The sequence below is a fragment of the Stenotrophomonas sp. Ps181 genome, assembly GCF_025697425.1.
Classification (GTDB): Bacteria; Pseudomonadota; Gammaproteobacteria; order Xanthomonadales; family Xanthomonadaceae; genus Stenotrophomonas; species Stenotrophomonas sepilia.
This window is the reverse complement of the sequence record NZ_JAHWBI010000004.1, coordinates 222,041-335,622: the sequence shown is the minus strand read 5'-3', so window position 1 is coordinate 335,622 and position 113,582 is coordinate 222,041. Positions and strand designations below refer to the sequence as shown.

Genomic DNA, 113,582 nt, shown 5'->3' with positions numbered 1-113,582 from the left:
TCTGGGCAGTGTCGGAGATCTGGATCATCAGGCTATTCTAGCCAAGTAAGCGTCAGCCGCTCATTCGGTTTATACACCGTCCGGCGCATTGTTCAGTCAACACGAGGTGGAGATTCCCATGGCCGACCTGATTCCACTGGCCCAGGCCCGTTGCGTGCCACGCAAAGGCAGCGACCACAAGCTCGGCGAAGCCCGCCTGGCCGAATTGCTGCCGCAGGTTCCCGGCTGGGAGCTGAGCGAGGGCGGGCAGGCCCTGACGCGCACCTTCCGCTTCAAGGATTACTACGCCACCATGGCCTTCGTGAACGCGCTGGCCTGGATTGCACACCGCGAGGACCACCATCCGGACCTGGGCGTGCACTACGACCGCGCGGTCGTGCGCTTTTCCACCCACGACGTGGGCGGTCTGAGCGAGAACGACTTCATCTGCGCGGCAAAGACTTCGGCCCTGACGGAGCAACTGCCATGAACGTACGCTTGCTGAGCCTGTCCCTGATCGCTGCGGCCGGCCTGCCCGGCTGCGGCTCATCCGAACCGCCGGCACCACCGCCGCCGCCGCCGACCGAAGTCGCAGCAGTGAAGACGCCGCCGCCGCAGTACCCGCTTGAACTGGCCTGCATGGGCGTGGGCGGCACCAGCACGTTCAAGGTGACCATCGGCACCGACGGCAAGCCGAGCGAGGTCGCCCTGCTGACTGGCGCGGGCAACCCGCAGCTGGACGAACTGGCCAAAACCGCCGTGCAGGGTTGGCAGTTCAAGGCCGCGACCCGCAATGGCCAGCCGGTGCCGGCCACCATCCAGGTGCCGGTCAGTTTCAACCCGCCGCAGCCGAAGCCGGACCAGTGCTTCGCCATTGAAGAGCGCCTGCGCCGCGGCGGCTGATCGCACGCACCCGACGAGGCCAGCCGGCGCCCGCCTCGCCCTCGCCGCCCCGGCCCTGTCCGGGGCGGTTGTCTGTTGACCAGGACTGCGTCGGTAGATGCTGCAGATTCCCCCCGAAAACATCTGGATTGCGCTGGCGGTCACCCTCGCGGCCGGCCTCGCCACTGCGATCGGCAGCCTGCTGGTGCTGTTCTCGCGCCGCCCCAGCCCGCGCCTGCTGGCCTTCGGCCTGGCCTTCGCCGGCGGCGCGATGGTCTATGTGTCGCTGTCGGAAATCCTCAACAAATCCATTGCTTCGTTCGCACTGGCCCATGGCGAGCGCACCGGCTTCACCTACGGCACTCTGGCGTTCCTGCTGGGCGTGATCGTGATCGTGCTGATCGACCACTTCATTCCCAACCCGCATGACAGCCTGGACAAGCAGGATCCCGCGTTCCGCGAAAACAGCCGCGAGTACCTGAAGCGGGTCGCGCTGCTGACCTCGGTGGCGATCACCGCGCACAATTTCCCGGAAGGGCTGGCGACCTTCTTCGCCACGCTGGAAAGCCCGTCGGTGGGCATGCCACTGGCCTTTGCGATTGCCATCCACAACATCCCCGAGGGCATCGCGATCGCGGTGCCGGTGTACTTCGCCACCCAGAACAAGGCCTATGCATTCAGCGCCAGCCTGCTGTCGGGCCTGGCCGAGCCGGTGGGCGCCGCGCTCGGCTACTGGTTGCTGTCCGGGTCGCTGTCGCACGCCACCTTCGGCTGGGTGTTCGGGCTGATTGCCGGCGTGATGGTGTTCCTGGCGCTGGATGAGCTGCTGCCGGCCGCCAAGCGCTATGCGAAGGGCCACGAAACCGTCTATGGGCTGGTGGCGGGCATGGGCACGCTGGCGATCAGCCTGGTGCTGTTCAAATGGTGAGGGGTTCCCGGTTCGCCCTGTAGAGTCAAGCCATGCTCGACCGGCTTTCGCGCAGCACGGCCGAACCGCCGTCAGCGCAGGCGATCCAGCGCCTCGGCCAGTTCATCGGCCAGCGGCGCGTTCAGCACATACGGGCTCTTGCCGTCGTCCAGTGCGAACTCCAGCGAGGCCGCGTGCAGGAACAGGCGCTTCAGCCCGATCTGCTCACGAAGCCGCTTGTTGACTGCCGGATCACCGTACTTGTCGTCACCGGCCACCGGATGGCCCAGATGCTGGGCATGCACGCGGATCTGATGGGTGCGGCCGGTTTCGATGCGCACCTCGCAGTACGAATGGCCGCCGCGGCGCTCCAGCACCCGGAAGTGACTGATCGATTCCTTGCCGATCGCATTGACCTGTACATGGCGCTCGCCGCCCTGGCGCAGGCCCACGTGCAGCGGCGCGTCGACGGTCATCACACCGTCCGGCATGCGGCCGGCCAACAGGGTCAGGTAGCGCTTGCGGATGCCGGCGCCGTGGTCTTCACGCAACAGCGCCTGCAGTTCGCTCAGCGCCGAACGCTTCTTGGCCACGATCAGCAGGCCCGAGGTGTCGCGATCCAGCCGATGGACCAACTCCAGTGTCTGTCCCGGGCGCAAGGCGCGCAGGGTCTCGATGGCACCGAAGCTGATGCCGCTGCCGCCGTGGCTGGCCACGCCGGAGGGCTTGTTCAGGGCCAGCAGCCGGGCGTCCTCGAAGACGATGGCCTGCTCCAGCCGGCGCATGAACGCCTCTGGCGGGCCGGCCTTGTCTCCTTCCTCACTGAGACGGACCGGCGGCACACGCACCTCATCGCCCGCCTCCAGCTTGCGCTCGGCCTTGGCGCGGCCGCCGTTCACCCGAACCTGCCCGCTGCGCACCAGCTTGTACACCAGGCTGCGCGGGGCTCCCTTCAGCTGGCCGAGCAGGAAGTTGTCCAGGCGCTGGCCGGCGCGGTCGGCGGGAACGGTGATCATGCGCACGGAAGGCTTGTCGCCAGCGGGTTTGGTCGGGTCTTGGGCGGTCATCAGGCTGTTTATTCTGTTACACTCGGGGGGCGAGATAAGGGATTGATTTCGTTGGAAGTTACTCAGGGCCAGAAGCCCAGCTTCCGACGAATCCGGCACAGTGCGCGACCACCGCCCGCGGGGCGGCCATGTTAGCGGCTCACCGGCCTTCCCGGCCATCGCCGGATGCCTGACACGCAACCGTGCTGAACATGTCCCGCGTGGCGCTCCAGCCTGGCTGACAGCTGCCTGCGGCCCTGCAACACCCAAAACCCATAAGAGTGAAGCGCTCCCGCGGCCTGCCGTGGTGTCGTAGCGCTGGAAACCCAAGCCGCCCTCCCCGCGCTTGCGCGAATGGGCGGCGAGCCGTGTCCAGAGGCGAAACCCCATGGCGTTCCGCGCGGTAGCCGCTTGCGAGGAACGCAACAATGAAGCGAATGCTGATCAACGCCACGCAGGCTGAAGAGCTGCGTGTTGCCATCGTGGATGGCCAGTCGTTGTATGACATCGACATCGAACAGCCGTCGAAGGAACAGAAGAAGTCCAACATCTACAAGGGCCGGATCTTCCGCATCGAGCCCTCGCTGGAAGCCGCCTTCGTCGAGTACGGCGGTGGCCGCCATGGCTTCCTGCCGCTGAAGGAAATCTCCCGCGACTACTTCCAGGCCGGTGTCGACCACAACAAGGCCGGCATCCGCGAGCTGCTGAAGGAAGGCCAGGAGATCGTTGTCCAGGTCGACAAGGAAGAGCGTGGCAACAAGGGCGCCGCCCTGACCACGTTCATCTCGCTGGCCGGCCGCTACATGGTGCTGATGCCGAACTCGCCCAGCGCCGGCGGCGTGTCCCGCCGCATCGAGGGCGAAGACCGTGCCGCGCTGAAGGAGGCCCTGGACAAGCTGAACATTCCCGACGACATGGGGGTGATCATCCGTACCGCCGGCGTCGGTCGCGATGCGGAAGAGCTGCAGTGGGACCTGGACTATCTGCTCAACGTCTGGCGCGCCATCGCCGAAGCCGCGCTGAGCAAGCCGGCCCCGTTCCTGATCTACCAGGAATCGCGCCTGATCGTGCGCGCCCTGCGGGACTACCTGCGCGCCGACATCGGCGAGATCCTGGTGGACACCGAGGAGATGTACGAGCACGCCCGCGAGTTCATGCAGCAGGTGATGCCGCAGACCCTGCGCAAGCTCAAGCACTACAAGGACGACATCCCGCTGTTCAACCGCTTCCAGATCGAGTCGCAGATTGAAGGCGCCTACGAGCGCAACGTGCGCCTGCCGTCGGGCGGCTCGATCGTGGTCGACCAGACCGAAGCACTGACCGCAGTCGACGTGAACTCCTCGCGCGCCACCAAGGGCAGCGACATCGAGGACACCGCCTTCCAGACCAACCTGGAAGCGGCCGAGGAAGTGGCTCGCCAGCTGCGCCTGCGCGACCTGGGCGGCCTGGTGGTGATCGACTTCATCGACATGGCCTCCAACAAGCACCAGCGCGAGGTCGAGAACCGCCTGGCCAACGCGCTGAAGTACGACCGTGCCCGCGTGCAGGTCGGCCGCATCTCGCGCTTCGGCCTGCTGGAAATGAGCCGCCAGCGCCTGCGCCCGAGCCTGGGCGAATCCAGCCAGATCGTCTGCCCGCGTTGCGACGGCCACGGCCGCATGCGCAGCGTCGAGTCGCTGTCGCTGTCGATCATCCGCGTTGCCGAAGAGCATGCGATGAAGGAAAACACCGGGCAGGTGCTGGTCCAGGCGCCGGTGGAGATCGCCAACTACCTGTTGAACGAGAAGCGCAGCGCCCTGCGCGAGATCGAGCAACGCCACGAAGCGCCGATCGTGATCGTCGCCGACGAGCAGCTGCACACCCCGCACTACGCGGTCACCCGCCTGCGTGAGAACGAGCTGGGTGAAGAGAGCAGCAAGCCCAGCTACCAGCGTGGTACCCCGCGCAAGCTGCCGGTGCACGCCCTGACCAAGGGCCAGCTGAACATCCCGCCGCCGGCAGTGACCCAGGTCAAGCACACCTCTCCCGCCCCGGTGCGCGAGGAAGCGGCTCCGGCTGCAGCCGCTCCGGCTCCGGTCGTGGCAGCGCCAGTGGCGCCGGCTCCGAGCGGCGGCGTGATCGGTTGGCTCAAGCGCGTGTTCGGTGGCGAGCCGGCACCGGCGCCGGCTCCGGCCGCCCCGGCTCCGCGCCAGCAGCAGGACGGTGGTCGCAAGGACCGCAACAAGGATCGCAACAAGGATCGCAAGGACCGTCGCGACGAAAACCGTGGCAACGGTGGCAACGGCAACGCGCAGCAGCAGAAGGATGGCGGCAACCGCAAGGACCGTGGTGAGCAGCGCAACAAGGACGGCCGCAACGGCAACAACGGCAATGCCCAGCAGCAGCCGCAGCAGGGCAGGCAGAAAGAGCCGCAGCAGAAGGATGGCCAGACGCAGCCGCAGCAGCAGAACAAGCCGCGCAACGAGCAGCAGGGCCAGAACCAGAACCAGAACCAGCCGAAGCTGAAGCAGCCCAAGCAGCCACGCCAGCAGCAGGACGGTGACAAGCCGGCCGAGAAGCCGCAGCGCAGCGTCGCCGAGCTGCCGGCCGAGGCCGTGACCGGGGCTGCAGCCGTAGCCGCTACGGCCGTCGCTGCCAACGTCGTGACCGCGCAGGAAGCCACTGCGCCGGTGGCGCCGGTTGCACCGGCTGCCTCCGCTCCGGCGGAAGTCACTGCACCGGCCGACACCACTGCCAACGCCGGCAACGAGGCCGAGGCGATTGCCGTGACCGGTGAAGAGGCTGCCCTCGACGCCAACGGCGAGCAGGCCGGTGAAGGCGCAACCCGCCGCCGCCGTGGCCGTCGTGGTGGCCGTCGCCGCCGTCGTGGTGGCGCCGAGAACGCTGCCGGCAGCGATGGCCTGGGCGATGAACAGGACGACGCGGACGACGGTGATGACACCGATGCCGCTGATGTCGCCGGACAGAGCAACGACAGCGTTGCCGGGACCACTCCGGTGGCCGCGGCACAGCCGGCGCGTTCGCAGCCGGAGTTCGAATTCGATGACGAAGCCGAACCGACCGCTGCCGAAGCCGAGAAGCCGGTCCGCGCCGCCGCCGCTGTTGTCGCCGCGCCGGCCGCGGTGGTGAGCAGCGCCGTGGTCGATGCTGCTGCACCGGTCGTGGCGAAGGTACAGGCTCCGGTCGAAGCCGTCGCCAAGGCCGAACCGGCGGCGTCGCCGGTGCAGACCAGCATGCTCGATGCCATCGACGCTGCGACCCCGGCCCAGCCAGTGGCAGCGGCAGCCCCGGCGGTCGAAGCGAAGCCGGTGGTGGTTGAGGCTGCCCCGGTCGCTGAAGCCACTGCGGTGGTCGAAGTGAAGTCGGCCGTGGCCGAGGCTGCTCCGGTCGTGGAATCGGAGCCGGAGCTCGCTGAAGCCGCTCCGGCGGTCGAAGCCAAGCCGCTGGCCGTTGAGGCTGCCCCGGTGGCGGAAGCCGCTCCTGCGGTTGAAGCCGAACCGGTCGTGGAGACCGCGCCGGTCGCCGAACAGCCGGTCGCTCCGGTGGCGGTTGAAGCTGCACCGGTGGAAGCTGCGGCCCCGGTCGCCGATGCAGTGGTGACACCGTCGATCGATCCGGTCGCCGATGGCCACGCCGATGCGGCAGCCCAGGCGGCCGAAGCCAAGGCCGACGAAGAAGGCGAAGAAGGCGCCAAGCGCACTCCGCCGGCGAACTGATCGCTCTTTGATCGCGTGAAAAAACGGCGGGGATCGATGATCCCCGCCGTTTCTGTTTGTGCGCCGGGTGCGTGCAACGCTCTGGTAGAGGCCAACCTTGGTTGGCATCGTTGTTGGAGCGAACGCGGACACGTCCGTGCCAACCAAGGTTGGCACCTACCAGGACATCATCGCGTCGGAGCGAATTGCAGGCGGGTCCACACGCCATAATGGTCCGAGGCCCAGCGACCGCTGTCATCGGGCTGGTCGAACAGGAGCTTGGCCTCACGTGCGACCATCGCGTCCTGCTGGAAGAAGATGTGGTCGATCCGCGAGGCCACCGGGTAGTAGTGCCTGTTCAGCGTACTGACCCCGGCCAGGTCGGTGTTGACGTGCACGCTGCCGTAGCTGTCACCGTAATGGCTGCGCAGCTCGCTCAGGTCGCTGGCATCGACCAGTGCGTTGAAGTCGCCCGCGATCACCACCGGTGCGCCGGCCGAGGTGCCGGCGATGAAGCGCAGCAGGTCCTCGACCTGGGTGCGACGGATGCGCTGGCCATTCTCGTCGCTGCGCTCGTTGAAGTGGGTGGCATAGACGTTGACCGCCTTGCCGTCCACATCGATGCGCAGATGGGCGACCGTCCGATAATCGTCCAGCGGCTGTAGCAGGTGCTCACCCTGCGCGAGGATCGGTCGCCGGGTCAGCAGCGCATTGCCGTAACGTTTCGGCGCACCCACCGGATCGGTGGACACGAACACGTACTTGTAGCCGAGTTGGCTGGCCAGCCACTGCGCCTGGTTGCGCACGTTGCGCCGCTGGATCACCTCCTGCAGGGCAACCGCATCCGGCTGCAGGCGCTTGAGCTCGGCCAGGATGGTGCGGCGGCGGCTCGGCCAGTCCTCGCGGTCGTGATGCAGGTTGAAGGTCACCATGCTCATGCCTGGTGCGCTGGCGACGTCAGCCGCTGTCGCGGCGGTTGGCACGGCTGCCATCACGGCACCCGGCAATGCGAATGCAATGGCCAGTCCCAGGGCACGCACGGCCGTGCGCGCCCTTGCCCCCTGCTGCTTCATCGTTACTGCCCCTTGCGCTCGGCGCGGCGCACCGCGCCCGGTACATCGATCTCGACCCGCGCCGGCAGCTGGTGCACGTGCAGTTCCCTGTTGGTCCATTCGGCCGCTTCGCCGTTGATGGTCGCCTCGCCCGGATCACCGGCGTACGGCCACGGCAAGACCACGCCACCGACCGGTGGCACCAGGCCCGGCTGCACCTCCAGCACCAGCTGCTTGTCGCTGCGCTGCAGGCGGTAGTTGAGCTGGCCCTGCGGCGTGCGCAGGCCCTGCACAGCGATGCCCTCGCCCTGCAGCCAGGCGGTCGGAATGCCGGCGGCCAATACCAGCGCATCGTCCATGTCACGGCTGTAGGCGAACATGTCCAGGGCCGAGCGCACGAAGTCCGAGGCGACCCAGGCATGCGGCAGGTCACCGACAAAGAACGGCTTGCGTGGCGTGCGCGAGACCACTTCGGCCCACTGGTTCCAGGCCTGCGGCGCACGGTCCTTGAAGAAGAACTCGGTCGCCTGCCAGGCGCGATCGCGCCAGCCGAGGCGGACGAAGGCGGCCACGTTGCGCCACTCGTAGGGCGTGTAGTCCTTCCACTCGCGCTTGCCGTCCCGACGGGCCACGAATTCCTTCCAGTAACGCTCGAAGGTCGCCTCCAACGCCTGCTGCGGCAGGCGGCCCTGCTCGCCGCCCGGTGCCAGCGCGATGGTGGTCGAGGTCGCGTCGAAATCGCCCAGCTCGGCCGAGCCCGGCAGGTAATCGATGTTGTGCTGCTGCATCGCCGACAGCAGCGAGGCCTGCAGGTCATCACGGAACTGGTCACGCGATTCGGCGATCTGCATGGCTTCGACCTTGCCCAGCTGGGCCGCCAGCGACGCCGCGTCCTTGTAGCCGCGCAACGCCCAGAAATTGTCCCAGTACGAATGCATCGGCTTGGCCGAATAGCCTTCGTGGCTGATCGAGGCCGGCATCATGCCGTAGAACGCCGGATTGCGCGCCCGATTCTCGTCCGTGCGCTCGCTGGCGCGCAGCTGCTCCATGTAGTTGTAGGCGCCCTGCACATGCGGCCACATCAGTTCGGCGAAGGTGCTGTCACCGGTATAGCGCCCATACTCGGCAATGCTGTAGATCAGCTCGCCATGACTGTCGTTCTCCGGCACCGGATCGCTGCCACGTGCATCGACACAGCACGGCACCTTGCCATTCTCGAACTGATAGGGCGCATACCAGTTGATGTAATCACGCACCGCATCACTGCGCCCCATGCGCAGCAGGCCCTCGGAAATCATCGCGCCATCGCGGATCCAGCTGCGCGCGTACGAGCGCGTGCCCGGCTGCAGGCGCGGGCCGACCCGCGAGATCAGCATGTGCGCCACGGCGGTGCGCAGGGTATCGACCAGTGCCTGGCCCGCAGCCGGTACCTGCAACGAGACCACCCCCAGCTTCTGCCGCCACTGCTCTGCGACCTGTGCCTGCGCCTTGGCCACATCCAGCGCCTGCGGCGCCCAGCCTCCGGTCTGCGGCAACACCACCGCCACTTCTCGGCTCTGGCCAGGCTCCAGCTTGATCGTATACAGCAGCGCGCCGGACGCCATGCCGGTGCTGTCCTTCACTGCCGTGCTGGCCGGGTATTTCCCGGAGGCCAGATGCATCGCGTCGAGCTTGCCATCGAACGTACTGGCAAAGCGCGCATCCGGCACCTGCAACGGATAGATGCGCGGCTCACCGTTGATGCGCACCAGCTGTTCGCCCACATCCAGCGCATCGATGCGACTGAAGCCGCCGACGGTATTGAGGAACTGGGTCGGCGGGTTCACCTGCCACGGCCGGATCGCCAGCGCCAGGGTGTACTCGTGCGCCACCTTGTCCGGATTGCTCAACCGGTAGCGGCCGATCAGCTGCGCACGCTCCGGCGTGCCCTGCACGAAGCTGGTTACCGCCAGGCCGGCCTTCTCATGCACCCAGTCGACATTGGCGATGGGCAGGTAGCGATCCTGCAGCGACTGGGTGGTGGCCACCTTCGACCAGTCCAGCAACTTGCCGTCCACGCGGATGAACGGCTCGATGCTGAAACTGCCCTTGGCCGGTTCCAGCGCACCGTCCTCGCTGATCAGTGCCTGCTCCTGGCCGCCATCGAGGCCGAGCAGGGTCCAGTACGGCTGTTCGCCCACGTATGCACGCGGCAGCGAGCCGCGCGGCAGGTCGGCCGCCACCGAGGACAGGAATGCGTTCGGCGTGGCCGCGAACGCCAGCGGCTTGAGCGTGATGTCACGGATGCCATAGCGCCAGTTCGGGCCATCGTGCAGATCGAAGCGCACGTAGCGCGCGTCGGTATCCGGCAGCGCCAGCCAGTCGCGGCCACCCGCACCGCCGGTCACCTCGCGCACGGTGCGCCAGTCCCGGCCATCCTCGGACGTCCGCACGGTGTAGCGATTGGCTTCAAGGTTCGGCAGCCAGTCAATCACCGCACCGCCGATCTCGCGGCTCTTGTGCAGGTCCAGGCTGATGGTCTGCTGCTTGACCCCGCCACTGATCCAGAACGTATCGCTCTTTCCGTCGATCATCCGGTCCTGCAGCGCGGTGGCGGTATCGGCGATCACCGACGGCACCAGCGCCGAATCATCCTGCGGCGGCAGGCCCTGCAGGGTCAGCTTGTCGAAGCACACCGTGCCGCGGCCGCCGACCTTGCTGTAGATCGTGAACTCGACCGCAGCGCTGCGCGCCATCTCCTTATCCGGCGATGGCCCCCACGCCTTGTCGATCTGGCGACGGCGGTATTCGACCGGCGTCCACGCCTTGGGGAAGCTGTAGCCCGGACGATTGACCCACCAGACATTATCGCCGCTGGCATCGATCAGCTTGAACTGCAGGTCGTTGCCCGGCGAATCTCCCCGCAGCTGGAAGCCGAAGCGGTAGTTGGCCGGGTACTCGATGCCCAGCGCGCGGCGGATGCCGACGTAGCCCGACACCTCGTGGAAATCGTAGTCCAGGCACAGCGCGCGGCCGCCACCGGCACCGCTCACCGGCCGCAGCGAACCGCTGACCTGATCGGACAGCACCAGCTTCCAGGCGCCGATGTCGTCGAAATCGTCCAGTACCTTCGGCGCCGGCAGTGCCGGTGGTGCGGCGATCGCCAGGGAAGTCCACAACAGGCCCAGTCCAACGGCGATCGCTCGCTTCATCCCTTGACGCTCCCCAGCAACAGACCTTGGATGTAGTACCGCTGCAGCACCAGGAACAGTGCCAGCACCGGAACCACGGTGACCACCGCGCCAGCCATCATCATTTCCACGTCCATGATGTGCTCGCGCGAGAGGGTGGCCAGCGCCACCGGCAAAGTGTAGTGCTCCTGGTCGGTCAACACGATCAGCGGCCACATGAAATCGTTCCATGCACCCATGAAGGTGAAGATCGCCAGGGTCACCAGTACCGGCTTGAGCATCGGCAGCACGATCTGGAAGAAGATGCGCAGCTCCCCCGCGCCGTCGATGCGCGCCGCTTCAAGCAGCTCGTCCGGGATCGAACGCGCGTACTGGCGCACCAGGAAGATGCCGAACACGCTGGCCAGCGCCGGCACGATCACCCCGCCAAAGCTGTTGACCAGGCCCAGCTGCTTCATCAGCAGGAACAGCGGCAGCATCGCCACCTGCGCCGGAATCACCAGCGCTGCCATCAGCACTTGGAACAGGCGTTCGCGGCCAACGAAGTTGAGCTTGGCGAAGGCGTAGCCGGCCATGGTGTTGAGCAGCAGCGAACCCAGCGTGATAGCCAGCGACACCAGCAGGCTGTTGGCGAAGTTGCCGCCCATGCCGGTGCGCGCGAACAGCTCGTGGTAGTTGTGCGTGGTGATGCTCGAAGGCAGCAGTGGCGGCGGGAAATGACTGGCCTCGCCCTGCGGCATGAACGAGACCGAGAGCATCCACAGCAGCGGTGCAAGGCTGACCAGGGCCAGCACCAGCAACGCACCATTGATCATCCACGGATACCAGCGCGACTGGCCGATTTCACGACTCATACCAACTGCCTCTTGCGGCCGAAACGCAGCATCACGGTGGTCACCGCCAGGATGATCAGGAACAGCAGGAACGCCACCGCGGAGGCGCGCCCCAGGTTCCACCACTTGAAGCCTTCCTCGAACATGAAATACAGCACGCTGACGGTGCTCTGCAGCGGATCGCCGCGGGTCATGACATACGGCTCGGCGAACAGCTGGAAGTAGCCGGACACGGTGATCACCCCGACCACCAGCAGCACCGGGCCGAGCATCGGCAGGGTGATGTGCAGGAACTGCTTCCAGCGCGAAGCACCGTCGATGCGCGCGGCTTCGTACAGGTCATGCGGGATCGCCTGCAGGCCGGCGAGGAAGATCACCATGTTGTAGCCGAAGTTCTTCCACACCGCGAACAGCATGATGGTCGGCATCGCCCAGTTGGGATCACCCAGCCAGTCGATCGGACTGATGCCCAGATGGCCCAGGCCGTAGTTCACCAGGCCATAGCTGGTATGGAACAGGTAGCGCCAGATCACTGCCACCGCCACCAGCGTGGTCACCACCGGTGCGAACAGTGCCGTGCGGAACAGCGCCTTGAAGCGCGCGGCCGGTGCGTTGAGCAGCATCGCCGCGCCCAGCGACACGCCGATCGACAACGGCACGCCGATCAGCACGAAGTAGGTGGTGTTCCACAGCGACTTCCAGAACATCGGCGTCTGCAGCAGGTCGATGTAGTTGCCCAGGCCGACGAAGCGCAGGTTGCTGCTGTCGGCCAGTGCATAGAGGTCGAAGTCGGTCACGCTCAGCGCCAGCGCCGAGGCGACCGGCAGGCCGAAGAACACGCCCAGCACGATCAGCGAGGGGCCGGCGAAGATCCAGCCGGCCAGCGAAGTACGTTTCATTGCGCGCTCCCGGCGGCCACTGCGCTGCTCGATTGCGGCGACGGCGCGCGCTCCTGCAGGCGTTGTTGTTCATGCATCCAGCGGCGCTTGGCCAGCACCTTGTCCACGCGCTGGTCCAGTTCGGCCACGGCCTTGTCCTGCGGCAGGCCTCCGCGCACCACCTTCTCGGTGACAATGCGCATTTCCTGCACGATGCGCTCCCATTCGAGCACCTTCGGCGTCGGCTTGACCCGCTCCAGCTGATCGCGGAACGCGGCGGCCAGCGGATCGTTGGCCAGCGACGGCGCGTTCCAGGCGCTGCGGCGCGGCGGCAGGTCGCCGATGATCGAATGGAAGCGTGCCTGGATCTGCGGGCGCGACAGGAATTCGATCAGCTTCCAGGACGCCTCCTTCTGCTGCGACTTGCGGAAGATCACCAGGCTGGTGCCACCGGCGATGCCCGCGCCCGGACCGTCCGGCCCCGGCAGCGCGGCGGTACCCCACTGTCCTTCCAGTTCCTTCGGCTGCAGTTTCTTGAACTCGCGGATGTTCCAGGGGCCGGAGATGTAGAACACGTTGAAGCCGCGGAAGAATTCATCCCAGACGTTGGAGATCTGCGTCTCGGACATCTTCGGCGCCCAGCCCTGCTCGAACATGTTGGCGTAGAAGGCCAGCGTGCGGCGGAACCCCGGGCTGGCGAAATTGCCGCGGGTATCGTCGTCGCGCAGCAGCGGATCGGGCTGCTGCAGGGCCAGCGACAGCTGCTGCTCGAATTCGTTGATCGGCATCAGTACCGCGTAGCGGTTCGGGCCCTGCATGCGCTTGATCGCCGCCATCTGCTCCTCCCACTCCGGCCACGTGCGCGGCGGGTGGTCGTAGCCGGCCTTGGCCAGCAGGTCCTTGCGGTAGTAGATCAGGCGGGTGTCGACATACCACGGCACGCCGACCAGTTCGCCGTGGATCACGTTGGTATCCCAGATGCCCTGGAAGTAATCTTTCGGGTCGACCACAGTGGAGCGCTGCACGAACGGTTGCAGCGGTGTAAGCGCGTCGAGTTCGGCGAACTCCGGCACCCAGGTATTGCCGAGCTGGCACACGTCCGGCAGTCCGTCGGCGGCGAACGCGGTCAGCAGCTTCTCGTGCGCGGCGGTCCACGGGATGTTCTGCACATCCACCTTGATGCCGGGGTTTTCGGCCTCGAACTCGTGGATCAGCTCGCTGACCACCTCGGCTTCGCGGCCCATCGCCCAGAAGCGCACGGTGGTGGTGCCCGGTTCGGTGCGGGCGCAGCCGGCCACGGCCAGGGTGGCCAGGGCAGGCAGCGCCCAGCGGCGCAGGCGGTCGATCCAGTTCGGCATCGGGTTACTTGCCCTGGCCTGTGGTGCGGTTGGCATTGTTCTTCTGTTCCTGCGCGGCAGCCGCGCGTGATTCGGCGATACCCACCGCGCGTGCTGCCGCGGCCTTTTCGTCCTTCTGCAGTTCCAGCGGCTGGAACGACCCTTCCGGCGCCAGCCAGCCGCCGCTGAATCCGGCCCGCTCCAGGCCCTTGCGGATGTACGGATTCTTCTTCATCACTTCCCAGACGAAGTCGTTGCGGTAGTTGGCGATCATGGTCAGGATCGGTCCCTGGTCGATGGCGATGTAGTCGCTGGCGACCCAGCCGCGATCCGGCACCAGGCGGCCGGTCTTGATCGGGATGTCGTAGTTGAAGCTGGGGTTGAATGAATCCAGGAAGCCGTAGCTGGAATAGATGTAGTCGCCGTAGCGCTTGTGCATTTCCAGCGTGGCCGGGATCACCTGCTCCGGCGCGAACACCACCGAAGCGATCGCCGCAGTCGGGGCGATGGTGCCGTCATCGAAATTCTCGCGCAGCCCAGCGCCGCGCGAGGAGTAATGGCGGAACTGGCGCTGCTCGCCGCGGTATTCCTGCGTGGTGTTCTGCGGGCCATCGCTGGCGGTCAGGCCCCACACATTCTCGCCATACTCCTTCCACTGCATCGGGTTGGCGATGGCGTATTCGCGCTGGGCCAGCGCAGCCGAGCGGCTGTTGAGGAAATAGGTGCTGCCGCGCTCGCGCATGTACGCGTCCTGGATATCGCGGAAGTCGATCCAGACGTGGCTGTACTGGTGGCCGAACAGCGGGCCGAAGGACAGGTATTCCTGGCCCTGGTAGACACCCCAGTCGTTGTCATAGGTGCGCGTCCACACCGTCCACGCATCCGGGCTGACCGGGTGCGTGGGCGAGCCCAGGGCGAGGATGTAGACCATCATCGCCTCGTTGTAGCCCATCCAGTCGTGGTCGATGAAGCCGCTCTCCGGGAACCAGCCCATCGAGATCAGCGGCGCACGCTGCTGCAGCCACGGCCAGTCGACCTTCTTGTACAAGGTATCGGCAATCTGGCGGATTTCCTTTTCGCGCGGATCGTCACCGTCGTAGTACGACTGCGCGAACAGCACGCCCATCATCAGCAGTGCGGTATCCACCGAGGACAGTTCGACCCAGCTGTCGTAGCGACGCCCTTCCTGCATGTCCAGGAAGTGGTAGTAGAAGCCCTTGTAGCCGGCCTTGCCGGTGCGCTGCGGGCCCATCGGCACGTCGCGGAAGAATTTCAGGGTGGTCAGGGTACGGTCGATGGCCTGGTTGCGGCTGACCCAGCCGTTCTCGATGCCGATCGGATAGGCAGTCAACGCGAAGCCGACCGAGGCGATGCTGGCGAACGGCCGCGACGGGTAGCGGTCCGGGGTCAGCCCGTTCACTTCGTTGGTGGTGTCCCAGAAGAACTGGAAGGTGCGGCGCTCAATGTCATCAAACAGCGGCGGCAGCTCCGGCTTCATCGGCCGCGGCGGTGCATCGGCCTCGATCAGGATCACCGGCGGGCGCGGCTTGGCAGGTTCCTGCTGGGCCGGCTGGCAGGCGGCCACCGCCAAGCACAGCATTGCGGCGGACGACAGATGGCGTGCCTGCATGGCGCGGTTCCTCCGGTGGTCTGATCGATGGGAAAGCATACCGTCCAATGATCTGAAATCGTTTACAAGATGCGCTCTTAAAAAACCACGAAAAACGTGGTCTGACACCGCGATCATTGCCCACGCCGCTGCCCCCTGCCCAGCAGCGGCGTGGGCAATGGACCGGCACGGGGCCGGCCATTGCCGTTCTCACACAATCGATGCCGCCGGCGGACCGGCGGCATCGGATACAGCAACAGGCGGCGCCACTTAGAAGCGGAAGCCCACTTCGGCCTTGACCTGGCGCGGAGTGCCGATGATGTCGCCGGTCTCGTTGTAGCTGGCCTGCAGCTTGCCGTTGGTCTTGACGTAGTTGTAGGTGGAGAAGTTGTCGAAGTTGAACACGTTGATGATGTCCAGACGGGCGTACAGCTCGGTGTTGCCCGCCAGCTTGAACGTCTTCGTCGCCTGCAGGTCGACCGAACGGTAGCCGAAGATCTTGCCACCCACCAGGAACTTGCCGGTTGCGTTGGGCACGGCCGCCTGCGGGGTCGGCAGGGTGTAGCCGCTGGCCTGCATCACCGGGTACCAGTCGTTGACGGCGGTCGGGGTGGCCAGGGTGATCTTGCCGCCGAAGGTGATGCCCCAGAAGCCCGCGTACGAACCGGTCACCACCAGGCGGTGGCGCGGTGCGCCGTTGGAGCGGATGGTCGGGTAGTCACCGATCAGGCCGCGATCGAACGCATACTTCTCGTTGATGTCGCGGTTGTGGCGCGCGGTGGTCCAGGTGTAGGCGATCGAGGTGCCCCAGCCGCTTTCCTTGGTGAACGGCTTCTGTGCCGACAACAGGACCTGGGTGGCACGGGTCTTGATGCCCTGCTGGCCGATGATCAGGCTGCCGAAGCCCGGCACGTTGCAGCTCCAGGCCTGGCTCAGGCCCGGGGAGGTGCCACCACACAGGCGCGGATCATCGAAGAACTGGCCGGTCGGGTAGCGGTTGCCCAGGGTGAAGGCGAAGCCGTCGTAGCTCAGGGTACGGGCGATGGTGGCGTCGGTCAGCCAGTCGCCGATCTGGTTGCTCATGCCCAGGCTGAACTGATCCGAGTACGGCGCCTTCAGCTTGTTGTTCAGCAGGTCCACTTCCAGGCCGGCATTGCTGGTCGCGCCGACCAGTGCCTGCAGGTTGCCGATCCCGTTGAGCAGGTTCGGGTTCCAGTCATAGCAGGCGGCCTGGCCGTTGATGCAGGCGCCGGTGGCCGGGTTGCGGAAGTAGATGGTCGGCTGCGGCAGGGCCAGCTTGGTGGTTTCCAGCTGCAGGTTGTCGAACAGGTCACGGTCGTAGGAACGGCCGGCACCACCGTGGATCACGTGCTGCTCGTCGGCGTTGATGTCATACGAGAAGCCCAGGCGCGGCTGCCAGGCGTCCTTGAACGCCTTGCGGTTGTGGCCGTTGCTGATGTAGTCGCTGATGTCCAGGCCGCCCAGTGCCAGCGAATCGGCATAGGTCTGGCCAGCGGCGGCGCGCGGATCCTGCGAATAGATGGCGTCGACCACCTGCTGCGGGGTCACGAAGTCGAGGTAGGACGGGGTCTTTTCGTAGTCCCAGCGCAGGCCGATGTTCAGCTGCAGGTGGTCATTGACCTGCCAGTCGTCCTGGATGAACACGCCGTACTGCTTGGACTTCGAACGCACTTCACCGGACACACCGGTCACGCCGGTCACCGGCTTGACGAACTGCGCCTTGTACGGAATGGAATCGGGGAAGTCCGGATCGCCCAGCGAGTAGGTGAAGGTCGGATTGATCTGCGCCGCGTCGGACGCGTACAGGTCGATCTGCTTGTACTTCACGCCCATCTTGATGGTGTGGTCACCGGCCCACTGGATGCCATCCAGGGTCAGGTTGTCTTCGATCGACCAGCCCTTCTGGCCCTTCACCTGCGAATCCAGTGCCGAGGCGCCACCGATCTTCACGATGGTGCGGTCTTCGGGGCCGTCCGGTGCGGTGTAGGTGATGCCGTTGGCCAGCGTCAGCGGGGTCGGGTTGTTGAACGAGTCTTCGTGGGTGACCATCAACTCGTTGTAGTAGCGCTCACCACTGTGGTTCCAGCGCAGGGCATAACGACGGTCGGTGTTGACCACTTCACGGCCGGCTTCCGGCGAGGTCTGGCCACTGAACTGCGACTGGGTTTCGTCGCGGTCCTGGAAGGTCAGTTCGATGCGGTCGTTGTCGGTCGGCTCGAAGTCGATCTTGCCGAAGATCAGATCCTGCTGGAACGGCTGGCTGGCCGGGCCGAGGCCGGCGGCACCAGCGGGCGGCAGCAAGCCGGCAGCGCCGGTGACCGCGCCATCCGGCGCGATGGTGACCGGCAGGTCGAAGCGCTTGGCTTCGTAGGTCACGAAGAAGTGCGCCTTGTCCTGGATGATCGGGCCGCCCAGGGCGAAGCCGTATTCCTTCTCGGCCGAGACCATCTTCTCCTTGCCGCCCTGGCGCTCGGCCGGGGTCTTGGCACGCATGTCTTCATCGGTGTAGCGGTAGAACGCCTCACCCTTGAACTCATTGGTACCGGACTTGGTCGCAGCCGTCACTGCGGCGCTCGACACCTGGCCATACTCGGCCTTGTAGTTGCCGCTGATGACCTTGTATTCGCCGATGGCCAGCTGCGGGAACGGGTTACCGGCGCTGCCGGACTGGCCGGCCACGCCGCCACCCTTGACGTAGCTCTTCTGGCCCACGCCGTCGATGTACACGTTGGTACCATCTGCATTGGTGGCGCCGCCGCGCAGCGAGGTGTTGCCCTTGGCGTCGCGGGTGAAGATCAGGCCCGGCACCGCGTCGGCGAACTCCAGGAAGTTGCGCGACACCTGCGGGGTGGTCTGGATCTGCTGCAGGCTGACGGTCTTGCCGACTTCGGAGGTACGCACTTCCTGCAGCAGGGTCGGCGCGACAACGTTGACGGTGTCCAGGTTGGTGGCCGCGGTCGAACCCGGGGTGCTGCTGGCGGCACCGGCGAAGTTCAGCGTCGCGGTCGACGCCACGGTGACGGTGACCTTCTGGGTCTGGCCGTTGGCGACCACGTTGTACGTGCCCGGATCCAGGCCCATCAGCGAGTAGCTGCCGTCAGCGCGGATGGTGCCACGGCGGACGGTACCGGTGGCCACATTGGTGGCGGTCACTTCGGTGCCGGCCTGGGCACCGGCAACCTGGCCGCGCAGGCTGGCGTTGGCCGACTGCGCCATGACGTTGGGGGCGGCAGCCAGCATCAGGCAGCTGACCAGGGCGGTGCTCAGCAGCCGGCGCGCCGGCATGCGGAAGGTGGTATGCATCATCAACTCAATCTCCGGGTGGCGGTAACCGCTTGCGCGGTCCCTGCGATCAGTCAAAAAAAGAAGAAACGCCTCTGGCTTCAACGGCCGGATGGCGGAGTGGTGGAATCGCGAACAATCAAGCGGGGAACCAGGGTCTGCTTGTCCCCTGCCCCATCCGTGGAGGTGCCGTCCATCAACTGCATCAGGCGCGTCATGGCCCGGTCGCCGAGCTCGGCGATGCTGACCTGCATGGTGGTCAGCGACGGGTGGACGAAACGCGCCAGTGGAATGTCATCGAAACCCGCCAGGGCCACATCGGCCGGCACACGGACCCCTGCCTGCGTGAACGCATACAGGCAGCCCAGGGCCATCATGTCGTTGGCGGCGAATACGGCATCGGGCAGCGCTCCGGCTGCCAGCAACTCCTGACCGGCACGATGGCCGGAAGCTTCGTCGAAATCACCGGGCAGCTCGATGCCTTCGGCGCCACCGCCAAAAGCCGCCAGCGCGTCACGGAAGCCGCGCAGGCGCTCGCGCGCGTCGAAGTTGAGGTCCGGACCAGAAATGAAGGCAATGCGGCGGTGGCCGGCATCCAGCAGGTGGCGGGTCATCGCCATCGCGCCGGCGTGGTCGTCGATGCTCAGCACCGGGTGGTCCTGCCCGGGCAGATAGGTGTTGATCAACACCGTCGGCAACGACTGCGGCAGGTTGTCGGTCAGGAAGCCCGGACTCTCGGCATAGGGCGAAAGCACCAGCAGGCCGTCGACGCGGCCGCGCATGGCACGCAGGGCGGCGCCCTGCTGTTCCTGGTCACCGTGGTAGCTGGACACCAGCAGGTGCTGGCGGCGGTTGCGGGCCACCCCGTCAATGCCGCGCATCAGCTCGGAGAAGAATTCGCCGTACAGGTCAGGCAGCACCACGCCCACCGTATTGGTGCGGCGGCTGCTCAGGCTGCGGGCGGCGGCGTGCGGGGTGTAACGCAGCCGTGCGGCCACCTCCAGCACAAGCTGGCGGACCGGTTCGGCGACATTTTCATGCCCGTTTAGCGCGCGGGAAACCGTGGCCACGGAGACCCGGGCTTCGCGTGCGACGTCTTTGATTGTGATAGCTGCCTTGTTCACGAAGCCGCCCTCCACGGCTTGGACCTACCAGCATTGGCGCGGAATGTAAGCGTTTCCATCCAGGCTTGTAAACAGTCCGTTAGGCGAATGTCCCGAAATGGACATGAAAATCTGTCCGTGGCGAGGCCCGCAGGGACCGGCCAGGACAGTGCGGGACAAGGACTCAGCCCTGTTCTGACGGGGTCTGTGCGCGGATGGACAGCGCGTGGATATCGGTGTCCATCATCGATCCCAGCGCGGCATACACCGCGCGATGCCGGGCCAATGGAGCCAGCCCTGCGAAGCGCTCACTGACCACATGCACGTTGAAATGGCCGCGCCCGTCGCGCGCACCGGCATGGCCGGCGTGACGATGGCTGTCGTCCTCGATCTCCAGCACGCTCGGCGCCAGCGCCTGCTGCAGCGCATCACGGATCCGCTCGATCCGTTCCGCGTTCACGGCAGCACCTTGCGGAACGGGCGGACCTGCACGCGGGTGTAGACGCCTGCAGCCACGTACGGGTCGGCATCGGCCCAGGCCTGGGCCTGCGGCAGCGACTCGAACTGCGCGATCACCACCGAACCGCTGAAACCGGCCGGGCCCGGGTCTTCACTGTCCACCGCCGGGCAAGGCCCGGCCAGCAGCAGGCGCCCCGCGTCGCGCAGCGCATGCAGCCGCGCCAGATGCTCCGGCCGCGCCTGCAGCCGCTGCGCCAGCACATCCTGGCCGTCATACCCTTCGATCACATACCACACCGGCATTTCCTCGCTTGCGTTGTCGGGTCCGCCGATTCTAGCCAATGCAGCCCCTGCCCCGTTCCGGCTGGACACTGGCGCAGCAAAGGTTTACCCTAGACTCCATTGCACGTGGCTGGATGCAGCAGCCCGTCGGTTTCTGCGGCCACGCAGCCCCCGACGACAGATCCGCTGCTTCAAACCGGACCACCTGGCCGGGCCACGTAGACGACCTCCCCGTAGTTCTGTCGCTGCCGTTTACTGCGGCGCGTCCTGCTGTTTGATATGTGTGGAATCGCGCCGATCCCGGCGTGTCTGGTGCCCTGGGGCTCCGTGGCGTTGGCCCGGCGAACCCGGTGCCGCGACTGGTCCGTTGCAATCCTGATGTCCATTAGATGACTTCCGAACTCGCGCTCGACGCGAACCCGCCAACTCGGCCGCCCGCCCCCCAGCAGCAGGAAATGCCGCTGGCCGTGGTGCATGGGCAACCGGTCCTGCAGATCCCGCAGGACCTGTACATCCCGCCGGACGCGCTGGAAGTCATCCTGGACGCCTTCGAAGGCCCGCTGGACCTGCTGCTGTACCTGATCCGCCGCCAGAACCTGGATGTGCTGGACATTCCCGTGGCCGAAATCACCCGGCAGTACGTGGAATACATCACCGTGATGCGCGAGCTGCGCTTCGAGCTGGCGGCCGAGTACCTGGTGATGGCCGCGATCCTGGCCGAGGTGAAGTCGCGGATGCTGCTGCCGCGCCCGGTCAGCGAGGAAGGCGATGAGGCCGACCCGCGCGCCGAGCTGGTGCGCCGGCTGCAGGAGTACGAACGTTTCAAGCAGGCCGCCGAGGACATCGACGCGCTGCCCCGCCAGGACCGCGACACCACGGTGGCGCATGCCTTCATGCCCGAGCGCGCCACGGTGAAGCTGCCGCCGCCGGTGGACCTGAAGGAAATGCTGCTGGCCCTGCACGACGTGCTCAAGCGCGCCGAGCTGTTCAGCGGCCACGCCATCAAGCGTGAAGCACTGAGCGTGCGGCAGCGCATGGGGGAAGTGCTGGGGCGCCTGGAGGACGGCAAGTTCTATCGTTTTGAAGGGCTGTTCACCGCCGAAGAAGGCAAGCTGGGCGTGCTGGTCACGTTCCTGGCAGTGCTGGAACTGGCCAAGGAACAGTTGCTGGACATCGTCCAGGAAGAACCGCTGGCGCCGATCTACGTGAAGTCGCTGGCCGCTGGCAACACCAACGCCCCGCTGCAGTTCAGCAGCGAGTTCGACGACAACGACGCCGCCAATGCCAACGAGTGAGCGCTGACTGCCGATGGATCAATCGCTGATCGACCGCATTGTCGAGGGTGCCCTGCTGGCCTCCAGCCAGCCACTCACCCTGGCCCAGCTGAAGGACCTGTTTCCGGAAGAGGAACCGGCACCGCCGGGCAGCATCGAACGTGCGCTGGAGCGCCTGCGCGAGGCCTGCGAAGGTCGTGGCGTGGAACTGGTCGAGGTCGCCTCCGGCTTCCGCTACCAGGTCACCGGCGAAGTACATGGCTGGATCAGCCGGCTGTGGACCGAACGCAAGACCCGATACACCCGCGCCACCCTGGAAACCCTGGCGCTGATCGCCTACCGGCAGCCGATCACCCGCGGCGAGATCGAGCAGGTGCGCGGCGTGGCGGTCAGCAGCAACATCATCCAGGCGCTGGAAGAACGCGAATGGATCCGCGTGGTCGGCCACCGCGACGTGCCCGGCAAGCCGGCGCTGTTCGGCACCACCAAGGGCTTCCTGGACTACTTCGGGCTGAAGCGGCTGGACGAACTGCCGCCGCTGTCGGAACTGAAGGACCTGGGTGAGCTGGAACCGCAGCTGGCCCTGGACCGTGATGCACCGCCCGTGGCCGGTGCCGAGGGTCCAGACATCTCGGCCGGCGCCGATGGCGTTGCCGCGAACGATGACGCCGGCCTGGCCGGCAGTGACACCCCCGATTCCGCCAATGCAGCCCCTGCATCGGCCTCCGATGAGCAAGCACCTTCGCCCCTCGATGATGGGCACCCCGATTCCGCGCCGGGCGAGCGCGCGGTGCCAGTGAACGAACGCGAAGACAACGCCGTCGCGATGACGACCGTGGCTGTTGACCAAGCCGATTCCGAACCAGAGGCCGACCTCGAAACCGTCGGCCGGAGCAAAACTGATGAGTGACACCCCCCGTAACAAGCTCTCGCTGAAGCGCGAAGCCACCTCCGAACAGTTCAAGCTGGAAGAGCGCCTGCACAAGGTGCTGGCCCAGGCCGGCCTCGGCTCGCGCCGCGCGCTGGAACAGCGCATCGCCGAAGGCCTGGTCAAGGTCAACGGTGAAGTCGCGCAGACCGGCATGTCGGTCAAGAGCGGCGACAGGATCGAACTGGATGGCCGTGGCTTCGTCGCCACTGCCCTGGCCGAACCGTCGCGCGTGCTGGTCTACAACAAGCCGGAAGGCCAGGTGACCACCCGCGAAGATCCCGAAGGCCGCCCGACCGTGTTCGAGTCGCTGCCGCCGCTGAAGGGCGCGCGCTGGATCGCCATCGGTCGCCTGGACATCAATACCACCGGCCTGCTGCTGGCCACCACCGACGGCGAGCTGGCCAACGCCATGATGCACCCGTCGTTCGAGGTCGAGCGCGAGTACGTGGTGCGCGTGCGTGCACCGGAAGGCGAGGAAAAGGTCTCCGACGCCATCGTCGACCGCCTCGGCCGTGGCGTCGCACTGGAAGACGGTCCGGCCAAGTTCGATGAGATCGAACGCATCGGCGGCACCGATTCCCACGACTGGTTCCGCGTCGTGGTGAAGGAAGGCCGCAACCGCGAAGTGCGCCGCCTGTGGGAATCGCAGGGCTGCCAGGTCAGCCGCCTGAAGCGCACCCGCTATGGCAAGGTGAGCCTGCCGCGCGAACTGGCCCGTGGCCATTCGGTGGAACTGGGCACCGCCCAGGTGGAAGCGCTGCGCGCGCAGCTGAAGCTGGAAGAAGGCGCACCGTCGGCATTGACGCTGCAGCCGGTGATCGGCCAGCGCCGCGCCGCAAAGACCACTGTGCGCGTGCGCGAAGGTGGCCGCGGCAATGCCTACGTCAATGGCCACAACACCGCCGACGAAGGCCGTGAGCTGCGCCGCTTCGACAACGTCCGCGAAGACCGCGGCCGTGGCCGCGGTGGCAAGGGCGGCGGCTTCAAGGGCGGCCTGACGGTCAGCGGTGAAGCGGCAGCCAAGCAGTCGCAGAAGCCGTTCAAGCAGCGCGCCCAGAAGAACGATCGTTCGCTGCCGGAAGGCAATCCGGCGGCGTTCCGCACCTGGTACGTGCCCGATGGCGTGAGCACCGGCCCGAGCGGCCATCGCAATGCCGGTCCGGGCGCACGTGGCCCGGGTGCCCGTGGTCCGGGCGCAGGCGGCCAGGGCCGCCCGTACGGCAAGCCGAAGGGCCCGGGTGCTGGCGCCGGTGGCGGTCAGGGCCGTGGCGGTTTCGGTGGCGAAGGCCGTGGTGGCGCAGGCGGCCAGGGCCGGCCGGCCGGTGCGGGCAACCGCTCGCAGGGCCAGGGCAACAAGCACCCGTACGGCCATCCGGGCAACGCCCCGAGCTTCCCGTCCGACCATGCAACCCCGGGTTTCAACCCGTATGGCAGCCCGAAGCCGGCGCGCGGCGCCCGTCCGGGCGGTCGTGGTCCGGGTGGCGGCAACCGTGGGCCGGGTGGCAATCGCGGCCCCGGCGGTCCGGGTGGCAACCGTGGCCCGGGTGGCCCCGGTGGCAACCGCGGTCCCGGCGGTCCGCGCCGCAGCGGCCCGCGCGGCGGCTGATCAGCGGCCCGACTGAAATGAAAACCCCGGCTCCGGCCGGGGTTTTTCTTTGCCTGGTAGATCGACCCGCGGGTGGATCCACGCCATGGGCGGACGCAAGGCGAGTACTAGGAATTCTTTGAAAACGTGCAATTAGTGCCACAGGTCGACGCGAGCAACGCGATGAACGCCTATCATGAAGCGTCTCCCCGCATAAGGAAACGACGATGGCATGGCATACCAGCGGCTCTGTGCTGACACTGGTAAATCCCACCAACATCTGGTGGAACACAGTCTACGGCCCGGGCCACACTGTTCCCGTTTCAGGCATCTACGTCTGCCTTGGCTGCAGGCGCGAGATCACGAGCAATCAGAACGACCCCTTCCCGCCGCAGTCGCACCATCAGCACTCGACCCAGCAGGGCAGCATCCGCTGGAAACTCAATGTACGCACGAACACCGACGGCGCCTGATGTAAAACAGGGGACGGAGGGGATTAAGTCGTTTTTGCCACATTGTGAATTGGCTAGGCAAAAACGACTTAATCCCCTCCGTCCCCTTTTTTGTTGTCAGCGCCGGCTGATGGTGAAGGCGGCGCCGTCCACGCCCAGGTCCCAGCCCTTGCCGGTGCCGGACAGGGCCAACGAGATGTCGCCCTTGGTCATCACCTGCGCATTGCTGGATTTCACCGCGCCGGCATGCGCACCGACCGAGGCGTAGGTGCCCAGCAGCTCATTGACGCTCACGGCGCCGGTGAAGCTGCCACGCCCATTGGTGATCTTCGACTTGCCCACGGTCAGGCCGCCGCCCTTCACTTCGATACGCACCGGCATGCTGGCGCCATTGCTGCAGGTGACCGTGCCGGTGCCGGACGCGGTCTTGTAGATCAGCGACCAGCCGGACAGGTTGTAGCGCAGCTGGCAGTCGAGATTGCCGGCAGCGTGCGCGGCTGGAGCCAGCGTGGCAGCGGACAGGGCCAGCAGCAGGGCGAAGGGCTTGTTCATGGCGGGACTTCCAGTTCGGTCGGACTGCCGGCGAATCTAGCAGCGCGCGCGTGCACGTTGGATGCAGGCGCGCGCGCTGGTGCGGTGGTGTTCAGGCCGTCGCTCAGGCCTGTTCGTCCAGGTGGAAGGCATCAGCATCGAGCATCGCAGGGAAACGCGCACGATGTGCAGCCAGTGCTTCGGCCGAAATGGTGGTGGTCACCACCTGTTCGCGTTCGCGGATCTCCACCTGCGGCTGGCCGAGGAAATCCAGCACCGCGCTGTCGCCGGCGTAGTGCAGCTGGTTGCCGTCCACGCCAACGCGGTTCACCGCTGCCACGAAACACAGGTTCTCGATCGCACGCGCGCGCAGCAGGGTCTTCCACGCATAGGCGCGCGCCGACGGCCAGTTGGCGACGAAGATCTGCAGGTCGAAGTCCAGCTGCTGAGGACGCTCCACGTTGTAGCGGTTGCGGCAGAACACCGGGAAGCGCAGGTCGTAGCAGACCTGCGGATTGATCCGCCAGCCCTTCCATTCCACGCTCAGGCGCTCACGGCCAGCGGCATAGCGCTCGTGCTCACCGCCGTAACGGAACAGGTGGCGCTTGTCGTAGTGCTGCAGCCCGCCATCGGGCGTGGCGAACAGTAGGCGGTTGTAGACGCCCTCGCCGTCGCGCAGCTGCACGCTGCCGATCACCGCCGCGTCCAGCGCCTTCGCCTGTTCGCGCACCCAGGCCACGGTCGGGCCGTCCATGCCTTCGGCCTGGGCGATGGCCTCGTTGGAGAAACCACTGGTGAAGGTCTCCGGCAGGATCACCAGGTCGGTGGTGCCAGCCAGCGGTGCGAGCAGCGCGCCGTAGTAGGCGCGGTTGCCGGCCGGATCGTGCCAGCGGGTGTCGCCCTGTACGAGGGAAATGCGCAGGTCCTGCATGTCTACGCCTCCGCTCACAGCAGGCGCAGGCGTTCGATCGCCGCGTCCATGGTCGCTTCGTTCTTGGCAAAGCACAGGCGCACCAGGCGCTGGCCGGCCGGAGGAGTCTCGTAGAACGGCGACAGCGGGATCGCGGTCACGCCCTTCTCGATGGTCAGCCACTTCACGAACTCATGGTCCGGCAGGTCGCTGATGGCCGAGTAGTCGACCAGCTGGAAGTAGCCGCCCGGCACCGGCAGCGCCTTCAGGCGGGTACCGGCCAGCTGCTCGCGGAAGCGGTCGCGCTTGGCCTGGTAGAACGCGCCCAGTTCCAGGTGGTGTTCCGGCTCATCGCGGATCATCGCGGCGAAGCCGTATTGCGCCGGGCCGAAGCTGGTGAAGGTGTTGTACTGGTGCACCTTGCGGAACTCGGCGGTCAGCGCCGGCGGGGCGATCGCATAACCGATCTTCCAGCCGGTGCAGTGGTAGGTCTTGCCAAAGCTGGAGATCACGAACGCGCGCTCGCGCAGCTCCGGGTAGCGCAGCGCCGACTCATGGCGACGGCCGTCGTAGATGATGTGCTCATACACTTCATCGGAAATCAGGTAGATCTGCGTGCCACGCAGCAGCTCGGCCAGCGCCTGCATGTCCTGCGCCGACAGCATCGCGCCGGACGGATTGTGCGGGGTGTTGACGATCAACATGCGGGTGCGCGGGGTGATCGCTGCACGCACGCGGTCCCAATCGACAGCGAACGTCTGCGGATCGAGCGACACATGCACCGCCTTGGCGCCGGCCAGGTCGATCGCCGGCTCGTAGCAGTCGTAGGCCGGGTCGAGCACGATCACTTCCTCGCCCGCACGCACCACGGCGTGGATGGCGTTGAAGATGGCCTCGGTGCCGCCGCTGGTGACGGTGATCTCGCTGTCCGCATCCACCTGCACGCCGTAGCAGTCCAGCGCCTTCTGCGCGATGGCCTGGCGCAGCGGCGCCACGCCGGTCATCGGCGGGTACTGGTTCAGCCCGGCGGCCATCGCCCTGGCGGTCTCGTCGATCAGGCGCTGCGGCGCGGAAAAGTCCGGGAAACCCTGGCCCAGGTTGACCGCGCCGTGTTCGGCGGCGAGCTGGGACATCACGGTGAAGATCGTGGTACCGACCTTGGGCAGCTTGGTGGTGGGTTGCATCGGCCTGGACTGTGGGGAACAAGGCCTCCGAGTTTACGCAATCCACGCGTCGGTAGTGCCGGCCGCTGGCCGGCACCCCTGGGACGATCTGCGACGTCGGGTCGCATCTGCCGGCCAGCGGCCGGCACTACCGTCGGCATTCACCGCTACAATTGCGACCGCACTCCGGCATGAAGACCCCTGCCCCTTGGACACCCCTGCATTGCTGGCCGCCAGCGGCCTGAGCTTCTCCCGCAATGACGAGCCGGTGTTCGGCCCGCTGGACTTCCATGTGGACGCGGGTGAAGCCCTGCTGGTGCAGGGTGGCAACGGCGCCGGCAAGACCACCCTGCTGCGCGTGCTGGCCGGCCTGGCCCGGCCCGGCACCGGCCAGGTGCGGATCGACGGCAAGCCCGCCAGCAACGCCGAGCGTGCGCGCTATGTCGCCTATCTCAGCCACCTGCCGGCGCTGAAGCCGGACCTCGGCACGCTGGAGAACCTGCACTTTCTGTGTGGCCTGCATGGGCGCCGCGCGCGGCAGATGCCCGGCAACGCACTGGCCATCGTCGGCCTGGCCGGTTACGAGGACACCCTGGTACGGCACCTGTCGGCCGGACAGAAGCGGCGGCTGGCACTGGCGCGCATCTGGCTGTCGCCGGCGCCGCTGTGGCTGCTCGACGAACCCTACGCCAACCTCGACCTGGAGGGCATCACCCTGGTCAACCGGATGATCTCGGCGCACCTGCGCGCCGGTGGCGCTGCGCTGGTCACCACCCATGGCGCCTATGCCGCACCGCCGGTGCGTACCCGCCAGCTCGACCTCGGCGGTGCCGCATGATCGCGCCGGGCACAGAACCGGGCCTGTGGCAGACCGCAGGCGCCCTGCTCAAGCGCGACCTGCGCCTGCTCTGGCGCCGCCGTGGGGATGCGCTGCAGCCGCTGCTGTTTGCGGTACTGGTGGTGGTGCTGTTCGCGCTGGCCCAGGGCCGCGAACCGAAACTGCTGAGCGCCACCGCCGGTGCGGTGCTGTGGCTGGCGGTGCTGCTGGCGGGACAGCTGGCGCTGGATTCGCTGTTCCGTTCCGACGCCGAAGATGGCTCGCTGGAACAATGGCTGCTGGCGCCGGTGCCGCTGGCCTGGCTGGTGCTGGTGCGCGTACTGCTGCATTGGGCCACCACTGCGCTGCCGCTGATCGTGGTCAGCCCGCTGCTGGCCGAAATGCTGCATCTGCCGCATGACCAACTGCCGATGTTGCTGGCATCGTTGCTGCTGGGCACGCCCTTGCTGAGCCTGATCGGTGGCGTGGTCGCCGCACTGACCGTTGGCATCCGGCGCTCTGGTATTCTCGTGGCGCTGCTGTCGTTGCCGCTGTACGTGCCGGTGCTGGTGTTCGGCGCAGGCAGCCTGGCGGCAGCCGGGCGCGGGCAGGATCCGGTCGGTGCGCTGCTGATGCTGGGCGCCGGCCTGCTGCTTGCGCTGGTGCTGGCGCCGCTGGCCACCGCCGCTGCAATACGTATTTCTCTGAGTTGACCGAGCTGAGAGCCAATCCACCCCTGCTGGATAGCCGCCACGCATGAATCCGATTGTCCGCTGGTTCCACCAACTCGGTTCGCCTCCCACGTTCGACCGTTTCGCTGCCCGCTGGTCGCGGGTGTTCTACCTTGCTGCAGTACCGGTGCTGCTGGTCGGCATGTGGCAGGCGCTGCTGGTGGTGCCGCCGGAAGCCAAGCAGCTGGACAGCTTCCGCATCCTCTACATCCACGTGCCCAGTGCCTGGATGAGCCTGTTCGTGTTCGCGCTGATGGCGCTGTATGCCGCGATCGCGCTGATCTGGCGGATCAAGATCTGCGAGATCCTGGCCATGGCCTGCGCGCCGATGGGCGCCGGCTTCACCCTGATCACCCTGCTGACCGGCAGCATCTGGGGCAAGGGCACCTGGGGCACCTGGTGGGACTGGGACCCGCGCATGACCAGCGAACTGGTACTGCTGTTCCTGTACCTGGGCGTGATCGGCCTGTACCACGCCATCGAGGACCGCCGCAGCGCCGCGCGCGCCGCTGGCCTGCTGGCCATTGTAGGTGTCAGCCTGCTGCCGGTGATCCGCTATTCGGTGGACTGGTGGGGCGGCCTGCACCAGCGCCAGTCGATCAACGTGTTCGGTGAATCGGCGATCAGCAGCGCGATGATCGCGCCGCTGTGGTGGATGGTGATCGGCACCAAGTTCTGGTTTGCCGGTTCGGTGCTGGCCAAGGCCCGCGCCGACAATCTCGACCGCGAGGCCGGCAAGGCCTGGGTCGGCGGCCGTGTCGATACCGCGCGCGCCTCCCGGGAGGCCCAGCCATGACCCACCTGCCCTATGTGATCGGCGCCTACGCCGTATTCGTGCTGGTGCTCGGCGCCGATGCCCTCGGTTCGTGGCTGCGCCTGCGCGTGGCGCGCCGGCTGGCACTGGCCCGCCAGCAGCGCCAGCAGACCCGCGCCGGCAGGCAGGACGCGGTGCCGCCGCTGTCGACGGAGCTCGAACGATGACCCCGGTACAGCGTCGCCGCCTCGTGTGGGTGCTGCTGGCCCTGCTCGCCTCCGGCCTGGCCACCGCGCTGGTGGCGATGGCGCTCGAGCGCAACATCGCCTACCTGTACACCCCTTCGGAAGTGCTGCGCGGCGATGTCGATGCACAGTCGCGTTTCCGCCTGGGCGGCATGGTGGTGAAGGGCTCCTTCAACCGCCCGGTCGGCTCGCTGGAGGCGCGCTTCGAAGTGACCGACGGCGATGCACAGCTGGCGGTGACCACCTCGCGGATCCTGCCGGACATGTTCGCCGAAGGCACCGCGGTGGTCGCCAGTGGCCGCCTGCAGGACGGTGTCTTCGTCGCCGACGAAGTGCTGGCCAAGCACGATGAGAAGTACGTGCCGAAGGAAGTGGCCGACAAGATGGGCGATGCCCATCGCAAGCACGACGTGCCGGTGACGGCCCCCGAGGTGCGCTGAGTGCTGCCCGAACTGGGTCAGATCCTGCTGTTGTGTGCGTTGCTGGCCTCGCTGCTGCAGGCCGGCCTGCCGCTGGTCGGTGCGCATCGCAACAACGCGGCATGGATGGCGGTGGCGCGGCCTGCCGCCTTCGCGCAGCTGCTGCTGTTGGCCGGCGCCTTCGCGGTGCTGACCGCCGCGTTCGTGCAGCAGGATTTCTCGGTGCGCTACGTGGCCGAGAACTCCAATTCGCTGCTGCCGCTGATCTACCGCTATTCGGCGGTGTGGGGCGCGCACGAGGGCTCGCTGCTGATGTGGGCGCTGGTGCTGGCATTGTGGACCGGCGCGGTGGCGCTGTTCTCGCGGCACCTGCCGGCATCGGTGCAGGCGCGCGTACTGGCGCTGATGGGCATCGTCAGCGTCGGCTTCCTCGCCTTCCTGATCTTCACCTCCAATCCGTTCCTGCGCCTGAACCCGGCGCCGCTGGAAGGCCGCGACCTCAATCCGCTGCTGCAGGATCCGGGCCTGATCATCCACCCGCCGATGCTGTACATCGGTTACGTGGGCTTTGCGGTGCCGTTCGCGTTCGCGGTGGCGGCATTGCTGGAAGGTCGCGTGGATGCGCGCTGGCTGCGCTGGACGCGGCCGTGGACCAACGTTGCCTGGGGCTTTTTGACCCTGGGCATCGCATTGGGCAGCTGGTGGGCCTACTACGAGCTGGGCTGGGGCGGCTGGTGGTTCTGGGACCCGGTGGAAAATGCCAGCTTCATGCCGTGGCTGGTCGGTGCGGCACTGATCCATTCACAGGCCGTCACTGAAAAGCGCGGCACCTTCGGCAGCTGGACCCTGCTGCTGGCGATCGCCGCCTTCGCGCTGTCACTGCTGGGCACCTTCCTGGTGCGCTCGGGCGTGCTGACCAGCGTGCATTCGTTCGCCGCCGATCCCTCGCGCGGCCTGTTCATCCTGGTGTTCCTGTCGGTGCTGGTGGGCGGCAGCCTGCTGCTGTATGCGCTGCGTGCCAGCCAGCTGAGCGTGGACGCCGACGATCCGCGCCGTGGCTTCACCGCCACCTCGCGCGAGACCCTGCTGCTGGCCAACAACCTGCTGCTGGCCACCGCCTGCGCAATGGTGCTGCTGGGCACGCTGTACCCGCTGCTGGCCGATGCGCTGTCGCTGGGCAAGATCTCGGTCGGCCCGCCCTACTTCGGCAGCCTGTTCCTGCTGCTGATGGCACCGATGATCCTGTTGCTGCCGTTCGGCCCGCTGGTGAAATGGCAGCGTGACCAGCCCTCGCGCGCCTTCGCGCTGCTGGCACCTTGGCTGGGACTGGCGCTGCTGCTGGGCGCGCTGGCCTGGTGGCAGGCGCCGCAGAACGGCTGGAAGGCCGGCATCGGCGTCGCCGCTGCGGCCTGGGTCGCACTCGGCACCGCACGCTTCGTCTGGCAGCGCCTGCGCGGAAATGGCCGCTTCACCGCCGAGATGCTCGGCATGATCGTCGCCCACGCCGGCATCGCGGTGTTCCTGGCCGGCGCCCTGCTGGTCGAAGCGCTGAACGTACAGCGTGAAGTGGCGCTGGCACCGGGCCAGCAGCTGGTGGTCGGTCGCTACGAAGTCCGCTTCGAAGGCGTGGACCATCGTGAAGGGCCGAATTTCATCGCTGATCGAGGCCACCTGCGGGTGTTCCGCAACGGCCGCGAGCAGGCCCTGCTGCATCCCGAGAAGCGCCAGTACGCCAGCGGCGGCCAGGTGATGACCGAGGCCGGCATCGATGCACGCTTCGACGGCGATGTCTACGTGGCATTGGGCGAGCCGCTGGGCAACAATGCATGGGCGGTCCGGGTGCACATCAAGCCGTTCGTGCGCTGGATCTGGCTCGGCGCGCTGCTGATGGCCCTGGGCGGATTCATCACCGCCGCCGACCGCCGTTTCCGTCGTCCGTAGGAGTTCCCATGTCCGAGTCCCCCGCCCCGCGTCCCTCCCGCCCGCTGCCGCCGGTAGCCATCGTGATCGGCGTGCTGTTCTTCTTCGGCCTGCTCGGGCTGATGATCTATGGGGTGATGAAGTCGGGCGACCCGCAGCGCGACGTACTGCCGTCGGCACTGATCGACAAGCCGGCGCCGGCGTTCGCGCTGCCAGTGCTGCACGACCCGGCGATGATCGTGCGCAGCGATGAGCTGCGCGGCGCGCCCTATCTGCTGAACGTCTGGGGCAGCTGGTGCGCGGCCTGCCGTGAAGAACACCCGGTGCTGACCCGTTTCGCAGAAAGCAAGCGCGTGCGCGTGATCGGCTACAACTGGAAGGATGACCCGACTGACGCGCTGCACTGGCTGGAACAGCTGGGCAACCCGTTCATGGTCGTGCTCAGCGACGTCGAGGGCCGCACCGCGATCGACTGGGGCGTGACCGCCGCACCGGAGACGTTCCTGGTCGATGGCAGTGGCATCGTGCGCTGGAAGTACAGTGGAGCGATGACCCAGCGCGTGGTCGACGAGAAGCTGATCCCGGCACTGCAGAAGATCGAGAAAGCGCAGGGCAGTGCCGGCAACACCCTGCATACGGCGCCCTGAACCCATGCGCTGGCTGCTGGCGTTGCTGCTTCTGACGCTGCCGCTGGCCGCGCTGGCCCAGCAGCCGCTGCACGATCCGCAGCCGCTGCAGTTCCGCGATGACGCCGAGGAACGCCGCTTCCATGACCTGGCCGCGCAGCTGCGCTGCGTGCAGTGCCAGAACCAGTCGCTGGCCGATTCGAACGCGCAGATCGCCCAGGACCTGCGCCGCGAGGTGCTGCAGCTGATGCAGCAGGGACACGACGACGCACAGATCAAGCAGTTCCTGGTCGCGCGCTACGGTGAGTTCGTGCTCTATCAACCACCGTTGCAGCCGGGCACCTGGCTGCTGTGGGGTGGCCCCCTGCTGGTCCTCGGCGCCGGTGCACTGGTGGTGCTGGGCATCGTCCGCCGACGTGGACGCGCCGTCGGCGCGGCGCCGGCCGGCAAGGCCGATGAAGGAGACGAATGGTGAACCATTGGCTGCCGGTGCTGGCCGGTCTGGTTGCTGCGCTGATGGCAGCCCTGGTGCTGTGGCCGTTGCGCCACCACGGTCGCCGCGGTTTCGTGGTCGGCGTGTTCGCACTGGGCGTGGCCGGTGCCTGCCTGTACCTGCTGATCGGTGATCCGCGTGCAGCACAGGTACAGCCGACGCCGTCGGTAGCCACCCTGCGCGATGGCGTGCAGGCCCTGCAGGATGCACTGAAGCGCGACCCTCAGCGTGCCGATGGCTGGGCATTGCTCGGGCGTTCGCAGGCCGAACTGGGCAATGCCTCAGCTGCGGCAGACGCCTTCGCGAAGGCCGCCGAATTGGCACCGGATGATCCGGGCGTGCTGGTGGAAGCCGCGCAGGCGCGCGCGCAGGCTGATGCCGGCAAGCAGTTCGATGACACCGCGATGGCCTGGTTGCAGCAGGCACGTACACAGGCCCCCGACGCCGAGCGCGCCAGCTGGCTGCTGGGCATCGCCCTGCGGCAACGCGGAAAGAACGCCGAGGCTGCGGACGTGTGGAGCGGCCTGCTGCCGCGACTGGAACCGGGTGCCGCGCAGGCGCTGCAGGCGCAGATCGCGATTGCCCGCGAGGCCGCCGGCCAGGCGCCCGATGCTGGCGCTGCGGCGCCACCGGCGCTGCTGCAGGTGCGCGTGCAGCTGCCGGCACTGAAGAACGCCGAGTGGCCAGCCAGCACCCAGGTGTTCGTGCTGGCCCGTGCCGTCGGCGGCCCGCCGATGCCGGTGGCCGCTCGCAAGCTGCCGCTGAGCGGATTCCCGGACACGGTCGGGCTGGGTGACGGTGACAGTCCGATGCCAACCACACCGCTGTCGGCCCATCGCGAAGTGGAAGTGCTGGCACGCATCTCGCGCACCGGCAGTGCCAATCGCAGCGAGGACGACCTGCAGAGCGTTCCGGTGAAGGTAAGCCTGCCGCATGAGGGCGTGGTGGAGCTGCGGTTTCCATAACGCGCCGCCCGGTAGTGCCGGCCGCTGGCCGGCAACCACGCAGGCGCATCAGGATTCATGAGGTTGCCGGCCAGCGGCCGGCACTACCTGCATCGCCGATGGAAACCAGCGTGTCGCCAGCTCCACATGCGGCCCCGCTAGAATGCGTGCATGACCGAATTCATCCCACCCGGCACCCGCTTCCACGCCCTGCCCTCGCCCTTCCCGTTCAAGCGCGGTGGCGCCCTGCATGGTGCACGGGTGGCCTACGAGACCTGGGGAACGCTGGCGACTGACGCCAGCAATGCGATCCTGATCGTGACCGGCCTGTCGCCGGATGCGCATGCGGCGGCCAACGAGGCCAATCCGGCACCGGGCTGGTGGGAAGCGATGGTTGGCCCCGACAAACCCATCGATACCAACCGCTGGTTCGTGGTGTGCGTGAATTCGCTGGGCAGCTGCAAGGGCTCGACCGGCCCCGCTTCGCTCAACCCGGCCAACGGTGAGCCCTACCGCCTGGACTTCCCCGAGCTGTCGATCGAAGACGGCGCTCGCGCCGCGATCGAAGTCGTGCGTGCGCTGGGCATCGGGCAGCTGGCCTGCGTGGTCGGCAACTCGATGGGCGGCATGACGGCCCTTGCCATCCTGATGCTGCATCCGGGCATCGCGCGCAGCCACGTCAACATTTCCGGCAGCGCGCAGGCGTTGCCGTTCTCGATCGCGATCCGCTCGCTGCAGCGCGAGGCGATCCGCCTTGACCCGCGCTGGAATGGCGGCCACTACAACGATGCCGAGTACCCCGAGTCCGGCATGCGCATGGCGCGCAAGCTGGGCGTGATCACCTACCGCTCGGCTCTGGAGTGGGATGGCCGCTTCGGCCGCGTGCGGCTGGATTCGGACCAGACCGACGACGATCCGTTCGGCCTGGAATTCCAGGTGGAAAGCTATCTGGAAGGCCACGCACGGCGCTTCGTGCGTTTCTTCGATCCGAACTGCTACCTGTACCTGAGCCGCTCGATGGACTGGTTCGACCTGGCCGAGTATGCCGACGGCGACGTGCTGGCCGGGCTTGCGAAGATCCGTGTGGAGAAGGCGCTGGCGATCGGCGCGAACACCGATATCCTGTTCCCCGTGCAGCAGCAGCAACAGGTTGCCGATGGCCTGCGCGCCGGCGGCGCCGATGCGCACTTCATCGGCCTGGAATCGCCGCAGGGCCATGACGCCTTCCTCGTCGATTTCGAGCGTTTCGGCCCGGCCGTGCGCGGCTTCCTCGACGCATTGTAAGTGGCGTGGCGGCGTAACCTCGCACTGGCCGCGTTCGGCGCGTTGATCGCGCTGATGATCAGCGGCGTGCTGCCGCTGTGGCTGGGCGGCTGGTGCCTGCTGGCCAGCGCGGTGTCGTTCGGCCTCTATGGCCATGACAAGCGCGCGGCGCAGCGAAAGCAGTGGCGTATTCCCGAGCGCACCCTGCAGCTGCTGGCCTTTGCCGGTGGTTGGCCCGGCGCACTGCTGGGCCAGGCGATGTTCCGCCACAAGCACCGCAAGGCCGCGTTCCAATGGGTGTTCTGGCTGTGCGTGCTGGCCAACGTGGCCTCGATCGCGGTACTGCTGCGCGAGTTCTCGCGGTAACGCCCGCAATCGGTAGTGCCGGCCGCTGGCCGGCAACCTCATACGCTCCAATTGCCGGCCAGCGGCCGGCACTACCATTCACGCTTCGCGGACCAGAGCCCCATCACGCAACCGGTACTGCGCATCGACCACGCCTTCGGGCAGGTCGTCGTGGGTGATCATCAACAGGCTGCGCCCGTCCAGCAACCCGGAAAGGTCCTGCAGCAGCGCACGTGCGGTATCCACGTCCAGGCCTTCGGTCGGTTCGTCCAGCAGCAGGATCGGCGCATTGCGCAGCAGCGCGCGCGCCAGTGCCAACCGCCGCGCCTGGCCGGCCGACATCGTCGCGCCGTTCTCGCCCACCCAGGTCTGCAGGCCACCATTGTTCCCGGCCCAGTCGCCCAGGCGCACCCGACGCAGCACCGCCCACAACGCTGCGTCGCTGGCATCGGGATCACCCAACCGCAGGTTTTCTGCCACGCTGCCGGCAAACACCGGTGCGTTCTGTGGCAGCCACGCCAGTTGCTGGTGCCACTCAGCCTGGGCGAAGTCGCGCAGGTCGCGGCCACCATAGGTGATTCGCCCCTGCTGCGGATCCCACAGCCGCAGCAGCAGGCTGGACAGCGTGGTCTTGCCACTGCCGCTGTCGCCGCGGATGGCGATGCGTTCGCCTGGCGCCAGGGTCAGCTGGAGGCCGGACAGCACCGGCCGCGCCGCGCCCGGCCACTGGAAATGCACATCGTCCCAATGCACGCGCGCGGCTTGCGGCACCGGCTGTGGCACTTGCGGATCGTCCACCGTCGGCGGTTGCTCGATGATCGCCTGCAGGCGATCGGCGGCAATGCGCCCGGACTGCAGCGACTGCCAGGCCAGGCCCATGCCGGCCCACAGCTCGATCAACGCCACGGTCAGGAACACGAGGCCCGCCGCCATTTCCGGCGCGATGCGCTGCTGTTCGGCGGCGTGCAGGGCCAACGCCAGCATCGCCACCAGGCCCAGCCCGGCCACCAGGCCGTGCAGGGTCGAGGCCGCGATCAGGCGCCAACGGCGGCGGCGGTCGCGCGAGGCGAGCTGCTTGGCTGCCACGCGCACCTTCAGCTGCCACGCGGCATCGGCATGCAGCGCGGTCAGATCTCCCGCCCCTTCCAACCCTTCAAAGGCCGCGGTGCGCAATGCGGCGCGATGCGCGGCGCGGTCGGCTTCTTCCTCATCGTGGCCACGCACGCCCAGCCACGGCACACCGAAGGCGATCAGCAGCGCCAGCACCGCCAGCAGCACTGCCGCCGACGGCAGGATCAGTGCCGCCGATGCAACCGCCACCACGGACAGCGCACCCAGCGCCACCAGCGGCCCGATCGCCCGTACCAGCAGGCCATCCACCTCGCCGATGTCGCCCAGCAGGCGCGCCAGCAGCTCGCCAGTGCGCGTAGCACCCAGCCGTGCCGGCGCCAGTGGCAGCGCGCGGCGGAAGAACCAGACGCGCAGATCGCGGGCGATGCGCAGGGTGGCATCGTGGCCCACCAGCTTTTCGAAGTAGCGCGACACGATGCGCGCCATGGTCAAGCCACGGATACCCGCGGACGGCGAGAAGAAATTGAATCCCTGCCCCAGGCCTGCGGCACCGGCCAGCGCGGCCGCAGTGAGGAAGCCACCGGACAGGCCCAGCAATGCAGTGCCGGCCAGCATCGTGGTCCACAACAACAGGATCGTCAGCAACAGGCGCGGACGATGACGCAGGAACACCGCGCGCAGCGAATCGGGCGAACGGCTCATGCGCGCACCGCCTGTGCCGGTTCCACCAGGCGGCCTTCCGGCAACAGCAGGCAACGATCGGCCCAGGCGATCACCGCCGGGCTGTGGGTGGCGACCACCACGCTGCGGCCACGTGCATATGCGGCCAGGCTGCGCAGCAATGCCGCTTCGGTATCGGCATCCAGGAACGCGGTGGGTTCATCCAGCAGCAGCACCTGCGGATCACGCAGCAGGAGGCGGGCCAGGCCGATGCGACGCGCCTCACCACCGGACAGGCCGAAGCCACGTTCGCCGATCACCGTATCCAGCCCCTGCGGCAGGCGCTGCGCAAACTGCAGTACCTGCGAAGCCTCGGCCACCGCGCGCAGGCGCGCATCGCTGGCGCCGGGATCGGCCAGGCGCAGGTTGTCGGCGATGCTGCCGTGGAACAGGTACGGACGCTGGCTGGCATAGGCCACCTGCACGCCGGGACGCACCTGCAGCTTGCCGGCACGCGGCGGCAGCCAACCGGCCAGCGCCTCCAGCAGCGTACTCTTGCCGGCCCCGCTGGGACCGACCAGGGCCAGGCGCTGGCCCGGTTCCAGCAGCACGTCCAGATCCCGCAGCACATCGTGCGGTGCGCCCAGCGGACGCAGCACCAGCCCCTGTGCCCGCAGCGGCGGCAGCGCGGCCTCAGCCGGTTCCACCGCCAGTGGCGCAGCTTCGTTCTCGATCAGGCCCTGCTCATCGGGCAGCGACTGCAGCAGGCGCTCCACCTCGGCAGCGGCAGCCAGCGCATTGGCACGGTCGTGGTAGTGCGCGGCCAGCCGTCGCAGCGGCGCATAGAATTCCGGCGCCAGCAGCAGGCAGAACAGGCCCGCCCCCAGCGTCGGTACCGCTGCATGCAGCGACATCATGCCCAGATAGCTCAGCCCGAGGTACAGGGCGACCATCGCCACGCTGACCGAGGCAAAGAACTCCAGCACCGTGGACGAGAGGAAAGCGATGCGCAGAACCTTCAGGGTGCGCACGCGTACGCCTTCGGCAGCCGCCTCGATCCCCTCCAGCTCAGCCTCGCCGCGGCCATACAGGCGCAGCAGGCCCAGGCCCTTGATGCGGTCGGCGAAATGGCCGCTCATCCGCGCCAGCTCACCCAGCTGCGCGCGGCCGGCCGCTTCGGCCCCCCAGCCCACCAGCATCATGAAGAACGGTACCAACGGCGCAGTGAGCAGCAGGATCAGCGCCACCACCCAGTCGACCCAGGCTACGGCGGCCAGGATCAGCAGCGGCACCACCACCACTTCGGTGCGTACCGGCAGGAAACCGCTGTAATAGCTCTCGATCGCATCAGCGTGATGCAGCATCAGTTCGCCCAGTTCGCCGGTGCGGCGCTGGCGCAGCCACAGCGGCCCATGGCCAAGCAGGCGCCCGAACACGCGTTCACGCAGAGCCAGCCGCGCGGCATCGGCCACATCACCGGCGGCGGCCTGGGTGGCGCTGCCCAGCAGCGTGCGCGCCACCAGGATCGCCGCCAGACCGCCCAGCACCGGCAACCCCGAGGCCAGCGGCGCGCGCTCCACCAGCACCTGCTGTACCAGCCAGGCGATGGCGGCCGCCTGGCCGATCAACAGGGCACCGGACAGGCTGATGCACAGTGCCGCCAGCCGCTGGCGGCCTCGAGCAGGCCGCGCCAGATCGGCCAGCCACGCGCTGCGGGCGCGCCGCTGGCGGGTCGTTTCGGCGTCCCGGGACAGGGCGTCGGGGGTTGTTTCGGCAGCGCTCAAGGGGTCTTCACGGGCAACGGGGGAGACACGGCATTGTAGGCGCAGGCAATGGCCGGCCTCTGCGGCCAGCGGTCGCAGTCTTCATCGGGTTGGCATACGATCAACCGGGGCACCTGTTCATACATTGATCTGGATCAAGGCTGTTTGAAGTAGTCGGTCACATCATTCACGTCGTAGACCACCCTTCCCGCCACCTGCAACGGCACTATCCAACGAGGTAGCCAGGCCATGATTGATCAGACAGTCGTAGAACTGTCGCGGCTGCAATTCGCGCTGACCGCGATGTACCACTTCCTATTCGTACCGCTCACCCTCGGCCTGTCCTTCATGGTGGCCATCATGGAGAGCGTGTACGTGATGACCGGCAAGGAGATCTGGCGCAGGATGACCCTGTTCTGGGGCGTCCTGTTCGGCATCAACTTCGCCATGGGCGTCGCCACCGGCATCGTCATGGAATTCCAGTTCGGCATGAACTGGTCCTACTACAGCCACTACGTCGGTGACATCTTCGGTGCGCCGCTGGCGATCGAAGGCCTGATGGCCTTCTTCCTGGAAGCCACCTTCGTCGGCCTGTTCTTCTTCGGCTGGAGCCGCCTGAGCAAGGTCAAGCACCTGATGGTGACCTGGCTGATGGCACTGGGTACCAACCTGTCGGCGATCTGGATCCTGGTCGCCAACGGCTGGATGCAGAACCCGACCGGTGCGGTGTTCAACCCGGAAACCATGCGCATGGAAGTGGTCGACTTCATGGCGGTGGTGTTCAACCCGGTGGCGCAGGCCAAGTTCGTGCACACCGTCAGCGCCGGTTATGTGACCGGTGCGGTGTTCGTGATGGCGATCAGCGCCCTGTTCCTGCTGCGCAACAAGCACAAGGACCTGGCCCGTCGTTCGTTCGCGGTGGCCGCAGCGTTCGGCCTGCTGTCCTCGCTGTCGGTGGTGGTGCTGGGTGACGAGAGCGGTTACGCCGCCAGCGAACACCAGAAGATGAAGCTGGCCGCGATCGAAGCGATGTGGGAGACCGAACGTGCGCCGGCCGACTTCACCGCCTTCGGCATCCCGAACCAGGACACCCACCAGAACGACTACGCGGTGAAGATCCCCTACCTGATGGGCCTGATCGCCACCCGTTCGTTGAACCAGCCGATTCCAGGCATCCTGGAACTGGTCGAGCGCGCCGAACACCGCGTGCGCGGCGGCCAGCTCGCCTACGGCGCGCTGGAACGCCTGCGTGCGAACAAGAATGACGTGGAAGCGCGCGAGATGTTCGACCGCCACTGGCAGGACCTGGGCCACGGCCTGCTGCTCAAGCGCTATCGCGATGACATCCTCAACGCCACCCCGCAGGAAATCTCGCAGGCGGCGATGGACACGGTGCCGCGCGTGATGCCGCTGTTCTGGACCTTCCGCGTGATGGCCGGCCTGGGCTTCTACCTGATCGCCTTCTTCGCGCTGGCCTTCTACTACTCGTGCCGCAACAACTTCCAGGACAAGCGCTGGTTCCTCAAGCTGGCCCTGTGGACGCTGCCGGCACCGTGGATCGCGATCGAGTGCGGCTGGTTCGTGGCCGAGTATGGTCGCCAGCCGTGGGCGGTCGATGGCGTGCTGCCGACCTTCTATGCGGCATCGGGTCTGGCGCTGCATGAAATCGTGCTGACCCTGGCCGGCTTCACCGCGATCTACACCGCGCTGATCGTGGTCGAGATCAAGCTGATGCTCAAGGCGATCCGCAAGGGGCCGGACGAACTGCTGCCGTCGCTGCAGTCGCCCCAGCCGCATGCTTCCCACATTGCCTCGGCGCCGGCCGCCGGCCAGGCCTGAGGCAGGAGAACCAAGATGGATTTCATTCTTCTGGACTACACCACGCTGCGCGTGATCTGGTGGCTGCTGCTCGGCATCCTGCTGATCGGTTTCGCCGTGATGGATGGTTTCGACCTGGGCGTGGGCACCCTGCTGCCCTTCGTCGCCCGCACTGATGCCGAACGCCGCCGGGTGATCAACACCATCGGCCCGGTCTGGGAAGGCAACCAGGTGTGGCTGATCCTGGGTGGCGGCGCGATCTTCGCCGCCTGGCCGCCACTGTATGCGGTCAGCTTCTCCGGGTTCTACCTGGCGATGTTCGTGATCCTGTTCGCCCTGATCCTGCGTCCGGTCGGCTTCAAGTTCCGCAGCAAGATGCCCAGCGAACGCTGGCGCAACACCTGGGACTGGGCGCTGTTCATCGGTGGCTTCATCCCGGCGCTGATCATGGGCGTGGCGGTCGGCAACGTGCTGCTGGGCGTGCCGTTCCATTTCGATGACAGCATGCGCATCTTCTACACCGGCTCGTTCTTCGGCCTGCTGATGCCCTTCGCGCTGCTGGCCGGCCTGCTCAGCGTGTCGATGCTGGTCGCCCACGGTGCCGCCATGCTGGTGCTGAAGACCGACGGCCCGGTGGCCGAGCGTGCGGCCCGCTTCGGCAGCATCGCGGCAATCATCGCCTTCGTGCTGTTCGCAGTGGGTGGCGCCTGGGTGGCCTTCGGCCTGCCGGGTTACCAGATCACCTCGCAGGTGGTTACCGATGGCGCCACCAATCCGTTGCTGAAGACCGCCGAACTCGGCGCCGCCGGTGGCTGGATGCGCAACTACAGCGCGATGCCGGCCACGATCCTGGCCCCGCTGCTCGGCCTGGCGGGTCTGCTGGCCAGTGCGGTGCTGCTGCGTGCCCGTCGTGGTGGCCTGGCCTTCATCGCCTCCGGTGCGGCCATCGCCGGCATCATCCTGACCGTCGGCTTCGCCATCTTCCCGTTCCTGCTGCCGTCCTCGAGCCAGCCCACCTCCAGCCTGACCGTGTGGGATGCCTCGTCCAGCCACCTGACCCTGTGGATCATGCTGCTGGCCACGGCGGTGTTCCTGCCGATCATCCTCGCCTACACCACCTGGGTGTACCGCGTACTGAAGGGCAAGACCACCACCGAAGAGATGGGCAACAACCCCAACGCGTATTGATTGCTTGCACGTGTGCCGACCAACGGTCGGCACCTACCCGGAATGAAGGAGACTGATCATGTGGTATTTCGCCTGGATTCTCGGTGCCGGCCTCGCCTCGACAGTGGCCATCCTCAACGGCATGTGGTTCGAAGCCCGCGAGCAGAACCGTATCGAGAAAGAAAATCGTCGCTGAGCTGTAAAAAAACCTTGCCGCCTTGGCCTTCACACGGTATCTTAGGCGGCTCCTTCGGGGTGTAGCTCAGTCTGGTAGAGCGCTACGTTCGGGACGTAGAGGTCGCAGGTTCGAATCCTGTCTCCCCGACCACTCACGTGGTCGCATAGAAGCCTGGTGAAGTCATCCAGGCTTTTTTGTTCCCTGAGGTGGCACTGCTTCGGCGGTGTGAAGAAACCAGCATTTACCCCTTGCCGCCATCGGGGTGAATCGCTAGAATAGGCGGCTCCCTTCGGGGTGTAGCTCAGTCTGGTAGAGCGCTACGTTCGGGACGTAGAGGTCGCAGGTTCGAATCCTGTCTCCCCGACCACTTCGGTGGTCACCAAGAAGCCTGGAAGACATCACTGTCCTCCGGGTTTTTTTGTACCCCGCGCCAGGCCGCCCGCATGACGGGACCTTGCCGGAGCGCACACGTACAATGGCCGCGCTGCCGGCCCACCTCCCCCACCTGCCGCTTCGGCGTAGACCGATGCCGGCGCTGCATGCCATTGCCGCGGCGTGCGACACCTGCAAGGACCACCGATGAGTTCCTCCACTTCCGATTCGCCGTCGCTGCTGCACGGGCGCGTGCTGGCTTTCGCCGCCATCCTGCTGGCAGCGATCAACCTGCGCACCGCAGTCACGTCGATCACGCCCCTGCTGGACGTGCTCGGCGAGCAGTTCGGCTTCGGTACCACCATGACCGGCGTGCTGGGCATGCTGCCGACCGCCTCGTTCGCGCTGTTCGGCGTGGCCACGCCGGCACTGGCGCGGCGCCTGGGCCTGGAACGCACGACGCTGCTGGCGATGCTGATGGCGATGGCCGGCCTGCTGCTGCGCTCCAGCGCCGGCAACGTCGGCAGCCTGCTGCTGGGCTCGGTAATCGCGCTGGCCGGCATGGGCATCGGCAACGTGGTGGTGCCGCCGCTGGTGAAGCGTTACTTCGCCAACAAGGTCGGCACCATGAGCACGCTCTACATAAGCGTGCTGCAGCTGGGCACGATGCTGCCGGCGCTGCTGGCAGTACCGGTGGCCAACGCTGCAGGCTGGCGGGTGTCGCTGGGCATGTGGGCGCTGCTTGCACTGGCCGCCGCGCTGCCATGGCTGGTGCTGGCCAGGCGCGCACCGAAGCCGCTGGCCGACGCCGCCGATCCCACCGCGCAGCCGCACGGAAAGGTCTGGCGTACGTCGCTGGGCTGGAGCATGACGCTGATGTTCGGCATGACGTCACTGATGACCTATTCGATGTTCACCTGGCTGCCGCGCATCGTGGTCGAGGCCGGTGGCACGCCTGCGTTCGGTGGCGTGATGGTAGCGGTGTTCTCGGCACTGGGCCTGCTGCCGTCACTGGTCATTCCGTCGATGGCGGTACGCATGCAGAACCCGTTCCCGCTGGTGCTGATCGGCTTCTTCTCGTTCGTGATCGCCTTCACCGGGCTGCTGCTGGCGCCGATGAAGGCTCCCCTGCTGTGGGCCTGCCTGCTCGGCGTCGGCCCGTCCACCTTCCCGCTGGCGCTGACCCTGATCAACCTGCGCACCCGCACCCCGGCCGGCTCGGCCGCGCTGTCGGGCTTCATGCAGGGTGTGGGCTACAGCTTCAGCTGCCTGGGCCCGTTCCTGGTCGGCTGGCTGCATACCGTCAGCAATGGCTGGATGCTCCCGTTCAGCTTCCTGTTCGGCTGCGCCACCCTGATGCTCTGCGCCTCGTGGGTCGCCTGCAAGCCCCGCAAGCTGGAAGACCTCTGGTAGCCCGGCCGGGGCCGCCAGACGGCCCCGCCTACCGCTCGTCAGACACCGGGCGATCTTGACGCCGAACTGACAATTCCGGGCGGATAGTGCCCACGAATGCCCTTTCCTGCCGCGTGCCGGCATCGGGCATGGGGGCGGCAGCGCCGCCCAGGCCACCACTCGGTGTGCGGGGGACTCTCGTTTCAGACAAGACATTGCAGGTCGCTGTCCGGGTTGTATCCGTCTTCGCTGGGCGGGAATGCACGAAGGGAGTGACGCGGGCCACGGCCACGCCAAACACTGGCATGTGATTTGCGTCACATTTTCACGGGTTGTCTGGTTAGGAAGCCAAGGGGGTCCCCAATGGTTGTCCACCGCCGGCTGGCGCTCTGCGTCGGCCTCGCATGCACCGCTCTGGCCTGGGCCAGCAGCGCGGCTCCGTCCGACCGCGACGCGGCCCTGGCCGAGATCGGCCGCTATCGCGACCAGGCCCGCTGGCTGGATGCGCTCGGCGCAATCGAGCGCGCCAGCCAGCAGCAGCCCAACGACGATCTGCTGTTCAAGCTGCGCGTGCTGACCCTGGGCGACATCGGCAATGCCTGGCGCGCCTGGGAGCTGTACCAGCAGCGGCCGCAGCTGTTCGACGAGGCCCAGAAGCAGCGCCTGGAAGGCGACTACCTGGCCAAACTCGTGGTCTGGAGCCTGGCCTACAGCAGCAGCGAGGACAGCCGCCTGGAAGAAGCCGAATCGACCCTGGCGCGCATGCAGCGCTACCTCGGCGGCGAAGGCACCCCGCCCTCGCAGGCCCCACTGCGGATCCGCATGGACCGGCTGATCCTGCTCAACCGGCTGGGCCGCCATGCGCAGGTCCGCGAGGAAGCACGAGCCCTGCAGGCCGAAGGCCACACCCTGCCCGACTACGTGCTGCCTGCCGTGGGCGATTCGTTGATGGGCACCCTGCACCCGGAAGAAGCCATTCCGGTACTGCAGGCGGCCGTCGCCGGCGATCCGGCGCGCGACGCCTCGCATTCGGAACTGGCCTACGCCTACCTGGAAAGCGAGCAGCAGGAAAAGGCGATCGACCTGCTGCAGGCATGGCGCGACAAGGAGCCTGCGTGGCGCTGGAGCAATGGCAAATCACCGTACGCGAACTGGTCACGCTACGAGGCCGATCTCAACCTGGCGATGGTGCGCGCTTACAGCGGCGACCTGGTCACTGCGCAGCACGATCTGGAGTCGATGGTGGACATCGCACCCGGCAACGGAGGACTGCAGAGTGCGCTGGGCAGCGTCTACATGATGCGCGGCTGGCCACGCAGGGCGCTGCAGCGACAGCAGATGGCACACGCGCTGGACCCGCGTGACATCGAACCTCGGCTGGGCATGGAAGAGGCCTACGTCGCCCTGCAGCGCGACGACCTGGCGCGTCCGCTGCACGATGACCTGGTTGCACGCTATCCCACCCAACCGGCAGTCGAACGCATGGGCCAGGCGTGGCGTGCGCATCGCGGCTGGCAGCTGAAGGCATGGACCGACATCGGCCGCAGCTCCGGTGGCGGTGGCACCTCGCCACTGGGCAACAACGATCGCCACTACGGTGTGGAAGTGGAGACACCGATCCTTGATGACCGCTGGCGGTTGTTCGCCCTGGCCGACCGGCGCTCGACCGATTTCCAGGACCAGCGCATCGATCCCCTGTGGCTGGGTGCGGGCGTGCGCTACCGCTTCGGGCAGCTGGATGCGGAAGCGGCCGTCCTGCGCGCCAACGACCACATCGGCGATACCGGCCTGCGGGTCGGCGTCGGCTGGCAGTTCAACGATTACTGGCACGCCGGGCTGGTGGCCGCGCGCAATGATCCGGAAGCCTCGATGCAGGCGCGCGCGGCCGGCATCACCGCCGACAGCGTGAGCGCACAGGTGGACTACCGGCGCAGCGAGCTCACCCACTGGGCGTTCGGCGCCAGCCGCTTCCGTTACGACGATGGCAACCACCGCGAACTGTTCAGCATCAGCATTGAACAACGCCTGCTGACCCGCCCGCGCTGGCTGATCGATGGCCTGGGCAGTGCCTACACCAGCCGCGGCAGCCGCGACGATGCACCCTACTTCAACCCGAAGCGCGACCGCATGGTCGAGATCGGGCTGCGCATCGACCAGCAGCTGTGGCGGCACTACGAGCGCCACTTCCGGCATCGCCTGACCGTCTCGCTGGGTGACTACTGGCAGGACGGTTTCGGCAGTGCGCTGGTGCCGACGGTGTCCTACATGCACGAGTGGCAGCTGGGTCCGGGCCGCGTGCTCGAATACGGCGTGCGCTGGTCGCGACCGGTCTACGACGGGCATCGCGAACGTCATATCGGCTTCGAAGCCGCACTGCGCTGGGGAGACTGACATGGCCTGCTTCCTGCGACTGATCGTGCTCCTGCTGCTGGCCATTACGCCACCGGCCTTGGCGCAGCAGGCCGCGCATCTCGATGCAATCGACAATGGCCTGCTGATCCTCAGTTACCACGACATCCGCGACCAGGTCGCGGCCAAGGGCGATGCCGATACCTATGCGGTGAGCACGCAGAACTTCGCCGCACACCTGGACTGGCTCGGCGCGCATGGTTATCACCCGGTCTCGCTGTCGCAGGTGATCGATGCCTCGCAGGGGCGGGCCACGCTGCCGCCCAAGCCTGTGCTGCTGACCTTCGATGACGGCCTGCGCAGCGTCTACGACAAGGCCTTCCCATTGCTGCAGGCCTACCGCTACCCGGCGCTGGTGGCGGTGATCACCGATTACGTGGACATGGCTCCGGGCCGCACCATCGACTACGGCTACCGCCCGTTCGGCCGCGATGACTTCGTCACCTGGGCGCAGCTGAAGCAGATGCACGACAGCGGCCTGATCGAAGTGGCCAGCCACACCGACGACCTGCACCACGGCGTGCTGGCCAATCCACAGGGCAATTCAACGCCCGCCGTGGTCACCCGCATCTACAGCCCGGCCACGCACAGGTACGAGACTGAAACGCAGTATGAGCAGCGCCTGCGCGCCGATCTCTCGCGCAGCGTGCAGCGCATCGAGCAGCACCTGGGCGTGCGCCCGCGCGCCATCGTCTGGCCGTACGCCGCCTACAACCAGTTGAGCAACGACATCGCCGAACAGCTGGGCATGCCGGTGTCCTTCGATCTGGAGGGCCGCAGCACGCCGGTGGCCAGCGACCTGCATGGCCTGGCGCGCTTCCTGGTCAGCGACAACCCGACCGTGGAAGGACTGGCCTACGAGCTGCGCCGCGATGTCGCGCTCGATGGCATCCGTGCCCTGCAGATCGACCTGGATGATGTCTACGACGCAGACCCGGCGCAGCAGGCACGCAACCTCGATGCGCTGGTCGAACGGGTCAAGCGCATCGCGCCGACGCACGTCTACCTGCAGGCCTTCGCCGATCCCGACGGCAACAACACTGCCGATGCGCTGTACTTCCCAAACCGGCACATGCCGATGCGTGCGGACCTGTTCAGCCGCGTTGCCTGGCAGCTGAAATCCCGCGCCGGCGTGAAGGTCTACGCATGGCTGCCGGTGCTTGGCTTCGAGCTGCCCGACCCGGCGCAGCGCAAGGCGCTGGCGATCCGCAACGGCGATCCCGATGGCATGTACCGGTTGGACTTCACCACCCCGAAGGCCCGCCAGATCATGCTCGACATCTACGAGGACCTGGCGGTCAATTCCTACTTTGAAGGCCTGCTGTTCCATGACGACGGCTACCTGCGCGACACCGAGCTGCCGGCACTGGCAGCCGGCGGCGATGGCAGCGCGCGTACCCGGGCGCTGATCGACTTCACCCTGGCCCTGCGCAACAGCGCGCAGCGCTGGCGGCCGAAGCTGGCAACGGTGCGCAACCTGTATGCCGAGCCGGTGCTGCGGCCGCAGAGCGAAGCCTGGTTCGCGCAGCGCCTGGACCTGTTCAACAAGGCGTATGACCAGACTGCGCTGATGGCGATGCCGTGGATGGAAGGCAGCAAGCACCCCGAGCGCTGGCTGGATCAGCTGCTGGCCGCAGTACGCGCACACGACCCGCAGCTGCAGCACACCCTGTTCGAGCTGCAGACCGTCGATTGGCGCAACGGGCAACCGATTCCTGCCGAGCGCCTGCGCGCACAGATCCGCCAATTGCAGGCACAGGGCGTGCACCACTTCGCCTGGTACCCCGACGACTTCATCGCCGACCAGCCCTCCACCCGCGATGCCCGCGCGGCGATGTCCGCCGGCACCTTCCCGTACCCGGAGAAGTGATATGGACATGCATCCGCTGCTGCAGGTCCTGTTCCAGTTCGCCTTCTACTACCCGATGGTGATGGCGTTCTTCTGGATGTCGGGCGGCCTCTATTACTACTATCGGCGCGAACGCCACTCGCGGCCGCGCAACGACCCTCCATTGATGGTCGATCCCCCCTTCGCGAGCCTGCTGGTGCCCTGCCACAACGAAGCAGACAACCTGGATGACACACTCACTGCGGCGCTGGCCCAGCGTTACCCCGCCGACTACGAAGTGATCGCCATCGATGATGGCAGCAGCGATGACACCGGCGCGCGGCTGGACGTACTGGCGGCAAAGCACCCGCGGCTGCGCGTATTGCACCTGGACCGTAACCTGGGCAAGGCCAATGCGCTGCGCATGGGCGCACTGGCCGCTCGCTCGGAGTACCTGGTGTGCATCGACGGCGATGCAATGCTGGAGGAACATGCGCTGCACTGGATGGTCTGGCACCTGGTCAGCGGCAACCGGGTCGGTGCAGTCACCGGCAACCCGCGCATCCGCAACCGGTCCACCCTGCTCGGCCGCCTGCAGGTGGCCGAGTTTTCCTCGATCATCGGCATGATCAAGCGCGCGCAGCGCGTATACGGGCGCATCTTCACCATCTCCGGGGTGATCGCCGGCTTCCGCCGTACCGCCCTGCACCAGGTGGGCTGGTGGTCGGATGACATGGTGACCGAGGACATCGACATCAGCTGGCGCCTGCAGCGCGCGCACTGGGACATCCGCTACGAACCCAATGCGCTGTGCTTCATCCTGATGCCGGAGACCCTCAAGGGCCTGTGGCGGCAGCGCCTGCGCTGGGCCCAGGGCGGCGTGGAGGTGATGCTGCGTCACGCGCGCTCGCTGCTGCACTGGAAAGAGCGGCGCATGTGGGGCGTGCTGCTGGAGTACGTGCTGAGCGTGATCTGGGCCTACACCATGTTGTTCATCGTGCTGCTGTGGGCACTGGGCAAGTTCATCGAGCTGCCGCCGCAGCTGCATATCGCCAGCCTGCTGCCGCAGTGGCATGGCGTGATCCTGGCGCTGGTCTGCCTGCTGCAGTTCGCCAGCAGCCTGATCATCGACCGGCGTTACGAAACACAGATTGGACGCAACTATTTCTGGGTCATCTGGTACCCGATGGCGTACTGGCTGATCAGCCTTTCCACCACCCTGGTGGCGCTGCCGAAGACACTGCTGCGCCGTCGCAGCAAGCGCGCCACCTGGACCAGCCCTGACCGGGGGATCCGATGAACGCGCAACGCCCGTCCAACCGCTTCGACTCACGGATGATCCGCAAGCCACACCGCCAGCCGCGCTTCCAGCGCACCGCCTGGGGATTCGTCACCCTGGCGTTCTGGGGCTTCTACTTCTACCTGTGGGCGCCCCTGGTGACCCTGTTCTCGTGGTTGGTCGGCGGCCAGCTGGCCTGGCAGCAGCTGTACGAACGGCAAAGCCAGTTCGATCCCTACGTGCTGGTGGCATTGCCGCTGATGCTGTTGTGCGCCAGCGTGCTGCTGATCGGCTGGGCCGAGTACAACCGTGCCCGCTTCCGTGGCCGCGAGCGCCGCCTGCCGCGGCCACTGGCCAGCCTCAACGAAGTGGCCGCCGTTTTGGGGGCCAGCACCGGGCTGGCCGAACGCCTGATGGGCTGCAAGGCCGCCACGCTGCACATGGATGATCACGCACGCCCGGTCGGCATCCGCCGCGAGGTGGTGTAGCCCGACAGCCTGGTGGGTGCTGACCTTGGTCGGCACCGGGGTCTGCTGCGAAGAACATCCACGCATGGCGTGGATCCACTTATGTGCGCGTCTGTCCTTCGCCACGCACCACGAAACGTTCGACAGTGAGCGCTTCCAGACCCATCGGGCCATAGGCATGCAGGCGCGTGGTGGAAATGCCGATTTCGCTGCCCAGGCCCAGCTGGCCACCATCGGAGAAGCGCGATGAGGCATTGACCATCACCACCGCCGAACGCAGCGCAGTAACGAAACGCTCGGCATGGCCGGCGTCTGCGGTCGCGATCACTTCGGTGTGGTCGGAGGTATAGCGGCGGATGTGCGCGATGGCCGCATCGAGGTCGTCCACCACGCGCACGGCCAGCACAAGGTCGAGGAACTCGGCAGCGTAGTCCTCCTCGGTCGCCGCCGTGCTGCCCGGCAGCAGCGGCTGCGCCTGCGCATCGGCGCGCAACTGCACGCCACGCTGGCCGAGCGCCTGCGCCACGCGCGGCAGGAACGAATCGGCTACGTCACGGTGTACCAGCAGTGTCTCCAGCGAATTGCAGGCGGCTGGCCGGCTGCACTTGCCATCCACCAGCAGGTCGATGGCCTTGCCCAGGTCGGCGCTGGCGTCCACGAACAGATGGCAAACACCCTTGTAGTGCTTGATCACCGGTACCCGCGCATGCTCGGCAACGAAACGGATCAGGCCTTCGCCACCGCGCGGGATCGCCAGGTCGATCAGCTCATGCAGCTGCAGCAGTTCCAGCATCGCCTCACGGCGCAGGTCGGTCAGCACGGTCACGGCGGCCGGCGGTACGCCGTTGGCCTTCAACGCACCGGCGAGTGCCTGCGCGATCGCGGTGTTGGAGTGAATTGCCTCGGAACCACCGCGCAGGATCACGCCGTTACCCGCCTTCAGGCACAGCGCCGCGGCTTCGGCGGTCACGTTCGGGCGCGCCTCGTAGATCATCGCGATCACGCCCAGCGGCACGCGCACCTTCTGCACGCGGATGCCGTTCGGGCGCACGTCATCGCGGGTGACCTCGCCGACAGGATCTGGCAATCCGGCCACTTCGCGCACGGCTTCGGCCATCGCGAACAGGCGCGGCGGGTCCAGTGCCAGACGATCGAGCATGGCGCTGCCCACGCCCTTCGCGCGCGCGGCGGCGAGGTCACGTGCATTGCCGGCCAGGATCAACCCGGCATTCACTTCCAGCGCCTGTGCCATCGCCAGCAGCAGCGTGCATCGCGCCGCGCCGTCGAGGCCGGCAACGATCTGCGCCGCATCACGGCAGGCACGCGCCTGCGCTTCGATCTCGCTCATCGGGGTGTCCTTCAATCCGGTCATGGCAGCACCAGGTCGTCGCGATGGACGACGCTGCCGCCGTAGTTGTAGCCGAGCACGGCCTGGATGTCGCGCGAATGGTGGCCGGCAATCCGGCGTACGTCGTCGGCAGCATACTGGCTGACGCCGCGGGCCACGCAGACACGGCCCTGCGGCGCGTTCCAGCACACCTGTACCATGTCGCCGCGGCGGAACACGCCCTCTGCACCGGTGATGCCACCGGGCAGCAGCGAGGCGCCCTTCTCGCGCATCGCCTGTGCCGCACCGGCATCGATGACGATCACGCCCTCGGCCAGCGGTGCATGCCGCAGCCAGTGCTTGCGGGCGGCCTCGCGGCTGCGTGCGGCATGGATGCGGGTGCCGAACAGGCGGTCCTGCGCCAACGCGCGCACCACGTCACCGCTGCGGCCATTGAACAGATAGGTTTCGATGCCCAGGCGCCCGGCCTTCGCCGCCGCCTCCAGCTTGGTACGCATGCCGCCGGTACCGGCGCGCGAGCCGGCGCCGCCCGCCATCGCCAGCACCTCGTCACTCAGTTCCGGCACGTCGTGCAACGGCCGCGCATCGGCCACGGTGCGCGGGTCGGCGCTGTACAGGCCATCGATGTCGGTGGCGATGAACAGCGCATCGGCGTCGACCAGCGCCGCCACGGTAGCAGCCAGGTTGTCGTTGTCGCCGAGCTTGAGCTCATCCACCGACACGGTGTCGTTCTCGTTGACCACCGGCAATGCGCCCAGGCGCAACAGTTCACTCAACGTGGCGCGTGCATTGAGGTAGCGGCGGCGGTTGCGCAGGTCGTCATGGGTCAGCAGCACCTGCGCCACCGGGCGCTCGAAGAAGCGCTGCCAGAGCCCGATCAGCTGGGCCTGGCCAAGTGCCGCCAGGGCCTGCCGCGCCGCCATCGCTGCGCCCGGTTCATCGGCGCGCGGCAGGATCGCGCGCCCGGCAGCGACCGCGCCGGAGGAGACGATCACCACCTCGCGCCCAGCCAAGAGATTGGCCGAGACGAACTGGGCCAGGCCCAGCGCGTGGCGTGGCGACAGGCCGCCGCCATCAGCTGCCAGCAGGCTGCTGCCAACCTTGAGCACCGCACGCCGCCACGGCGGCAGCGCTTGTTCGGGGAACGGCGAGGCGACGTGGGCAGCGTGCTGGATCATCGGTCAGGCTCTCAGCGGGTGTTCCATTCGTGCACGGTCAGGTCGGAGGCCTGCATCGTCACCAGCGGGTCGGTGGCGACGATGGCCTGTGCCTGCGCCAGGCTGTCCACGTTGCACAGCACGTAGGCGCCACCGCTGCCATCGGCGAAGCCACCGGTCAGCTGCAGCTTGCCCTGCGCCTGCAACGCATCGAGGAAATCGCGATGCGGCTGCACCGCTGCATCGTTGAAGCCCGGCCGGCGCATCGCCAGCACCAGATACACCGTGGCCGCCATCAGGACAACGCCTGCCAGCGCGCGCGCAGTTCGTCCAGGCGCAGGTCAGCGGCCGCGCCCGGCGATACACGCGCGGCCAGGCTGCCCTCCGGCGTGCGTCCCTGCCCTGCACTGTCGGCACCGGCCGCAGCGGCCTTGTAGGCCTCGCGGAACGGTACGCCAGCCACGGCCGCCTCCACGGCGACGTCGGTGGCATACATGCCCGAATCAATCGCCGCGCGCAGCCTGTCGTCACGCCATTCCAGATTGGCCAGCAGCGCCGGCAGCAGTTCCAGCGCGGCCAGGCCACGGCCGAAGCCGTGGAAGATGGCACCCTTGGACGACTGCAGGTCGCGATGGTAGCCGGAAGGCAGCGACAGCAGCTGCTCGATCTCGGTGCGCGCGGCGGCGACGCTGGCGTGGGTGGCGCGCATCAGCTCGATCACATCCGGATTGCGCTTGTTGGGCATGATCGAACTGCCGGTGGTGTACTGCGCCGGCAGCGCGACGAAGCCGAACTCGGCGCTGGTGAACAGCGACAGGTCCCAGGCGATGCGGCGCAGGTCCAGCGTAGCGCCACCGAGTGCTTCCAGCGCGGCCAGCTCGAACTTGCCGCGCGACAGCTGTGCGTAGATCGGCGAGATCTGCATGCGCGCGAAACCGAGCGCCGCCGTGGTGTGTTCGCGGTCCAGCGGAAGGTTCACCCCGTAGCCGGCGGCGGTGCCGAGCGGATTGGCGTCGACCAGCGCATGGGTGTCACGGGCGCGGATGGCGTTGTCGATGAAGGCCTCGGCCCATCCGGCCCACCACATGCCTGCCGAGGACACCACCGCACGCTGGATGTGGGTATAGCCGGGAATCGGCAGGTCCTTCTCGGCCTGCGCGCGGTCCAGCGCGACCTTGGCTACGTCGGCGCTGAGCTGCGTCACGCGCTGCAGCTTCTCCTTCAGCCACAGGCGGGTGGCCACCAGGATCTGGTCGTTGCGGCTGCGGCCTGTGTGGATCTTGCGGCCGGCATCGCCGAGGCGTTCGGTAAGGCGTGCTTCGATGGCCGAGTGGCCATCTTCGTACTGCGTGTCCAGCACGAAGCGGCCTTCGCGGAAGTCCTGCGCCAGCACGTCCAGTTCGCGCAGCAGGCCGGCCAGCTCATCGGCGCTGAGGATGCCGATGTGCTGCAGGCCCTGCGCATGCGCGGCGCTGGCGGCAATGTCGTGCAGGAAGAACTCGCGGTCGAGGATCACATCGTCGCCGGCGAGAAAGGTCTGGATCTGGGCGTCGACGGCGACGCCGGGCTTCTGCCAAAGAAGGTCTGCCATGGGGGCTCCGGAAGGCGGGTTCAGTGCGGGATCGACGTCAGTTCGTCGATGCCCAGGGCGAGGTTGAGGTTCTGCATGGCCTGGGTGGCTGCGCCCTTCAGCAGGTTGTCCAGGGTTGCCACCACGACCACGCGCTTGCCGCCCGGCGCGAGCGTGAAGCCACCGACCTGGGCACCGTGGCGGCCGGCGATGCGGCTGACCCACGGCGCCTCGTCCACCACCTCGATCAGCGGTTCGCCGGCATAGGCCTGCTGGAAGCGTTCGACGATCTGCTCGCGGGTCTGCACGCGGTTCAGCCACAGGTTGGCGGTCAGCGTGATGCCACGGAAGTGCGGCGCGACGTGCGGCATGAATTCCACGGCCACGCCCAGCTGCACCGACACCTCGCGCTCGTGCACGTGATTGGTCAGCGCATACGGCATCAGATTGTCGGCCAGCAGTTCGACGTTGTTCTTGTCCGACGGCGTAGTACCGGCACCGGAGTATCCGGACACACCGAAGCACTGCGGCGGACCCGCCAGCAGGTCCAGCAGCGGATGCACCGCCAGCTGCATCGCCGTGGCATAGCAGCCCGGGTTGCTGATGTGTTTCTGTCCGTTGTAGCGGCCGCGGGTCAGCTCCGGCAAGCCGTAGTACCAGCTGTTGTCGAAGCGGTAGTCGGCCGAGAGGTCGACGATGACGGTGTCCGCCTTCGCCGCCTCCAGCGCGGCCACGAACGGCGCGGCCAGGCCGTTGGGCAGGGCCAGGATCACCGCGTCCACCCCCTTGGCCGCCACTGCATCGGCGTCCAGGTTTTCGTACTGCAGCTCGCCCTGGAATTCCGGGTGGTGGTCGGACAGGCGCTGCCCGGCGCGCTCGCGCGAAGAGACGAAGGCCAGCTTCAGCCGCGGGTGGGCGGCCACCAGCTTGATCAGCTCGGCGCCGGTATGGCCGCGGGCACCGACGATGCCCAGGGTAAAAGTCGAATCGTTCATGCGTGACTGTCCAGGCGGTACTGCAGGTGGCGCTTCACGCCCTGCCATTCCGCATCGATGATGGAGAAGATGACGGTGTCCCGCGGCGTGCCATCGGCATGCCGCTTGTGGTTACGCAGCACACCATCCTGCTTGGCGCCCAGGCGCGCGATCGCGGTGCGCGAGGTGACGTTGAACCAGCTGGTTTCCAGCACCACGCTGATGCAGCCCATGGCCTCGAAGGCGTGCTGCAGCAGCAACAGCTTGGCTTCGGTGTTGGCGCCGGTGCGCTGTACGCGCGGCGTGTACCAGGTGTAGCCGAGGCTGAGCCTGGGCACGCTGGCATCCATGTCGTAGAAGCGCGTGCTGCCGATGATGTCACCCGCCGCATCGCAGATCACGAACGGCAGCACCTTGCCTTCGGCCTGTGCCTGCAGCGCGGCCTGCACATAGGCCTCGGCCCGCTGCGGTGACGGTACCTGGGTGTACCAGAGCTGGTCCAGGCCGCTGCCTTCGAGGGCAGCGCGCAGGCCGGGGACATGCTCAAGCTGAAGCGGCTGCAGCGTCACATGCTGGCCGCGCAGGGTAGGCACCGTATTCCAAGCGTCAAGATTGGTCATCGCTCAGCCCTGCAGGCTCGGTGCGCGCTGCGCGCAATGATCGACGTAGGTCTTGATCCGGTCGATGCCATCGGCGCCGAACCAGAACACTTTCCAATGGTCCTGCTTGTAGCAGCCATCGGACTCGGCGTAGTAGAAGTGGTTGATCGGGTTGCCGTGGCGCGAGCGCCAGAACAGCTGCGGGGTCTCCTCCAGCATCACGTTCCAGACCGCACGCCCCAGGCCTTCACCCTGCGCGTCGTCGAGCACAGCGAACTTGTCCAGGTACACGCCTTCGGCCTCGTCGGTGAGGATCACCGCAGTGCGGTAGTTCTCGCTGACATAGGCACGCAGCAGCTTGGTCTTTTCGAAGTAGTCCGGCACCAGAGTGCGGCCGAAGCTGGATTCGATCAGGCCCTTCAGCCGCGGCAGGTCGAGCTCGTTCCAGGCGGTGGCGCGCAGCACTTTCTCACCCTTGCGCACCAGCGTGCCCGAGCCCTTGTGGGTGAACAGTTCCTTGGCCAGGTCGGCCGGACGCGTGATCGACACCGACGACTCCAGCGGCAGGCGGTCGAGCAGGTCCTTGATCTGTTCGATCTTCACCTTCATGCCGCCATGGATCCACGGCTGCGCGATCAGGTGATCGTATTCGGTGGACAGGTTGATCGAATCGATCACGTTGCCCGCCTCGTCCAGCAGGCCACCGGTGCCGGTCAGGAAGATGATCTTGTACGGCTGCAGTTCCTGCACCAGCTCGTTGGCGGCAAAGTCGGCGTTGACGTTGAGGATCTGGCCACCGGCGGTTTCACCCAGGCTGGTGATGACCGGGATCGAGCCGGCACGCAGGCTGGCCTCGATCGGTGCCAGGTTGACCTTCTTCACCTCGCCGACCAGGCCGTAGGTGTCCACGTCCAGGTACTCGGCCTCGAACACGCCACCGGTGATCGAGGTGGCACGTGCGCCGTTCTGCTGCAGCGCCTCGACCAGGCGCAGGTTGGACTGCTGGAACACCCGGCGCACGATCGCCAATGCTTCCGGCGACGTCACGCGCAGGCCGTTCACGGTCTGCTTCTCGATGCCGGCCGCCGACAGCTCGGCATCCAGCTGCGGGCCGGCGCCGTGCAGCACGATCGGGGTCAGCCCGACTTCCTGCAGGAACGACAGCGAAGAGGTCAGCGCGTCGAGATCGTCGCGCAGCACCGCGCCGCCGACCTTGACCACGGCGAAGCGCTTGGCGTCCAGCTGCGAGAAGCGCTTGAGGTACTGGCTGATCTCCTTCGCGCTGGCCATGCTGGAAAGCAGGCGCACGATGGTCTGGCGGGTCTGGCGGTGGGGCTGGAGGGCAGGAGACATTTCGGTTTCGTCACAGGCGGCGGTCGCCGCGTTGCAGTTCCGCCACGCCCGGGGCATGGCGGCGTTGTGGGGTCGATCAGGCGCCGGCGGCGATGATCCGGTGCACGGCGTGGGTATAGCGCTGCAACTGGTCCAGCGTCACGAACTCATCGGCGGTGTGGGCCTGGGCGATGTCACCCGGGCCGAATACCAGTGTGGTGTAGCCAGCGGCCGAGAACAGCGACGCCTCGGTCCAGAAATCCACGGCATTGCCGATCGGCAGCTCCAGCGCATCGGCCACGTCGCGCGCCAGCAGGCGGCGGTTCTCAGCTTCGGCGATGTCACCGGCGGGCAGGCTGGGACCACGGAACGTCTCGGTGAACACGGCGGCTTCCGGCTCGGCGAAACCGGCGAAGGTCGCCAGCAGGCCATCGATGTCCATCGACGGCAGCGGGCGGAACCCGAAGCGCACCTCAGCAGCCGGTGCGATCATGTTGGCCTTGATACCGCCTTCGACGCGACCGATGTTGAAGCGCAGACCGGTCAGCCCACCGAAGCGGGCCGAGGCCAGCGATTCCACATGATCCAGCGCGCGATTGCCCCAGCGCATGGCCTGGTGCAATGCGCTGGCAGCCGCATCCTGCTTGCCCGACGCATGGCCGGCACGGCCGGCGAACTGCATCAGCACCGAACTGATGCCACGGTGCGCCAGCACCGCTTCGCTCATGGTCGGTTCGGCCACGAGTACGGCTTCATACGGCAGGCCACGCGCCAGGAATGCAGCGATGCAGCGCGGGTCGTTGGCTTCCTCGTCGCTGGAGAACAGGAACGCGGCATCGCCATCGCTGGCATTGGCCGCCGCCACCAGCGCAGCGGCGGCGCCCTTGATGTCACACACGCCCAGGCCGACCACGCGGTCGTCCAGGCGGCGCATCACATGCGGATCGGCACTCCAGTGCGGCGAGTCCGGCACGGTATCCAGGTGCACGTTGAACAGGTACTTCGGCGTCCCACGCACGGCGTACAGGCTGACCGCACCGGCGCCATGGTCGATCACCTCGACGTTGAAGCCGGGCAGGTTCGCGCGCAGGTAATCGAAGATGCCACCGGTGGTGATCGCACGCGGCGGGTTGCGGGTGTCGAAGGACACCAGCGCCTGCAGGTGATCGAGCGTCTGTTCAAGCATGTGTCTGAATATCCGTAGGGTTCGAAATCGGTAGTGCCGGTCGCTGGCCGGCTGCGCAATGATCCAGCCGTGCCACGAGCCGGCCAGCGGCCGGCACTACCCTCCATTGACGCTGCGAAGCGCCGGCCGGCGGCCGGCGCCCCCGTCACAGGTCAACCGCGGTTGACTTGCGCGTAAAGCGTCGAACTCATGCCGAACAGCTTGATGAAGCCTTCTGCCTCCTCCACGCCCCAGTCGGCCGACTGCGCGTAGGTGGCACCCTTGGTGTTGAGCAGGTGCGGCGACTTCACCGCCACCGCGTCGACGCGGCCACCGCGGGTTTCCAGCACCACTTCGCCGTTGACCTTGGCCTGCGAGGACTTCAGGAACGCTTCGATGTCGGTCTTCAGCGGGTCGTGGTAGAAGCCTTCGTACACCAGCTCCACCCACTTGCGTGCCACGTCCGGCTTGAAGCGGTTCTGCTGCTTGGTCAGCACCGCATCTTCCAGCGCGCGGTGCGCGGCCAGCAGCGAGACCAGGCCCGGGGCCTCGAACACGATGCGACCCTTCAGGCCGATCACGGTGTCGCCGGTGTAGACGCCGCGACCGACGCCGTACGGGGCGAACAGCTTGTTGAGCTGGGCCAGGATCTGGTCGCCCGGCAGCGCCTTGCCGTTCAGTTCAACCGCTTCGCCTTCAACGAACTTCAGGGTGACGGTCAGCGCCTGCTCCGGCCACTCGCTACGCGGTGCGCACCAGCCACGGGCGCCCTCGCCCGGGGCTTCCCAACGGTCGATCTCGCCGCCGGACATGGTCACGCCCAGCAGGTTCTCGTTGATGGTGTAGGCCTGCTGCTTGGCGCGCACGCCGAAGCCACGCGCTTCCAGGTACTTCTGCTCGTAGGCGCGGGTCTGGGTGTGTTCCTTCTGGATCTCGCGGATCGGCGCGATGATCTGGTAGTCGCCCAGTGCCTTCACGGCCAGGTCGAAGCGGACCTGGTCGTTGCCCATGCCCGTGCAGCCGTGGGCGATGATGTTGGTACCCAGCTCGGCAGCACGCTTCAGCGCGGCATCGACGATCAGGTAGCGGTCCGAGACCAGCAGCGGGTACTGGCCCTGGTAGCCTTCGCCGGCCCACACGAACGGCTTGACGAAGCCTTCCCAGATGGCCGGGCCACCATTGACGGTGACATGGCTGGTCACGCCCAGCTCGGCGGCACGCTTCTCGATGAAATCGCGCTCCTCATCATCCACGCCGCCGGTGTCGGCGAACACGGTGTGCACGTTGTAGCCGCGCTCCTGCAGGTAGGGCACGCAGAAGCTGGTATCCAGGCCGCCGGAGAAGGCGAGAACGACGTCTTTGTTGCTCATGGGGGTCAGGTCCAATCAGGTTATGTAGAGTCGAGCCATGCTCGACTGATGCTCGATCAAGAAAATCAGCGCCCGGCAACCGCGGCCATGATCGCCTTCTGCACGTGCAGGCGGTTCTCGGCTTCGTTGATGGCGATGCACTGCGGCGAATCCATCACCGCATCGGTGGCTTTCACGTTGCGGCGCAGCGGGAGGCAGTGGCTGAACACACCGTTGTTGGTCAGCGCCATCTTGCGTTCGTCGACGATGAAGTGCTTGAACTGATCGCGGATCGGCTTTTCCGGTTCCCAGTTGCCGAAGAACGGCAGCGCGCCCCAGCTCTTGGCGTAGACCACGTCGGCGCCGGCATAGGCGCTGTCGATGTCATGGCTGATCTTCAGCGAACCGCCGCTCTCGGCCACGTTCTGCTCGGCCCAGCCCATGTAGCGGTCGTCGAGGATGTAGTCGGCGGTCGGGCACAGCAGGGTCACGTCCATGCCCATGCGGGTGGCGATGGTCAGCGCCGAATTGGCCACGGCGGTGTTCAGCGGCTTGGGGTGGTAGGTCCAGGTCAGCACGTACTTCTTGCCACGCAGGTCCTGGGTGCCGAAGTGCTCCTGCAGGGCCATGATGTGGGCCAGCTCCTGGCACGGGTGGGTGATGGTCTCCATGTTGATGACCGGCACCGGCGAGTACCTGGCGAAGCTGTTGAGGACGATGTCCTGGCGGTCGTAGGCCCAGTCGATGAACTTGGGAAACGCGCGCACGGCGATGATGTCGCAGTAGCGGCCCAGCACCTTGGCCACTTCAGCGATGTGCTCTTCGGTGTCGCCGTCCATCACCGTGCCGAGGTTGAACTCGATCGGCCACGCGTCCTTGCCCGGCTGCAGCACCACCGCGTGGGCGCCGAGCTGGAATGCGCCGAGCTCGAAGCTGGTGCGGGTGCGCATGGACGGGTTGAAGAACACCAGCGCGATCGACTTGCCCTTGAGCTGGTCGCCGAGCTTGTTGCGCTTGAACAGCGCGGCCTGGGTGAGCAGCGCGTCGAGATCGCTGCGGCTCCAGTCCTGGGTGTTCAGGAAGTGCTTGGGGGACATCATCTTTCCTTGCGAGGCGGCGCCGGGTTCGACGCGGTGGAAGGGAAACAGGAAGCAAAGGTGAAACGAAAAGGTTGCAGTTGCAGCTTTCAGGACATGCATTCTTGAAGCGCGAAAACGAAAAAACCCAGCCGGCGGGCTGGGTTTTTTTCGGACGAACAGCAAAAAGCTCCGGTTACCCAGCGAGAATGTGGGGTTCCGGTCGACGCGCACGCGAGGTCATGCCAGACGCCTGTCGGGCTGCGCTGCTGTCGTGCTGGAAGTCGGTGAGCTTCATGGTCAACCATCTTTGCATGCGGCCGGGGCCGGCGCAAGGGGTTGGGGGCGCAGAATCAGGGATTGCCGGCCGAACCCTGCTCGGGGCCGACCCAGGGCGTGATCGACACCCGGATCTTGAGCCGGTTGCCGGGGTCTTCCGGCAGCCGCGAGCGGTACTTGGTGCCCTTGTAGACGTAATCCACGTCGTAGGCGATGGGCCGGCGGAATTCACGCCCCACCGGCACGATGCGGCAGTCGCGGGTCAGCATGGGGCCGTTGTTGGCCGGCGCCGGGGCCGGCGACTCGGTTCCGACCTCCTCAACGGCCTCCTCGTCGCTGCGCTTGAACATCGAGCGCACCGAATCCCAGAAGCGGCTGATCCGGCCCTTGTCCTCGACCGGCTCCTCGCCGGTCACGTTCACCGGGGCCAGGGTCCGGGTCGACACCGGCTCGCAGTGCTCCTCGGTACGGGTCGCGCGCAGGGTCTGGAACACCGGCTCGACGTTCAGCACCTGGGCGTAGTCGAACTTCACGTTCTCCACGATCACCACCCGGTTGCGGGGCTCGGCCTCCTGGGCCAGCACCACGGCGGGCAGCGCCGACAGGCAGGCCAGGGTCAGCAACGCGGTGGATTTCATTGGCGACGGGAGCAAGGACACGGCAATAGTGTAGGCAGTGGCGAGCGCAAGGGGCTGAACATTACCCGTCCACGCCGCTCCTGCCCACCCCACCCTGGACGGACCCGGCGTCCACCGGTGGCAGCCAGTGCCCCCAAAGGGGGCCGACACGTTCTAAAATCACAGGCTTGTCCCCCAGCCACAGCCCCATGACCCTGCGCCTGCACAACAACCTGACTCGCCAGCTCGAACCGTTCACTCCGCTCGACCCGGCCTGTCCGACCCTGTATGTGTGCGGCCCCACGGTCTACAACTACGTGCACATCGGCAACGCCCGTGGCCCGGTGGTGTTCGGGGTGCTGGCCGATCTGCTGCGGCGCCGTTTCGGCGCGCTGCGCTACGCCCGCAACATCACCGACGTGGACGACAAGATCAACACCGCCGCGCGCGAGCAGGGCGTGCCGATCAGCACCATCACCGGCAAGTTCGCCGCCGCCTACCGTGAAGACATGGCCGCGCTGGGCGTGGTGCCGCCGGACATCGAGCCGGAGGTGACCGCGCACATTCCGCAGATCATCACCATGATCGAGCAGCTGATCGGCAATGGTCATGCCTACGCCGCCGAGGGTCACGTGCTGTTCGCGGTGGCCAGCTTCGACGGCTACGGCAAGCTCTCGCGCCGCGACCCCGACGAAATGCTGGCCGGCGCCCGCGTCGACGTGGCCCCGTACAAGCGCGACCCGGGTGATTTCGTGCTGTGGAAGCCGTCCAGCGACGACCTGCCCGGCTGGGAATCGCCCTGGGGCCGTGGCCGCCCGGGCTGGCACATCGAGTGCTCGGCGATGGCGGCGGCTCACCTGGGTGAGACCATCGACATCCATGCCGGCGGCGTCGACCTGCAGTTCCCGCACCACGAGAACGAGCTTGCGCAGAGCGAATGCGCCCACGGCGGCAAGATCTTCGCCCGCTTCTGGCTGCACAACGGCATGCTCAACTTCGGCGGCGCCAAGATGAGCAAGTCGCTGGGCAACATCGAGCGCGTGCACGACCTGGTGCGCCAGCATCCGCCGGAAGCGCTGCGCCTGGCCCTGCTGTCGGCCCACTACCGGCAGCCACTGGACTGGTCTGATGCGCTGATCGAACAATCGGTGCGCACCCTGGACCGCCTGTACGGCACCCTGCGCGAACTGGCGTCGATCGAGGCCACGGCAGTGATCCCCGCCAGCGTCGAAGCGACCCTGGACGACGATCTCAACACACCCCAGGCGCTGGCCGAAGTGGCCCGCATCGCCGCCGACGCGCGTCGTGCCACCGACCCGGCCGAACAGGCGCGCCTGAAGGGCGAGCTGCTCGGTGCGGGCCTGGTGCTGGGCCTGCTGCAGGCCGACCCGGCGCAGTGGTTCGGCACCGCAGCGGGCGACGAGGACGACGATGCCCGCGTCCAGGGCCTGATCGACGAGCGCGCCGCGGCCAAGAAGGCACGCGACTTCGCCCGTGCCGACGCCATCCGCGACCAGCTGGCCGCCGAAGGTATCGTGCTGGATGACACCCCGCAGGGCGTTCGCTGGTCGCGCAAGCGCAGCTGACCTGCCTTGCCCCGTGGCCGGTCCGCCGGCCACGCCCCACCGTAGAGACTGTTGTGACCGACTCCCCGTTCCCGCTTGAACCCACCGCCGCCGAGGCCCAGGCCGCCATCGCCGAGGAATTCGGCTTCTTCGGCGACTGGTCCGAGCGCTACCAGTACCTGATCGACCTCGGCCGCAAGCTGCCGCCCTTCCCGGAAGAATGGAAGACCGAAGAGCATCGCCTGCTCGGCTGCCAGTCGATGGTCTGGATCGTGCCCGAAGGCAACGCGCAGTCGCTGCGCTTCCATGCCATCAGCGATTCGGCGATTGTCTCCGGCCTGATCTTCCTGGCCCTGCGCGTGTACTCCGGGCGCTCGGCGCAGGAGATTCTGGCCACCGAACCGAGCTACATCCAGGACATCGGCCTGGCCCGCCACCTCTCGCCCACCCGCAGCAATGGTGTGGCGGCGATGCTGGCCTTCATCCGTGAGACGGCGCAGGCGCAGCTGCAGCGCGACCCGTCGTGAGCGAACCCGCCACAGCCGAAGACAGTGCACTGGGCCTGCTGTCCCGCCCCGGTTTCGCCAGGCTGCTGGCCTACCGCATCTTCGCGATGCTGTCCTACCAGGTGGTCGCGGTCACCGTCGGCTGGCACATCTACGAAGTCACCCGCAATCCGTTCTCGCTGGGCCTGATCGGCCTGGCCGAGGTCGTGCCGTTCTTCTGCGTGGCTCCGTTCGCCGGTTACCTGGTGGATCATCTGCCGCGCCGTCGGCTGGGCATGGTCGCCTGTTGCGGGCTGATCGCCACTGCACTGGTATTGACCAGCGTTGCCATGGGCTGGCTGCCGATTGACGGCGTGTGGCCGATCTATGCGGCCATCGCGCTGACCGGCATGGTCCGCGCCTTCCTGTCGCCGATCTACAACGCCTTGTTCGCCCGCGTGCTGGCCCGTGACCAGTTTGCCCGTGGCGCCGGCCTGGGCGCGGTGGTGTTCCAGGCCGGCATGATCGCCGGCCCGGCACTGGGTGGCGTGCTGGTCGGCGTCGGTGGCAAGGGCCTGTCCTACGCAGTGGCCACCGCTTTCGCGCTGGTGGCCATGGCCTGCCTGGCCACGCTGAAGGTGGAAGAACCGGTGCATACCGGTCCGGCCGCCCCGATCTTCAAGAGCATCGCTGAAGGCGCGCGCTTCGTGGTCGGCAACCGGATCATGGTCGGCGCGATGGCGCTGGACATGTTCTCGGTGCTGCTGGGCGGCGTGGTGGCGATGCTGCCGGCATTCCTGCACGAGATCCTGCACCACGGCCCGGAAGGCCTCGGCATCCTGCGCGCGATGCCGGCGCTGGGCTCGGTGTGCGTGGGCCTGTGGCTGGCGCGCCACCCGCTGCACCGCAATGCCGGCCGCGTGCTGCTGTTTGCGGTCGCCGGCTTCGGCCTGTGCGTGATCAGCTTCGGGTTGTCGCAGCACTTCTGGCTGTCGGCGCTGATCCTGCTGTTCTACGGCGCGTTCGATGGCGTCTCGGTGGTGATCCGCTCGACCATCCTGCAGTTGGCCACGCCGGAAGAAATGCGCGGACGGGTGTCGTCGATCAACGGCATCTTCATCAGTTCGTCCAACGAGCTGGGCGCGTTCTATGCCGGCACGATGGCCCGTCTGCTGGGGCTGGTGCCTGCAGTGGTGCTGGGTGGGTTTGCGGTGCTGAGCGTGGCCGGGATCACCGCCTGGAAGAACCCGACGCTGCGGAAACTGAATTTGCGTGATCTGCAGTGACCCCGCGGAGAGCGCGTTCGGCGGCGCCGGGCGTTTGACTGGCCACGTCACTTTCCCTCGATGAATGGGTTTGTCACTTTCTTCGCGCGCGCAAAGAAAGTAACCAAAGAAACGCGCCGCCATCCGCGAGCCGGTGCTGCGCACCGGTGCCCTGCGCTCCTCGGTGAATCAGGGGACGGCGCCGAACTCGCTGCGCTCAAACAGCGGCGCCTCTTCGCCCCCGATTCCCCTGCGGTGCTCGGCTCGCTACAAGGCGGACCCAAGTCAACGGCCACAACTGCCCGTGCCAGCCACGATCGCGCACCAACGATCCCCCAACAAAAAACCCGGCCGAGGCCGGGTTTTTCGCATGACCAGACAACGAACTGGAATCAGTCGCCCTGCTGCTTCTGCAGGTGCTCCCAACGCTCCTGGGCGTCGATGGTGCGTTCGGCGGTCAGGCGCGCCTCCAGGCGCTCCAGGCCGATTTCCTCGCCGGTGTCGACGCAGTAACCGTAGTCGCCCGCTTCCAGGCGCTTCAGGGTGCTGTCGATCTTGCCGATCAGCTTGCGGTAGCGGTCGCGGGTACGCAGTTCCAGCGAGTTCTCGGTCTCGCGGGTCGCACGCTCGGCTTCGTCGCCGATGTCACGCACTTCCTCGCGCAGGTTCTCGATGGTCTGCTTGGACTCTTCCACCAGGTCCGCGCGCCAGTTCTGCAGGCGCTGGCGGAAATACTCCTGCTGCAGCGGGCTCATGTATTCCTCTTCCGAGGACGGCTTGTAGCCAGCCGGCAGGATCGGGCGGCCAGTGGCCTCGTCGGTCTTGTACTCGACCACCTTGTACTTGCTGCGCGGGGCCGGTGCTGCCGAGCGGGCGGCGACGGCCACGGCAACCTTGCCGACAGGGCGCGACACGGTCTTCGGGGCGGAATCGGATTTCACGGCGGTTTTGGCAGGCGATTTCGAAACGGGCACGGGATTCTTGGATTGCGGGGCCTTCGAAGCGACAGGAGCGGCGGCCGGGGCCGGCGTTGAGGCCGGTTGGGCTGCCGCCACTGCCACGGTCTTGGCCGGGACAGGCTTGGCCGGAGCCGGCTTGGCAGCAGGCTTCGGTGCGGACTTCACTACTGGCGCCGGGGTCGGCTTTGCGGCCGGCGCGGCAACGTTCTTGGCAACCTTCTTTACAGCGGCAGGCGTGGCGGCCGGTTTAGCCGCAGCGACCTTCTTTGCTACGGGCTTGGCGACCGGCTTGGCTGCAGCCTTCTTCACCACCGCCTTCGGCGCTGGCTTGGCGGCGGCCTTCTTGGCCACCGGCTTGGCGGCGGCTTTCTTCACCGGCGCAGCCTTGCTGACAGTCTTCTTCACCGGCGCCTTCTTGCTGGCAGCGGCTGGCTTGGCCTTGGCGGGCGCAGCGGCCTTCTTCGCCACCGGCTTGGTTGCCTTGACCGGCGTTTTCTTTGCGGTGGCCTTCCTGGCCGCCGGTTGCGAGGACGCTGCCTTGGTCGCCGGCTTGCTGGCCGGCTTCTTGGCAACGGGCTTTGCCGCCAACTTCTTCACAACAGGCTTGGCGGTTTTCTTGGCGGCCGTTGCGGCCTTCTTTGCAGTTTTTTTAGCAGCCACGAAACGCTCTTCCTTGGATTCCCCGGGGCCCGGGAAAGCGGGCCTTTATAGCCTACCCGACCCGCAGCAGCAACCTCGGCACCCTGCTCCATTCAGTCCTGGAGCCAAGGCGCCCAATGGGCGGTCCGACGAACACGGACCGCCTTGCGCGGTACGGAACCTGGCCAGCACCCGACGGTGCTGGTACCGGTCGCAGGCCATCGGCGACATGCGACCAACGGCCCATCCTGCACAAATGCGGCCTTCATGCCAACTGGCATAAGATGACTAGGTGATCTCGCGCCTGCTCATTGCCCTGCTGCGCTTCTACAAGCGCTTCATCAGCCCCCTGCTGGGGCCGCGCTGCCGTTTCGTGCCGAGCTGTTCTGAATACGCGATGGATGCCATCTCCCGGCACGGGCCGCTGCGCGGCAGCTGGCTGGCTGCGCGCAGGCTGGGCCGTTGCCATCCGTTCCACCCCGGCGGCTTCGATCCGGTGCCCGAATCCACCCACGCCCCCTCTTGCCGTTGCACAGGAAAACACTGACATGTCCTCCACCCTCATCACCAACGCCCGGATGGTCAACGAAGGCCGCACCTTCGACGGCGACCTGCGCATCGAGAACGGCCGCATTGCGCAGATCGGCGCCGGGCTGGCGCCGCGCAACGGCGAGCAGGTGGTGGACGCGGCCGGGCGCTGGCTGCTGCCCGGCATGATCGATGACCAGGTGCACTTCCGCGAACCGGGCCTGACCCACAAGGGCGACATCGCCAGCGAATCGGCGGCCGCCGTGGCCGGTGGCCTGACCAGCTTCATGGACATGCCCAACACCAACCCGCCGACGCTGGATTCAACCATCCTGGAAGCCAAGTACGAGCTCGCGCGCGGCCGCGCCTGGGCCAACTACGGCTTCTACCACGGCGCCAGCAATGACAACCTGGACGCGATCCGTGCGCTGGACCCGAAGAAAGCCCCGGGCGTGAAGGTGTTCATGGGTGCTTCGACCGGCAACATGCTGGTCGACAACCCGGAAACGCTGGACGCGATCTTCCGCGAATGCCCGACCCCGATCATCACGCACTGCGAAGACACGCCGATGATCGATGCCAACCTCAAGGCCTTCCAGGAAAAGTACGGCGATGCGCTGACCCCGGACATGCACCCGGACATCCGTTCGCGCGAAGCCTGCATCAAGTCGACCCGCCTGGCGATGTCGCTGGCACGCAAGCACGGCACCCGCCTGCACGTACTGCACATCTCCACCGCCGACGAGCTGGCGCTGTTCGAGAAGGGCCCGCTGATCCGCGCCGATGGCAGCCGCAAGCAGATCACCGCCGAAACCTGCGTGCACTTCCTGCACTTCGCGCGCCCGGACTACGCGACCAAGGGCAACCTGATCAAGTGCAATCCGGCGATCAAGGAAGTGTCCGACCGCGAGGCAATCACCGCTGCGCTGGCCGATGACGTGCTGGACGTGCTGGCCACCGACCACGCGCCGCACACCTGGGAGGAGAAGCAGAAGCCCTACGCGCAGGCGCCGTCGGGCCTGCCGCTGGTGCAGTACGCGCTGGTGGCCGCGCTGGAGCGGGTGCACGAAGGCAAGCTGACCCGCGAGCAGGTGGTGCAGAAATTCGCACATGCGCCGGCGCAGCTGTTCGACGTGGAAGAACGCGGCTTCCTGCGCGAAGGCTATTTTGCCGACCTGGTGCTGGTGGAGGACGTGCCGTTCACCGTCAAGCGCGAGGACGTGCTGTCCAAGTGCGGCTGGTCGCCGTTTGAAGGCACCACCTTCCGTTCCCGCGTGGCGTCCACCTGGGTCAACGGCCAGCTGGTGTGGGACGGCAGCAAGCTGGTGGGTGAACCCGCCGGCCAGCGCATGACCTACGACCGCTGATGCGTTCGGCACTGATGATCGGGGCGCTGCTGCTGGCCGCGCCCCTGTTTTCCTCTTCCCCGGCGCAGGCGCAGGACGGCATCGGCAGCCTGATCGACAGCCGCGTGGTGTTCCCGGCCAGTGCGTCGCAGGGCGCGCTGGTGATCGGCAAGGTGCCCGCCGGCAGTCGCGTGCAGTACGCCGGCCGCCAGCTGCGGGTGAGCGGCTACGGCAGCGTGGTGTTCGGCATCGGCCGCGACGAAAAGGGTCCGCTGCGGGTACAGGTGCAACGCCCCGATGGTGGCAGCGAGACGGCGACCATTGCGGTAACGCCGCGCGACTGGCCCACCGAGCGGGTCAACGGGGTGCCACCGAAGACGGTCAATCCGCCGGCGGCGATTGCCGAGCGGATCAAGCGCGAACAGGCACAGGTGACCGCCGCACGTGCCCGCGATGACGACCGCACCGACTTCACCCAGACCTTCATCTGGCCGGTACAGGGCCGCATCAGCGGCCGCTTCGGCAATGCGCGCGTCTACAACGGGCAGCCGGGGGCCGGTCACTCCGGCATGGACATCGCGGTACCGACCGGCACCCCGGTGAAGGCGCCGGCGGCCGGCATCGTGACCTTCGCTGGCCCGGACCTGTACCTGACCGGTGGCACGCTGCTGCTCGACCACGGCTTCGGGGTCAGTTCCAATTTCCTGCACCTTTCGCGCATCGACGTAAAAGTTGGCGACCGTGTGGAGCAGGGCCAGGTGATCGCTGCCGTCGGCGCCACCGGCCGTGCCACCGGCCCGCACCTGCACTGGGGCATGAACTGGTTCGACACCCGCATCGACCCGTTGCTGGTGCTGGAGCGCAAATAACGGTAGTGCCGGCCGCTGGCCGGCAACCGCACGAATTCTGCAGTGCCCGAGCTGCCGGCCAGCGGCCGGCGGCCGGCACTACCAGGCAGTTGGATCAGCCGCGCGCCGCCCACCACACGCGCAGCAACGTGCGCACCGGGGTGGCTTCGATCGGCTTGCCTGCGGCCTGCGCGGCAACGCGGGCGCGCGCCAGGCTCGACCACACGCGCCGCGGGCGCGGACCCGGCACGCGGCTGCCCCATCCTTTCAACAGATGCTGCGCCCAGCGCTGCGCGGCAGTGCTGGCATCACCGTCCAACAGGCTGCGCGGCACACCGGCCACGCCGGCGTCCTGCAGGCGCTGGGCCAGGGTCTGCAGCTGCACCGCACGACCGGCGCCGGTGCGCGGCTTGTCGGCAAACAAGGCCGCTTCCACTGCGGCCACGGCCTCGGCGTAATTGGCCAGCGCACGCTCGGCACCGGCTGCATCCAGCGCAACGGTACGCGCTTCAACGAGGTCCGGCAGCGCTTCGGCCAATTGCACCCACGGCGCACGCACCGGCTCCAGCAGACGGCCCAGTGGATGGCGCGAACGATGCCCTGCCCAGCTGCGCAGTTCCTCGCCCCACCACGCCAGCTTGGCATCGGCCGGCAGCGGATCGCCGCTGGTATTGAGCATGTCGTCGAACTCCTGCAGCAGCGCAAACCACGCCACTGCGAGCTCGCGTTGCGGTTCGGCCACGAACGGGGCGGCCACCGACCATTCCGGCCAACGGCTGCGCCACTTGTCGAGGAAACTGTCCAGCGCGGTACTGCTCACTACGGGATTCCTTACGGCTGGGCCGGGGCTGCCGGCCGGGTCGGCCAGAGACTGGCCAGTTGCAGAAGTTCGGCGTTCTCGACCAGCACGTCGGCCTGCCAGGCCAGCGGATCGTCGCTGTGCAGGCGGTAGCCCCACAGCGCCGCGACCGACGGCATCGCGGCGGCACGTGCAGCGATGATGTCGCGCTCGTCATCGCCCACGTACACGCAGTCTTCGGCGGCCATTCCGACGGCTCGCGCGGCGTGCAGCAGCGGCAGCGGATGCGGCTTGCGCTCGGCCAGGCTGTCACCGCCGACCAGCACCGCGCAGCGCTGCTGCCAGCCGTGCTGCGGCAAGATCAGGCGCGCCAGGTACTCCGGCTTGTTGGTGACGATGCCCCACACCGTACCGGCCTCATCCAGCGCGGCGAGCATGCCGGCCACGCCGTCGAACAGCACTGCGTGCTGGCCGATCAGCGCTTCGTAGCGCTGCAGGAATTCCGGGATCAGTGCATCGCGCGCAACGGCATCCAGGTCCGGGAAAGCGGCGCCAACCATCGCGCGCGAGCCCTTGGAGACCACCGGCCGCAGCTGCGCCGGATCGATCGCTGCCCGGCCCCGCTCGGCCAGCATCGCATTGCAGGTGGCGACGAAGTCCGGCGCGCTGTCCAGCAACGTGCCATCCAGGTCGAACAGCACCGCACGCGGGAAGCGGGCGGAGGTCATGCCGGCTTGACCGCGTAGGCCAGGTAGTTGATGTCGGTGCGGCTGCTCAGGCGGGCATGGTTGCGCCACGGCTCGTAGGCCATGCCGCTGACATCCACCAGCTGCAGGTCGGCTTCGCGCAGCCAGCGCGCCAGTTCGGCCGGCTTGATGAATTCCTGGTAGTGGTGGGTGCCCCTGGGCAGCAGCCGCGCCACGTACTCGGCGCCGACAATCGCCACCGCGAAGGCGGCCGCGGTGCGGTTGATGGTCGACAGGAACAGGTGGCCGCCCGGCTTCAGCAGGCGCTTGCAGGCGTCGATGATCGCGCCCGGGTCCGGCACGTGCTCAAGCATTTCCATGCAGGTGACCACATCGAAACTGCCCGGCTGCTCGGCGGCCAGATCCTCGGCGGCCTGCACGCGGTAGTCGACCTTGGCGCCGCTTTCCAGCGCATGCAGGCGCGCGACCTTGACCAGCTCCGGGGCCAGGTCGATGGCGGTGACGTCGGCACCGGCCTGCGCCAGCGCTTCGCTCAGCAGCCCGCCACCGCAGCCGATGTCGAGCACGCGCGCGCCACGCAACGGCACGCGGTCGGCCACGTACTTCAGGCGCACCGGGTTCAGCGCATGCAGCGGCTTCTGCGGGCCGTCAGCGTCCCACCAGCGGTTGGCCAGCGCGGCGAACTTGTCCAGCTCGGCCTGATCGAAATTGGAGGAAGCGTGAGGGGCAGTCATGAGGGGTCCTTGCGGCGCCAGGGATCAGGCGCGGATATGACGGATGCGCTCGCGCCACTGGCGCGCGTTGGCGATGATGCCCGGCAGGTCCATGCCGACCAGCTCGCGCTGCACCAGCTTCGGCTTGCCGGCGATCCAGACGTCGCTGACCTGCTGGCGGCCGGTGGCATACACCAGCTGCGACAGCACGTTGTGCAGCGGCTGGGTTTCCAGCGCCGACAGGTCGACGCAGACCAGGTCGGCCTGCTTGCCGACTTCGATCGAACCGATGCGGTCACCGAAGCCCAGCGCGCGTGCGCCGCCCAGCGTGGACGCGCGCAGCGTGGTCGCCGCGTCGAGCGCGGTGGCATCATCGGCCACGGCCTTGGCCAGGATCGCTGCGGTACGGTTCTCGCTGAACATGTCCAGGTCGTTGTTGCTGGCGCAGCCGTCGGTGCCGATCGCCAGGTTCACTCCGGCACGCTGCAGGGCGCAGGCGGGGCAGAAACCGGAGGCCAGCTTCAGGTTCGATTCCGGGCAGTGCACCACGCTGACGCCGCGTTCGGCGCACAGGTGGATTTCCGCATCGGTCAGCTGGGTCATGTGCACCGCGATCAGGCGGTCGTTGACCAGGCCGAGCCGATCCAGCCGCGCCAGCGGGCGCTGGCCGTGCAGCTTGATCGAATCGTTGATCTCCTGCGCGGTCTCGTGGGTGTGCAGGTGCACCTGCATGTCGAGCTGGTCGGACAGCATCCGCACCCGCTCGAAGTTGGCATCGTTGACCGTGTACGGCGCATGCGGCGCGAACGCGGTGCCGATCAGCGGATCGGTGCGCCACTGGTCGTGCAGTTCACCGGCCTTGGCGAAGTATTCGTCATCGGTCCTGGCCCAGGCGGTGGGGAAATCGATGATGACCGCGCCAACCAGCGCGCGGAAACCGTGCTTCTTGTAGACCGCGGCCTGCACGTCGCCGAAGAAGTAGTTCTCGTTGGCACAGGTGGTGCCGCCGCGCAGCATCTCGGCGATGGCCAGGGTGGTGCCGTCGGCGACGAACTCAGGACCGATCACCGCCGCTTCCACCGGCCAGATGTGCTGCTGCAGCCAGGTCATCAGCGGCAGGTCGTCGGCGACGCCGCGCAGCAGGGTCATCGGGTTGTGCGTATGCGCGTTGACCAGGCCCGGCATCAGCGCCGACTCGGGGCGGCTGACCACCTGCGCGGCACGGAAGCGTGCGCGCGCCTCGGCACGCGGCAGGATGGCCACGATCTCGCTGCCACGCACGGCGACGGCATGGTCTTCCAGCACCACCGCATGCGGCTCGATCGGAACGACATGACCGGCTTCGATGAGCAGGTCGCAGGCTTCGGGGAGGTGCGGGCTATCGCTCATGCGGGCTCACTGGCTGTGGGGCGGCGAGATACTTCTGGGGAACACGCCCCTGAGTCAGGGGCTGCCGCGAAGCGGCGGGGTCTGGAGACCCGTGAAGCGGGGCCCATGATCTGCCGAAGCAGATCATGGGAGCGCCAGCGCGAATGCGCTGGCGCGTATCCGAGCATGGCTCGGCTCTACAGTAAGGTCGGCCTGCGGCCGCAACCTTATTTGACGCGTGCGGAGTATTCGCCCGAACGGGTGTCGACGCGGATCACTTCGTCCTGATTGACGAACAGCGGCACGCGGACCACGGCGCCGGTTTCCAGGGTCGCCGGCTTGCCGCCGCCACCCGAGGTGTCGCCACGGACGCCCGGATCGGTTTCGGTGATCTTCAGTTCGACGAAGTTCGGCGGCTGAACGAAGATCGGCTCGCCATTCCACAGGGTGACCACGCAGGACTCTTCGCCCTTCAGCCACTTCTCGGCGCCGCCCATGCCAGCCTTGGTGGCCTGGACCTGCTCGAAGGACTCCGGATCCATGAAGTGCCAGTACTCGCCGTCGCTGTACATGAAGTTCATGTCGGTATCGACGACGTCGGCTGCATCCAGCGAGTCGGTCGACTTCATGGTGACTTCCTGGGTACGCCCGTCCTTGATCAGGCGGTACTTAACGCGGGTGAAGGCCTGGCCCTTGCCCGGCTTGACGTATTCGGTGTCGATGATGACGGCCGGTTGGTTGTTGACCAGGATCTTCATCCCGTTCTTGACGTCGTTCATGCCGTAGCTGGCCATGCGTAAACTCCTGAGTGGCAGAAACGCCGCGGGTGCGGCGAGCCGTTAGAATGGAAAGCCCACCGGATGCCGGTGGGCGACTGTTTTTCTGCCCCCATGATAACCGCAGGCCCCCTCTCCATGCAGCTTTCCGCCTTCCCCCGGCCCCAGTCGCCAGGCGCGCCCGCGCGCTGGCAGCAGCTCTGGCGCCAGGCGCTGCGCGACCCGCGCGCCCTGCTGGCCCGGCTGCAGTTGGACCCGGCGGCGCTGGGTGTCTCGGAGGCGGCCATGGCCCAGTTCGCATTGCGCGTGCCCGAGGGCTTCGTAGCCCGCATGCGCGTGGGCGATGCGGCCGACCCGCTGCTGCGCCAGGTGCTGCCGATCGACGAGGAAATGCGTCCGGCGCCCGGGTTCAGCTTCGACGCGGTGGGCGATGGTGCCGCCAAGAAGGCTACCGGGGTGATCCAGAAGTATCGTGGCCGTGCCCTGCTGGTCGCCACCGGCAGCTGCGCGGTCAACTGCCGCTACTGCTTCCGCCGCCACTTCGACTATGGCGCGGAAAACGCTGCCAAGGGCGGCTGGCAGGAGGCCGTAGCCGCCATCGCGGCCGACCCGGACATCGACGAGGTGATCCTGTCCGGCGGTGACCCGTTGTCACTGGCCACGCACAAGCTGGTCGAGCTGACCGACGCCCTGCGCGCGATTCCGCATATCCGCCGCCTGCGCATCCATACCCGGCTGCCGGTCGTGCTGCCGGAACGCGTGGACGATGAACTGGCGTGCTGGCTGGGCAGCCTGCCATGGCCGCTGGCGGTCGTGGTCCACGCCAATCACGCCAATGAATTCGACGCCAGCGTGGACGCGGCGATGGCCCGCCTGCGCGGCGTCGGCGCCCAGCTGCTGAACCAGGCGGTACTGCTGCGCGGGGTCAACGACAGCGTGCAGGCCCTGCAGGACCTGAGCGAGCGCAGCTTCGCCGCCGGCGTGCTGCCCTACTACCTGCACCAGCTGGACCGGGTCGAAGGCGTGGCCCACTTCGAAGTGGACGATGCCCAGGCCAAGGCGCTGATTGCCGGCCTGACCGCACGCCTGTCCGGCTATCTGATTCCGAAGCTGGTGCGCGAACTGCCCGGCGACCCGAGCAAGCGCCCGCTGTAACAAAAAGGGGACGGAGGGGATTAAGTCGCAAATGCATAGGCGACTTAATTCCCTCCGTCCCCTTTTTGTGTGGGTCAGAGGCCCGATTCGATCATCCGCACCACTTCGGTGGCGGTCACCGGGTGGCTCAGCCAGTAGCCCTGGCCAAGATCGCAGCCGCGCTGCACCAGCAGTTCGAACTGCGCCTGCTGCTCGATGCCCTCGGCCACCACCGTGATGCCCAGTGCGTGGGCCATGGCGATGATCGCCGTGGTCAGGGCCAGGTCGTCGGGATCGCGCTGCATGTCGGCCACGAAGCTCTTGTCGATCTTCACGCCATCAACGGGAACCTGGCGCAGGTGACTGAGCCCGGAGAAGCCGGTGCCGAAATCGTCCAGCCAGACCTTCACACCGGTGCGGTGCAGCTTGTCCAGCAGCTGCGCGGCGACCATCTCGTCACCGATCACCGCAGTTTCGGTCAGCTCCAGATGCAGGCGCGACGCCGGAAGCCCGGACTCATGCAGGCACTGCGCGACCAATGCCGGCAGTTCACCGCCGCGCAGCTGCCGCGGCGACACATTCACCGACACGAACAGATCATCGCCGCCCGCCCCGCGTGGCCACTGTGACGCTTCCATGCAGGCCGCACGCAGCACCTTCGGGCCGATGAGCTCGATCAGCCCGCTCTGCTCGGCCACTTCGATGAACACCGACGGCGGAATCGTGCCCAGGGTCGGATGCTGCCAGCGCAGCAGCACTTCCACGCCGACCATGCGCCGGTCGCGCATGCGGAAGATCGGCTGGTAGGCCAGGCGCAGCTCGCCGCGCTCCCAGGCCCCGCGCAGCTCCTGCTCCATGTGCACCCGGCGCTCGACCGCGTGGTCCATCGCACGGCTGTAATAGCGGTAACAGTTCTTGCCGGCCATCTTGGCCTGGTACATGGCGATGTCGCCGTTCTTCAGCAGCGTTGTCGCATCAGCGGCATCGTCCGGGAACAGGGTCACGCCGATCGAAGTACCCAGGAACAGTTCCCGGCCCTGCACCACCAGCGGCTTGCCCAGCTCGCGCACCAGCACTTCGGCCAGCAGCCGTGCGTTGGCCGCCACGTCGCCATCACCGACCAGGATCACGAACTCGTCGCCGCCGAAGCGGGCCAGCAGAGCTTCATCGCCACCGGCCTCGGTAACTGCACTGCCGATGCGCTGCGCGAACTGCAACAGCGCTTCGTCACCGGCCTCATGGCCCAGGGTGTCGTTGACGCGCTTGAAATCGTCGATATCGGCAAACAGCAGGCCCAGCCGATGATTGGATGCGCGCGCGGCCATCAGGCGATGGTCCAGTGCTTCCCGGAATGCCAGCCGGTTGGTCAGCCCGGTCAGCGCATCGGTATAGGCCATGCGCCGCACCTCGCGGTCATGCCGGGCGATGGCATCGCGCATGCGGGCGAAGCCGCGCACCAGCTCGCCAACCTCGTCGTCGCGGGTGTTCTCGGCCAGCGGCGCCTGGTAGTCGCCGGCCTCGATGCGGCGCGCCGCAGCGGCCAGGTCCCGGATCGGCGCAACCAGGGTGCGCTGCACGTACAGGATCACCACCACGCCGATCACCACCAACAGGCCCAGCATCAGCAGCAGCCAGCCCAGGTGGCGGCTGCCGACCTGCTGCAGGCGCTCGCCGAGCGTGGCATTGGCGGCCTGTTCGCGCTGCTGCACCTCGTCCAGCGCCATGCCGACGCGGACCCCGCCGATGCGCTGGTTGCCGACCATGATCGGCATGGTGTTGTCGAGCACCTTGGGCGATTCCTGCACCACCAGCGCCTGCGCCACCGCGGCCTTGGGGGCCAGCGGGTCGGTCATCGGCTGGCCGAAGCCGGACACCTCGATCGAGCCGTCATGCACCAGCCGGCCGCGTTCGTCGAACACCAGCACATAGCGCACGACCGGTTGCCGTGCGGTGCTGCGCACCAGCGCACCGACCTGGTCCAGGTCGCGGTAGTACAGCGGGTTGGCCAGCGCGTCGGACAGCTCGCGCGCCATCGCTTCGCCGCGGCTGCGCACGCTGCGGTCGAACAGTTCATGGATGACGCCACCACTGAGGTTGCGCACCTCGCCCTGCATCGCCGCCTGCCGCCCCAGCAACACCGCCAGGATCGCCACCACCACGACCATCGCCCCGCCCATCGCGAGCAGGAACCGGGCCTGCATTCCCGAGCCGAGCCACTTCATTCCACTTCCATCCGCACGCGCGTCAATCCTTGTTTCAATTCATCCAGCCGCTGCTGCGCATGCGCATCGACGCGGTGGAAACCGGAAGTGCCGAAAAACCGATGCAGCGCCCCCTGTGCCTGCGGGTCGCTGGCCGCCTGCAGCAGGACGTCCTGCAGCCGGTCACGTACCCGCGGGTCAAGGTCGGCGCGAACCATTTCCACCGCCCGTGGGTAGGGTTCGGTGCGCAGCAGTTCGCGGAAGTCGCGCCGGAATGCTGTCGGCATCCGTCGCTCGTCATTCCAGTCCACGCTGCTCACCGCCCCCACTTCGACCATGCCCTTGTGCACGAACGTGGCGATGTTCAACTCGCTACGCGCGAACACGTACCCCACGCTGTCCCGGCCCGGCACGTCCCACACACCGGCCAGGATCTGCGGCGCCAGCCCCTCCTGCAGCAGCGTCATCACCGGCACCAGGTAGGCACTGGTGGACGCCGTGTTCTGCAGCGCCAGGCGATGCCCGCGCAGGTCCTGGATCCGCTGGATTGGACTGTCGCGACGCACGAAGAACACGGTCTGGTACTCACGCACGCCATTGCGCTCGGTCAGCAGCAGCGGCCGCGCGCCACTGCGCTGGCCCAGTGCCACCGCCGTACCCGACGTTTCCGTGACCCAGTCGACCCGCCCCCGCCGCAGATAGCTGGCCATCTGCTGCGGGTCGCGTGCCATCAGGATCCGCCCTTCCTTGATGCCGACGTCGTGCATGCGTGCCACTACATAGTCCAGCAACGGTTGCAGCTGCTCGTAATGGGCCTTGGGATCATCGCTGATCCGGCCCAGCACCAGCACCCGGTCCGGTGCTGCATGCACCGTCCCGGCCAGCAGGATCATGACCAGGCTCAGCAGTCCCCTCTGCACTGCCCTCCGCAGACCCGACACAGGCTTCATCCCCCCCTGGGTATCCGGACAGACTACCCGAAAAAATGAGAACGTCGTCAGCTGTTCTTGTTGCCCGCCTGTGCCAGCCGCGCCATCCGCTGGGTGTCGGCGAGGATGCCACGCAACAGGCGTACTTCCTGCTCGCTGGGCTCGCTGCGCAGGAACAGCCGGCGCAGCTTGCGCATCGCCGATTCCGGCGCGCGGCCCTTGTGGAAATCGATCTCGTCCAGGGTGTCGCCAAGCTGGGCGAAAAAGCTCTCCATCTGCTCATGGCTTGCTGCCTGTTCGCGGAAACCGGGCTCGGCGTCCACGGCCGGCTGCGCGCCCAGCAGCTGCATGCGTGTTTCATAGGCCAGCACCTGCACGGCGGCAGCCAGATTGAGCGAGCTGAACGCCGGATCGGACGGGATGTGCACCGCTGCATGGCAGAGCTGCAGTTCTTCGTTGGTCAGGCCAGTGCGCTCACGGCCGAACACCAGCGCCACCTCGGCGCCCTCGCCCGCCTTGGCCACCGCACGAGCGGCGGCATCGGCCGGCAGGTACTCCTCCAGCTGGACGCGGCGGGCACGCGCGGTGCAGCCCAGCACCAGGCGGCAATCGGCCACGGCCTCGGCCAGGGTGGCGACCACCGGGGCGTCCCCCAGCACATCTTCGGCCCCGGCCGAGCGGCGGAAGGCCTCCTCGTCCAGAGGCTTTTCGGGAGCGACCAGCACCAGGCGGGCCAGGCCCATGGTCTTCAGGGCACGGGCGGCGGCCCCCATGTTGCCGGGGTGCTGGGTACCGACCAGGACGAATCGGAGACGGGTGGCGGCGGGAAACTGGGACATGAACAGGGAAAAGGTCGAGCTGGACGATGACCAATGGTAAACTGTGCGGCCGGCCACTGCGCCGGACCCGCTCTTTTCCCCCGCCAGTCCATCTCTTCTGCCTTTCCGGGAGCCCACGCCATGCAGAAACCCGCCGTCACCGTCATGGTCAAGGCCGCCCGCCTCGCCGGCAACGTCCTGTTGCGCAACATCAACAAGCTCGAGGCACTGAACGTGGTGCAGAAGGGCCGGATGGACTACGCCAGTGAAGTGGATGCGGACGCGGAAAAGGTCATCGTCAAGGAACTCAAGCGCGCTTACCCGGACTACGGCATCTTCGGTGAAGAAGGTGGCGTGCAGGGCGAGCGCCGCCAGATGTGGGTCATCGACCCGCTGGACGGCACCAGCAACTACCTGCGTGGCGTGCCGCACTACTGCGTGTCGATCGCGCTGGTCGAGAACGGCGAGCCGACCGACGCGGTCATCTTCGACCCGCTGCGCAATGAACTGTTCACCGCCAGCCGTGGTGCCGGCGCCGTGCTGAACGACCGCCGCATCCGCGTGGCCGACCGCAAGGATCTGGAAGGCACGATGATCCACACCGGTTTCGCCCCGCGCGAGCGCAGCCGCGCCAGCGCCCAGCTGAAGGCGGTCGACGCCCTGCTGGTGCACGGTGAGGACATCCGCCGCACCGGTTCGGCGGCACTGGACCTGGCCTACGTGGCCTGCGGCCGTGCCGATGCCTACTTCGAAGCCGGCGTGAAGGCGTGGGACATCGCTGCCGGCCTGCTGCTGGTCCGCGAGGCGGGCGGCAAGGTCTGTGACTTCAAGGGCGCGACCCTGGGCCGCATGGACAACCGTGGCCCGGAGACCCACCAGATCGTGGCCGGCAACCTGAAGGTGGCCGAGTCGCTGCAGAAGGTGCTGGTGAACACCGGCTACGCCGCCGAGTTCGACGCGAAGTTCTGAGGTTTCGCGTAAAGCGGTTCAGGGGGACGGCACCTGCGAAGGTGCCGTTTTCGTTTGTGCGCACGGAGAGTCGTTTCCGCGACTGCGGAGGGGTGTCACTTTCTTTGCGCGCAAAGAAAGTAACCAAAGAAACGCCCCGCCAGCCGCGAGCCGTCGCTACGCGACGGTTCCCTGCGCTTCTCGGAGAATCAGGGGACGGCGCCGAACTCGCTGCGCTCAGACACCGGCGCCTCTTCGCCCCTGATTCCCCTGCGATGCTCGGCTCGCTCAAGGCGGACTGGAAGGTCAAGATCAAGGGCAACAGCATCCACGCCTGGCGTGGGTCTACTGGGTGCAGCTGTGGCATTTGATCTTGGGTCCGCCTTGAGCGAGCTGAGCACCGCAGGTCCGGCGAGGGCGAAGAGGTGCGGGTGTCTGAGCGCAGCGAGTTCCCGCACCGTCCCTCGGCGGGCCGAGGAGCACAGGGTACCGATGCGCAGCATCGGCTCGCGCCCCGGCGGCGTGTTTCTTTGGTTACTTTCTTTGCACGAGCAAAGAAAGTGACACCCCTCCGCGGTCGCGGAAATGACTCTCGCCGGGTCGTACCCGGCGCCACCGATGCATCGGCGCGCATACAAAAACGCCCGGCGCGGGGCCAGGCGTTCCTGCATTACCGTGGAAGCGCGGAGGCTTACGCCACCGTCGACGCCCGCAGCGCGGCGATGCGCTCTTCCAGCGGCGGGTGGCTCATGAACAGCTTCTTGGCCGTCGAACCGGAAATGCCGAAGGCGGCGATCTGGGTCGGCAGCGTGCTCTGGCCGTGGTTGAGCTGCAGGCGCTCCAGCGCGGCGATCATCTTCTGGCGGCCCGCCAGCGAGGCACCCCCCGCATCGGCACGGAACTCGCGGTGGCGCGAGAACCACATCGAGATCATCGTGGCGAACAGGCCGAACACCATCTCCAGCACGAACACGATGATGTAGTAGGCGAAGCCACGGCCGCCGCCTTCGCGGTTGCCCGACAGCGCGCTGTCGATGATGCCGCCGACCACGCGGGCCAGCACGATCACGAAGGTGTTCAACACGCCCTGCAGCAGCGCCATGGTGATCATGTCACCGTTGGCGACGTGGGCGATCTCGTGGCCCAGCACCGCTTCAGCCTCGTCTTCGCTCATGTTGTGCAGCAGGCCGGTGGACACCGCCACCAGCGCGTTGTTGCGGTTGGCACCGGTGGCGAAGGCGTTGATCTCCGGGCCGTCATAGACCGCCACTTCCGGCATGCCGATGCCGGCGGCCTTGGCCTGGCGCTCGACCGTGGCCAGCAGCCAGCGCTCGGTCTGGTTGCGCGGCTCGGTGATCACCACCGCACCGGTGGAGCGCTTGGCCATCCACTTGGACAGCAGCAGCGAGATGAAGGAGCCACCGAAACCGAAGATGCCGGCCATCACCAGCAGGCCGCTCATCGAACGCGCGTCCACGCCCAGGATCGACATGACGATGCCGGCCAGGATCAGGACCGCGAGGTTGGTCGCCAGGAACAGGGCAATACGGGTGAACATGGGAAAATCCGGCTCGGAAGGGGTCGATATCCGTCAATTTGCGGTGCGCTCAGCTTGAATTCAAGCGCCAACCTGACCGACGATTCAGCCTGCATGACCGCCATTGTTCCCTGCGGCCGCTTCGCGCCCTCGCCGACCGGCCTGCTCCACCCCGGATCCCTGCTTGCCGCCTTCGGCAGCTGGCTGCTGGCCCGCCACCACGGCGGCCTGTGGCGGCTGCGCATCGAAGACGTTGACCCGCCGCGTACCGTGCCCGGCGCCGCGCAGTCACAGCTGCAGGCACTGGCTGCGTTCGGCCTGGTCCACGACGGCCCGGTCCTGTGGCAGAGCGCGCGAGGCGAGGCCTACCAGGCCGCGCTGGATGTGTTGCTGGCCAGCGACCAGGCCTTCATCTGCCACTGCAGCCGCAGCGAACTGGCTGCCAGCGGCGGCATCCATCACCGCTGCGTTGCGCGGCAACCGCGACCGGACCCTGCCGTCCGCTTTCGCGTGCCACCGGGCAGCGTCGTGCACTTCGACGATGGCCTGCGTGGCCCGCAGCAGCAGGACGTGCATGCCGAAGTCGGCGACTTCGTGCTGCGCCGTGCCGACGGCTGCTGGGCCTACCAGCTGGCGGTGGTGGTCGATGACGCCGCGCAGAGGGTGACCGAAGTGGTGCGCGGCGCCGATCTGCTCGATTCCACCGCGCGGCAGATCCTGCTGCAGCAGGCGCTGGGCCTGGCCGTGCCGCGCTACTGGCACCTGCCGCTGCTGCTCGACGCCCCCGGCCACAAACTGTCCAAGTCGCTGGCGTCGCTGCCGGTGGACAGTACACGGCCGGTGCCGGTACTGCGCGCGCTCTGGCAGCTGCTGGGCCAGGCCCCTGCCGCACTGGGCGGCGCCGATGACCGGGATGCGCTGCTGCACGCTGCGCAACGGGCATTCGACCCGGCTCGAATGCCGCGGACCGACATCCTGTTGCCGGCCGGCGCACTTTCCGCGCCGATGTTGCAGAATCCCCCTTCCCCCACCTGATTCCCGGACAGCATTCCATGACATCTCGCGTCGCACTGGTCACCGGCGGAACCGGCGGCATCGGTACCGCCATCTGCCAACGCCTGGCCGACCAGGGCCACCGGGTCGCCACCAATTACCGCGACGAGGACAAGGCCCGCGCATGGCAGCAGGCGATGACCGAGCGCGGCCACAACGTGTCGATCTTCCCGGGCGATGTCTCCGATCCGGGCAGCGCCGAGGCGCTGGTGCGTGCGGTCGAGGCCGAGCTGGGCCCGGTGGAGATCCTGGTCAACAACGCCGGCATCACCCGCGACACGACGTTCCACCGCATGCGCGCGGACCAGTGGCACGATGTGATCAACACCAACCTCAATTCGGTGTTCAACGTCACCCGCCCGGTCATCGAAGGCATGCGCCGCCGCGGCTGGGGCCGGGTGATCCAGATCAGCTCGATCAACGGCCTGAAGGGCCAGTACGGCCAGGCCAACTACGCCGCGGCCAAGGCCGGCATGCACGGCTTCACCATTTCGCTGGCCCGCGAGAACGCCGGCTTCGGCATCACCGTGAACACCATTTCGCCCGGCTACGTCGCCACTGACATGGTGATGGCGGTTCCGGAGGACGTGCGCGCCAAGATCATCGCCGACATCCCCACCGGGCGCCTCGGCAAGCCGGAGGAAATCGCCTATGGCGTGTCCTTCCTGGTGGCCGAGGAAGCCTCATGGATCACCGGCAGCAACCTGGACATCAACGGCGGCCACCACATGGGCTGGTAAGTCGCGCAGGGGCCGCTGCGGCATGCGCTGACGGCCCCTGCCGATGGTCATGCTGCGCAGCACGCAAACCCTTGCTGCGCAACATGATCGCTCCTGAAAGCCAAGCCTGGCGGGGCCTGGGGCGGTTGCAACCGCTGCTGCACTGCGCCATGCTGCGCGTCTACTGTGACGAGTACCGCTTCATGGCTGCGACCCGCATCATCAAGAAGTATCCGAACCGCCGTCTCTACGACACCGAGATCTCCAGCTACATCACCATCGAGGACGTGCGCCAGCTGATCCTGGACGGTGAAGACTTCGAAGTCCGCGACGCCAAGAGCGGCGACGACCTCACCCGTTCGGTCCTGCTGCAGATCATCGCCGACCAGGAACAGGACGGCGAACCGATGCTGTCCACCCAGCTGCTGAGCCAGCTGATCCGCTTCTACGGCGATTCCCTGCAGGGCTTCATGGGCAACTACCTGGAGCGCAGCATGCAGGTCTTCCTCGACCAGCAGCAGCAGTTCCGCCAGCAGATGGGCAACCTGCTGGGCCAGACCCCGTGGGCGATGATGAACCAGCTGACCGAGCGCAACCTGGAGCTTTGGCAGGAATTCCAGCGCAGCATGGGCAGCGGCTTCGGTGGCCCGCGCCCGGGCGGCACCGGAACGGGAACCGGCAACAAGCCCGGCGAACCCGGCACCGGTGCCGGCACCAGCGGCAAGACCCGCCGCTGAGCTGCAGCAAGGGCTGATACGAAAACGGCGCGCCCCTGGCGCGCCGTCTTGTTTGCAATCGCGCCAACGGTGCGTCAGCGTTTGGCCTTGCACCCCGTGCACACGCGCTCGACCTTGTAGCCCTTCGCCCTCAGCTTCTCGACCACGCCGTCACTGCCCAGCAGGTGCAGCGTGCCGACCACCACCAGCGTACCGCCCTGCCCGGCCTGCAGGTACGGCTGCAGCTTCGGCACCCAGGCATCGTTGCGCCCGGTGTTGATGCGCTGGTACAGCTGCGGATACTGCTGGCGCATCTCTGCCGCCATCTTGGTCCACAGCAGGCGCTCGTCGCCGCGACGCCATGCATCATGCAGCAGCCGCGCCTGCTCATCGGCCTTGCCGGCCTGGTCCAGTGCTTCGGCCAGCATCTGCCGCTGTTCCTGCACCGTCATCCCGTCCAGCATGCCGATCTGGGTATCGATATCTTCCAGTCCCGCGGTCTTGCGGCCGGTCTTCTGCGCGCGCTCCATGAAGTGGCGGTCCAGGCCCAGCGCCGGGTCCAGGCCCAGCTTCTGCATCTGCCCGATCGAAATGCTCAGGCCGACGAACCAGGGCTTCATGCCCTGCATCTGCGCCAGCGGCAACTGGTTCTGGGCAGCAAAGGCCTGCAGTTTCTGCCAGGTGGCCGCATCCAGATCACGCTTCAGTTCGCTGCCATCGGTGCGGGTCGCAGCCTGCACCATGCGGCTGGCCAGCTGGGGCGATTGCATGTCTTCCGGCGACAGTTCGAACACCACCCGCTGCGAGGCTTCGAACGCCTGCTCGACATCGGGCGACAGCGGGTAGTCCTGTGGCTTCAGCAGATGGAACGATCCCAGCAGGTACACGCGTGCATCGCCTGGGCCGGTGACTTTCCACAACAGGGGTACCGGCGGCTTGGCTGCCGTTGCGGTTGCGGCCGCGGCAGGGCTGGCCTGGGCATCGCGGGCCGTGGCCAGTGGCGCCACTGCGCAGGCCGCCAGCAACAGCGCGGTACGGAACAGGTGTTTGATCGGCATGGTCAGCCTTCTCCTTCAGGCAGGTGGTAGGCCTTCTCGCCGGCTTCCACGCGCAGGTCCAACCGGTTTTCCGGCGGCGCCAGCGGGCAGGTCGCATAGGCGGTGAACGCGCACGGTGGGTTGTAGGCATGGTTGAAATCGATGCGCACCGTGCCGTCTGCAGCGGGGGCATCGGTATCCAGATAGCGCCCGGCCGGATAGCTGCCGCGGCCGCTGGTGCGGTCGGCAAAGATCAGGAACAGTGGCTGCCCGGGCGCACCGATGGCCTCCAGGCGCCAGCTGCGGCCATCACGTTCGAACTCCACCGCACCGGCATTGGGCATCTCGGTGGTCAGGCCAGTGATGTCGACGATCGGCAAGGTCTTGCCCGGTGGATGCGCGATGAAGCGCGCCTGCACCTGCCAGTCCGCGCCGCCCGGCCAGTACTGCAGGCCGGCGAAATCACGCCGCGCAGGTGCATCGGCATGCTTGACCCGCAGCGCGTCCCGTGGCCCCCGGCGGATGATGCTGAGCTGGCCCTTGCCGCCATCGAAGGCCAGCAGCGTCGGCTGCGCGTCCTTGTCGGTGTCGACGCGGATGCGACCACGCACCGGCCGGCCGTCGTGGCTGACATCGACACCGGCTTCAGGCGTGAACCACCACTGCGCCCCGTCGCGACGCAGCAGGCCCAGCTTGTCCGGTCCAACCGCTAGGCGGATCCCGTTGGTCGCGCCGCTGCCGACGAAGTGCGATTTGTTCTGCAGCCAGTGCAGGCCGACCAGGGCCGTCCAGCCATCGGGCCGGGTCAGGTCCTGGTAGCGCGCTACCCGCCACTGCTGCTGCGCGGCCGCGTAGGCCGGATCTTCAGCAACCGTCGGCGCCGGCGGTGTCGCCGGGCTGCAGGCGGCCAACACCACGGCGGCCAGCAGGCCCGCCATTCCCCGATAACGCATCGATGCTCCCCTCAACGTCCGCGCAGGAACCAGCGGTCGATCTCCGCCAGCGAAAAACGGGCCCAGGTCGGTCGGCCATGGTTGCACTGGCCGGACCGTTCGGTGATTTCCATGTCGCGCAGCAGCGCGTTCATTTCCGGCACGGTCAGGCGCCGGTTGGCACGCACCGCGCCATGGCAGGCCATGGTCGACAGCAGCTCGTCGCGTGCACTGGCCACGCGGCGGCTCTGGCCATGCTCGCGCAGGTCGGTCAGCACGTCGCGCAGCAGTCCTTCCGGTTCGGCATGCGCCAGCAGTGCCGGAATGCTGCGCACGTGCAGCGAACCGGGGCCGGCCCGGGTCACCTCGAAGCCGAGTGCCGCCAGTGTGTCGGCTTCGCTTTCGGCGGTGTCGGCCTCGCGCTCGCCCACCGCCAGCGTGATCGGCACCAGCAACGGCTGCGACTGCAGGCCGATGCCATCGTGCGCATTCTTCAGGCGCTCGTAGCCGATGCGTTCGTGGGCCGCATGCATGTCGACCACGATCAGGCCTTCAGCGTTCTCGGCCAGGATGTAGATGCCATGCAGCTGCGCGATCGCATAGCCCAGCGGCGGTACACCTGCGTCGGCACTGGTCACCGGCAACCCGTTCTCGCTCGGCATCGGCGGCAACGCCGCTGCGCGTTCGGCAGCGGCCGGCGTGGCATACAACGCGGCGTAGGCCGCCGGTGCATCGGCCACCTGCAGGCCCAGCGGCTGCTGCGGACGCCAGCCAGAAAATCCGCCACCACCACCTCCCGAGCCGGGCGCAGCCCCACGCACCAGCCCGAACCCCGACGCGCCGGCGCTCGATGCCATCGGGACGGCGGCGGCGTCCACCGGATGTGCGGGGCCGGCACCGATTTCCTGCGCCGACATGCCGGCACGGGTATCGGCCAGCGCATCCTTCAACGTGCGATAGACGAAATCGTGGACCAGCCGCGAATCGCGGAAGCGCACCTCGTGCTTGGCCGGATGCACGTTGACGTCGACGCGGGTCGGATCCAGTTCAAGGAACAGCACATAGGCCGGCTGGCGGCCGTGATACAGCACGTCGCCGTAGGCCATCTTCACCGCGTGGGCGACGCTGCGGTCACGCACTGAGCGACCGTTGACGTACAGGTACTGCTGGTCGGCGCTCGCGCGCGAATAATGCGGCTGCGCAATCCAGCCATGCAGGCGCAGGCCGGCGCCGCTGTGGTCCACGCGCACGGCCTGGTTGGCGAAATCCTCGCCCAGCGTTTCGGCAAGGCGCGCATCGGAATACAGATCGCCCGGCTTGTAGCGCCGCGAGGCCTTGCCGTTGTGCGACACGCGCAGCTCGACATCCGGTCGCGCCAGCGCCAGCGAACGCAGCCACTCTTCGATATGGCCGAGTTCGGTACGCTCGGCGCGCAGGAACTTGCGCCGCGCCGGGACGTTGTAGAAGAGCTCGCGCACTTCCACCGTGGTGCCCGGCGCATGCGCGCGCGGGGTCACCTCGCCGATCTTGCCACCTTCGATCTGCAGTGCCGAACCGTGCTCGTCGTGCGCGCGGCGCGAGCACAGGGTGAAGCGGCTGACCGATGCGATCGACGGCAGCGCTTCTCCCCGGAAACCAAGGGTGGCCACCGATTCGAGGTCGTCGAGATCGGCGATCTTGCTGGTGGCATGGCGCGACACCGCCAGGGGCAACTGCTCGGGCGCGATGCCACTGCCGTTGTCGCGGATGCGGATCAGGCGCACGCCGCCCTCTTCAAGATCGATATCAACGCGGCTGGCGCCGGCGTCGATCGCGTTCTCGACCAGCTCCTTGACCACCGACGCGGGTCGTTCGACCACTTCGCCGGCGGCGATCTGGTTGATCAGGATCTCCGGCAACGGCCGGATCGGGCGCGGATGGGTAGCAGACGTCATGCGGGGATGATAACGGAGCGGCCGAGGGTAGAGTCGAGCCATGCTCGACTGACGGGCTACCGACAAGGCCCAGTCGAGCGCGGCTCGACTCTACAGAAAGCAGTAACCCGCCTTCGGCGGGTTACTTGCTGCCGCCGGCCATGGTGGCTGCGGCGTCGATCTCGGCCTGCGCGCGGGCGGCATACAAGGTGCCCGGCGGCGGTTGGCGGCTGAAGAAGGTGTGCACCCCATCCAGCACGGCGCCCGCGACCTTGCGCTGGTAAGCCGGGTCCGTCAGGCGGCGCTCTTCATCCGGATTGGAGATGAACGCCGTTTCCACCAGCATCGCCGGCATGTCCGACGTGCGCAGCACCGCGAAGTTGGCGCGCTCGATGTTCGGCTTGTGGTTGTTGCCGATCCGCTTCAGGCCGCCCAGCACGTGGCCGGCCGCATCTTCGGACGCCTTCATGTAGCCGCTCTGGGCCAGGTCCAGCAGCACGTTGGCCAGGGTGCCTTCAGTCTGCTGCAGGCGCACGCCACCGACCAGGTCGGCCGCGTTCTCCTTGTCCGCCAGCCAGCGGGCGCGCTGCGAAGAGGCACCCTTGGTCGACAGAACGTACACCGACGAACCCGTGGCAGAACGGTTTTCAGCCGCATCGGCATGGATCGAAATGAAGATGTCCGCCTTGTTCGCACGCGCCTTCTGCGCACGCATCGGCAGCGGAATGAACACGTCGCTGTCGCGCGTCAGGTAGGCCTTGAGGCCCGGCGTGGCATTGACCTGGCGGGCCAGCTCACGCGCCACCGCCAGGGTGACATCCTTCTCGCGCTTGCCGGTCGGGCCGATCGCACCCGGGTCCTGGCCACCATGACCGGGATCGATCGCCACCACGAGGTGGCGCATGCCGGGCTGCATGCGGATGCGCGATGCATCGCTGGGCATGGCCGGACGCGGCGGCTCGGCCGGCGTCGGCGCCGGTGTGGGGGCCGTTGCCGGCGGCGTGGTCACCACCGCAGCGGTGCGCTGGCCGGCGAGGATTGCAGCCGGCGAGGATGAAGGCGTGCTGCTGGCCGCGACGCCCGCCGCAGCAACCTGGGCCGGCGCGCTGGTCGGTGCGGGGGTCGGCGTGGCGGGTGCGGCGGCGCTGGCGCTGGCCTGTTGCTGCACCTGTGCGGTCAACAGGGCCGTGGCCCGCGCAGCATCGGTGCGTGACTGCGCGTTCTCGGCCGGCGTGGGCGCGACTGAGCCCCCCACAGCGGCCGCCTGCGGCTGCACGGCCGGTGGCGTCGCCGGGCGGCTGGTGGCCACGGCAGGGCCATCACCCGGCCATTCGATCACCAGCTTGGATTCATTGCCCTCGCGCTGCATCTGCGGGCGGAACGGCGCCACCGATTCGGCAAGGTCGAACACGACACGGAAAGTGCCCGGGACCGGCTGTCCGGTACGCACCGCCGTCACCACGCCCTGCGCGGCCGGCATCTTCAGGTTGCGGACGGCGCTGGAGTCGGGGAAATCGACCACCAGGCGGTTCGGGCCGGCCAACGACAGGGTCTTGTAGCCGCCACTGCCGACCAGCGAGATCTCGGCACGGGTGCCAGTCGCGCCGGTGTTCAACAGGACCTGGCGCACTTCACCCGCCCACGCACTGACGCTCGCCAGACCCAGTCCGACGGCGGCACAGATGGCGATGAGACGGTTCCCCGGGCGCATGGCTCAGGATTCAATCACCGCGCTGAACGGAATGCAACACCTTTTTCCTTAATAATCCGTAACCTGCCGATCTTTGTTCTCGTCAGCGGACAGAAATGGCCTGCAAGTCGCCCCCTTGGGGCAGCCGTTTCAGCCATTCCTGTCCAGCGTCGCTGGCCGCGGTGAGACGGACACGGCGCCCCTGTCCTTCGATCTCCAGCGCTACCACCAGATCGGTCGGCGGCAGCGCGCCGGCGCCCCGTTCCGGCCATTCGACCAGCCACAGGACCGCGCTGCCTTCGTCCAGGCCGAGGAAATCCAGCTCACCGGCCTGGCCGATGCGGTACAGGTCCAGGTGCCACGCCTCACCGCCACTGGCCAGCGGATAGCGCTCGACCAGGGTGTAGGTGGGGCTGCGGATCGCCCCCTGCACGCCCAGCGCGCGCAGCAGCGCGCGGGCCGTGGTCGACTTGCCGGCGCCCAGGTCGCCGCGCAGTTCGATCAGCGCCTGCGGGGGCCGGGTGGCCGCCAGCCACTGCCCGAGCAGTTCGGTGGCGTCGCTGTCGGCAAGGAAGAATTCGGTCATGGGGAGAGGTCCGGGTTGGCCAGTCGCCGCAGCGGCGCCAGCAGATCAGTAGGAAGCAGGCCGCGCGCGCCATCGGCGGCAGCCGCATCGCCCGCCAGCGCATGCAGCAGCGCGCCCGCGGCCGCGGCATCGAAGGCCGCAAGGCCCTGCGCGCGCAGGCTGGCGATGATGCCGGTGAGCAGGTCGCCCATGCCTCCCACGGCCATCCCTGGGTTACCGGCAGCGATCAACCGGGGCGTTTGCCCAGGCGCCGCCACGATGCTGCCAGCGCCCTTCAGCACCACCACGGCGTGGAAGCGCTCGGCCAGCATGTGCGCACAGGTGTAGCGGTCGGCCTGGATTTCAGCCGTGCTGCAGCCGAGCAGGCGTGCGGCCTCGCCCGGGTGCGGTGTGAGAATGGCATCGGGCAACGCGCGCGGATCCTGCGCCAGCAGGTTCAGCGCATCGGCATCGACCACCAATGGCTTGGCGCTGGCCAGCACCCGCGCAAACAAGGCGCGTGCCCATTCGTCCTGGCCCAGACCGGGCCCGATCGCCACCACCTTCGCCTTGTCCAGCAGCGCCGGCAGCACATCGCCGTCTTCCAGTGCATGGGTCATCGCCTCGGGCAGCCGAGCCAGCAGTGGACCGACGTGGTCGCGGCGGGTGCCCAGGCTGAACAGCCCCGCCCCTGCGCGCAAGGCGGCCTCGGCTGCCATGGCGATGGCACCGCCGCTGCCGTGGTTGCCGCCGACGCACAGCACGTGGCCGGATTCCCCCTTGTGGGTGTTTGCGCGGCGCGGCGGCAACAGGGCCGGCAACCGTGTCTGCGTCCAGTACTCCACGGCAGGCGACACGCTTTGCCATGCGGCAGCGGGCAACTGCAGGGGTGCCAGGGCCTTGTGCCCGCAATGATCCAGCGCGTCGCCGGTGTACAACCCGCGATGGGCCACGATGAACTGCAGGGTCAGCGCAGCGCGTACTGCCGCGCCGGGTACCGCACCGCGGTCGGCATCGACGCCACTGGGCACATCCAGGGCCAGCACAGGTGCCGCCTGCGCATTGATCGCAACGATCAGCGCCTGCGCCGCACCCTCCGGCGCGCGATCGAAGCCCAGCCCGAACAGGGCATCGACCCAGATGTCGGCCTCGGGCAGCGCGCCGTCGAACTCGGTGACGGTGCCGCCGTCGGACCTGAACTCCGATGTTGCACGCTGCGCCAGCGCGGTCGATGGCGCCCTGCCCGGCAGGGCGATCACCCTCACCTCGCGCCCGGCCTGCAACGCGTGGCGAGCCAGCACAAGGCCGTCGCCGCCATTGTTGCCCGCACCGACCACCACGCCGATGCGCTGCGCCTGCGGCCAATGCTGCAGCAGGCACTGCCAGGCGGCCTGGCCCGCCTGCGCCATCAGTCCCCAGCCAGCATCCCCCTCCAGGGTGGACGCCTGGGCATCCAGCGCACGCGCGGCAGCGGAATCGAACAGATCGGCAAGGTTGGCCATGCAGGGATTTTATACTGGTGCACATGTTCCCTGCCCCCACCCCTGTCGATCCGGCCCAGGCCGTGCAGCGCATCCGCGAACTGGCCCGAGCGCATGGCTTCCAGCGCTGCGGCATCGCCGGCATCGAGCTGGGCGAGGATGAAGCGCACCTGGCCGACTGGCTGGGCCAGGGCCTGTACGGCACGATGGACTGGATGGCGCGCCACGGCACCCTGCGCGCACGACCGGCCGAGCTGTTGCCCGGCACTGTGCGCGTGATCTCGGTGGGCATGGACTACAGCCACAAGGATGACACCGAAGCCTGGGCGACGCTGGCCGACCCGGGCCGCGCCTACGTGGCGCGCTATGCGCTGGGCCGCGACTACCACAAGCTGATGCGCAACCGCCTGCAGAAGCTGGCGACGCAGATCAACGACGAAGTCGCGCCACTGGGCTACCGCGTGTTCGTCGATTCCGCCCCCGTCCTGGAGCGCGCACTGGCCCGCAACGCCGGGCTCGGCTGGATCGGCAAGCACACCTGCCTGATCGACCGCCATGGCGGTTCCTGGTTCTTCATCGGCGAGATCTACATCGACATCCCGTTGCCGATCGATACGCCGGCCACGGCGCACTGCGGCACCTGCACGCGCTGCATCGATGTCTGCCCGACCCAGGCCATCACCGGCCCGCAGCGGCTGGACGCGCGGCGCTGCATTTCCTACCTGACCATCGAACACGACGGCGCCATTCCCGAACAGATGCGCCCGCTGATCGGCAACCGCATCTATGGCTGCGACGACTGCCAGCTGGTCTGCCCCTGGAACAAGTTCGCCAGGCGCACCGACGAAGCCGATTTCCGCGCGCGCAACAACCTCGATACCGCGCGCCTGGACCAGCTGTTCGCCTGGGACGAAGCCGAGTTCCTGCGCCGCACCGAAGGCAGCCCGATCAGGCGCAGCGGCCATGAGCGCTGGCTACGCAACATCGCCGTGGCGCTGGGCAATGCCCCGTCCTCGGCCGAAGCGCTGGCTGCCCTGCAGACCCGCATCGACGATCCCTCGCCGCTGGTGCGTGAACACGTGCAGTGGGCACTGGGCCAGCACACGGCGCGCTGACGTGCGATCCTGAAGCCCCCGTTCCGCCCGCAGCACGCCGTTTCCATGCAACCACGCAACAACGACATTTTCACCCCCAGCCAGCTCAACACCCTGGCCCGCGACCTGCTGGAAGGCAGCTTCCCGGCGATCTGGGTCGAGGCCGAACTGGGCAGCGTGGCGCGTCCTGCCTCCGGGCATCTGTATTTCACCCTGAAGGACGCGCGTGCGCAGCTGCGTGCGGCGATGTTCCGGATGAAGGCGCAGTACCTGAAGTTCGTGCCGCGCGAAGGCATGCGCGTGCTGGTGCGCGGCAAGGTGACCCTGTACGACGCCCGTGGCGAGTACCAGATGGTGCTGGACCACATGGAGGAAGCCGGCGAAGGCGCGCTGCGCCGCGCCTTCGAGGAACTGAAGGCACGGCTGGAGGCCGAAGGCCTGTTCGACCCGGCACGCAAGCGGCCGCTGCCGGCGCACGTGCAACGCCTGGCCGTGATCACCTCGCCCACCGGCGCTGCCGTGCGCGACGTGCTGAGCGTGCTCGGCCGACGCTTCCCGCTGCTGGAAGTTGACCTGCTGCCGACCCTGGTACAGGGCAGCAGTGCCGCCGCGCAGATCACCCGACTGCTGCAGGCCGCCGATGCCAGCGGCCGCTACGACGTGATCCTGCTGACGCGCGGTGGTGGTTCGCTGGAAGACCTGTGGGCCTTCAACGATGAAACACTGGCCCGGGCGATCGCCGCCAGCAGCACGCCGGTGGTCTCGGCGGTGGGCCACGAAACCGACTTCAGCCTGAGCGACTTCGCCGCCGACCTGCGTGCACCAACGCCCTCGGTGGCGGCCGAGCTGCTGGTACCGGACCAGCGCGAACTGGCCCTGCGCCTGCGCCGCACGGCCGCCCGCATGGTGCAGCTGCAACGGCATGCGATGCAGCAGGCGATGCAGCGCGCCGACCGCGCCCTGTTGCGCCTGAACGCCCAGAGCCCGCAGGCACGACTGGACCTGCTGCGTCGACGCCAGCTCGATCTGGGCCGGCGCCTGCATACCGCGTTCAACCAGCAGCAGGAGCGCCGTGCTGCGCGCCTTCGCCATGCAGCGGCGGTCCTGCGCGGGCATCATCCACAGCGCCAGCTCGACACGATGCAACGCCGCCTGGCCGCCCTGCGCGGACGACCGCAGGCAGCGATGCAGCGTCTGCTGGAGCGCGATGCACTGCGACTGCGCGGGCTGGCACGTTCACTTGAAGCAGTCAGCCCGCTGGCGACCGTGGCGCGTGGCTACAGCATCCTGACCCGCAGCGATGATGGCACCCTGGTGCGGAAGGTTGATCAGGTACAGCCCGGTGACGCCCTGCGGGCCCGCGTCGGCGACGGCGTGATCGACGTGCAGGTCAAGTAAAGGGGTTCGGCAGGGCTGCGCCCTGCACCTGCAGAGGCAAATGCAACAGCCGAAGCAACAGCGAAAGCGGCTCTGGATTGCTGATAGCTTGGCGGGGTGGTGTGGCTGTGCAGGACACGCCGTAAACCATCCCTGGGGGCTCGATGGCGCCATCCATGGCGCCAACGGTCCTGCACAGCCACACCGCCCCACCCTCGACAGTGTCCCGATGACGGTCGGTAGATCCACGCCATGCGTGGATGAATCTCTTTCAGACATCGAATCAATTCGGGGTCAGATCCGTTTTCCTGCGGAAAACGGATCTGACCCCAAGCGCCATTCCGGCAGATCGCGGACATCTGTCGAAGGCGGGGTGGGTCCGGTTGCGGGGGCGTGAGCCGCATGGATGCGGCGACCGAGCTTACATGGACGTACTTGCAGCGGCCCACGCAACCGGACCCACCCCGCCATCCCACGGAATGCACGCTGTTGCTGTTGCTTCGGCAGGTGCAGGGCTGCAAGCCCTGCCGAACAACCCCCTACTTTGCCTGCTCGCAGAACTTCTGCCGGTACTCGAGCGCCTTCGGCATCAGTGCCTGCAGGTTCTGGATGCGGGTACCCGGGTTCGGGTGCGTGGAGGCGAACTCCGGCGGCGCCTGGCCGCCACTGGCCTGGCCCATGCGCTGCCACAATGGCACCGCCTCGCGGGGATCGAAGCACGCCGCTGCGGCCAGCATCAGCCCCACTTCATCGGCCTGCGTCTCGTGGCTGCGCGCATAGGGCAGCAGATACCCGTAGCCCATCGCCGACATCATCATCTGTTGCTGCTGCGCATCCATGCCGCTGGCGGCACCGGCCATCTGCCCGATCTGGGTCAGCTTCTGCTGCGCCATCCGCTGCGCACCATGGCGCAGCAGCGCGTGGGCGATCTCATGGCCCATCACCACCGCCATCGCATCACGCGTACGCGCCACCGGCACCAGGCCGGTGTAGACCGCCATCTTGCCGCCAGGCAGGCAGAACGCATTGGCCTGCTCGGACGGGATCACGTTCACTTCCCACTGGAAATCCCGTGCGAAATGCGCCGGCTGCACGCCGTGCTCCTGTGCCAGCGCGGTCTCCACCACATCCACCTTGGCGATCAGGCGCTGTGCGATATCGCGCACATCGCGCGCGATCGGCGCATTCGGATCCATCGGCCGTTCCTGCGAGAGGATCTGCTGGTAGGCCTGCAGACCGAGCGCAGTCTCCTGGCGCGCATCCAGGCTGCTGTCGATCATCACCTTCTCGCCGGTGTAGGGATCGACGGTGCGATTGGAGAACCAGTAGAACACCGCATAGCCCGCCGCCAGCAGCAGCACCCACCAGCGGATGTTGCCGAACAGGCCGCGTCGCTGCGGACCTTGGGGCGAGCGGGAGAAGGGATCGTTGCGCATCGGTGGTCTTCCAGCAGACCCCGCCGGCTGGCGGGCACGACGCAATCTTAGTGCGCGGATGCCAGCGGCGGGTGAAGCCCGATGCCGCTCAGATGCCGCGCACCAGGCGGAAGCCGATGCGCGCATTGGTGGTGTCCGAATCCTGCGATTGCCGCCAGGCCGCACGGGTCTGCTCGGGCGCATTGGCCCAGTTGCCGCCCCGGATCACCCGCGACCGGCAGCCCGGGTTGAACCAGGCGACACCATCGGACGGCGCACGCCGGTAGCTGGCGTGCCAGCAGTCGGCCACCCATTCGCTCAGATTCCCGGCCATGTCGTGCAGGCCGAAGGCATTGGCCTGGAAACTGGCCACCGGCGCCGGTCCCCACCAGCCATCGCCATAGCCGATGAAAGCGTTGTGCCAGTGCCGACCCGAAGGCGAGACGTCCTTGCTGCCGGTGAAATTGCCGCTGCCCGGCGGCGGCGTACCGGCGTCTCCCCAGGGGTAGCGGCCACTGCTCCCGGCGCGCAGCGCATATTCGAATTCGGCCTCGCTCGGCAGCCGGTAGCTGCGTCCTGTCTGCTCGGACAGCCATGCCGCGTAGTTCTCGGCATCCCGCACGCTGACATGCATCACCGGCGAGTTGCCCAGTGCGCGCGCGCCATCGTAATCCGAACGCCAGTCGACGCCGCTGCGGCGGATGAAATTGCCGCTGCGCTCGTCATAGACCACCGAGTGACCGCGTCGGGTCGCACGTGGTCGTGCATTGGTCGACTTCACATAGCGCTCGAAATCGCCGACGGTAATCTCGGTGATCGCCATGGCGAAGCCGCGGTCAAAGCGAACGTAATGGGAGGGGCGCTCGGCGTCGGTGGAGCCGGGCTCGGTATCACCCGCGCCCATCTGGAAGCCGCCATGCGGCACCACCACCATCTGCGGACCGCGCCCCCCATCACGCATCGCGTCGCTGAACACCTGACCCGGGCGGAAGCTGCCGTAATGGGTAGCCAGATCGATGCGTTCGCGCAACTGGGCCACCACCGCATCCCCCGGCAAGGCGATGCGCAGGGCCTCGGCCAGCTTTTCGCGCGCCGGCTTCAGCCCCTGCGGCGTAGCCAGCTCGCGCAGGCCCTCATCACGCAGCTGCAGCAACGCGGCGGCGCGGATCTGCTCGATGCGCTCGAAGGCATCGGCAATGGTCGGTGACGAGTCACGGACCTTGCTGGCTTCGGCCAGCCAGGTGCCCGCGCTGGCAAAGTCGCGCACGCGCGCCGCGTCCTCGGCCCGGCGGATCAGGCCACTCTCGGCCGCCGCCAGGCCCTGCCGCGCCCGGCTGTTGTGTTCATCCAGAGCCAGCGCTTCACGGAAGTTGCCGATCGCACCGTCACCGTCCTCGCCGATCCGCCCCGACCGCAGGTCTTCCTCGCCGGCACGGTTGTAGGCCACCACGCGCTGGGCGAGCTCCACTCGGCCCTGCAGCGCGCGCACCTTCTCATCCTTCGGCGCCAGGGTCAGCAGCACCAGCGCCTGGCGACTCGCCTCGGCCAGCGCCTCGCGCTGCCGCAGTGGCCGGACCAGCAGGGCATCGGCCTGCTGCTGCAGGCGCTGGCAAGCACGCTGCAGGCCGCTGCGGGCCAGGCGGTCATCCGGGTCTTCCTCCTGCACCGCCAGCCACAGCGGAACCGCCGCGTCGGCGTCCTCGTACAGGTGCCCTTCGCTGAACGCCTTTTCGGCCGCGCGGCGCAGCTGGGCCACGCTGCGGCCCTGCCGGTCGACCCGTGGCGGTGTCCACCGCTGCACATCCTCGGTGGCATCCTCACCGGCAATGGTGACGCTGCCCTGCCCGGTCCCCGGTGTCGGCTCCGCCAGTGAACCTTCCTGCGGCCGCGCGTCCTCGCCAGCAGCCGGCCCCGGCTCCGGTGTCGCCGAGGGCGACGGTGTGCAACCGGCCAGGGCCACGGCCAGAACGGTGCACAGCACGGACGACAGCGGGAAACGCAAGCAGGATCTCCTTCGGCACGGACGCGGACCGACGTTAGGCTATTCTCCCCTGCCTGAGCAAACCCGAGTAGTAGGCCCTGACCCGTGGCAACCTGGATCACCACCCCCGCCGAGCTGGATGCGTACTTCCAGCAGCGTCCGGCCCGCATCGGCCTGGACACCGAATTCATCCGTGAACGCACCTTCTGGCCGCAGTTGGCTCTGGTGCAGATGGCGGTCGGACAGGACATCCTGCTGATCGATCCGCTGATTCCCGGCATGACCGAGGCACTGGCGCCGTGGCTGGCCGATGAATCGATCACCAAGGTGATGCACAGCGCCAGCGAAGACCTCGTTGCCTTCAAGTGGACCTGCGGCTTGTTGCCGCGACCGCTGTTCGACACACAGATCGGCGCCTCGCTGGCCGGCATTGGTGGCGGCATGGGCTACCAGAAGCTGGTCGCGGAAATCACCGGCGTGGCGCTGGCCAAGGGCGAAACCCGCTCGGACTGGATGCGCCGTCCGCTCTCGGAGTCGCAACTGCAATACGCCGCCGACGACGTCGAGCACCTGTTCGCGCTGCATGACGCCATTGATGCCAAGTTGCAGGCGCTGGGCCGCCAGCAGTGGCTGCACGACGACGGCGAGCGCCTGCTGGCCAGCGTCGCCAATGACGAGGACCGCTGGCCGCATCTGGCGATGCGCTCAGCGCAGTTTCTCGATGCTCCCGCGCAGCGCCGCCTGCTGCGCCTGCTGCGCTGGCGTGATGTGCAGGCACGCAGCAGCGACCGCCCGCGCAGCTGGATCCTGGACAACGAACTGGCCGCCACGCTGGCACGCACGCCACCGGCCGATGCCGCCGCGCTGGCCACGCTGTTTGAACAGTTCCCGAAGGCACCGCGCAAGCTCGCCGGCGCGGTGTGGCAGGCGCTGGACACGCCGCTGGCCGATGAGGCCGAGGCACCGCTGGCGTTGCCCGCCAACGACACCAACAAGCAGGCACTGAAGAGGCTGCAGGACGCCGTTGCCGAGCGCAGCCGCGAGCTGGGCCTGCCGGATGGCGTGCTGGCCTCGCGCAAGCATCTGGAAAGCTACCTGGAGCGCCGCCAATGGCCGGCCGCACTGGCCGGCTGGCGCCAGCAGGAACTGGAGTCGCGGCTGCAGGCGCTGCTGCCGGCACGCTGAAGCGCCAAGCACGGCGCCGAATTGCGGTCCGGCTACCGTCGAAGGCCACGAAAAAGGGCGACCCGGATCACCGGGCCGCCCTTTGCATTCCAGCAGTGCGATGGCGGGAAGACCCGCCACCGTGGCAACGCCTTACCAGTTCATGTTCAGCGAGACACCGACGGTGCGCGGTTCGTTGTAGACCGCAGCCATGTAGTTCTCGATCACACCCTTGAGGTTCTTCTCGTTGGTGATGTTGCGCGCGAACAGCGCCACTTCGTAGGCACCGTAGTTGCCCGAGTAGCCGATCTTCAGGCCGCCTTCGAAATCACCCTTGGAGTTGAACTCCTTGCTGTCGTACAGCACGAAGCTGGTGTAGCCCTGCTTGTTCCAGTCGGTGGAGACGAACATGGTGCCGGCGTCGCTGACCGGGAAGTCGTAGCGGGCGGCCAAGTTGACGTTGTACTTCGGCGCGTTCGGCAGCGGGTTGCCGTCGATCTGCGCGAAGGTGTTGGCACCGACCTTGATGGTCGGGTCATTCACCGTGCACACCACCTGGCCGTTGAGGCCGCAGACCTGCGCGTAGACGCGCTTGTCCTTGATTTCGCTGTGCAGCAGGCTCAGGCCGGCGCTCAGGGTCAGGTTCGGGATCGGGCGCAGCTCCATGTCCGCTTCGAAACCATAGGCCCTGGCCTTGTCGGCGTTGAACAACACGCCGTTGCCGTCCGAATCGTTGCCGTTGAGCTGGATGTCGTTGACGGTGTAGGTGAACGCGGTGGCGTTCAAGCGCAGGCGGTTGTCCCACAGGCTGCTCTTCACGCCCGCTTCCCAGGACAGGATGGTCTCGGAATCGGCGGTGGTGAAGTCGGCATTGAACACGGCCGAGCGGCCCTGGATGGTCGGGCCGCGGAAGCCGCGGGCGACCTTGGCATAGACGCTCACGTCCGGCGTGATCTGATACATCGCGCTCAGATCCCAGCTCGGGGTGGTGTCGGACATCTTGACGTCGGTGCGGCCCTTGTAGGTGACCACGCCAGCGGCAGTGTCAGCCGTCTTCAGCAGGCGGGTGTGCTTCTCGTCCCGGGTCTGGCGCAGGCCGGCGGTGACGGTGAACTTGTCGGTGAAGGCATAGCTCAGCTGGCCGAAACCGGCCCACGAGGTGTTCTTGTTGCGCAGGCGCACCCAGTTGTTCGGGTTGCGCGCCGCACCCTGCAGGAACCAGGCGCGCTGGTAGAAGTCGGTGGTGTCGCTGCCGTTGAAGTAGAAGGCACCGGCCTGCCACTGCAGCGCGCTGTCGTCATGGCTGGCCAGGCGGAATTCCTGGGTCCACTGGTCCAGGTCACGGATGCGGCCCATCGACTGGCCGTAGCCGTTCGGCACGCCGTTCACCGGGAAGTTCACCGCAGCACCGCCGTCGGTGTCGCCACGGCTGTAACCAGAGGTGGTCTCGTAGGCGGTGATCGAGGTGAAGTCGATCGCGCCGAAGTCGTAGCGCGCCTTCAACGAGCCGCCGTAGGTCTTGTAGGCCTGCGGGTTGTTGCCGGCTTCGTCGTAGGCGACCTGGTCGCGCGGCACGTCGGTCTTGTTCGAGCCCTTGGTCAGCGCACCGCGCAGGAACAGGGTCGAGGTGCCTTCGTAGTCACGGGCGTGGGCCGAGGCGAGGATCGAGAACTGGTCGCTCGGGGTCAGCAGCAGCTGCGCGCGTACGTTGCGGTCATCGAAGCCGCCCATCGCGTTCTTCTTCGGGCTGACCGTGCCGTCAGCGCTCGGGCCCTTGTAGGTGTTGTCGACGTAGTCGTCGCGGTGCTGGTACAGCGCCGACACGCGGAACGAAGCGATGTCGTTGATCGGGCCGCCGAAGCCGCCGTCGATCGACACGCTGTTGTAGGTCGCGTAGCTGGCGTTGACCCGGCCGGTGTAGTCCTGGGTCGGCTTCAGGGTGTCGAACTTGATGATGCCGGCGGTGGTGTTGCGGCCGAACAGCGAGCCCTGCGGGCCACGCAGCACTTCCACCTGGTCCACGTCATAGACCGGGTTGGACTTCAGCACCACGTGCTCCAGCACCACATCGTCCTGGATGATCGACACCGGCTGCGAGGCACCCAGGTAGAAGTCGATATTGCCGAGGCCACGGATATAGAAGCGCGGGAAGATGCGGCCGGTGGTGGTCTCCGCATACAGGCTCGGCACGCGGCCGGACAGTGCCAGCAGGGTGTCGTCGCCGCCGGCGGTGAAGTCGCGCATGCGCTCGCCCTGCACCACGCCCACCGAGACCGGCACTTCCTGCAGGTTCTGCTCGCGGTGCTCGGCGGTCACGGTGATCGTGTCCAGGCCGGTCGGGGTCGGCGCGCTGTCCTGCGCGGCGGCACCGAAGCTGCCGACCAGGGCCAGGCCGGCACAGGCCAGGGCCAGCGGATGGCGGCGGAAGGAAACGAAGGAAGACGACAGACCCGACAGGCGGCGGGAATCGGAATGGAAGGGCATGGAATGCTCTGAGGAGGCGTCCGTGCGGCCTGCGCGAGCCGGGCGGCAAGAAGGGGGGAAACTGCGCAAGCGGCCATTATCCCCCAAATTGTTACGATTTCGTTGCGCCAAAGGGGACGGAGGGGATTAAGGCGTATTCGGCACAGTGGCCGACCTCGGCGCCCCGCAGGCGCGCCGGTCCACCACGCATGCCAGAAGCGACTTAATTCCCTCCGTCCCCTTTTTTCAGCGGGCCCAGCGCCACATCGACCATCGTCAGCAGGCGCTCGCGGCTGATGCCGTCACGGGCCTGTACGGAAATGCCGTGCAGCACCGTCGCAAAGTAATCCCCCAGCGCCTGCACCGCCACATCGCCGGCCAGCTCCCCTGCTGACTGTGCCTGTTGCAGGCGCGCGATGATCGCCGCCGTGCGGTCGCGGCGATGGCCAGCCAACCAGTCGCGCACGCCCTCGCCATCAGGCGAAACGCTGCTGGCCGAGGACACTACCAGGCAGCCATGCGGGCGTCCACGACGGGTGTAGGTCAGCACCGCCTCGCGCAGCATGGACCCGATCGCCTCACGCAGCGTGGCCTGCTCCAGCGCGCGTGGCGCGAAACCACCCTCGCCCTCTTCGTACAGCGCCACGGCTTCGCGGAACAACTGCTCTTTGCTGCCGAACGCGGCGTAGATGCGTGCAGAGGCAATGCCCAGTGCTTCGACCAGTGCCGACATCGACGTGCCTTCATAGCCGCACTGCCAGAACAGCAGCATCGCCTTGCGCAACGCCTGGTCCCTGTCGAATTCGCGCGGTCGCCCTGCCATCTGCCTGCCTGCTCCAGTGAGGCGCGCAGTGTAACGCGGCTGTTGACCATCGCGAGGGTCGCGCCTATTCTTTGTCGATCGCCAAACAATTGGAGCAACACATGCAGACCCTCAAGGGCCCCAGCCTGCACCTGGCGCAGTTCGCCGACGACCAGGCCCCGTTCAACTCACTTGCCGGCATCGCCGCATGGGCCGCTGGCCTCGGCTTCAAGGCGCTGCAGATTCCCGCCTGGGATGCACGCCTGTTCGACCTGGCCACCGCCGCCGACAGCCAGGATTACTGCGACGACATCAGCGGCACCCTGGCCGAGCACGGCCTGCAGGTCAGCGAGCTCACCACCCACATCCTCGGCCAGCTGGTGGCCGTGCATCCGGCCTACGACGAACTCTGCGATGGCTTCGCCCCGCAAGCACTGCGCGGCAATCCGAAGGCCCGCAGCGAATGGGCCCAGCAACAGCTGCACCTTGCCGCTCGTGCCTCGCGTCGGCTGGGCCTGCAGGACATGGGCACCTTCTCCGGTTCCTTCGCGTGGCCCTACCTGTTCCCGTTCCCGCAGCGCCCGCCGGGCCTGGTCGACGCCGCGTTCGATGAACTGGCGCGACGCTGGCGACCGATCCTCGACACCTGCGAGGACAACGGCATCAATCTCTGCTACGAGATCCACCCCAGCGAAGACCTGCATGACGGCACCAGCTTCGAGCGATTCTTCGAGCGCGTCGGCCAGCACGAGCGCTGCCGCATCCTGTTCGATCCCAGCCACTTCGTGCTGCAGCAGCTGGACTATCTGGAGTATCTGGACATCTACCACCCACTGATCCGCATGTTCCACGTCAAGGATGCGGAGTTCCGCCCCAGCGGCCGCCAGGGCATCTATGGCGGTTATGCCGACTGGACCGAGCGCGCAGGTCGCTTCCGCTCGCTGGGCGATGGGCAGGTCGACTTCAAGTCGATCTTCTCCAAGCTGGCGCAGTACGACTACCAGGGCTGGGCAACGCTGGAATGGGAGTGCTGCCTGAAGGACCAGGAAGCTGGCGCGCGCGAAGGCGCCGCGTTCATCCGCGACCACATCATTCCGGTCACCGACAAGATCTTCGACGACTTCGCCGGTGCACCGATCAGCACCGCACAGATGCAGCAGATGCTCGGCATTGCCTGAGCCCCAACGGAGCATTCCCATGACCACCTTCTTCCTTTCCGCCGGCGCTGCCGGCGACGCTTCGCTGCGCCACCACTACCTGCGCATCGATGGCCAGCGCGTGCATTGCGTCTCCGCCGGGCACGGTGCGCCCGTGCTGCTGATTCCCGGCTGGCCACAGACCTGGTACGCGTGGCGCCACGTGCTGCAAGCACTGGCCGAGGCTGGTTTCGAAGCAATCGCCGTTGATCCGCCGGGCATCGGCGAATCCGACCGTCCCGCCCACGGCTACGACACCGGCAGTGCTGCCGCAGTACTGCACCAGACCATGCTGGCGCTTGGCCACGACCGTTACCAGGTGGTCGGCCATGACATCGGCATGTGGATCGCCTATGCACTGGCCAGCGACCAGCCGCAGGCCGTGCGCCAGCTGGCGGTCACCGAAGCGGTGATTCCCGGCCTCGCGCCGGAACCCGGCATTTTCGCCGCACCGGCCGACAACATCTTCCTCTGGCACTTCATGTTCAACCAGGTGGCCGACCTGCCCGAGGCGCTCATCAGCGGACGCGAACGCGCCTACCTGGAATTCATGTTCGACCGCTGGTCGTACCGGCGCGATGCGGTGGCCGCCGATACCTACATCGCCGCCTACAGCCGCCCCGGCGCACTGCGGGCAGGCTTCGCCTGGTACCGCGCGATTCCGGAGACCATCCGCCAGAACAAGCTGCGCGCGCAGCGCCGGCTGCCGATGCCGGTGCTCGCGATCGGCGCCGAACACGCCACCGCCGATGCGCCGATGCTGACCCTGCAACCGCATGCCGATGATGTGCGCGGCAGCATCGTGCCGGGCTGCGGCCACTTCATCATGGAAGAAGCGCCCCAGGCGTTCCTCGCACAGTTGTTGCCGTTCCTGCAGGAGGCACGCCATGCTGCTTGAGCCGGCACTGCAGCAGTTCGTTGACGCCGTCGCGGCCCATCCGCTGCCGGAGGACCTGCGCGAACTGCGCGCGATCAGCGAGAACGCGCTGCCACAGCTGCAGGGCGCGCCGCAGCCGGTAGCACATGTGGTCGAACACACCGTGATCGCTCGCGACGGGCAGGCGCTGGAGCTCCGCCTCTACACGCCGCAAGGACTGTCCCATGGGCCCGCGCCGGCCCTGCTGTTCGCCCATGGGGGTGGCTGGTTCCAGTGTTCGCTGGCGGTCTATGACGGTCCTTGCCGTGCGCTGGCCGATGCCAGCGGCTGCGTGGTCGCCGCCGTGGGCTACCGGCTGGCGCCGGAGCACCCGTTCCCAGTGCCGCTGTACGACATCGCTGACGCCTGGCAGTGGCTGCAGGACCACGCCGAGCGCCTCGGCCTGGACCCACAGCGGCTGGCGATCGGGGGCGACAGCGCCGGTGGCAACCTCGCGGCCGCCTGCTGCCTGCTGCTGCGCGAACTGGGCCTGCCGCAACCGTGCCACCAACTGCTGCTGTATCCGGCGCTGGATGCCGGCATGGACAGCGATTCCTACCGCGACTACGCCGCTGGCTACTACCTCAGCGCCGAACTGATGCAGCGCTGCTGGCAGGCCTATCTGGGGGATCTGGCCGAGCCGCCGGCGCTGGCTTCGCCGGCCCACGCAACCGACCTGAAGGGGCTGGCGCCCGCCTCCGTGCTCAGCTGTGAGCACGACCCGCTGCGCGACGAGGCCGAATACTACGCGCGACGCCTGCAGGCTGCGGGTGTCGGCTGCACGCTGGAGCGGCTGCCGGGGATGATCCACGCCTGCATGCACCTGCAGGCGGTGAGCACCGCCACTGCAGTGGCGGTACAACGCGCCGGCGATCTGCTTCGCCAAGCCCTGGCCTGAAACGGCCCGGGGCGGCGGTGGGTCCCGTCCCTGCCCCGTCCCGGCCGGGCGCTTGGCAAGCGCGGCAGGCAGCGCTACACTGAAAGCCTGCCGTGGGGCCATAGCTCAGCTGGGAGAGCGCGTCGTTCGCAATGACGAGGTCAGGAGTTCGATCCTCCTTGGCTCCACCACTTTTCAGAAGAACCCGCAGATCGCCATGATCTGCGGGTTTTTTCTTTTCAGCGCCTCTGGTTCAGGCCGGCTCCTGGTCTCCATCCTTGCGTTGCGGGCCGCGCGAGTGCGTATCACGCACCTGTTGATCGCGCTGCCCCGGCCGCTGCTTGGCCACATCGTCCTGCTTCCTGTCCTGGCGGCTTTCCTGGATACCCTGCTTCGGGTCCTGATCCCTGTTTTGCTCGTTCATTGAAAACTCCCTCGCCGGCAGCAGGCCAGCGCTGTCACCACGCTAGAGGTTGCCGGGTGAGCCGCAGGTCAGTCCCGTGCCAACATCGTGTGCAGGAAGCGGCTTGCCGCCAGCGCCCCGCGCGGCCAGAATCCGGGGCACCACGCTCACCGGTGTGCCATGCCCCCCCCTGCCCAGCACGCAGCCCACGCGTTGCCGATGCTCCTCAATGCGACCGACGGCAGCATCCAGCTCGGCAACCTGCCAGCATTGATCGGCCCCACCTTGTCACTGGACGAAGCGCGCGTCGCCTTTGCCGCGCTGGTGCGAGGGGAGCGCGATGTCGGCACCGGCTATCACTGGCTCAGCCTGCACCGGCTCAGCCTGGGCGGTGCGCCCGCTGGCATCAGCCTGGGCTTCCACGGGCAACAGCTCGACAGGGTGACGATGGGCGTCGATCTGCCTGATGCGACACTGGAAGACGGCTGGCCGACCCAGGCCGCGATCGATGCCGAAGTCGCTTTCATGCGGCGCACCCTGGCCACGGCACTGGGGCGCAAACTGGCAGGTGGCCACGCCCGCTTCGGCTGGGGCGAGGCCTGGGCCCGGTTCGACCCGAAGGGATTCATGGCCAGCAGCGGCATCCGCTACGCGCCTCGCACGTGACGGCGCTCAGGTTCGGGTGATCGACACGCCGCCTTCAACGCGCATTGCGGTACCGGTAACGAAGCTGCTTTCATCGCTGGCCAGGAACAACGCCGCATTGGCGATCTCCTCCGGCTCGGCGATGCGCTTGAGCGCGTGCAGCGATCGCACGAAATCACGCGCATCACCGGTCGGTGCCGCCTGCCGGCCCATCTCGGTATCGGTGCCCCCGGGCAGCAGCACGTTGCTGCGCACGCCGCGCGCGCCGTATTCGGCGGCAATCACCTGGCTCAGGCCGATCAGCCCGGCCTTGCTCGACGCATAGGCAGCCATGCCCGGGAAGCCTACGGTGTGGCCGACAAACGTGCCGACAAACACCAGCGAGCCGCCCCCGCGTGCCAGCAATGCCGGCAACTGCGCGCGTGCCGCGTGGAAAGCGGCATCGAGATTGGTGGCCATCACCTCGCGCCACGCATCCGCCGGGAACTCTGCTGCCGGCACGCCGGGGCCGAGCATGCCGGCATTGTTGAGCGCGATGTCCAGGCCTCCGAATGACTGCTGGGCCAGATCGACCAACGCCTGCGCCGTGCCCGGCTCGGCCACGTCGGCGGCATGCACCACGACCTCGCCGCCGCCGGCACGGATCTGCCCGGCCAGTTCCTGCAGCGGCTCCGGCCGCCGCGCATTGAGCACCAGTTTTGCCCCTTCGGCAGCAAAGCGCAGGGCGCTGGCACGACCAATGCCAGCGCTGGCACCGGTGATGAGGGCGATCTTGTTGTTCAGGCGCATGAGAGTGGTTCCGGTTGTGGAGTGGCCGCCACGATGCCGCGTCTCCGGCCCACCAACACTCCGTTTCCGGGCCTCGCGGCCAGGTGCAGGAAACGGAGTTTCCGCAGAACCGGCACGTGCCAGAATCCGCCCATGGACAGCACCGCCACCACCGCCCTCGATGCCCGCGTCGAACGGGTCTGCCGCCATCTGCAGGCCAGCCTCGACGAGCCCTCGCTGCAGGAGCTGGCCGACATCGCCGGCTGCAGCCCGACCCGGCTACATCGCCTGTTCAAGCAGGCCACCGGGTTGACCCCGAAGCAGTACGCCGCCGCGCTGCGCGCCGATCGCCTGCGCACCGGGCTGCAACAGCAGGAACGCATCACCGACGCCTTCCACGATGCCGGCTTCGGTTCCAGTGGTCGCTTCTACGAGAACGCGCCAAAGCTGCTGGGCATGACGCCAAAGCAATGGCGTGCCGGTGGACGCGGTGAAGTCATCCACTTCGCGCTTGCCGAAAGTTCGTTGGGCAGCGTGCTGGTGGCCAGCAGCGCCACCGGCGTGGTCGCGATCCTGCTCGGCGACGATCCGGAAGCGCTGCTGCAGTCACTGCAGCAGCGCTTCCGCCAGGCCGAACTGGTCGGGGCCGACAGCGGCTATGAACAACTGGTGGCACAGGTGGTGGGCCTGGTCGAGGATCCCTCGCGAGGCGCCACGCTGCCGCTGGATATCCGCGGCACGGCTTTCCAGCAACGGGTCTGGCAGGCGCTGCAGCAGATTCCGCGTGGACAGACGGCCTCGTATGCCGATATCGCCGCGCGTATCGGCGCGCCGCGATCGAGCCGCGCGGTGGCACGCGCCTGCGCAAGCAATCCGCTGGCCGTGGCGGTGCCCTGCCACCGGGTGGTGCGCCGCGACGGCGACCTGTCCGGCTATGCCTGGGGCGTGGCACGCAAGCGCGAACTGCTGCGCCGGGAAAAGGTCGCCAACGGCTGACGCGGCGCGGTACCCGGCAACCTTGGCCGGCACACCCGCCAAGCCCTCAATCCAGCTTCACCACCAGCTTGCCGAAGTTGCGCCCTTGCAGCAGGCCAAAGAAGGCTTCCGGCGCCTTCTCCAGCCCTTCCACCACGTCCTCGCGGTACTGGACGCGGCCCTCGCGCAGCCACTGCGCCATCTCGCGCTCGAAGTCCGGCCACAGGTGCTTGAAGTCGTGCACGATGAAACCGCGCACGGTCAGGCGCTGGCGCAGGATCTGGCTGAACAGCGCCGGCAGGCGGTCCGGGCCAGGCTGCGCGACGCCACGATTGTTGTAGGTGGCGATGGTGCCGCACACCGGAATGCGGGCGAAGTCGTTGAGCAATGGCAGCACCGCATCCAGTACATGGCCCCCGACGTTCTCGAAGTACACGTCGATACCCGCAGGCACCGCCGCGCGCAGCTGCTCGGCAAAACCAGCAGCGCGATGATCCAGCGCCACGTCCACGCCCAGCGTCTGCAGATAGGCACGCTTGGCCTCGCCACCGGCGATGGCCACCACGCGCGCGCCCTGCAGCTTGGCCAGCTGCGCCACGGTCGCACCGACCGGCCCCGTTGCGGCGGCCACCACCAGCGTCTCTCCCGGCTGCAGGCGGGCGATTTCATGAAGGCTGGAATAGGCGGTGAAGCCTGGCATGCCATACACCCCCAGCGCCGTACTCAACGGCAGCCCGGCGGGATCCAGGCGGCGGCCCAGCGCCTTGGCCGGCAGCACCGCGTGGGTCTGCCACCCGCCCGGCGCCAGCACCAGTTCGCCCACTGCGACACCCTCAGCCCTGGATTGCAGCACCTCGGCCACGGTCTGGCCTTCCATCACAGCCCCCACCGCCACCGGCGCGGCATAGGACGGTCCCTCATCCATGCGTCCACGCATGTACGGATCCAGTGAAAGGTAGCGATTACGCAGCAGCACCTCGCCGTCGCCCAAGGGCGGCAGCGCGGCATGCTCCAGGCGGAAATTGGCTGCAGTAGGCGCCCCCTGCGGACGCGACGCCAGCACGATGCGGGTGGTGGTCGATGAGTCGGACATGACGACGATCTCTGCTGTTGCCAGCGTCAGGAAGGGAACGCCGACACTACGCCGCAGCGTTCCCCCATGGCGGTCACGAAAACAGCGTTCCATGTCAGGTGTCGGTGCCGTCCACGCGCTGGCCCCGCCACGCCGCTTTTGTCGATCACCGTGGCCCGCTGAATTCCGCCGCAGGCGATGATCACCGCGCCGCCGCGCCCGGATGAATCGGCATCCAGCGCGCCCCCGCCCCGCGACGGCGGATCAAGTACTTGCGCCTGCGCAGACGGCAATGTGAAGGTTTTTTGCCAAAATGCTTGCCGTAGGCGGCTTACCTCCGTAATATGCGCGTCCTTGGCAGCGACCTCGCTGCAATGAACTACGTGGCCGAGTAGCTCAGTTGGTAGAGCAGGGGATTGAAAATCCCCGTGTCGGCGGTTCGATTCCGTCCTCGGCCACCACGTTCGACAGCCTGCAGAAATGCGGGTCTTTTTTTCGGGAATCGCAGTTGATCGTGATTGCCACACAGTTTGGCCGAGTAGCTCAGTTGGTAGAGCAGGGGATTGAAAATCCCCGTGTCGGCGGTTCGATTCCGTCTTCGGCCACCATCTTTCGAGACCTGCAGAGATGCAGGTCTTTTTTTTGTCCGTGCTTCGCGCACTGCACAAGTTGCGGATGCGGCGCCTGCGCACACGCCCGGTTGACGAAACATTTACACCGGCATGCGCGGCGGCACCTACGCTCCAGACTCCTGCCTGGAGCCTAACGATGCCTCTGCGCCCCGCCCTGCTCGCCTGCCTGCTGCTGGCCGCCTTCCCGGTGATCGCCACTGAACCTGTGCGCGCGGTCGAGCGCCTGGACATCGATCGCTACGCCGGCCAGTGGCACGAGATTGCGCATCTTCCGGTCTCGTTCCAGAAGCAGTGCGTGAGCGAGATCACCGCCAACTACGGACTGCGCAGCGATGGCCGCATCAGTGTCACCAACGCCTGCCGCAACGGCGACGGTGAGCGCGTGGTCGCCGAGGGCGTGGCACGCACGGTGGCCGGTCATCCCGGCCAGTTGCAGGTGCGCTTCGCGCCGGACTGGCTGAGCTGGGTCCCGCTGGTCTGGGCGGACTACTGGGTGCTGGCCCTGGATCCGGACTATCAGTGGGCGCTGGTCGGTGAACCGGACCGGAAGTACCTGTGGATCCTCTCGCGCCTGCCGGAAATGGATCGCGCACGCTTCGAAGCGCTGAAAGAAAAAGCCGAGGCCATGGGCTACGACCTGCGCCCACTGCGCCTGATGGCTCCGCTTCGCGATACGCCCGCCGATTGAACCGCGTCGCATCCGCGGCGCCGCGCACGCCCGACCGCCATCTTCACGCGCTACCCTCTGCGACGGGTCGCCACAGGCGATCCAAACGACCATACGCCGTAGTATGCTTATCCAAACGCACCCCTCCAGAGGACTTGCGCCCATGCTCCACCGTTTCCGTATCGCCTTGATTGTCCTGTGCACCCTCGCCCTTGTTGCCTGCAACAACGGCATCGTCAAGCGTGTTTCGGAACCGGCGGCCAGCCTGCAGCAGCTGACCGTGCGTGCCGACGGCAACTGGACCGTGGCCCTGCGCCTGCAGAACTTCAGCTCGATGCCGATGACTTTCGATGACGTCTCGCTGGCGCTGACCGTCGGCGACAACGAGGCCGGCACCCTGCAGGCCAAGCCCGGCATCTCCATCGGCGGCACCTCCGCCGACGTCATCAATGTCGACCTCGTGCCCAGCTCGGCCGCGCGCCTGGTGGTGGCCGATGCGCTGGCCAGCAACCGCACCCTGGCCTATGGCCTGAAGGGAACGGTGGCGGCCACCCCGCAGGAAAAGAAGCAGCGCAGCTTCGACATCAGCAGCCGCAGCACCCTCAACCAGGCCCCGGGCCTGCCGGGCGTGCTGCGCTGAACCCGCCTTTCGTGGCGGCGCCCGGCGCCGCTCTCCCCCGCCCTGATCAAATCGAGACGTACCGATGAGCAGCTACACCGCCCCGCTTTCCGACCTTCGTTTCGCCCTGCACGACGTGCTCAAGGTCGAACCCCTGTTCGCCCGGCTGGGCTTCACCGACGCCACCGCCGACGTGGTCGATGCCGTGCTGGAAGAAGCCGGCCGCTTCAGCGCCACCGTGCTGGCCCCGCTCAACAGCGTCGGCGACGAGATCGGCTGCGTGCTCGACCAGGCCACCGGTGAAGTGACCACCCCGCCCGGCTTCAAGCAAGCCTACGACCAGTTCGTCGATGGCGGCTGGACCGGCCTGACCGCCTCGCCGGAGCTGGGCGGCCAGGGCCTGCCGCACACCCTGGGCGTGCCGCTGAACGAAATGATCAACGCCGCCAACCTGGCGTGGGGCAACTTCCCGCTGCTGTCGCACGGCGCCATCGAAGCGCTGAAGCAGCACGGCGAGGCCTGGCAGCACGAGGCTTTCCTCAAGCCACTGATCGAGGGCCGCTGGACCGGCACCATGTGCCTGACCGAACCGCACTGCGGTACCGACCTCGGCCTGCTCAAGACCAAGGCCGAGCCGAACGCCGATGGGAGCTATTCGATCACCGGCACCAAGATCTTCATCACCGCCGGCGAGCATGACCTGACCGAGAACATCGTGCACCTGGTGCTGGCCAAGCTGCCCGACGCTCCCCCGGGTGCCAAGGGCATCTCGCTGTTCGTCACCCCGAAGTTCAAGGTCGACCGCGACGGCAACGTCGGCGAGCGCAACGCACTGCGCTGCGGCTCGATCGAGCACAAGATGGGCATCAAGGGTTCGGTCACCTGCGTGATGAACTTCGATGGCGCGCAGGGCTACCTGGTCGGCCAGCCGCACAAGGGCCTGCAGGCGATGTTCACCATGATGAACACCGCGCGCCTGGGGGTCGGCCTGCAGGGCATCGGCCTGTCCGAGCGCGCCTACCAGAACGCGCTGAAGTACAGCCGTGAGCGCCTGCAATCGCGCGCCCTCAGCGGCGCCAGGTTCCCTGACAAGCCGGCCGACCCCATCCTGGTCCACCCGGATGTGCGCCGCATGCTGCTGACGGTGAAGTCGCTGGTCGAAGGCAGCCGCCTGCTGGCGCTGCACGCCGCAACCCTGATCGACGTCGCCCACCATGCCGAAGATGCGGCCGAGCGCGAGCGCGCCGACACCCTGGTGAGCTTCCTGACCCCGATCTCCAAGGCCTGCCAGACCGAATGGGGCATCGAGAACACCTACAACGCCCTGCAGTGCTTCGGTGGCCACGGCTACATCCGCGAGCACGGCATGGAGCAGCTGGCCCGCGATGCCCGCATCACCACGCTGTATGAAGGCACCACCGGCATCCAGGCGCTGGACCTGATCGGCCGCAAGACCGCGTCCAGCCAGGGCGCCGGCCTGAAGCTGATGCTGGCCGAGATCGAAGCCTTCGCCAAGGAACACGAGGGCAACGAAGCGCTGGCCGAGTTCATTGGCCCGCTGCGCGCCAAGGCCGCCGAATGGGGCAAGCTGACGATGGACGTGCTGCAGCGCGCGGCCGGCAATTCGGACGAACTGGGCGCAGCCAGCTACGACTACCTGTTCTATTCGGGCTACGTGGTGCTGGCCTACTGGTGGGCCCGCAGCGTCGCCGCCGCCGACGCCAGCGCACACGGCGCCGCTTTCGCCCAGGGCAAGCGCGAAACCGCGCGGTTCTACTTCGCCCGTGTGCTGCCGCGCACCCTCAGCCACGCCGCCGCGATCCAGTCCGGCGCCGCCCCGCTGATGGCGATGGACGACGAGCGCTTCGGCGCCTGAGCCGGGCTGCCGCCCGGCACCCGCGGTAGTGCCGGCCGCTGGCCGGCAACCGCAAAAGCGACAGCTGCATCCCGGTGGATGGCGGGGCGGTGTGGGTTGGCAGGACACGCCGTAAACCCCGCTCCGCGGTCCGGCCCAGCCCCTGGCGGCTGTGCGTTCGGGCGCTTGCGAAGCAGTGCTTCGCAAGCAAAGCACCCTCACCCTTGGGGGCTCGATGGCGCCTTGCTCGTGTGCGCTGTCCTGCGCACACGGCAAGACCGGAGTTGGGGCGTCCTGCCCAACCCGCCCGAGGCATGCCTCGGGCCCATGGCGCCAACGGTCCTGCCAACCCACACCGCCCCGCCTCTGACAGTCCCCCGCGATCTGCCGTAGATCCACGCCACGCGTGGATGAGAACCACCGGAATCCATCTGGAGAAAAGCCCCCCTTTGTAAAGGGAGGGCGCACCGACAGGTGCGGGGGATAGGAGGAATGCGCGGACCTGAATGTTGACGATTTGTGTATCGCCCGTCGGCGATACACAAATCGTCAACATTCAGGTATAAGCTGTTCTCCCGATGGAGACAGACACTACACGCTTGGGTCTGATCGAAGCCGGAGCTCCGTTTTCTGCTCCGGGTGCCGAAGCATCGCCCAACGCCACGACGCTGCATCGCCCCGGTTCGGTCCGGCTGCTCTCGCTTGATGCCCACGGACGCGTACTGGACTGGATCACCTGGCAGGATGCGGCCTGCCTCTACGCCCGCGAGGCAGTGGCCTGGACGCTCGGCGATCCCTGCCTGCATATCCACGGTGGCACCAACCGCTTCAGCGGCCTGCAGAGCGGCATGGACCTGCACCCGATCATCGCCGCCCGCGGCCACGCCCGCTCCCGCGCGATCGACCCGACGCCGAACCTGACCAACCAGGCCCTGTTCGCCCGCGACGCCCATCTGTGCATGTACTGCGGCCAGCAGTTCACCCGTCCCACGCTCACCCGCGACCATGTCATGCCGCTGTCCAAAGGTGGCCTGGACTGCTGGGAAAACGTGGTCACTGCCTGCTTCCACTGCAATTCGCGCAAGAGCGACCGCACCCCGCAGCAGGCCGGCATGCCCCTGCTGGCAGTGCCCTACCGGCCCAGCTGGATCGAGCACCTGATCCTGTCCAACCGCAACATCC

The 113,582-nt window shown here is 67.3% G+C and carries 101 protein-coding genes and 5 tRNA genes (2 of these 106 running past the window's edge); 55 read left to right on the top strand and 51 right to left on the bottom strand.

Going from position 1 to position 113,582, the window contains the following annotated elements; genetic code table 11:
* Positions 1-28 carry the 5' portion of an NfuA family Fe-S biogenesis protein gene (locus KXV01_RS11670; RefSeq protein ID WP_049417239.1) on the bottom strand. 572 nt of this gene lie to the left of the window's left edge, so only the first 28 of its 600 coding nucleotides appear in the window; the start codon lies at positions 26-28; its stop codon lies off the left edge, out of view.
* Between the two features lie 90 nt (positions 29-118).
* Here KXV01_RS11670 and KXV01_RS11665 point away from each other — a divergent pair, with 90 nt between their 5' ends.
* The 3 genes from KXV01_RS11665 to zupT all read left to right on the top strand — a co-directional run bounded on the left by KXV01_RS11665 (position 119) and on the right by zupT (position 1,789).
* Positions 119-469, top strand: coding sequence for a 4a-hydroxytetrahydrobiopterin dehydratase (locus KXV01_RS11665; protein WP_021203009.1), 351 nt, complete (start codon positions 119-121; stop codon positions 467-469).
* The gene (locus tag KXV01_RS11660; protein ID WP_049417243.1) at positions 466-882 is read left to right on the top strand and encodes an energy transducer TonB; all 417 of its coding nucleotides are present in this window, start codon (positions 466-468) and stop codon (positions 880-882) included. Before KXV01_RS11665 ends, KXV01_RS11660 begins: the two co-directional genes overlap by 4 nt.
* Before the next feature lie 97 nt (positions 883-979).
* Complete coding sequence (zupT, locus tag KXV01_RS11655; RefSeq protein WP_049417245.1) at positions 980-1,789, top strand: zinc transporter ZupT; 810 nt, start codon at positions 980-982, stop codon at positions 1,787-1,789.
* 71 nt (positions 1,790-1,860) lie between these two features.
* Here the strand turns inward: zupT and KXV01_RS11650 are convergent, their stop codons facing one another.
* Positions 1,861-2,835: an RluA family pseudouridine synthase gene (locus tag KXV01_RS11650; protein ID WP_262224184.1), complete on the bottom strand. Its 975-nt coding sequence runs from the start codon at positions 2,833-2,835 to the stop codon at positions 1,861-1,863.
* A 407-nt stretch (positions 2,836-3,242) separates the two neighbouring features.
* Here KXV01_RS11650 and rne point away from each other — a divergent pair, with 407 nt between their 5' ends.
* Positions 3,243-6,530, top strand: a complete 3,288-nt coding sequence (gene rne / locus KXV01_RS11645; RefSeq protein WP_263467809.1) for a ribonuclease E — start codon at positions 3,243-3,245, stop codon at positions 6,528-6,530.
* A gap of 167 nt (positions 6,531-6,697) precedes the next feature.
* On the opposite strand, the gene KXV01_RS11640 is transcribed toward rne, so the two are convergent.
* The 10 genes from KXV01_RS11640 to KXV01_RS11595 form a co-directional block, all read right to left on the bottom strand.
* Complete coding sequence (locus KXV01_RS11640) at positions 6,698-7,582, bottom strand: endonuclease/exonuclease/phosphatase family protein (RefSeq protein WP_099487253.1); 885 nt, start codon at positions 7,580-7,582, stop codon at positions 6,698-6,700.
* Between the two features lie 2 nt (positions 7,583-7,584).
* On the bottom strand, positions 7,585-10,752 hold the full coding sequence (locus KXV01_RS11635; protein ID WP_099487255.1) for a discoidin domain-containing protein: 3,168 nt from the start codon (positions 10,750-10,752) through the stop codon (positions 7,585-7,587).
* Positions 10,749-11,585 carry a carbohydrate ABC transporter permease gene (locus KXV01_RS11630; RefSeq protein ID WP_005417620.1) on the bottom strand — a complete coding sequence of 279 codons (837 nt, stop codon included), beginning with the start codon at positions 11,583-11,585 and terminating at the stop codon, positions 10,749-10,751. Before KXV01_RS11630 ends, KXV01_RS11635 begins: the two co-directional genes overlap by 4 nt.
* Complete coding sequence (locus KXV01_RS11625) at positions 11,582-12,463, bottom strand: sugar ABC transporter permease (RefSeq protein WP_005410323.1); 882 nt, start codon at positions 12,461-12,463, stop codon at positions 11,582-11,584. Before KXV01_RS11625 ends, KXV01_RS11630 begins: the two co-directional genes overlap by 4 nt.
* Positions 12,460-13,800 (bottom strand): sugar ABC transporter substrate-binding protein, encoded by a 1,341-nt coding sequence (locus tag KXV01_RS11620; protein WP_099496122.1) that lies wholly within the window; start codon positions 13,798-13,800, stop codon positions 12,460-12,462. Before KXV01_RS11620 ends, KXV01_RS11625 begins: the two co-directional genes overlap by 4 nt.
* 4 nt (positions 13,801-13,804) lie before the next feature.
* The gene (locus tag KXV01_RS11615; protein WP_049414531.1) at positions 13,805-15,409 is read right to left on the bottom strand and encodes a glucoamylase family protein; all 1,605 of its coding nucleotides are present in this window, start codon (positions 15,407-15,409) and stop codon (positions 13,805-13,807) included.
* A gap of 249 nt (positions 15,410-15,658) precedes the next feature.
* On the bottom strand, positions 15,659-18,715 hold the full coding sequence (locus KXV01_RS11610; RefSeq protein ID WP_263467808.1) for a TonB-dependent receptor: 3,057 nt from the start codon (positions 18,713-18,715) through the stop codon (positions 15,659-15,661).
* 77 nt (positions 18,716-18,792) lie between these two features.
* Entirely contained in the window at positions 18,793-19,830 is a 1,038-nt protein-coding gene (locus tag KXV01_RS11605) for a LacI family DNA-binding transcriptional regulator (RefSeq protein WP_049414529.1), read from the bottom strand.
* A gap of 148 nt (positions 19,831-19,978) precedes the next feature.
* Entirely contained in the window at positions 19,979-20,254 is a 276-nt protein-coding gene (locus KXV01_RS11600) for a BolA family protein (protein WP_049414528.1), read from the bottom strand.
* Entirely contained in the window at positions 20,251-20,550 is a 300-nt protein-coding gene (locus KXV01_RS11595; protein ID WP_005417634.1) for a YciI family protein, read from the bottom strand. The genes KXV01_RS11600 and KXV01_RS11595 overlap by 4 nt, the downstream gene beginning before the upstream one ends.
* A gap of 374 nt (positions 20,551-20,924) precedes the next feature.
* On the opposite strand from KXV01_RS11595, the gene KXV01_RS11590 reads away from it, so the two are divergent.
* The 4 genes from KXV01_RS11590 (at position 20,925) to KXV01_RS11575 (ending at position 24,798) form a co-directional block, all read left to right on the top strand.
* Positions 20,925-21,830 carry a ScpA family protein gene (locus KXV01_RS11590; protein ID WP_005417635.1) on the top strand — a complete coding sequence of 302 codons (906 nt, stop codon included), beginning with the start codon at positions 20,925-20,927 and terminating at the stop codon, positions 21,828-21,830.
* A gap of 13 nt (positions 21,831-21,843) precedes the next feature.
* A complete protein-coding gene (gene scpB, locus KXV01_RS11585) occupies positions 21,844-22,719 on the top strand; it encodes an SMC-Scp complex subunit ScpB (RefSeq protein WP_049414527.1) in 876 nt (291 codons plus the stop codon).
* Positions 22,712-24,346, top strand: a complete 1,635-nt coding sequence (locus tag KXV01_RS11580; RefSeq protein WP_100478472.1) for a pseudouridine synthase — start codon at positions 22,712-22,714, stop codon at positions 24,344-24,346. Before scpB ends, KXV01_RS11580 begins: the two co-directional genes overlap by 8 nt.
* Positions 24,347-24,552: 206 nt before the next feature.
* Positions 24,553-24,798, top strand: a complete 246-nt coding sequence (locus tag KXV01_RS11575) for a hypothetical protein (RefSeq protein WP_049414525.1) — start codon at positions 24,553-24,555, stop codon at positions 24,796-24,798.
* Between the two features lie 96 nt (positions 24,799-24,894).
* On the opposite strand, the gene KXV01_RS11570 is transcribed toward KXV01_RS11575, so the two are convergent.
* From KXV01_RS11570 to KXV01_RS11560, 3 genes are all read right to left on the bottom strand, one after another.
* The gene (locus KXV01_RS11570) at positions 24,895-25,329 is read right to left on the bottom strand and encodes a hypothetical protein (protein WP_049414524.1); all 435 of its coding nucleotides are present in this window, start codon (positions 25,327-25,329) and stop codon (positions 24,895-24,897) included.
* Between the two features lie 103 nt (positions 25,330-25,432).
* Entirely contained in the window at positions 25,433-26,239 is an 807-nt protein-coding gene (locus KXV01_RS11565) for an amidohydrolase (protein ID WP_263467807.1), read from the bottom strand.
* Between the two features lie 14 nt (positions 26,240-26,253).
* Positions 26,254-27,402 (bottom strand): pyridoxal phosphate-dependent aminotransferase, encoded by a 1,149-nt coding sequence (locus KXV01_RS11560; protein WP_263467806.1) that lies wholly within the window; start codon positions 27,400-27,402, stop codon positions 26,254-26,256.
* A 187-nt stretch (positions 27,403-27,589) separates the two neighbouring features.
* On the opposite strand from KXV01_RS11560, the gene ccmA reads away from it, so the two are divergent.
* The 11 genes from ccmA (at position 27,590) to KXV01_RS11505 (ending at position 35,959) form a co-directional block, all read left to right on the top strand.
* Positions 27,590-28,219: a heme ABC exporter ATP-binding protein CcmA gene (gene ccmA, locus KXV01_RS11555; protein WP_049438347.1), complete on the top strand. Its 630-nt coding sequence runs from the start codon at positions 27,590-27,592 to the stop codon at positions 28,217-28,219.
* Positions 28,216-28,911 carry a heme exporter protein CcmB gene (ccmB, locus tag KXV01_RS11550; protein ID WP_099496127.1) on the top strand — a complete coding sequence of 232 codons (696 nt, stop codon included), beginning with the start codon at positions 28,216-28,218 and terminating at the stop codon, positions 28,909-28,911. The genes ccmA and ccmB overlap by 4 nt, the downstream gene beginning before the upstream one ends.
* A gap of 43 nt (positions 28,912-28,954) precedes the next feature.
* Entirely contained in the window at positions 28,955-29,725 is a 771-nt protein-coding gene (gene ccmC / locus KXV01_RS11545; RefSeq protein ID WP_099496128.1) for a heme ABC transporter permease CcmC, read from the top strand.
* Positions 29,722-29,910 (top strand): heme exporter protein CcmD, encoded by a 189-nt coding sequence (locus tag KXV01_RS11540; RefSeq protein WP_049438350.1) that lies wholly within the window; start codon positions 29,722-29,724, stop codon positions 29,908-29,910. Before ccmC ends, KXV01_RS11540 begins: the two co-directional genes overlap by 4 nt.
* A complete protein-coding gene (gene ccmE / locus KXV01_RS11535) occupies positions 29,907-30,368 on the top strand; it encodes a cytochrome c maturation protein CcmE (protein WP_005417653.1) in 462 nt (153 codons plus the stop codon). Before KXV01_RS11540 ends, ccmE begins: the two co-directional genes overlap by 4 nt.
* A complete protein-coding gene (locus KXV01_RS11530; RefSeq protein ID WP_065178271.1) occupies positions 30,369-32,288 on the top strand; it encodes a heme lyase CcmF/NrfE family subunit in 1,920 nt (639 codons plus the stop codon).
* A gap of 8 nt (positions 32,289-32,296) precedes the next feature.
* A complete protein-coding gene (locus tag KXV01_RS11525) occupies positions 32,297-32,914 on the top strand; it encodes a DsbE family thiol:disulfide interchange protein (protein ID WP_049412438.1) in 618 nt (205 codons plus the stop codon).
* 4 nt (positions 32,915-32,918) lie between these two features.
* Positions 32,919-33,368: a cytochrome c-type biogenesis protein gene (locus KXV01_RS11520; protein ID WP_049412441.1), complete on the top strand. Its 450-nt coding sequence runs from the start codon at positions 32,919-32,921 to the stop codon at positions 33,366-33,368.
* Complete coding sequence (locus KXV01_RS11515; RefSeq protein ID WP_049459520.1) at positions 33,362-34,351, top strand: cytochrome c biogenesis protein; 990 nt, start codon at positions 33,362-33,364, stop codon at positions 34,349-34,351. Before KXV01_RS11520 ends, KXV01_RS11515 begins: the two co-directional genes overlap by 7 nt.
* Positions 34,352-34,501: 150 nt before the next feature.
* The gene (locus KXV01_RS11510; protein ID WP_049411680.1) at positions 34,502-35,614 is read left to right on the top strand and encodes a homoserine O-acetyltransferase; all 1,113 of its coding nucleotides are present in this window, start codon (positions 34,502-34,504) and stop codon (positions 35,612-35,614) included.
* A complete protein-coding gene (locus tag KXV01_RS11505; RefSeq protein ID WP_049411676.1) occupies positions 35,615-35,959 on the top strand; it encodes a DUF1294 domain-containing protein in 345 nt (114 codons plus the stop codon).
* Positions 35,960-36,037: 78 nt separating this feature from the next.
* Here KXV01_RS11505 and cydC read toward each other — a convergent pair whose 3' ends face one another.
* Together cydC and cydD are read right to left on the bottom strand one after the other, a co-directional pair.
* Entirely contained in the window at positions 36,038-37,711 is a 1,674-nt protein-coding gene (cydC, locus tag KXV01_RS11500; protein ID WP_263467805.1) for a thiol reductant ABC exporter subunit CydC, read from the bottom strand.
* A complete protein-coding gene (gene cydD, locus KXV01_RS11495) occupies positions 37,708-39,453 on the bottom strand; it encodes a thiol reductant ABC exporter subunit CydD (protein ID WP_111097184.1) in 1,746 nt (581 codons plus the stop codon). The genes cydC and cydD overlap by 4 nt, the downstream gene beginning before the upstream one ends.
* A gap of 228 nt (positions 39,454-39,681) precedes the next feature.
* On the opposite strand from cydD, the gene KXV01_RS11490 reads away from it, so the two are divergent.
* The 10 genes from KXV01_RS11490 to pgaD all read left to right on the top strand — a co-directional run bounded on the left by KXV01_RS11490 (position 39,682) and on the right by pgaD (position 50,363).
* Entirely contained in the window at positions 39,682-41,271 is a 1,590-nt protein-coding gene (locus KXV01_RS11490; RefSeq protein ID WP_049411667.1) for a cytochrome ubiquinol oxidase subunit I, read from the top strand.
* Between the two features lie 15 nt (positions 41,272-41,286).
* Complete coding sequence (gene cydB, locus KXV01_RS11485; RefSeq protein ID WP_049411665.1) at positions 41,287-42,438, top strand: cytochrome d ubiquinol oxidase subunit II; 1,152 nt, start codon at positions 41,287-41,289, stop codon at positions 42,436-42,438.
* Between the two features lie 58 nt (positions 42,439-42,496).
* Positions 42,497-42,613, top strand: coding sequence for a cytochrome bd-I oxidase subunit CydX (gene cydX / locus KXV01_RS11480; protein WP_005410354.1), 117 nt, complete (start codon positions 42,497-42,499; stop codon positions 42,611-42,613).
* Between the two features lie 55 nt (positions 42,614-42,668).
* Positions 42,669-42,745: transfer RNA gene (locus tag KXV01_RS11475), tRNA-Pro, on the top strand.
* A gap of 140 nt (positions 42,746-42,885) precedes the next feature.
* Positions 42,886-42,962 (top strand) — tRNA-Pro (locus tag KXV01_RS11470).
* A 212-nt stretch (positions 42,963-43,174) separates the two neighbouring features.
* Positions 43,175-44,380 carry an MFS transporter gene (locus KXV01_RS11465; RefSeq protein WP_049440863.1) on the top strand — a complete coding sequence of 402 codons (1,206 nt, stop codon included), beginning with the start codon at positions 43,175-43,177 and terminating at the stop codon, positions 44,378-44,380.
* 342 nt (positions 44,381-44,722) lie between these two features.
* A complete protein-coding gene (pgaA, locus tag KXV01_RS11460) occupies positions 44,723-46,750 on the top strand; it encodes a poly-beta-1,6 N-acetyl-D-glucosamine export porin PgaA (RefSeq protein ID WP_263467804.1) in 2,028 nt (675 codons plus the stop codon).
* A 1-nt stretch (position 46,751) separates the two neighbouring features.
* Positions 46,752-48,638 carry a poly-beta-1,6-N-acetyl-D-glucosamine N-deacetylase PgaB gene (pgaB, locus tag KXV01_RS11455; protein ID WP_099495875.1) on the top strand — a complete coding sequence of 629 codons (1,887 nt, stop codon included), beginning with the start codon at positions 46,752-46,754 and terminating at the stop codon, positions 48,636-48,638.
* A gap of 1 nt (position 48,639) precedes the next feature.
* A complete protein-coding gene (pgaC, locus tag KXV01_RS11450) occupies positions 48,640-49,896 on the top strand; it encodes a poly-beta-1,6-N-acetyl-D-glucosamine synthase (protein WP_099495874.1) in 1,257 nt (418 codons plus the stop codon).
* Positions 49,893-50,363, top strand: a complete 471-nt coding sequence (gene pgaD, locus KXV01_RS11445) for a poly-beta-1,6-N-acetyl-D-glucosamine biosynthesis protein PgaD (RefSeq protein WP_263467803.1) — start codon at positions 49,893-49,895, stop codon at positions 50,361-50,363. Before pgaC ends, pgaD begins: the two co-directional genes overlap by 4 nt.
* Before the next feature lie 79 nt (positions 50,364-50,442).
* On the opposite strand, the gene KXV01_RS11440 is transcribed toward pgaD, so the two are convergent.
* From KXV01_RS11440 to KXV01_RS11390, 11 genes are all read right to left on the bottom strand, one after another.
* The gene (locus KXV01_RS11440) at positions 50,443-51,714 is read right to left on the bottom strand and encodes a glutamate-5-semialdehyde dehydrogenase (protein WP_099487284.1); all 1,272 of its coding nucleotides are present in this window, start codon (positions 51,712-51,714) and stop codon (positions 50,443-50,445) included.
* Positions 51,711-52,868 carry a glutamate 5-kinase gene (proB, locus tag KXV01_RS11435; protein ID WP_049412630.1) on the bottom strand — a complete coding sequence of 386 codons (1,158 nt, stop codon included), beginning with the start codon at positions 52,866-52,868 and terminating at the stop codon, positions 51,711-51,713. The genes KXV01_RS11440 and proB overlap by 4 nt, the downstream gene beginning before the upstream one ends.
* A gap of 11 nt (positions 52,869-52,879) precedes the next feature.
* On the bottom strand, positions 52,880-53,143 hold the full coding sequence (locus tag KXV01_RS11430; RefSeq protein WP_049412632.1) for a YciI family protein: 264 nt from the start codon (positions 53,141-53,143) through the stop codon (positions 52,880-52,882).
* The gene (argH, locus tag KXV01_RS11425; protein WP_099495873.1) at positions 53,143-54,438 is read right to left on the bottom strand and encodes an argininosuccinate lyase; all 1,296 of its coding nucleotides are present in this window, start codon (positions 54,436-54,438) and stop codon (positions 53,143-53,145) included. The genes KXV01_RS11430 and argH overlap by 1 nt, the downstream gene beginning before the upstream one ends.
* Positions 54,439-54,458: 20 nt before the next feature.
* Positions 54,459-55,412: an N-acetyl-gamma-glutamyl-phosphate reductase gene (gene argC / locus KXV01_RS11420; RefSeq protein WP_049440379.1), complete on the bottom strand. Its 954-nt coding sequence runs from the start codon at positions 55,410-55,412 to the stop codon at positions 54,459-54,461.
* Entirely contained in the window at positions 55,409-56,011 is a 603-nt protein-coding gene (locus KXV01_RS11415) for a GNAT family protein (RefSeq protein ID WP_099495872.1), read from the bottom strand. Before KXV01_RS11415 ends, argC begins: the two co-directional genes overlap by 4 nt.
* A gap of 3 nt (positions 56,012-56,014) precedes the next feature.
* Positions 56,015-57,343 carry an acetylglutamate kinase gene (locus KXV01_RS11410; RefSeq protein ID WP_099487286.1) on the bottom strand — a complete coding sequence of 443 codons (1,329 nt, stop codon included), beginning with the start codon at positions 57,341-57,343 and terminating at the stop codon, positions 56,015-56,017.
* A gap of 76 nt (positions 57,344-57,419) precedes the next feature.
* On the bottom strand, positions 57,420-58,508 hold the full coding sequence (locus KXV01_RS11405; protein ID WP_049412643.1) for an acetylornithine deacetylase: 1,089 nt from the start codon (positions 58,506-58,508) through the stop codon (positions 57,420-57,422).
* A gap of 152 nt (positions 58,509-58,660) precedes the next feature.
* Positions 58,661-59,857 (bottom strand): argininosuccinate synthase, encoded by a 1,197-nt coding sequence (locus KXV01_RS11400; protein ID WP_049440382.1) that lies wholly within the window; start codon positions 59,855-59,857, stop codon positions 58,661-58,663.
* A 65-nt stretch (positions 59,858-59,922) separates the two neighbouring features.
* The gene (locus tag KXV01_RS11395; RefSeq protein WP_049412647.1) at positions 59,923-60,933 is read right to left on the bottom strand and encodes an N-acetylornithine carbamoyltransferase; all 1,011 of its coding nucleotides are present in this window, start codon (positions 60,931-60,933) and stop codon (positions 59,923-59,925) included.
* A 332-nt stretch (positions 60,934-61,265) separates the two neighbouring features.
* A complete protein-coding gene (locus KXV01_RS11390; RefSeq protein WP_049412649.1) occupies positions 61,266-61,829 on the bottom strand; it encodes a hypothetical protein in 564 nt (187 codons plus the stop codon).
* A gap of 188 nt (positions 61,830-62,017) precedes the next feature.
* On the opposite strand from KXV01_RS11390, the gene cysS reads away from it, so the two are divergent.
* From cysS to KXV01_RS11375, 3 genes are read left to right on the top strand one after another with little or no spacing between them, the layout of a single operon-like run.
* Positions 62,018-63,394 carry a cysteine--tRNA ligase gene (cysS, locus tag KXV01_RS11385; protein WP_134709054.1) on the top strand — a complete coding sequence of 459 codons (1,377 nt, stop codon included), beginning with the start codon at positions 62,018-62,020 and terminating at the stop codon, positions 63,392-63,394.
* A 53-nt stretch (positions 63,395-63,447) separates the two neighbouring features.
* Positions 63,448-63,900, top strand: coding sequence for a SufE family protein (locus KXV01_RS11380; RefSeq protein ID WP_099495871.1), 453 nt, complete (start codon positions 63,448-63,450; stop codon positions 63,898-63,900).
* Positions 63,897-65,144, top strand: coding sequence for an MFS transporter (locus KXV01_RS11375; protein WP_049412656.1), 1,248 nt, complete (start codon positions 63,897-63,899; stop codon positions 65,142-65,144). The genes KXV01_RS11380 and KXV01_RS11375 overlap by 4 nt, the downstream gene beginning before the upstream one ends.
* 371 nt (positions 65,145-65,515) lie before the next feature.
* On the opposite strand, the gene dksA is transcribed toward KXV01_RS11375, so the two are convergent.
* Positions 65,516-66,742, bottom strand: a complete 1,227-nt coding sequence (gene dksA / locus KXV01_RS11370; RefSeq protein ID WP_049440386.1) for an RNA polymerase-binding protein DksA — start codon at positions 66,740-66,742, stop codon at positions 65,516-65,518.
* Positions 66,743-67,013: 271 nt separating this feature from the next.
* Between dksA and yidD the strand changes: the two genes are divergently transcribed.
* The 3 genes from yidD to KXV01_RS11355 are packed head-to-tail and all read left to right on the top strand — an operon-like array spanning position 67,014 to position 69,464.
* The gene (yidD, locus tag KXV01_RS11365; protein ID WP_005417723.1) at positions 67,014-67,268 is read left to right on the top strand and encodes a membrane protein insertion efficiency factor YidD; all 255 of its coding nucleotides are present in this window, start codon (positions 67,014-67,016) and stop codon (positions 67,266-67,268) included.
* Position 67,269: 1 nt separating this feature from the next.
* Positions 67,270-68,616, top strand: a complete 1,347-nt coding sequence (locus KXV01_RS11360; protein ID WP_049440389.1) for a dihydroorotase — start codon at positions 67,270-67,272, stop codon at positions 68,614-68,616.
* Positions 68,616-69,464 carry a M23 family metallopeptidase gene (locus KXV01_RS11355; protein WP_005417727.1) on the top strand — a complete coding sequence of 283 codons (849 nt, stop codon included), beginning with the start codon at positions 68,616-68,618 and terminating at the stop codon, positions 69,462-69,464. Before KXV01_RS11360 ends, KXV01_RS11355 begins: the two co-directional genes overlap by 1 nt.
* A 94-nt stretch (positions 69,465-69,558) precedes the next feature.
* Here the strand turns inward: KXV01_RS11355 and KXV01_RS11350 are convergent, their stop codons facing one another.
* The 5 genes from KXV01_RS11350 to efp all read right to left on the bottom strand — a co-directional run bounded on the left by KXV01_RS11350 (position 69,559) and on the right by efp (position 73,824).
* Positions 69,559-70,263: a squalene/phytoene synthase family protein gene (locus KXV01_RS11350; protein WP_049412663.1), complete on the bottom strand. Its 705-nt coding sequence runs from the start codon at positions 70,261-70,263 to the stop codon at positions 69,559-69,561.
* A gap of 11 nt (positions 70,264-70,274) precedes the next feature.
* Positions 70,275-70,970 (bottom strand): phosphoglycolate phosphatase, encoded by a 696-nt coding sequence (locus tag KXV01_RS11345; RefSeq protein WP_111097193.1) that lies wholly within the window; start codon positions 70,968-70,970, stop codon positions 70,275-70,277.
* Positions 70,967-71,683, bottom strand: coding sequence for a bifunctional 2-polyprenyl-6-hydroxyphenol methylase/3-demethylubiquinol 3-O-methyltransferase UbiG (gene ubiG / locus KXV01_RS11340; RefSeq protein WP_049412667.1), 717 nt, complete (start codon positions 71,681-71,683; stop codon positions 70,967-70,969). The genes KXV01_RS11345 and ubiG overlap by 4 nt, the downstream gene beginning before the upstream one ends.
* 24 nt (positions 71,684-71,707) lie before the next feature.
* Positions 71,708-73,051 (bottom strand): TRZ/ATZ family hydrolase, encoded by a 1,344-nt coding sequence (locus KXV01_RS11335; protein WP_049412668.1) that lies wholly within the window; start codon positions 73,049-73,051, stop codon positions 71,708-71,710.
* 206 nt (positions 73,052-73,257) lie between these two features.
* Entirely contained in the window at positions 73,258-73,824 is a 567-nt protein-coding gene (gene efp, locus KXV01_RS11330) for an elongation factor P (RefSeq protein ID WP_005410381.1), read from the bottom strand.
* A gap of 96 nt (positions 73,825-73,920) precedes the next feature.
* Here efp and epmB point away from each other — a divergent pair, with 96 nt between their 5' ends.
* On the top strand, positions 73,921-74,961 hold the full coding sequence (gene epmB / locus KXV01_RS11325) for an EF-P beta-lysylation protein EpmB (RefSeq protein ID WP_111097194.1): 1,041 nt from the start codon (positions 73,921-73,923) through the stop codon (positions 74,959-74,961).
* Positions 74,962-75,035: 74 nt separating this feature from the next.
* On the opposite strand, the gene KXV01_RS11320 is transcribed toward epmB, so the two are convergent.
* The 3 genes from KXV01_RS11320 to KXV01_RS11310 all read right to left on the bottom strand — a co-directional run bounded on the left by KXV01_RS11320 (position 75,036) and on the right by KXV01_RS11310 (position 78,909).
* Positions 75,036-77,162 (bottom strand): EAL domain-containing protein, encoded by a 2,127-nt coding sequence (locus tag KXV01_RS11320; RefSeq protein ID WP_005417742.1) that lies wholly within the window; start codon positions 77,160-77,162, stop codon positions 75,036-75,038.
* Complete coding sequence (locus tag KXV01_RS11315) at positions 77,159-78,034, bottom strand: phosphate/phosphite/phosphonate ABC transporter substrate-binding protein (protein ID WP_238378501.1); 876 nt, start codon at positions 78,032-78,034, stop codon at positions 77,159-77,161. Before KXV01_RS11315 ends, KXV01_RS11320 begins: the two co-directional genes overlap by 4 nt.
* Before the next feature lie 104 nt (positions 78,035-78,138).
* Positions 78,139-78,909: an RNA methyltransferase gene (locus tag KXV01_RS11310; RefSeq protein WP_049412676.1), complete on the bottom strand. Its 771-nt coding sequence runs from the start codon at positions 78,907-78,909 to the stop codon at positions 78,139-78,141.
* Positions 78,910-79,029: 120 nt separating this feature from the next.
* On the opposite strand from KXV01_RS11310, the gene KXV01_RS11305 reads away from it, so the two are divergent.
* The gene (locus KXV01_RS11305) at positions 79,030-79,857 is read left to right on the top strand and encodes an inositol monophosphatase family protein (RefSeq protein WP_005417749.1); all 828 of its coding nucleotides are present in this window, start codon (positions 79,030-79,032) and stop codon (positions 79,855-79,857) included.
* Positions 79,858-80,527: 670 nt separating this feature from the next.
* Here the strand turns inward: KXV01_RS11305 and htpX are convergent.
* Positions 80,528-81,394 carry a protease HtpX gene (gene htpX / locus KXV01_RS11300; protein ID WP_049415827.1) on the bottom strand — a complete coding sequence of 289 codons (867 nt, stop codon included), beginning with the start codon at positions 81,392-81,394 and terminating at the stop codon, positions 80,528-80,530.
* Positions 81,395-81,487: 93 nt separating this feature from the next.
* On the opposite strand from htpX, the gene gluQRS reads away from it, so the two are divergent.
* The 3 genes from gluQRS (at position 81,488) to phaR (ending at position 83,882) form a co-directional block, all read left to right on the top strand.
* A complete protein-coding gene (gene gluQRS, locus KXV01_RS11295; protein WP_111097195.1) occupies positions 81,488-82,408 on the top strand; it encodes a tRNA glutamyl-Q(34) synthetase GluQRS in 921 nt (306 codons plus the stop codon).
* Positions 82,409-82,425: 17 nt separating this feature from the next.
* Complete coding sequence (gene phbB, locus KXV01_RS11290) at positions 82,426-83,166, top strand: acetoacetyl-CoA reductase (protein WP_049415831.1); 741 nt, start codon at positions 82,426-82,428, stop codon at positions 83,164-83,166.
* Positions 83,167-83,348: 182 nt separating this feature from the next.
* Complete coding sequence (gene phaR / locus KXV01_RS11285) at positions 83,349-83,882, top strand: polyhydroxyalkanoate synthesis repressor PhaR (protein ID WP_049415851.1); 534 nt, start codon at positions 83,349-83,351, stop codon at positions 83,880-83,882.
* Positions 83,883-83,956: 74 nt separating this feature from the next.
* Here phaR and KXV01_RS11280 read toward each other — a convergent pair whose 3' ends face one another.
* The 6 genes from KXV01_RS11280 to KXV01_RS11255 all read right to left on the bottom strand — a co-directional run bounded on the left by KXV01_RS11280 (position 83,957) and on the right by KXV01_RS11255 (position 91,500).
* Complete coding sequence (locus KXV01_RS11280) at positions 83,957-84,919, bottom strand: TraB/GumN family protein (RefSeq protein WP_049415833.1); 963 nt, start codon at positions 84,917-84,919, stop codon at positions 83,957-83,959.
* Between the two features lie 2 nt (positions 84,920-84,921).
* Positions 84,922-85,851 (bottom strand): DUF1684 domain-containing protein, encoded by a 930-nt coding sequence (locus KXV01_RS11275; RefSeq protein ID WP_111097196.1) that lies wholly within the window; start codon positions 85,849-85,851, stop codon positions 84,922-84,924.
* An 11-nt stretch (positions 85,852-85,862) separates the two neighbouring features.
* Positions 85,863-87,764, bottom strand: coding sequence for a DNA mismatch repair endonuclease MutL (gene mutL, locus KXV01_RS11270; RefSeq protein WP_049415837.1), 1,902 nt, complete (start codon positions 87,762-87,764; stop codon positions 85,863-85,865).
* 121 nt (positions 87,765-87,885) lie between these two features.
* A complete protein-coding gene (locus KXV01_RS11265) occupies positions 87,886-89,454 on the bottom strand; it encodes an N-acetylmuramoyl-L-alanine amidase (protein ID WP_049440792.1) in 1,569 nt (522 codons plus the stop codon).
* 82 nt (positions 89,455-89,536) lie between these two features.
* Positions 89,537-90,019, bottom strand: coding sequence for a tRNA (adenosine(37)-N6)-threonylcarbamoyltransferase complex ATPase subunit type 1 TsaE (gene tsaE / locus KXV01_RS11260; protein ID WP_263467802.1), 483 nt, complete (start codon positions 90,017-90,019; stop codon positions 89,537-89,539).
* A complete protein-coding gene (locus KXV01_RS11255) occupies positions 90,016-91,500 on the bottom strand; it encodes an NAD(P)H-hydrate dehydratase (protein ID WP_111096194.1) in 1,485 nt (494 codons plus the stop codon). Before KXV01_RS11255 ends, tsaE begins: the two co-directional genes overlap by 4 nt.
* A gap of 23 nt (positions 91,501-91,523) precedes the next feature.
* Between KXV01_RS11255 and queG the strand changes: the two genes are divergently transcribed.
* Together queG and xseA are read left to right on the top strand one after the other, a co-directional pair.
* Positions 91,524-92,594, top strand: a complete 1,071-nt coding sequence (gene queG, locus KXV01_RS11250; RefSeq protein ID WP_049415844.1) for a tRNA epoxyqueuosine(34) reductase QueG — start codon at positions 91,524-91,526, stop codon at positions 92,592-92,594.
* A gap of 45 nt (positions 92,595-92,639) precedes the next feature.
* On the top strand, positions 92,640-93,971 hold the full coding sequence (xseA, locus tag KXV01_RS11245; RefSeq protein ID WP_049415847.1) for an exodeoxyribonuclease VII large subunit: 1,332 nt from the start codon (positions 92,640-92,642) through the stop codon (positions 93,969-93,971).
* 518 nt (positions 93,972-94,489) lie between these two features.
* Here xseA and KXV01_RS11240 read toward each other — a convergent pair.
* Together KXV01_RS11240 and KXV01_RS11235 are read right to left on the bottom strand one after the other, a co-directional pair.
* A complete protein-coding gene (locus KXV01_RS11240) occupies positions 94,490-95,386 on the bottom strand; it encodes a M48 family metallopeptidase (protein WP_005417787.1) in 897 nt (298 codons plus the stop codon).
* An 88-nt stretch (positions 95,387-95,474) separates the two neighbouring features.
* Positions 95,475-97,367 carry a formylglycine-generating enzyme family protein gene (locus KXV01_RS11235; RefSeq protein ID WP_263467801.1) on the bottom strand — a complete coding sequence of 631 codons (1,893 nt, stop codon included), beginning with the start codon at positions 97,365-97,367 and terminating at the stop codon, positions 95,475-95,477.
* A gap of 84 nt (positions 97,368-97,451) precedes the next feature.
* Here KXV01_RS11235 and rnd point away from each other — a divergent pair, with 84 nt between their 5' ends.
* Positions 97,452-98,531, top strand: a complete 1,080-nt coding sequence (rnd, locus tag KXV01_RS11230; protein ID WP_263467800.1) for a ribonuclease D — start codon at positions 97,452-97,454, stop codon at positions 98,529-98,531.
* Between the two features lie 132 nt (positions 98,532-98,663).
* Here rnd and KXV01_RS11225 read toward each other — a convergent pair whose 3' ends face one another.
* Together KXV01_RS11225 and KXV01_RS11220 are read right to left on the bottom strand one after the other, a co-directional pair.
* Entirely contained in the window at positions 98,664-100,994 is a 2,331-nt protein-coding gene (locus KXV01_RS11225) for a TonB-dependent receptor (protein WP_263467799.1), read from the bottom strand.
* Positions 100,995-101,196: 202 nt separating this feature from the next.
* Entirely contained in the window at positions 101,197-101,796 is a 600-nt protein-coding gene (locus KXV01_RS11220; RefSeq protein WP_263467798.1) for a TetR/AcrR family transcriptional regulator, read from the bottom strand.
* A gap of 101 nt (positions 101,797-101,897) precedes the next feature.
* On the opposite strand from KXV01_RS11220, the gene KXV01_RS11215 reads away from it, so the two are divergent.
* From KXV01_RS11215 to KXV01_RS11200, 4 genes are all read left to right on the top strand, one after another.
* Positions 101,898-102,953 (top strand): sugar phosphate isomerase/epimerase family protein, encoded by a 1,056-nt coding sequence (locus tag KXV01_RS11215; RefSeq protein WP_164283706.1) that lies wholly within the window; start codon positions 101,898-101,900, stop codon positions 102,951-102,953.
* Positions 102,954-102,972: 19 nt separating this feature from the next.
* Positions 102,973-103,869: an alpha/beta hydrolase gene (locus KXV01_RS11210; RefSeq protein WP_164283704.1), complete on the top strand. Its 897-nt coding sequence runs from the start codon at positions 102,973-102,975 to the stop codon at positions 103,867-103,869.
* Positions 103,859-104,785 (top strand): alpha/beta hydrolase, encoded by a 927-nt coding sequence (locus KXV01_RS11205; protein ID WP_263467797.1) that lies wholly within the window; start codon positions 103,859-103,861, stop codon positions 104,783-104,785. The genes KXV01_RS11210 and KXV01_RS11205 overlap by 11 nt, the downstream gene beginning before the upstream one ends.
* A 94-nt stretch (positions 104,786-104,879) precedes the next feature.
* Positions 104,880-104,955 (top strand) — tRNA-Ala (locus KXV01_RS11200).
* Positions 104,956-105,017: 62 nt separating this feature from the next.
* Here KXV01_RS11200 and KXV01_RS11195 read toward each other — a convergent pair.
* The gene (locus KXV01_RS11195) at positions 105,018-105,188 is read right to left on the bottom strand and encodes a hypothetical protein (RefSeq protein WP_164283700.1); all 171 of its coding nucleotides are present in this window, start codon (positions 105,186-105,188) and stop codon (positions 105,018-105,020) included.
* A 159-nt stretch (positions 105,189-105,347) separates the two neighbouring features.
* Between KXV01_RS11195 and KXV01_RS11190 the strand changes: the two genes are divergently transcribed.
* Positions 105,348-105,833 carry a hypothetical protein gene (locus KXV01_RS11190; RefSeq protein ID WP_263467796.1) on the top strand — a complete coding sequence of 162 codons (486 nt, stop codon included), beginning with the start codon at positions 105,348-105,350 and terminating at the stop codon, positions 105,831-105,833.
* A gap of 6 nt (positions 105,834-105,839) precedes the next feature.
* Here the strand turns inward: KXV01_RS11190 and KXV01_RS11185 are convergent, their stop codons facing one another.
* Positions 105,840-106,601: an SDR family oxidoreductase gene (locus tag KXV01_RS11185; protein WP_164283696.1), complete on the bottom strand. Its 762-nt coding sequence runs from the start codon at positions 106,599-106,601 to the stop codon at positions 105,840-105,842.
* A 132-nt stretch (positions 106,602-106,733) separates the two neighbouring features.
* Here KXV01_RS11185 and KXV01_RS11180 point away from each other — a divergent pair, with 132 nt between their 5' ends.
* Complete coding sequence (locus KXV01_RS11180; protein ID WP_099542617.1) at positions 106,734-107,576, top strand: methylated-DNA--[protein]-cysteine S-methyltransferase; 843 nt, start codon at positions 106,734-106,736, stop codon at positions 107,574-107,576.
* Between the two features lie 46 nt (positions 107,577-107,622).
* Here the strand turns inward: KXV01_RS11180 and KXV01_RS11175 are convergent, their stop codons facing one another.
* A complete protein-coding gene (locus KXV01_RS11175) occupies positions 107,623-108,648 on the bottom strand; it encodes an NADP-dependent oxidoreductase (RefSeq protein ID WP_049416663.1) in 1,026 nt (341 codons plus the stop codon).
* A gap of 364 nt (positions 108,649-109,012) precedes the next feature.
* Here KXV01_RS11175 and KXV01_RS11170 point away from each other — a divergent pair.
* From KXV01_RS11170 to KXV01_RS11145, 6 genes are all read left to right on the top strand, one after another.
* Positions 109,013-109,088 (top strand) — tRNA-Phe (locus KXV01_RS11170).
* Positions 109,089-109,159: 71 nt separating this feature from the next.
* Positions 109,160-109,235, top strand: a tRNA-Phe gene (locus KXV01_RS11165).
* A 160-nt stretch (positions 109,236-109,395) separates the two neighbouring features.
* Entirely contained in the window at positions 109,396-109,947 is a 552-nt protein-coding gene (locus KXV01_RS11160) for a lipocalin family protein (protein ID WP_049416669.1), read from the top strand.
* Positions 109,948-110,089: 142 nt separating this feature from the next.
* Positions 110,090-110,566, top strand: a complete 477-nt coding sequence (locus tag KXV01_RS11155; protein ID WP_072169136.1) for an LEA type 2 family protein — start codon at positions 110,090-110,092, stop codon at positions 110,564-110,566.
* A gap of 64 nt (positions 110,567-110,630) precedes the next feature.
* Positions 110,631-112,421 (top strand): acyl-CoA dehydrogenase C-terminal domain-containing protein, encoded by a 1,791-nt coding sequence (locus KXV01_RS11150; protein ID WP_164283693.1) that lies wholly within the window; start codon positions 110,631-110,633, stop codon positions 112,419-112,421.
* Between the two features lie 557 nt (positions 112,422-112,978).
* Positions 112,979-113,582, top strand: the 5' portion of a protein-coding gene (locus tag KXV01_RS11145) for an HNH endonuclease (protein ID WP_032954353.1). It continues 62 nt past the right edge of the window; 604 of the gene's 666 nt are visible here — the first part of the coding sequence; the start codon lies at positions 112,979-112,981; its stop codon lies off the right edge, out of view.

What these genes read in the sequence shown, in the direction of transcription:
- KXV01_RS11665 (WP_021203009.1), top strand. Translation starts at nt 119, where the DNA reads ATGGCCGACCTGATTCCACTGGCCCAGGCCCGTTGCGTGCCACGCAAA.
- KXV01_RS11660 (WP_049417243.1), top strand. Translation starts at nt 466, where the DNA reads ATGAACGTACGCTTGCTGAGCCTGTCCCTGATCGCTGCGGCCGGCCTG.
- zupT (WP_049417245.1), top strand. Translation starts at nt 980, where the DNA reads ATGCTGCAGATTCCCCCCGAAAACATCTGGATTGCGCTGGCGGTCACC.
- KXV01_RS11650 (WP_262224184.1), bottom strand. Translation starts at nt 2,835, where the DNA reads ATGACCGCCCAAGACCCGACCAAACCCGCTGGCGACAAGCCTTCCGTG.
- rne (WP_263467809.1), top strand. Translation starts at nt 3,243, where the DNA reads ATGAAGCGAATGCTGATCAACGCCACGCAGGCTGAAGAGCTGCGTGTT.
- KXV01_RS11640 (WP_099487253.1), bottom strand. Translation starts at nt 7,582, where the DNA reads ATGAAGCAGCAGGGGGCAAGGGCGCGCACGGCCGTGCGTGCCCTGGGA.
- KXV01_RS11635 (WP_099487255.1), bottom strand. Translation starts at nt 10,752, where the DNA reads ATGAAGCGAGCGATCGCCGTTGGACTGGGCCTGTTGTGGACTTCCCTG.
- KXV01_RS11630 (WP_005417620.1), bottom strand. Translation starts at nt 11,585, where the DNA reads ATGAGTCGTGAAATCGGCCAGTCGCGCTGGTATCCGTGGATGATCAAT.
- KXV01_RS11625 (WP_005410323.1), bottom strand. Translation starts at nt 12,463, where the DNA reads ATGAAACGTACTTCGCTGGCCGGCTGGATCTTCGCCGGCCCCTCGCTG.
- KXV01_RS11620 (WP_099496122.1), bottom strand. Translation starts at nt 13,800, where the DNA reads ATGCCGAACTGGATCGACCGCCTGCGCCGCTGGGCGCTGCCTGCCCTG.
- KXV01_RS11615 (WP_049414531.1), bottom strand. Translation starts at nt 15,409, where the DNA reads ATGCAGGCACGCCATCTGTCGTCCGCCGCAATGCTGTGCTTGGCGGTG.
- KXV01_RS11610 (WP_263467808.1), bottom strand. Translation starts at nt 18,715, where the DNA reads ATGATGCATACCACCTTCCGCATGCCGGCGCGCCGGCTGCTGAGCACC.
- KXV01_RS11590 (WP_005417635.1), top strand. Translation starts at nt 20,925, where the DNA reads ATGACTTCCGAACTCGCGCTCGACGCGAACCCGCCAACTCGGCCGCCC.
- scpB (WP_049414527.1), top strand. Translation starts at nt 21,844, where the DNA reads ATGGATCAATCGCTGATCGACCGCATTGTCGAGGGTGCCCTGCTGGCC.
- KXV01_RS11580 (WP_100478472.1), top strand. Translation starts at nt 22,712, where the DNA reads ATGAGTGACACCCCCCGTAACAAGCTCTCGCTGAAGCGCGAAGCCACC.
- KXV01_RS11575 (WP_049414525.1), top strand. Translation starts at nt 24,553, where the DNA reads ATGGCATGGCATACCAGCGGCTCTGTGCTGACACTGGTAAATCCCACC.
- KXV01_RS11570 (WP_049414524.1), bottom strand. Translation starts at nt 25,329, where the DNA reads ATGAACAAGCCCTTCGCCCTGCTGCTGGCCCTGTCCGCTGCCACGCTG.
- KXV01_RS11565 (WP_263467807.1), bottom strand. Translation starts at nt 26,239, where the DNA reads ATGCAGGACCTGCGCATTTCCCTCGTACAGGGCGACACCCGCTGGCAC.
- KXV01_RS11560 (WP_263467806.1), bottom strand. Translation starts at nt 27,402, where the DNA reads ATGCAACCCACCACCAAGCTGCCCAAGGTCGGTACCACGATCTTCACC.
- ccmB (WP_099496127.1), top strand. Translation starts at nt 28,216, where the DNA reads ATGATCGCGCCGGGCACAGAACCGGGCCTGTGGCAGACCGCAGGCGCC.
- ccmC (WP_099496128.1), top strand. Translation starts at nt 28,955, where the DNA reads ATGAATCCGATTGTCCGCTGGTTCCACCAACTCGGTTCGCCTCCCACG.
- KXV01_RS11540 (WP_049438350.1), top strand. Translation starts at nt 29,722, where the DNA reads ATGACCCACCTGCCCTATGTGATCGGCGCCTACGCCGTATTCGTGCTG.
- ccmE (WP_005417653.1), top strand. Translation starts at nt 29,907, where the DNA reads ATGACCCCGGTACAGCGTCGCCGCCTCGTGTGGGTGCTGCTGGCCCTG.
- KXV01_RS11525 (WP_049412438.1), top strand. Translation starts at nt 32,297, where the DNA reads ATGTCCGAGTCCCCCGCCCCGCGTCCCTCCCGCCCGCTGCCGCCGGTA.
- KXV01_RS11520 (WP_049412441.1), top strand. Translation starts at nt 32,919, where the DNA reads ATGCGCTGGCTGCTGGCGTTGCTGCTTCTGACGCTGCCGCTGGCCGCG.
- KXV01_RS11515 (WP_049459520.1), top strand. Translation starts at nt 33,362, where the DNA reads ATGGTGAACCATTGGCTGCCGGTGCTGGCCGGTCTGGTTGCTGCGCTG.
- KXV01_RS11510 (WP_049411680.1), top strand. Translation starts at nt 34,502, where the DNA reads ATGACCGAATTCATCCCACCCGGCACCCGCTTCCACGCCCTGCCCTCG.
- cydC (WP_263467805.1), bottom strand. Translation starts at nt 37,711, where the DNA reads ATGAGCCGTTCGCCCGATTCGCTGCGCGCGGTGTTCCTGCGTCATCGT.
- KXV01_RS11490 (WP_049411667.1), top strand. Translation starts at nt 39,682, where the DNA reads ATGATTGATCAGACAGTCGTAGAACTGTCGCGGCTGCAATTCGCGCTG.
- cydB (WP_049411665.1), top strand. Translation starts at nt 41,287, where the DNA reads ATGGATTTCATTCTTCTGGACTACACCACGCTGCGCGTGATCTGGTGG.
- cydX (WP_005410354.1), top strand. Translation starts at nt 42,497, where the DNA reads ATGTGGTATTTCGCCTGGATTCTCGGTGCCGGCCTCGCCTCGACAGTG.
- KXV01_RS11465 (WP_049440863.1), top strand. Translation starts at nt 43,175, where the DNA reads ATGAGTTCCTCCACTTCCGATTCGCCGTCGCTGCTGCACGGGCGCGTG.
- pgaA (WP_263467804.1), top strand. Translation starts at nt 44,723, where the DNA reads ATGGTTGTCCACCGCCGGCTGGCGCTCTGCGTCGGCCTCGCATGCACC.
- pgaB (WP_099495875.1), top strand. Translation starts at nt 46,752, where the DNA reads ATGGCCTGCTTCCTGCGACTGATCGTGCTCCTGCTGCTGGCCATTACG.
- pgaC (WP_099495874.1), top strand. Translation starts at nt 48,640, where the DNA reads ATGGACATGCATCCGCTGCTGCAGGTCCTGTTCCAGTTCGCCTTCTAC.
- pgaD (WP_263467803.1), top strand. Translation starts at nt 49,893, where the DNA reads ATGAACGCGCAACGCCCGTCCAACCGCTTCGACTCACGGATGATCCGC.
- KXV01_RS11440 (WP_099487284.1), bottom strand. Translation starts at nt 51,714, where the DNA reads ATGACCGGATTGAAGGACACCCCGATGAGCGAGATCGAAGCGCAGGCG.
- proB (WP_049412630.1), bottom strand. Translation starts at nt 52,868, where the DNA reads ATGATCCAGCACGCTGCCCACGTCGCCTCGCCGTTCCCCGAACAAGCG.
- KXV01_RS11430 (WP_049412632.1), bottom strand. Translation starts at nt 53,143, where the DNA reads ATGGCGGCCACGGTGTATCTGGTGCTGGCGATGCGCCGGCCGGGCTTC.
- argH (WP_099495873.1), bottom strand. Translation starts at nt 54,438, where the DNA reads ATGGCAGACCTTCTTTGGCAGAAGCCCGGCGTCGCCGTCGACGCCCAG.
- argC (WP_049440379.1), bottom strand. Translation starts at nt 55,412, where the DNA reads ATGAACGATTCGACTTTTACCCTGGGCATCGTCGGTGCCCGCGGCCAT.
- KXV01_RS11415 (WP_099495872.1), bottom strand. Translation starts at nt 56,011, where the DNA reads ATGACCAATCTTGACGCTTGGAATACGGTGCCTACCCTGCGCGGCCAG.
- KXV01_RS11410 (WP_099487286.1), bottom strand. Translation starts at nt 57,343, where the DNA reads ATGTCTCCTGCCCTCCAGCCCCACCGCCAGACCCGCCAGACCATCGTG.
- KXV01_RS11405 (WP_049412643.1), bottom strand. Translation starts at nt 58,508, where the DNA reads ATGCTTGAACAGACGCTCGATCACCTGCAGGCGCTGGTGTCCTTCGAC.
- KXV01_RS11400 (WP_049440382.1), bottom strand. Translation starts at nt 59,857, where the DNA reads ATGAGCAACAAAGACGTCGTTCTCGCCTTCTCCGGCGGCCTGGATACC.
- KXV01_RS11395 (WP_049412647.1), bottom strand. Translation starts at nt 60,933, where the DNA reads ATGTCCCCCAAGCACTTCCTGAACACCCAGGACTGGAGCCGCAGCGAT.
- KXV01_RS11390 (WP_049412649.1), bottom strand. Translation starts at nt 61,829, where the DNA reads ATGAAATCCACCGCGTTGCTGACCCTGGCCTGCCTGTCGGCGCTGCCC.
- cysS (WP_134709054.1), top strand. Translation starts at nt 62,018, where the DNA reads ATGACCCTGCGCCTGCACAACAACCTGACTCGCCAGCTCGAACCGTTC.
- KXV01_RS11360 (WP_049440389.1), top strand. Translation starts at nt 67,270, where the DNA reads ATGTCCTCCACCCTCATCACCAACGCCCGGATGGTCAACGAAGGCCGC.
- KXV01_RS11355 (WP_005417727.1), top strand. Translation starts at nt 68,616, where the DNA reads ATGCGTTCGGCACTGATGATCGGGGCGCTGCTGCTGGCCGCGCCCCTG.
- KXV01_RS11345 (WP_111097193.1), bottom strand. Translation starts at nt 70,970, where the DNA reads ATGACCTCCGCCCGCTTCCCGCGTGCGGTGCTGTTCGACCTGGATGGC.
- ubiG (WP_049412667.1), bottom strand. Translation starts at nt 71,683, where the DNA reads ATGACTGCCCCTCACGCTTCCTCCAATTTCGATCAGGCCGAGCTGGAC.
- KXV01_RS11335 (WP_049412668.1), bottom strand. Translation starts at nt 73,051, where the DNA reads ATGAGCGATAGCCCGCACCTCCCCGAAGCCTGCGACCTGCTCATCGAA.
- efp (WP_005410381.1), bottom strand. Translation starts at nt 73,824, where the DNA reads ATGGCCAGCTACGGCATGAACGACGTCAAGAACGGGATGAAGATCCTG.
- epmB (WP_111097194.1), top strand. Translation starts at nt 73,921, where the DNA reads ATGATAACCGCAGGCCCCCTCTCCATGCAGCTTTCCGCCTTCCCCCGG.
- KXV01_RS11320 (WP_005417742.1), bottom strand. Translation starts at nt 77,162, where the DNA reads ATGAAGTGGCTCGGCTCGGGAATGCAGGCCCGGTTCCTGCTCGCGATG.
- KXV01_RS11315 (WP_238378501.1), bottom strand. Translation starts at nt 78,034, where the DNA reads ATGATCCTGCTGGCCGGGACGGTGCATGCAGCACCGGACCGGGTGCTG.
- KXV01_RS11310 (WP_049412676.1), bottom strand. Translation starts at nt 78,909, where the DNA reads ATGTCCCAGTTTCCCGCCGCCACCCGTCTCCGATTCGTCCTGGTCGGT.
- KXV01_RS11305 (WP_005417749.1), top strand. Translation starts at nt 79,030, where the DNA reads ATGCAGAAACCCGCCGTCACCGTCATGGTCAAGGCCGCCCGCCTCGCC.
- htpX (WP_049415827.1), bottom strand. Translation starts at nt 81,394, where the DNA reads ATGTTCACCCGTATTGCCCTGTTCCTGGCGACCAACCTCGCGGTCCTG.
- gluQRS (WP_111097195.1), top strand. Translation starts at nt 81,488, where the DNA reads ATGACCGCCATTGTTCCCTGCGGCCGCTTCGCGCCCTCGCCGACCGGC.
- phbB (WP_049415831.1), top strand. Translation starts at nt 82,426, where the DNA reads ATGACATCTCGCGTCGCACTGGTCACCGGCGGAACCGGCGGCATCGGT.
- phaR (WP_049415851.1), top strand. Translation starts at nt 83,349, where the DNA reads ATGGCTGCGACCCGCATCATCAAGAAGTATCCGAACCGCCGTCTCTAC.
- KXV01_RS11280 (WP_049415833.1), bottom strand. Translation starts at nt 84,919, where the DNA reads ATGCCGATCAAACACCTGTTCCGTACCGCGCTGTTGCTGGCGGCCTGC.
- KXV01_RS11275 (WP_111097196.1), bottom strand. Translation starts at nt 85,851, where the DNA reads ATGCGTTATCGGGGAATGGCGGGCCTGCTGGCCGCCGTGGTGTTGGCC.
- mutL (WP_049415837.1), bottom strand. Translation starts at nt 87,764, where the DNA reads ATGACGTCTGCTACCCATCCGCGCCCGATCCGGCCGTTGCCGGAGATC.
- KXV01_RS11265 (WP_049440792.1), bottom strand. Translation starts at nt 89,454, where the DNA reads ATGCGCCCGGGGAACCGTCTCATCGCCATCTGTGCCGCCGTCGGACTG.
- tsaE (WP_263467802.1), bottom strand. Translation starts at nt 90,019, where the DNA reads ATGACCGAATTCTTCCTTGCCGACAGCGACGCCACCGAACTGCTCGGG.
- KXV01_RS11255 (WP_111096194.1), bottom strand. Translation starts at nt 91,500, where the DNA reads ATGGCCAACCTTGCCGATCTGTTCGATTCCGCTGCCGCGCGTGCGCTG.
- queG (WP_049415844.1), top strand. Translation starts at nt 91,524, where the DNA reads ATGTTCCCTGCCCCCACCCCTGTCGATCCGGCCCAGGCCGTGCAGCGC.
- xseA (WP_049415847.1), top strand. Translation starts at nt 92,640, where the DNA reads ATGCAACCACGCAACAACGACATTTTCACCCCCAGCCAGCTCAACACC.
- KXV01_RS11240 (WP_005417787.1), bottom strand. Translation starts at nt 95,386, where the DNA reads ATGCGCAACGATCCCTTCTCCCGCTCGCCCCAAGGTCCGCAGCGACGC.
- KXV01_RS11225 (WP_263467799.1), bottom strand. Translation starts at nt 100,994, where the DNA reads ATGCCCTTCCATTCCGATTCCCGCCGCCTGTCGGGTCTGTCGTCTTCC.
- KXV01_RS11220 (WP_263467798.1), bottom strand. Translation starts at nt 101,796, where the DNA reads ATGGCAGGGCGACCGCGCGAATTCGACAGGGACCAGGCGTTGCGCAAG.
- KXV01_RS11215 (WP_164283706.1), top strand. Translation starts at nt 101,898, where the DNA reads ATGCAGACCCTCAAGGGCCCCAGCCTGCACCTGGCGCAGTTCGCCGAC.
- KXV01_RS11210 (WP_164283704.1), top strand. Translation starts at nt 102,973, where the DNA reads ATGACCACCTTCTTCCTTTCCGCCGGCGCTGCCGGCGACGCTTCGCTG.
- KXV01_RS11205 (WP_263467797.1), top strand. Translation starts at nt 103,859, where the DNA reads ATGCTGCTTGAGCCGGCACTGCAGCAGTTCGTTGACGCCGTCGCGGCC.
- KXV01_RS11195 (WP_164283700.1), bottom strand. Translation starts at nt 105,188, where the DNA reads ATGAACGAGCAAAACAGGGATCAGGACCCGAAGCAGGGTATCCAGGAA.
- KXV01_RS11190 (WP_263467796.1), top strand. Translation starts at nt 105,348, where the DNA reads ATGCCCCCCCCTGCCCAGCACGCAGCCCACGCGTTGCCGATGCTCCTC.
- KXV01_RS11185 (WP_164283696.1), bottom strand. Translation starts at nt 106,601, where the DNA reads ATGCGCCTGAACAACAAGATCGCCCTCATCACCGGTGCCAGCGCTGGC.
- KXV01_RS11180 (WP_099542617.1), top strand. Translation starts at nt 106,734, where the DNA reads ATGGACAGCACCGCCACCACCGCCCTCGATGCCCGCGTCGAACGGGTC.
- KXV01_RS11175 (WP_049416663.1), bottom strand. Translation starts at nt 108,648, where the DNA reads ATGTCCGACTCATCGACCACCACCCGCATCGTGCTGGCGTCGCGTCCG.
- KXV01_RS11160 (WP_049416669.1), top strand. Translation starts at nt 109,396, where the DNA reads ATGCCTCTGCGCCCCGCCCTGCTCGCCTGCCTGCTGCTGGCCGCCTTC.
- KXV01_RS11155 (WP_072169136.1), top strand. Translation starts at nt 110,090, where the DNA reads ATGCTCCACCGTTTCCGTATCGCCTTGATTGTCCTGTGCACCCTCGCC.
- KXV01_RS11150 (WP_164283693.1), top strand. Translation starts at nt 110,631, where the DNA reads ATGAGCAGCTACACCGCCCCGCTTTCCGACCTTCGTTTCGCCCTGCAC.